We start from the raw sequence: 115,343 nt of genomic DNA, 5'->3' as shown, positions 1-115,343 counted from the left end.
ACAGCCCCGAGCAACCCCGACTTCGCCGTCTTCCTGCTGGTTCCGCACCGGACGAGCTCGACGCGGCCGCCCTCGACGCCCTGTTCCACGGCGCCGACGCGGAAGGCGTGGTCGACCTGCCGACCGCGAGCGAGAGCTTCGCCGCCCGCATGTCGGCGCTCACCACCGCCGGGGCCACGGCCGCCGCCACGCGGGGCCTCACGGAGCGGGCCCGGAGTCGCGGCGCCGTCGTCGTGCAGTGGTGTGCCATCGCGATCGCGCTGGCGGGCCTCGGGGTGGGCATCTGGGCCGTGGCGAGCGGGCGGCTGGCCGCGATCCCGGCGCTCGTCGCCGCGGCGTTCGCCGTGGTACTGGTCGGCATCGCCGCCTTCTACTCGTTCTCGAAGCACACCGTGCTCACCCCGGAGGGTGCCCGGACGCTCGAGTACCTCCAGGGCGTGCGCGAGTTCATCCGCGTGGCCGAGGAGGACCGCCTGCGCATGCTGCAGTCGTACACCGGTGCGGAACGCCGTGAGGTCGATGGTGCCGAGGTGATCCACGTGTATGAGCGACTGCTGCCGTACGCGATGCTGTTCGGGATGGAGGACGAGTGGGGCGAGGTCCTCGAACGCGCCTACACCCGAGAGCAGCGCGGCGCGGCCTGGATCGGCGATCCCACCTCGCTCGCGCTGCGCGTGCAGCTCGCGGCGTTCATGTCGTCGTCGCAGTCGGCGGCGACGTACACGGCGCCGACGACCGGGTCCTCGTCGAGCGGCGGATCGTTCGGCGGCGGCTTCTCGGGCGGCGGGGGCGGCGGCGGCTTCTCGGGCGGACGGTGAGCGCCGTCAGATCAGGGGTGGCGGCTCGGACGACTCGCGCAGCGCCCGCTCCACCGTAGACTGCACGAGCGCAGACAGGTACCCCCCGGGATTGTCGACGCCGATCTCCCGCAGCCGGGACGTGGACTGCCCGATGATCGACCGCGAGAACTCGGTCACGGTCGCGATCGCATCCGCGTACGCCGGCCGGTCCGCGTCCGCGATCACCACCGGTTCGCAGCCCATCTCCACGGCCAGCGCCTGCGCGATGGGAAGGACGGCCGCGGGAGCGGTCACCGCGGCATAGCCGGCCTGCAACTGACGGAGATCGATCGATGTCCCGGTGAACGTGATCGCCGGGTGCACCGCCAGCGGGATCGCTCCGCGCTCAGCGGCAGGACGGAGCACCTCGATGCCGTGCGCCGCATCGGTGTGCAGCACCAGCTGACCCACCTGCCACCCGCCCACTTCGGCGATGCCGGCGACAAGCGCCGGGAGCTGCTCGGAGGGCACGGCGAGGATCACGAGCTCGGCCCGGCGGACGACCTCCTGCGTCTCGAGCACGGGCACACCGGGGAGCACGGCCGAGGCTCGTTCGTCGTCGGATCCACTGGTCATACCGACGACGGCGTGACCTGCACCGGCGAGCGCAGCGCCCAGCACGGGCCCGACGCGACCTGCACCGACGATGCCGACGCCCAGCCGGCCGTCCCGCATGGCGCTCATTCCTCGGTCGGAGCCGGCCTCGACGACCGACGGGTCGGCGGAACCACGGGCGGCTGCACGGGGGGCGTCGGCGGCGGCTGCACCGCGGGAGGCTGCACCGGAGGCACCGGCGGCGGCTGCACCGCAGGCGGCGGCACCGGCGGCGCCGCGGACGGCTGCACGGCGGGCGGCTGCACCGGAGGCACCGCGGGCGGCTGCACCGGAGGCACCGCGGCGGGCGACCCCACCGGAGGCACCGCGGGAGGCTGCACCGGAGGCGGCCCCACCGGAGGCTGCACCGCGGGCGCCGCGGGAGGCTGCACGGCGGGCGGCTGCACTGGAGGCACCGCGACGGGCGGCACCGCGGCGGGCGGCACCGGAGGCACCGCGGGAGGCTGCACCGGAGGCGACCCCACCGGCGGCACCGCGGGCGACCCGACGGGTGGGGCGAAGGGCGCGGGCCGTGCACCCGGAGGTGGCGGCGGACCGGTGAACGCCGGGGGCTCCGGCGCGACCGCGTGCTCGCTCCACCGGTGCGTGCGGTCGCGCGACGCCGCCTCAGCGGCCGCGCGGCTGACGTCGTCCAGCAGAGCGAGGGCGTCCGCGCGCTCCAGCCCCGCGAGGATCCCGGTGATCGGGCCGGGGACGGTGTGCACCTGCGCGCCGGACACCCGCTGCGCCCGATCGATCGGCCCCTGGTTCAGCGACACGCCCTGCAGTCGGGCCAGCGGGAACACCGCGAGCTTGCGCCAGACGATGCCCCGCCGCAGCAGCAGCCCGTCCGCGGTCACCGCGTAGCCGTGGCGTCTCCAGGAGAAGGGCCGCCGCCACCACGCGCGCTGCGGCATCGTGCGGTAGGGGTCGTCCGCGGCGGGACCCACGACGCCCTGCTCCCACAGCAGCGGGATGCTCGCGGGCGGAAGGTCGGGAAGCACCAGCGCGAGCACCCGCTCGACATCGGCGCGCTTGCCCACCGGCAGCACCACGTTGAACTGCTGGCCGCTGCCGGAGGACTGCTGCGCCGCGCTCTTGCCGCTCATCCGGTTGATCTTGATGGTCCACCAGCCGAATGGACGCCACAGCAGCGACTGCGACACCTCGACCGCGAAGATGCGGCCGGGCGGAAGCGTCTCGGTGACGGTGGTGAGCAGCCCGTAGGTGATGCGCACGCCGTCCGGCGTCGGCGCGATCGAGTAGCGCAGCGACTTGGAGATCTGCGCCCAGGTGATACCGACGACGGCCACCACCATCGGCACGCCCATGCCGAGCCCGATCCCCAGCAGCACGATGCCGCCGTCCGGATCACCGTCGACGAGGACCCCGATGATCGTGCTGCCGATCGCGATCGCGAAGATCGCACCGAAGAACACGAGCCACAGCAGACCCGAGATCACCTGCGAGCCGATCAGACGCCCCGTGGGGATCTTCACGACGCTCTCCGGCACCACGTCTTCCAGATCGACGCCCGCGATGAGGCCGGTGACCCCCTGGTTCATCGAGCCGACGAGCTGCGACCGAGCCGACACCCGCTCCCCCGGCACCTCCGCACCCGGGTTCATGGCGGCGTGCCGGGCGGCCCGTGCACCCGACGCCAGACGCAGGATCTCCGCGCGCACGCCCTCCGCCCGCGGCGTGGCCAGGTATTCGAGCTCGACATTGGCGTCGTTGCCCGCCCCGACCACCTCCAGCTTCGCGAGACCGATGATGCGCGCGGGGAACGGGCGCGTCAGGTTCACGCCCTGCACGCGGTCGAGCGGCGCACGCCGGTGCGACCGGAAGATGATGCCCTTGCGCACCTCCACGTGGTCGCCCGTGATGCGGAACTGCTGGAAGCGCCACACGAACCAGAAGATCGCCACGAGCACGACGACGAGCGCCAGCACCCCGAGCAGCGCCACGAGCGCCAGGTTGTTCGAGAGCACCCAGTCCACCGGATCGCCGCCGGTGTAGTCGCCGTAGTGCGCTTCCTCCGGCGTGAACATGCCGACCAGCCATGCGATCACACGATCGCGCATGTTGGCGATCACGATGCCGGCCACGATGATCAGCGCCAGGCCGCCCTTGAACAGCGGCGTGAGCGGATGCATGCGGTGCCACTCGCCGTCGGCGAGGTTCGTCGACGGCGCCGCGGCCTGACCGACCGCGGAGCCAGGGAGCTGCGCCTCGCTCACAGGCCGGTCCGGCGGGTCTCGGCCACCTGGATGAGCGTGTCGCGCAGGGCCTCGGCCGCCGCCTGGGTGAGTCCGGGGATCTGCACGCCCGTCGTCGCCGCCGCCGTCACCATCTTCAGCTGGGACACGCCGAACGCCCGGTCGAGCGGGCCCTGCGTGATGTCGACCAGCTGCATGCGCCCGTACGGCACGGCGATCATGCGCTGCCACAGGATCCCCTTGCGGAACACGATGTCGTCCGCGCGCAGCATGTAGCCGATCGCGCGCGCCTGCCGCGGGAGGATCACGAGCGTGATCAGGGTGATCAGGATGATCGCGCCCGCGGGGATCCAGACCCAGTCCTGCTCGAGCACGACGTTCAGCACCACCGCGGCGACGGCGACGATCACCAGGAAGATGACGTTCTGCACGATCTGCGACACGACGTACCGCGGCGAGATCTGGTGCCACGTGCCGTCGAGCTCGAGGCGCGCCTCGTTGCGCGCCGTGCGCAACTGCGTGTACGTGCCGCGGTCCAGCGCGTCGAGGTCAGTGCCCTCCGCCGGGTTCAGGGGCGCGGTCTCTGGGTTCTGAGTCATCAGGATCCTTCGGGAGGGTGCAGAACTGTTCAGCGATGAGGGCGGCCACGACGAGCACGACTGCACTCGCGATCAGCGCGGCCATCGCCACTGTCGACCCTACCGGCGGATCGATCGGCCTCGTCAGAAGGAAGAGCAGCAGTCCTGCGCCGAAGCCGGCCATGATCGCGCCGAGCAGGCTCGACGCCCGCGCCAGTGTCGCGGCACGAAGCGCGCGGAACGGGTCGATACGCGTTCCGGAGCGGACGCTGCGGCGCACCGGCCAGGCGACTCCGAGCGCCGCGATCGCGATGAGCACGAGCAGCACGGGCAGCAGCAGCGACGGCGTGAACGTGGCCCGCCCTCCCGCGGTCAGCATCTGGTCGAGCGCGAACCCCACGGCGCCCCCGAGGAGGGCGAGCACGGCGAGCAGCCCGACGGACGTGCGCTTCATGCGTCGCCCCGCGCCCGCAGCCCCGCCACGAGGTCGTCGACGCGTCCGTGTCCGACCAGTGCGGCGCCGGGGTCGACGTCGAGCCACGGCTCCAGCACGAACAGGCGCTCGGCCGCGCGCGGATGCGGCAGCTCCAGCCGCGGGTCGTCCGATTCGACATCGCCGTACGCGATGAGGTCGAGGTCGAGCGTGCGGTCGCCCCACCGTTCCTCCCGCACGCGCCCGTTCTCGTCCTCGATCGCGTGCAGCATGCTCAGCAGGATCTCCGGCGCCAGCCGCGTGGTGACGAGCGCGACCGCGTTGACGTAGCCCGGGGCGTCGGGGTCGGGACCGTCGAGGCGCACCGCCACCGTCTCGAACAGCCGCGAGACGCGCACGTCGCTCACCAGCGGCAGCCGACGGATGCGCTCGACGGCCGCGCGGATCGTCTCCTGCCGGTCGCCCAGGTTCGCCCCGAGCGCCACGACCGCGACCGTCTCCGGGCGACCGGGACGCGGGGCGGGAACGTCGGGCGGGCGCGTGAGATTGCGGCTCATACCGTGATGTCCTCCAGGGTCTCCGGCGCCCGGGTGCGGTGCACCGTGACGGCCACATCGGCGAACTCCAGCGGGATGGGCGCGTGCGGCTTGTGCACCGTGACGGTGACGCCCTGCACGCGACGGTCGTCGAGGGCGACCGCGGCGATGCGCTCCGCCAGGGTCTCGATGAGGTTGACCGGCTCGCCGGCGACCACCGCGGCCACGCGTTCCGCCAGTTCGCCGTAGTGCACCGTGTCGGCCACGTCGTCCGATCCGGCGGCCTGCTCCAGCGAGAGCCGCAGACGCAGGTCGATCGTGAACTCCTGCCCCTCCTCGCGCTCGTGCGCGTAGACCCCGTGGCGGCCGAACACCGTCAGCCCTGTCAGCACGATCTCGTCGAGGAAGTCCATGCCTCTAGCGTACGGCGCGGCTCCGACGCCGCCTCAGCCGCGCCAGGCTTTCGCGACCGCGAGCGCGTCGCGCGTCGCGGCGACGTCGTGCACCCGGACGGCCCAGACCCCGGCCTGCGCGGCGAGGGCGCTCGTGACGGCGGTCGCCAGATCGCGCCGCGCCTGCGTCACCTCGCCGTCTTCGGGCCGTGCACCCTGCAGCACCTCGGCGAGGAACCGCTTGCGCGAGGTGCCGATGAGCACGCGCGGGCCGAGCGCGACGATCTCGTCGAGGCCGCGCAGCACGTCCCAGTTCTGTGCCCCGGCCTTCGCGAAGCCGATCCCGGGGTCGAGGATCACTCGCGACGGGGCGATGCCGGCGGCGGCGGCCTCCCCCAGCCGCTCCTGCAGCTCGCCCGCGACGTCGCGCGCCACCCTGCGGTACTCCGCCCTCGCGTACATGTCGTCCGAGAAGCCGCGCCAGTGGCCGATCGCGTAGTCGGCGCCCGACTCGGCGACGGCCGCACGCATGTCCGGATCGGCGAGGCCGCCCGACACGTCGTTCACGATCCGGGCGCCCGCGCGCACGGCCGCCGCGGCCGTGGCGGCGTTCAGCGTGTCCACGCTCACCGGCACACCGGACGCCGCGAGCTGCTCGATCACGGGGAGCACGCGACGCTGCTCCTCGTCTGCACCGACACGCTCCGCGCCCGGCCTGGTCGACTCCCCGCCGACGTCGAGCACGGTCGCGCCGTCTGCCCGCAACCGCAGGCCGTGCTCCACCGCGCGCTCCACGTCGAAGTAGCGGCCGCCGTCGCTGAACGAGTCGGGCGTGACGTTGACGATGCCCCAGATACCGGTCATCAGCGCGCGCCGGCGGACGGGACGGACATGCCGATCAGGGTCACGAGCTCGGCCCTGGCGACGGCGTCGGTGTACTCCCCGCGCGCGGCGATCGTGAGGGTCGACGCCTCGGTCTGCCGTCCGCCGCGCATCGTGACGCAGCCGTGGCTCGCATCGAGCACCACCAGCACGCCTCGCGTGTCGAGGTGCTCGGCGATCGTGTCGGCGATCTGCTCACCGAGCCGCTCCTGCACCTGCGGCCGCGCCGCGAGGATCTCGACGACGCGCACCAGCGCCCCGAGGCCGACGACCTGCTCGCCCGGAAGGTAGGCGATGTGCGCGTGCCCGGCGAACGGCAGCAGGTGGTGCTCGCACACCGAGCGGAACCGGATGTCGCGCAGCAGCACCGCACCGGACGGCAGGGTGTCGGGGGCAGGACCGCGCGTCACGCTGATCGTGTGCGCGAGGGGCGCTCCGGGGTCCTCCCCCACGCCGGAGAAGAACTCCGCGTAGAGCTCCGCCATGCGCGCCGGGGTCTGCTTGATGCCCGGTCGGTCCGGGTCCTCGCCGATCGCCTCCAGCAGCTCGCGGGTGAGCCGCTCGACGCGCTCCCTGTCGACCGTCACGTCACGCCGTCGCGGGGCGGGGGTTGCCTGCTCCTGCCGATCCCTGCTGCGCACGCGGGGCAGCGGACGGCGCCTCGACGGAGGCCGCGAGCGACACGTCCTTCTTCGGGACCTCGATCGGCGGGCGCTCCGACACCGGACGGTCTTCGCTCGACAGCCACAGCGGGCGCTCGGGCAGCTTCTTGACCTCGGTGAAGATCTCGGCGATGCGGTTGTGGTCGAGGGTCTCCTCCTCGAGCAGCGCCAGCGCGAGACGGTCGAGGATGTCGCGGTTCTCGCTGATCACCGCGTACGCCTCGTTGTGCGCCTGCTCGATGAGGGCGCGCACCTCGGCGTCGACCCGCTCCGCCACCTTCTCGGAGTACTCGCGACCGCGGCCCATGTCCCTGGCCACGAACATGTCGCCGCCCTCGGTGCCGAGCTTGACCGGGCCGACCTGCGTGGTCATGCCGTACTCGATGACCATCTTGCGGGCGATCGAGGTCGCCTTCTCGATGTCGTTCGATGCCCCGGTGGTCGGGTCGTGGAAGACGATCTCCTCCGCGACGCGGCCGCCCATCGCGTAGGTCAGCTGATCCTGCAGCTCGTTGCGGGTGACGGAGTACTTGTCGTCGATCGGCAGCACCATCGTGTAGCCGAGGGCCTTGCCGCGCGGGAGGATCGTGATCTTGGTCACCGGGTCGGTGTAGTTCATCGCGGCGGCGGCGAGCGCGTGACCACCCTCGTGGTACGCCGTGATGAGCTTCTCCTTGTCCTTCATCACGCGGGTGCGGCGCTGCGGGCCGGCGATCACGCGGTCGATGGCCTCGTCGAGGGCGCGGTTGTCGATCAGCTGCGCGTTCGACCGCGCGGTGAGCAGAGCGGCCTCGTTGAGCACGTTCGCGAGATCGGCGCCGGTGAAACCCGGGGTCTTGCGGGCGACGACCTCGAGGTCGACGCTCTTCGACAGCGGCTTGCCCTTGCTGTGCACCTCGAGGATCTTCTGCCGGCCCTTGAGGTCGGGCGCGTCCACGCCGATCTGGCGGTCGAAGCGACCGGGGCGCAGCAGCGCGGGGTCGAGGATGTCGGGGCGGTTGGTGGCCGCGATCACGATGACGTTCGCGTTCGGGTCGAAGCCGTCCATCTCGACGAGCATCTGGTTCAGCGTCTGCTCGCGCTCGTCGTTGCCGCCGCCCATGCCGGCGCCGCGGTGGCGGCCGACGGCGTCGATCTCGTCGATGAAGATGATCGCGGGGGCGTTCTCCTTCGCCTGGCTGAACAGGTCGCGCACGCGCGAGGCGCCGACGCCGACGAACATCTCGACGAAGTCCGAGCCGGAGATCGAGTAGAAGGGGGCACCGGCCTCCCCGGCGACGGCACGGGCGAGGAGCGTCTTGCCGGTTCCGGGAGGGCCGTACAGCAGCACGCCCTTCGGGATGCGGGCGCCGATCGCCTGGAACTTCGCCGGGTCCTGCAGGAACTCCTTGATCTCGTGGAGCTCCTCGATCGCCTCGTCGGCACCGGCGACGTCGGCGAACGTGACGGTGGGCGTCTCCTTGTTGACGAGCTTGGCCTTGGACTTGCCGAACTGCATGACCTTGCCGCCACCGCCCTGCATCGACGACAGCAGCCACCAGAACAGCAGGCCGAGGAGCACGAGCGGGAGGAGGAGCGAGAGGAAGCCGTCGAACCAGGTCGCGCGCGGCACCGCGTCGTTGAAGCCGTCCTTCGGGGCGGCCGCGTCGATCGCGGAGACGACCTCGTCCGCCCGCGCCTCGACGTAGTAGAACTGCACGTTCTCGGAACCCTCGAACGGCTTCGACAGGGTCATGTCGACGCGCTGGTCGCCGTCGGTCGTGACGACCTCGGTGACGGTCTTGCCCGAGAGGAGCTCGAGGCCCTGCTGCGTCGTGATCTGCTTCGGCGCACCCAGGTTCGAGATCAGCAGGAATCCGCCGAAGAGCAGCACGCCGATCAGTGCGACGTAGATCAGCGGGTTGCGGGTGAGCTTCTTCACATCCATGGTCGGATCAGCGTATCGCCTCCCCGCTAGGGGGCCGCTGTGCGTTCACCCACGGCGCAACGGTTCCGCGGCGTGCTCGGAGGTGTGCGGAGGCTCAGCTGTAGACGTGCGGCGCGAGGACCGCGACGTCGCGGAGGTTGCGGTAGCGCTCGGCGTAGTCGAGGCCGTAGCCCACCACGAACTCGACCGGGATGTCGAAGCCGACGTACTTGCAGTCGATCTCGACCTTCGCGGCCTCGGGCTTGCGCAGCAGCGCCAGTACCTCGATCGACTCGGCACCGCGCGACTCGAAGTTCTCCAGCAGCCAGCTCAGGGTGAGGCCGGAGTCGATGATGTCCTCCACGATGAGCACGTGCTTGCCGTGCAGGTCGGTGTCGAGGTCCTTGCGGATCTGCACGACGCCGCTGGACTTGGTGCTCGCGCCGTAGCTCGACACCGCCATCCAGTCCATCGGGGCGTGGAACGGCAGAGCCCGCGCGAAGTCGGCCATGACCATGACCGCCCCCTTGAGCACGCCCACCAGCAGGAGGTCTTTGCCCTGGTAGTCGGCCGCGACGCGCGCGGCGAGCTCTTCCAGCTTCGCGGTGATCTCCTCCTCGGTGACGAGGATCTGTGCAAGGTCGTCCTGGATCTCCGCGGCGCGCATGGATCGATTTTAGGCGACGTCGCCGGATGCTCCGACCCCGGCGGGCGGCATCGGCGTCAGGAGCGGATCTCGTCGTGGTCGCCGCGGGTCGTGCGGGGGCTGAGGACCGAGAGCTCGACGGTCTCGAACTTGCCCTCCTCCGTGCGCACCCAGGTCACCTCGACGTACCAGTCGTCCTTCGCGTAGGCGTCCGCGGTCCGCCGGCCCTCTCCGGTCTCGCGCGCATCGGTGTGCTCCCACCCGTCGTCGAGCAGACCCGCCGCGATCGCCTTCGCCGCGTCCTCGGAGGCTGCGGCGCGCTGCACCGGCTCGACGTAGACGTCCACCTGCCACCACACCTGGTCGTCGGGCGAGGGGTCGGCGGAGACCGGGTTCTGCACCATGCGTCCGCTCGACTCGACGTCGGGAGCGGTCGTCGGGGCCAGCTCCGCCGGGATCATGCCGACCATCTCGTCGGCCAGCGCCTCGGCCTCTGTCCGGTATTCGTCGAGTCGGCTCTCGTCGGTGGTCATGGTGCATCCTCCCAGCGTCAGGGCTACGAGGACGCCGGCCATCAGCGCGATGGCACGTGCGGTCCTGGTCATCCCTCGATCCTCGCGTACTCCGGCACGAAGTCCGGCTTGTCGATGCCGTCGGTGCGCACCGGGGCCTGGACGATCGGGGCGCCACCCGGCACCACGATCGGCCGCGGGTTGTAGACGTCGTCCGGTGCGAACAGCATCGCGTCGCCGCCGGTGATCACGGCGATGATGTTGTCGAAGGCCACGGAGCGCGGGTCGTACACCGAGCTGTGGCTGTCGATACCGCGCGGTGTGCCGTTCCCCTCGACGTTGTAGTCCTCCAGGTCGACGACGCGTCCGCCGCGCTCGTCCTGGATCCACCCGGTCTCCAGGCGCGTCACGCCGTCGGCCGTGAGTGGCGACTGCCCGTGCATCTGGCCGGCACCGTTGCCCTGGATGAGACCGACGACGAGATCGCCGCGCGCCATCATCGAGTAGTGCGGCACGCCCGAGGTGTGCGGGAAGTCCTCGACGCCGCTCACTCCCGCCCCCATGCCGGCCGCCGAGACGTAGAGGATGCGGTCGGCGACGAGCCCTGCCTTCTCCGCGAGGCCCACGGTCGCGCCGCCGTAGCTGTGCCCCAGCACGGTCAGGGTCGAACCGCTCGGCTTGTCGATCCCGGCGACGAAGTCCACGAGCTTCGGGGCGAGGTCGCGCGAGTAGGAGGCATCGGTCGGACCGGGGAGCTCCAGCTGCGGGAACGTGCCGCCGGCCCACTGGAACACGGCCGTGTCGGGTCCGGCCGAGCGGTACAGCTGCGCGCCGGTGCCGTCGCCGAAGCTGGTCATCGTGGTCGTGGTACCCGGCACCGACACGGCGACGTTGCGGATCCAGGCGGGGATGTCGCCGGTCGTCGGGTCGATGGGGCCGTGGTAGGTGCCCACCGCGTCGGCACCAGGGTCGAACACGACGACGCGCGCACCGGCGCCCTTGTCGGTGTGCTTGCGTTCGCTCTCGTCCCACCACGTGTAGTCCTGGTCGAGCAGGCTCTGCCAGTAGTCGATCGGCTCTCGGAGCTTCGCGATCTCGTCGAGGTAGCCCTTCGCCTCCCACGCGTCCGCGCGGTCGCCCGTCTTGAGGCTATCCACGAGCGCCTGCAACCGGGCGATCTCAGCCTCGCGTCGCGCGATCTCGTCGCGGATGTTCTTGTGGTTCGCGGTGACGCGGTCACGGATCGGGATGCCGTTGAGGTTGCCGAGCAGGAGGGAGGATGCCGCCAGGAGCGCCGTGCGGGTCTCCTCGTCCATCGCGTTCCACGTCTCGCGGATGATGCCGGGGTCGCCCAGCCCGGCGAGCGACTCCGCCGTGATGCCGTTGACGTCGCCGGCCCAGATGAGCCCGGCGGCCGAGAAGCCGCCGGGGCCGACCTTCCCGCCCTGGGTCACCGCGACGACCAGGGGCACCGCGGCGAGCGCGGTCACGGCGCGCTGATCGATCGTCGCGCGCTCGTCGGCCAGCGCGTTATAGGAGGAACGGGCGGCGTGGTACGCGTCGATCGCCGCCTGCCAGCGGTGCAGGTAGCCCGGGTCGTCCAGGTACATCCACGACGGCAGCACCGCGTCCCAGGGCAGCGCCCACCCGGTGACGAACTCACTGGCGGCGTTGAGCGCCTCGGCGCGTCGGACGAAGATGTGGTCGTAGGCGTTCTGCGCCGCCCTGAGCCGGCGGGCGGCCTCGCCCTTCAGCGCCTCGAGGTCGGTGGCGTACGTCGTGATCGCGGCGGAGATGCCGTCGAGGCCCTCCGCGGCCTCCCCGAACCGCTGCGCGAGGAGCAGGACGCGTGCACCGAGGGCGTCGGACGCGGAGGCGGTCATCGACGTCAGACCCGCGAGCGCGGTGTCGGCGTCACCCTTGCGTGCGCGGGCGGAGGTCGCGCGGGTGGTGAACGCGGTGGCCGCACCGGTCACCGCACCCACGTCGCCGCGGGCGGGGTCGTCGATCAGTCCGGGCAGGCTCATCGTGCCGCCTGCGCGAGCGTGTCGTCCGACGCGGTGAAGGTGCTCGCCGCCGCAGCCGCGTCGGAGGCCGAGTTGGCCGCCGTCTGCGCGAGGGCCGACAGGGCCTGCGACACGAGCGACTCGATCTCGCCGAGCGCCGCCTCCACCGTCGGCGAACCGGTACCGGCGAAGGACAGGCACGAGGTGACGACCGGCGCACCCGCCGCGGTCAGTCGCGCTCGGGCCGCCTCCAGCGTCTCGCCCTGCACATCGAGGTCCGTCATCGATGCTCCTTCCCCCCGTGCCTTCACGATAGGAGCAGGCCCCGGTCGCGGTCGATGGGGACATCTCCCCATCCGCGCACGAGCGCACTACTGTGAGCGGGACACGGGCGGACGCCCCCGACGGAAGGATCCCCATGGCCCTCGACGACATCCTCAGCCAGGTTCCGATCGACGACATCGCGAAGAAGCTCGGCGTCTCGCACGACGAGGCGAAGACCGCGGTCGAGCAGGGCGGCGCGGTGCTGCTCGGCGGGCTGGCGAAGAACGCGGAGACCCCCGAGGGCTCCGACGCGATCCAGAAGGCGCTCAAGAAGCACGAGGGCGCGACGGGCGCCGCCTCGGTCGACGACATCGACCAGGCCGACGGCGGCAAGATCGTCGCGCACATCCTCGGGTCGAAGGAGAAGGAGGTCACCACGCAGCTCACCGAGTCGAAGGCGACCCCGGGCATCGACTTCGGCAAGCTCCTGCCGATCCTCGCCCCCATCGTGATGGGGCTGATCGCGAACGCGACGAAGGACAAGACGGCGAAGACGGAGCCGACGGCCGAGGGCTCCGGAGGGATCGGCGATGTGATCGGCGGCATCCTCGGCGGCGGCGGTCAGAGCGGCTCGGGCTCGGGCGGCGGCCTGGGCGACGTGCTGGGCGGCCTGCTCGGCGGCGGCAGTGGCTCGGGCGGCGGGATCGACCTGGGCGGCATCCTGGGCGGGCTGTTCGGCGGCAAGAAGTAACGCTCGCCCGACGTGCCGCGCCCGGCGACTCAGCGCCCGGCGGCGGTGAACACGAGGCGCCCACCCTGGCGCCGCGCCGAGCAGCCGGGCAGGTCGATGGGGCCCTGTCCGCTCCAGTCGGTGACCAGGCGGGCGACCTCGACCGTCTGGGTGCGGGTCAGGCTCACGCCGAACTCGCTGTCCACCACGAGGCGGATGATGCGGTTGCGCAGCGCGGCGGGGTTGGCGGCGAGGGCGGCGACGCTCACGGAGATGCCGGCCTCGGCGTGCTCGACGATGTCCTCGATGGTCTCGTGGATCATCTCGTCGAACGCCTCCGCGTCCTCGCGCAGCTGCTCGGCCGTGCGGGCCAGGGCCTCCGCGATCCCGGGGCCGAGCTCGGCCTCCAGCACCGGCAGCACGCGGTCGCGCACGCGGACACGGCTGTACCGGTCGTCGCTGTTATGCGGGTCGTCCCAGGCGTCGAGCCCGGCCGCCGCGCAGAACGCCCGGGTGGTCGCACGGCGCACGCCGAGCAGCGGCCGAAGCCACCGCACACCGTCGTCGTCGGCACGCTCGACGGCCATGCCCTGCAGGCTCGCGGCGCCGGAACCCCGGGCGAGCCCGAGCAGCACGGTCTCCGCCTGATCGTCGAGCGTGTGGCCGAGCAGCACCGCCGCGGCCCGGAGGTCGTTCGCCGCGTCGCGCAGCACACGGTACCTCGCGTCGCGGGCGGCCGCCTCCGGTCCGCCATCGCCCGACACCTCGACCCGAACGACGAGGGGGTCGAGGCCCAGGTCCGCAGCGGTTCGCGCGGCCCGATCGGCCACCGCGGCGGAGTCGTCCTGCAGCCCGTGGTCGACCGTGACGGCGGCGACGCGGAGACCTCGCTTGGCGGCCTCGAACGCGGTGGCGGCGGCGAGCGCGAGGGAGTCGGCACCGCCCGACAGCGCGACGATCACGGTGCTCCCTTCGGGGAGGTCGGCGAGCGCGGTGCGCACGGCGAGGCGGATCTCGGCGACGGCGGGATCGAGCGACGGCATCACTCCACGCTAGGGCACCGCCAGCGCCTCGCGACCCCCTGGCTCCCGCCCACCCTCGCCGATATTCTGGCGCGGTGACCGAGAACGCGAGGCCGTACCTGTATCGGACCGAGCGGTTCACGGCCTTCGTCGACGCGGTCGTCGCGATCGCCATGACGCTGCTCATCCTCCCGCTGCTGGAAGCCGTCTCCGACACGGCGGCGGGGAATCGGAGCACGGCCGAGTTCTTCACGGAGCACTCCGGCCAGCTGCTGAGCTTCGCGCTGAGCTTCCTCCTCATCGCGGTGTTCTGGATGGGGCATCACAGCCAGTACCGCGACGTCGAGCGGATCACCCCGGCGCTGCTGTGGATCAACGTGGGCTGGATGGCCACGATCGTGTGGCTGCCGGTGCCGACGGCGATGCTCGGCCAGCTCGACTCCGATCCGCTGCAGGCGGTCGTGTACATCGGGACACTGATCGGCACGCAGGTCACGACCCTCGGCGGCTGGCTCTACCTGCTGCGCCACCCGCAGCTCACCACGGCGTCCGCGTCGGTGCTCCGCGCGGGCGTCGTCGGCGACCTCGCCGCGATCATCCTGTTCGCGATCGCCCTGGTCATCGCCGCGCTCGCCGCGCCGAACGGCTACGCCGCGCTCCTGCTCCTGCTGCTGAACGGGCCGCTCGCGCGCCTGCTGAACCGGCGCGCACGCGGTCACCGCACGGACGTCGAGCCGCCGGCCCGCGAGTAGGCTGGTCGGCGGCATCCAACCGAACTTTCTGAGGAGCACACGCATGGGCGCACACGACGCCGTCATCGAGATCCCGCGCGGCAGCCGCGTGAAGTACGAGGTCGACCACGAGACGGGGCGCGTGCACCTCGACCGCGTGCTGTACACGACCTTCGGCTACCCGGCCGACTACGGCTACTTCGACAACACGCTCGGCGAAGACGGCGATCCGCTCGACGTGCTGGTGCTGCTCGACCACGCGATCTACCCCGGTGTCGTCGTCGAGGTCCGCCCCGTCGCGGTGCTCAAGATGAGCGACGAGGCCGGCGGCGACGACAAGCTGGTCGCGGTCCTGTCGAAGGACCCGCGCTGGGCCCACATCCAGGACATCGACGACATCGCCGAGTACACGAAGAAGGAGATCGCCCACTTCTTCGAGCACTACAAGGACCTGGAGCCCAACAAGTGGGTCAAGGTCGACGAGTGGGGGAACGCCGCCGAGGCGCAGCGCATCCTCGACGAGGCGATCGCCCGGTTCGGCGAGCAGGGCCACTGAGCTGATGCAGAAGACCCCCGGAGCACGGCGCTCCGGGGGTCTTCTGCTGCGCGACCGACCTCAGACGGAGATGCCCCGGTCGGCCATGAAGTTGATGGGGTTCGTGTAGCGGCCGTTGATGTACACCTCGAAGTGCAGGTGGCAGCCGAACGAGCCGCCTGTGTTGCCGGCGTAGGCGATGACCTGTCCGGCCTCGACCCACTGGCCGTTGCGGACCGCGAAACCACCCGGCTTGATGTGCGCGTAGCCCGTGGCGACACCGCCGCCGTGCTGGATGCGCACGTAGTTGCCGTACCCGCCGTTGTAGAAGGCCGCGTCGACGGTGCCCGAGTGCGCCGCGTAGATCGCCGCCCCGCAGCCGTTCGCGAGGTCGACCCCGTAGTGCCAGCTGGACGAGCAGCCGCGGGAGTTGCACTGCTGCGAACGGGGACCGTAGCCGGAGCTGCGGTAGCCGCCGTGCGGACGGACCCATCCCCCGGAGCCCGGAGTTCCTCCTCCACCGCTGTTGCCCCCCGCGTTCGCGGCGGCCTCCTCGGCGGCACGGCGCTCGGCCTCCTTGCGGGCGGCCTCGACGCCGGCCTGGTACTGCGCGACGGTGGTGGCGGTGGTGTCCTTGAGCGCGGCGAGCTGCGCCTGCATGGTCGCCAGGTTCGCGGACTGCTCGTCGAGGGCGGCCTGCGCCGCATCGGCCGCCTGCTGCGCGGCGACCATCTTCCCCTCGGCGATCTTCTGCAACCGGTCGCGCTCGTCCCGCGCGACGACGGCCTGGTCGCTGAGCGACTGCGCGGCGTTGCGGGCGGCGACGGCGTCGTCGTACACCGAGCGGTTGTACTCGAGCAGCTTGTCCATCGAGCCCAGTCGCGCAAGGAGCTCATCGGCGTTGCTGGCCGATCCGGCGAAGAACAGCTCGAGCGAGGTGTTGTCGCCGCCGTTGCGATACAGCTGCGCAGCGACCTGCCCGGCCTTGCGGGCGGACTCGTCGGCCGCGGCGGCCTGGGCGTCGGCCTTCTCCTGCAGCGCGTCGGCTTCGGCGATCGCGGCGAAGTAGGCCTGCTGGGCGTTGTAGAACTCGTTGGACGCAGCCTCGGCGGCGGCCTGGGTCTCGGCGACCTTCTGGGTCAGCGACTGGATGAGGCCTTCGATCCGCGAGACCTCGGCCGCCTTGGCGGCTTCGTTCTGCTTGGCGCGCTGCACGTCGTCCCAGCTCGGGTACGACGCGGCATAGGCGGCGGAGACGCCCGACGAGATGCCGAAGGCGCTGAGGGCGACCACGCTGAGGGCGCCGAGGCCGATGGCCCCGCGACGGCTGATGCCCGCCTTCCAGAACGCATGGCTCTCGGCCGGGCTGGGCGCGCAGCCACACTCCGCGGAGGCGGCGGAGGCAGCATCCACCGGATTCTTGTCGTTCACGCGGCCCCTTCCGCCGGTTTCACAGATGTCACACTAACAACAACATTCACATCCGCACCAGCGAAATGGCACGGCCCCCGCAGCACCATCGTGACCTCCATGGTCCTCCCGAAACACGCCCGGGGGAAGACGCATCGCCCTCGATTCGCGATTTGCTCGCGTCATCCCTTATGCTTGAGCGTCGGCAAGGAAGTCCTCCCGGGACTGACTCGGCCCCATCGTTTAGCGGCCTAGGACGCCGCCCTTTCACGGCGGTAGCACGGGTTCGAATCCCGTTGGGGTCACTCCATCCGATACAATTGAAAACACCAGTATGGCCCTGTAGCGCAGTTGGTTAGCGTGCCGCCCTGTCACGGCGGAGGTCGCGGGTTCAAGTCCCGTCAGGGTCGCTCCGTGCGACGAGCTCTTTCTTCGGAGAGGGCTCTTCGTCTAGGACGCGGCAGCACCATCGCCGCGCGGCTCTGTAGCTCAGTTGGTAGAGCGTTCGACTGAAAATCGAAAGGTCACCGGATCGATGCCGGTCGGAGCCACAAGGCTGATCATTACAATCAGCCCAGAAACCCTCGCCTAGCTTCTACATGGCGGGGGTTTTGCTTTGCCCGCCCACCGGCATCGCGTCGACCGCATGGGGCAGCGCGCGGGTGACGAGACTCACGAGGAACGTGCCCGGCTCCTCGAGCATGCACAGATGCGCCGAGTTCTCGAACCAGACGACGTGCGTCGACGGTGCCGTCACGTGCTCGAGCCAGCGCACGACGGGGCCCGTGGGCGTCGTCCAGTCGTGGCGTCCGAGGAACTGCAGCATCGGCACCTCGAACGCCGTCTGATCGCGGGCGTCGAAGCCGAGCAGGGCCGGGAGCACCGCGGTCATGGTCACCTGCTGCCCGGCGCCGATCAACCCCAGGTCGGCATCGGTGTAATACGGAGACAGCTCCTGCGACTCCGTGAAGTACGCGAAGTCGGACCGATACGCGGACAGACCCCCGTAGTGCTGGGCCCACCTCCGGCAGGTCACGATGCGTTCGACGGTCAACGGCTCCGCGCCGGGATACTCCCCGAGCGACTGCAGCTCCGCGACCGCCCGCTCATTCCCATCCGCGACGGCACTCCGCATCGCGTGACCGAAGCTCTCGACCTCGTTCTCGGGACCGCAGATGACCTGGCCGACGCCGATGTACGCCCACAGCAGGTCGGGTCGCTGCCTGGCCACAGTGAGGCCGATGATCGTCCCCCAGCTGTGGCCGAGCACCCCGACCTTCCGGACGCCGAGCTCGGCCTGCACCCACGCGATCAGCTCCACGAGATCGTCGACATACCTCTCGACACGGAGATCCAGCCCGTCGGACACGCTCGCCGCGGACTTGCCACTGGCGCGCTGGTCGTAGTTGACGACGGTGAAGTACTCCTCGACCCCGCGCTGCCAGATCCACGACGACGGCAACGACGGGAGCGCCGGACCGCCGTGGCACACGACGAGCACCGGGTTCGCCCTGCTGCGGCCGCGGATCGAGACGAACTGCTCGACGCCGCCGAGCTCGACGAACGCCGTGCGGTCGATCGCCTCGGGGTTGGGAAGGCGGCACAGATCCGCGATGACGGTGCGGCCGAGGTCTTCGCTCATGTCGGTCAGCCTAGGAGGGCCGCGCATCCGCGGCGACGCGACGATGTCGTAGAGTGCCCGACGTGGAGCTCACAGACGCACTCGCCGCCGTCGGCCTCGTCCTTCTCGCGCTCGGAGGCGGCACGTTCTGGTCCTTCTCGACCGGGGTCATGCCGGGCCTCGGGCGCACGGACGACCCGACCTTCGTCACCTCGATGCGCGCCATCAACCGCGCGGTGGTGAATCCGCTGTTCCTCCTGCCGATCTTCCTGCCCCCGGTGTTCCTGGTGTGGGCGGGCCTGCTCGCGCTGGACTCTGCGCGCGGGTGGCTGCTCGCCGCCGGCGGGGTCGTGTTCTTCCTCGGCGCTGTCGTCGTCACCGTGGCCGGCAACGTCCCGCTGAACAACGCGTTGGACGGCTCGACGACTTCTGCCACGACCACACGCGCCGCATTCGAACGCCGATGGAACGCGCTGAACGGCGTGCGCTCGGTGGCGTCGGTCGTCGCGATCGCGGTCGCGGTGTGGGCTCTGCTCGTCTAGCTGCGCGTCCGCTCCGCACTGCGGATACTGATGGGGCTCACCGAGGCGTCGCCCCCGACACCTCTCTGCCCGATCACGGCCTGACCCTGGCGCTGCCCCGGACGCAGACGCTCGCCCTCACCCCGCCGGCACGAACACGTTGTCGAACAGCCGCTCGGTCCCCTCGGGGGCGGGCGAGCCGTCCGGCGCGACCTCGTACGTGCCCAGCTCCCCGCTGAGGCGCACCCAGGTCCCGTTGTCGGCACAGCCCGTGGCGTACGCGTCATCGCTCTGATACGCGACCACGCAGATCCCGCTGCCGGACGCGGGTCGCGCGAGCCACAGCGACACGTCGCCGTCCTTCCCCACGAACCGGGCGGTGTCCGGCGCGACGACGCCGTCGTTGTCGTCGACCGCGGCATCCGGCAGGGCGTCAGCCGCCTGAGGCTCCTTCTCGAGCACGGCGAAGTCCGCCCCGCCCATACATCCGGACAACACGGTGGCCATGACCACCGCGGCCACGCCCACAGCGCCGACCCTCGTGCTCCGCTTCACGGTGCCCCCTCGCCTCTCCGTATGCCAGCCATCGTCGCACACGTGCCGCGCAGACCAGGGTCAGAGCGCATCGAGTGCCCGCTGCGCCGCCTCGCGATCCCGCGCCGCCTCGTCGCGCGACGCCACGGCCTCCTCCTGACGCTCGGTCGCCCCCGGCAGCTCTCCCGCGATGCGCTCGGCCTCCGTGCGCAGCTGTGCGAGCTGCGCCTCGAGGTCGGCGATATCGTCGTCGAGCTCCTCGGCGCGCGCGCGAAGCGTCCGCAGCACATCGTCCTGTTTCGCCACTGCACGCTCCGCCGCCGCGAGCTCCTTCTCCGCCGCGGTCACGCGCCGTTCGGCCTCGCGTCGAGCCCGCCGCGCGGAGAGCTCATCCGCGCGGCGCGGCGCGGCGGGCGCGAGTGTCGGCACCTCCCCCGCCACGGCCTCGCGGACGTCGTCGCCCGACGCGTTCGGCTCCAGGGCGCGCAGGAGTCGCCCCGACGCCACCGCCGCCGCCGCGTCGGGGTCGAAGAAGGCGGCGGAGATCGTCTGCTCGACCGCGTCCAGCGTCGCCGTCGTCACGCGTTCCCCGCGCGACTGCGCGAGCTGTCCCGCCGCCTGCGCCAGCCGTCGCGTGAGGGCGCGCCGCTCACGTCCGAGCTTCGCCAGCGCCGCGGCGTCGAGGTCCGCCTGCGCCTCCCGCAGCTCGGCGGCCAGGCTCAGCGCTTCCCCCAGCTGCTCCGCCCTCTCCCGAGCGAACACGTTCACGACCCACGCCGCGACCGAGGGCTTGCGCAGCTCTCGCACGGCCGCGGCGGTGGCGGCATCCGCGGTGTCCTTCGCGCGAGCGGTGCGCGCCGCCACGAAGTCGCCCGGCGACGCCGCGTACAGGTCCGCGACGATCTCGTCGAACGTGGAAGCCGCCATGCGCCCACGATACGCGGCACCAGACCCTACTCGATCGTGAGGTGTCCGCCCCAGTCGGAGCCCACGAGCGTCTTGGTCCCGAAGGTCCCGTCGCCGAGACCGCTGTACAGGTAGACCTCGCCCGCAGGGGTGCGTCCGAGGAGGTCCGCCCGGCGGTCGCCGTTGTAGTCGACCCCGCCCGTGAGCGCCGTGAACTCGATCCACCCCTCGCCGACGACCCGCGCCGTCTGGAAGCCGTAGTTCGCGCCACGGTAGAAGTAGAGCGTCCCGGTGTCCGAGGCGGCGATCAGGTCGCCCTTGCCGTCGTTGTCGAAGTCGCCGCCCACGATGAAGTGGAAGCCCTCCCACCCGACGCCGAGTGTGGTCACGCGCCCGGTGAAGCCGCCGGAGCCGTTGCCTTCGTACAGCGACATCGCCCCGTTGGGGGCGACGCCGATCACGTCCTGTCTGCCGTCGCCGGTGAAGTCGGCGCCGGAGACGATGTGCAGCAGGCCGTACCAGCCGTTCCCGATCGCGGTCCCGGCCGCGAATCCTCCCGCACCGTTCCCGGCGTAGAACTCGAGCGTGCCGTCGGATCTCGCCGCGATCAGGTCGGCCTTCGTATCGCCGTTGAAGTCGGCGTGGGTGACGTGGCGACGGCTGCCGCCCCAGAGTCCGAGGGCCGTGGTCGCCGCGGCGAACGACCCCTGGCCGTTGCCGGTGCGCAGACGCAGGTCGCCGTTGCCGGCGACCACGAGCACGTCCGCGTTGCCGTCGCCCGTGTAGTCCGCGGAGGCGACGGTGCCCGAGCCGGTGCCGAGACCGGGGAAGAACAGCGGGATGGTGGCACCGCGCGTGACGTTCGACAGGCACGTGAAACCGTTGTTGATCTGCGAGTAGACGCGGCCGTTCAGCCAGACCTCGAAGTGCAGGTGGTAGGCGGCGGAGTTGCCGGTGTTGCCGACCACGCCGATCTGCTGGCCCCGCAGCACGCGGGTCCCCGGCGGGTACCACGCGGTGCTGGCCATGTGGGCGTAGCGGGTGACGTAGCCGCCCGCGTGCTCGATGTCGGTGTAGTTGCCGTATCCGCCGTTCGACGTGCGCGTGCGGACGACGCCGTCGTAGGCCGCCAGGATCGGGGTGCCGCCGTTGCGTGAGATGTCGATGCCGTCGTGGGCGCGGTAGTTGCCCAGACAGCCGTCACCGACCTTGGACTGGATGTTGCCAGACGCCGGGTAGACCATGTAGCCGTCGGGCGCGGCGGCCGCGGCCGGGTCGCCCGTGGTGAACGCGGGAGCCAGGGTGCCGAGCATCACCGCGAGCACGGCGACGATCCCGATGCGGCCAAGGCGCAAGCGGGACGTGCGCTTCATCGTGACGTTCTCTCTTGCTCAGCGGCCCCAGGGACATCATGTCCACCGCGGTCACCGTACCAAGCGCGGAGCGCGATACCCGTCAACGCCACCCCGCGGGCGACGGATCGGTCGGGGCGGGTTCCGGCGCTGTCCGCGTCAGAGCAGCTCGTGGTCGAAGAAGTCGCCTCGGGGGAAGATCGCGACCGGAGGCTCATCGGGTTCGGCGTCGTGCGGTTCGACCGAGATCACGACGTGACTCATCGGGGAGACGAGCACGTTCACCCGCGACCCGTCCGCCACGGTGAACGCGACGAACCCGCCTCCCGCCCGGACCGCGGCATCGATCTCCTGCTTCATCCCGTCCGCCGACTCACCGGGTGCGAGCACGAAGCCGACATCGTTCACGACGATCCGCACGCGCGCCGTCCTCTTCGCCTCATGTGTCACTGCCGTCACCTGTCCCGTCTGCGCGTTTCCGAGGCCCGCCTGTCCGGCGACAATAGGCCTCCGGTTCCTCGCACCGAAGGGGGTTGCGCCGATCAGGGATGAGAGGCAGAGGGCCTCGGAGCGGTGTACGGTCAGCACTATGGGCAGACTCCGCTACGACGGTCATTCCGACCCGATTCTCATCGAGGATGAGACCCTGGCGCACCTGAAAATCGTGATCTCCACGAAGCTCCGTCGACAGGAGAGCTTCATGATGACCTGGCTGCCCGTCGCAGCCGGGGTGGACAAGCGCGCGACGATCTGGATCCACCCGGCCATCCCGCTCCAGTTCGGCTTCGACGCGGCGGAGCCGCCCCGCATCGACCCGCACCGCGTGCAGGAGATCATGCAGGCGCTCAACTCCTCCGGTGAGCTCGTGCTGGACGCGCTCACCGCACCCCGCTGAACGGACCGCCGTTCCGCCCACACGGATCAGTCGTGGTTCCCACTCTCCTTCTCTTCGGACTGCTCATCCTGGCGATCATCATCGGGGCCGCCTTCCTGCGCCCGTGGCTGAACCGCAGCACCGCGGCCGCAGGACGCCGCGCGGGCGACCGCTTCGCGCGAGACCAGCTCGACAAGGCCCTCGCCGAGTTCGGTCGCACGCTGCGGATCCACGCGCCCGCCCCGGAGGCACGTGAGCTCCTGACGATGGCAGCGGCCGCCGGCAAGGACTTCCTCCCGGTGGAAGACGGCGCCATCGGCATCCGCTTCGTCGACCCCGACGACACCGTCGTGCGCGTGACCGCCGACCCGATGGGCGCGGTGCTGCGCGTCGAGACCTTCCGCGAGTACATGGGGTTCCCGCAGACCACGGCGCTGTGGACCGAGCTGCGCTCCCGCGTCGCGGCGGCGGCGGGGGCGCGGGGCATCACGGTGTCCGACGGGCCGCCGGTCTCGTACGTCCGTGGCGCGCTGCTCGACGATCGCAATGCCCGCTGGTCGCGCTCCGGATGAACCGTCCGTCGGCACCGCCCTCCCCGGTGTGAAGAGGGGCTCACGATCCACAGCCGGCGCAACTAGGCTAGGACCGCGTCGCGCCCGGCACAGCGTCCGCTGAGGACACGGTCGCGACGTGCGCCGGGCGGCCTCCTCGTCCGTGCGTGCGATCCCGTTCGGCGGTCGGAGCCCCCGCTCCGCGTCCGGACACGCCAGAAAGGCCCAACCATGAGCGACTCCCCGGACGGCTCCCGCGACGAGCGGTCGCCGGACTTCTTCGACCAGCTGATCGAGACGGCACCGCGCGACCAGCAGTCGTCGTCGGCGTCGAACGCCGCGTTCACGATCGGCTTCCGCGGCTACGACAAGGGCGAGGTCGACGCGGCGCTCGCCTCCCTGCGGGCGCAGGTGCAGCAGTTGTCCGACCAGCTCGCCGAGACGCAGACCAGGGAGACCGAGTCGGTCGAGGCCATCCGCGCGGAGGAGCGTGAGGCGCGCGAGGCGCTGGAGAGCGAGCTCGCCGCCGCGAACGCCAAGGCCGCCGACGCCGAGCAGCAGGTCGCCACGCTGACCTCGGAGCTCGTCGACACCCCGCAGCCCGATGGCGAGGAGGCGCCGTCTCGTCAGCAGTTCGAGGCGATCCTGCGCGTCGCGGAGGAGCAGGCGAACGTGCTGATCCAGAACGCCGCCGTGCAGGCCGACCGGCTCATGGCGGCGGCGCGCGAAGAGGTCGCCGCGCAGCGCGCCGAGGCCGAGGCCGACGCCGATCGCATCACTTCGCAGGCCCAGCGGGACGCCGACCAGGTGCGCCTGAAGATGGAGACCGAGTACACGGCCCACGAGGCACGCATCGAGCGGGAGGCGTCGCACGCCGCCGAGAAGGTGAACCAGGCGTCGCAGGAGGCCACCGCGATCCGCACGGAGGCCGAGAAGGGCGCGGCGGCGCTGCGTTCGCTCGTCACGAGGGAGACCACGCAGCTGCGGGCGGATGCGGAGCGCGAGGTGCGCGAGATGAACGCCCGCGTGCTCGAGTTCGAGGAGACGCTGACCCGTCGCCAGGACGACGCGCAGCAGGAGTTCCTGGTGCTGCACAACCAGGCCGTCGCGCACGCGGAGCGCATCACGACCGATGCCAACGAGCAGGTCACCGCTTCCCTGGAGCACGCGCAGCGGATCTCCGCGAAGGCAGACGACTACGAGCGGCTCATGCGGTCGCAGGCGCAGGCGATCGAGGCGGACGCGCAGGTGCGCGCCAGGGAGATCCTCGACCGCGCCAGGGTGAAGTCGCAGAAGATCGTCGATGCGGTCACCGGTCACACGACCGCGGTGCTGCACGACGCCGAGGACCGCACGCGGCAGCTGCGCTGGCAGCAGCAGCAGCTGTCGAGCTTCATGGCCGAGGTGCGCGAGCTCATCCGCCCTGACGGCATCTTCAGCGACGATGCGCTGCCCTCGTCGATCGCGGTCGCCGAGGCCACGATCGACGACGAGGACGAGTCGGGTTCGGAGGCCACCGAGACGGTCGTGGAGACGTTCCTGGGCGACGAGGTGCTGGACGACGAGCTCGACGACGACAGCCCGCTCGAGAAGATCACGATCGACGTGGTGGAGACCGACGACAGCAAGCGGTAGAGCCGGACACGACGAAGGCGCGAGCAGCTCTCTGCTCGCGCCTTCGTCGTGTCGTCGGTGTGGTCAGGCCCTGGCCCGGCGTACGCGGCGGCGTCCGGAGCGCGGCACGGACCGGAGCCCGGAGCGCGGTGCGGGCCGGGTCGCAGCGTCGAGTGCGTCGCAGGCGTCGTCGAGCGAGGCGTAGGTACCGAGGTCGGTACCGCGCTCGTCGCGCAGCACGTGTGCGGCGCCGTCGAACTCGACGAAGCCGGCGAACTCGCCGCCGCGGGTGGCGACGTGCACGTCGATGTCGGCCTGCTTCCAGGTGAGGGGGTCGGACGGAGGGACGGTGGTGGTGCTCATGGTGATGCTCATTGCTATGTGGCGGGCACGCAGGGCGGTCCGCAAGTGAGGAGATCGAAGGCGGCGTCGCGCGCGTCGATGTGCGCGAACCGTGGATGGGCCCTGATCAGTGGCGACGCGGCGGCCGAGAGGGGCGAAACGCACACGTTGCATCGTCAGTCTAGCAGAGATGCCGTGACGACGGTTTCGGGGGCGCGACGGAGGAGGTGGGGACATCGCTCCGCCGCGCACGCTGCCGAGCGAGAGTTCGTCAGGCAGCGGTTGCCGGGGCGACGGGGAATCGCGCGCGCGGCGTGGTCGACGATCGGGCGCTGGGGACGCTCACGATCGCGATCCATCCAGTGCATCACGGGATTGGTCAAGTGTCAAGTTTTTCTTGGATGAGTGTCCAGTTTTCACTTGACGACTGTTCAAATCCGTGACGGTGCCCACTAGCATGACCGATACCGAACGCAGGGACGGAGTCGAGACGAGACGATGAACACAGCGATCAAGAGGGCCGAGCGCGCCGGGACCGACAAGTTCGCCCTCCGTCGACGGAGCCTGGCGGAGGCCGCGCTGGAGGCGATCGCCGAACGCGGGTTCGCCCGCACGGGGCTGCGCGAGATCGCCCAGCACTCCGAGCTCTCCCACGGCTCGCTGCACTACTACTTCACCGACAAGAACGACCTCATCGCGGAGGCCGTCCGCATCTCGCGCGGCCAGCCGGCCGAGCGCTACGCCGCCATCATCGAGACGGCGACCACCCCCGACGAGCTCGCCGGGCGCGTGGCCGACGAGATGGCCAGGAGCCTGAAGGACGACGCGTCGCTGCACCGCCTCTGGTACGACCTGCGCAATCAGGCACTGTTCGAGTCCGGCTTCGGCGACACGATCGAGCAGATCGAGCAGATGCTGCAGGAAGCGATCGGCGAGGTGCTCGCGCGCTACGCGGAACTCGCCGGGAAACCGTGTCGCTTCGACGCCACCCTGGCGTACGCCCTGACCGACGGCATGCTCCAGAACGCCCTCATCCGCCATCTGCGCGGCGACACGGAGGCGGTCTCGCGACTGCGTCAGGAGTGCCTCGCCCTGTTCGCCGCCTGCGTCTGAGCGGCGCGGCGCCTACGTCCCCACCGGCGCCTCGGCCTCGCGCGTGACCGGCGGTCGGACCACGAGCACGACCACGACGGCTGCCAGGATCAGTGCGGTGAGCGTCACCGGGACCGGCAGCACCGGATCCAACAGCACGAGTGCCGCTCCGGTCGGCACCACCGTGTTGACCACACGGTCGGCGTTCTCCTTGATCGCGATCCACCAGACGCCGAGGAGGAACACCGCGATGGGGACGGTCACGGTGAACGAAGCGGCCATGCTCGACAGGTGGCTCTCACCGGTGAGCACGTCCAGCTCCACCTCGATGCCTGCCGAGAAGGCGGCGGCCGCCGCGAACACGAAGTAGTGCGTGTAGCCGTACCGCAGCGACCGGCGGAACGAGGTGATCGCGCGGTGATGCGGCGGCCAGAAGTAGATCCACCAGAGCGAGGCGGTGACCACCAGCGTGAGCACCGAGATCGCGATCAGCGGCCCGAGCGCCTCGACCTCGTCGAGCGCGTCGATGATCGCGTTCGCCGAGGCGAGCAGGCTCTCCCCCAGCACGATGAGAGTGAACAGCCCGTAGCGCTCTGTGATGTGGTGCCGGTGCCACGGGGTCTGCCGGCGGTATTCGGCGAACACCGGAACGGAGATCTCGATGAGGGCGAACACCACGAACGCCACGAGCTGGGCGGGCCCCGTCGGGATCAGGAGGAACAGCACCCAGAGCACCTGCACCCCGGCGATGCCCGCCGCGTACCGGCGGGTGGCGGAGCGCAGCGCACCGGCCGACCGTGAGGCCCTGAGCCACTGCGCGACCATGGCCACGCGCATCACGACGTACCCGATGACCGGCACGGTGAAGTCGCCCTCGTCGAAGGCCCGCGGCACACCGGCCGCGAGGATGAGCACCCCGCCCATCTGCACGAACGTCGTCACGCGGTAGAGCCAGTCGTCCGTGTCGAACGAGGTGGCGAACCACGTGAAGTTCATCCACGCCCACCAGATCGCGAAGAACACCATCGCGTACGACGTGATGCCGTGGACGAAGTCCCCGTGCGAGAGGGCGTGGTGCAGCTGCGACGAGGCGATGCTCACGGCCACGACGAACACCAGGTCGAAGAACAGCTCGAGGGTGCTCGCGGTGCGATGCGGCTGCGCCGGGTCACGGGGCAGCATGGTGCGCAGGCGAGAACGAGGAGAGGGTGGGGGCGCCATCACCGCGTCAGGATAGCGCCCGGCTCGCACCCGGCCGTGCACCACCGCCGACGGGGTTTCATCCATTCCCCGGATTTGTCTTCCGTTTCATAGCCGGTTCCGCTACAGTGTTCCAGGTCTGCAGCGCCTGCTGCACGAAGCCGCCGGTTGGGACGGCGCCTTCGACTCCGAGATGTGGGATCACGGAGTTCCAGCAGGACCCGAGGGGTCGGGACGCAGACGACTGCCGTGAACGTGGGGTTCACGGTCTGGGGATATCAAACTGGGGAAATCAATGTCGCACTGGGGAATTCTGCGTACATTCACGGCTCAAGGGGCCTCGGCATGACGTCCGTCGAGGATGCTCTGAGCATCTCTCGCACGGGATTCGTTCCGGCCACCGCTCCGCGGGCCACCACGTCGTCCACGCGCCCGGCGACCACGCCGCGCGCTTCGGCGACGCTGGAACGGCGTCGGCAGTGGGAACGTCACTATCGGATGCGGCTGCGGATCACGGATGCGGCTGTCATCCTGATCGCCGTCGCTCTGACGGTCGCGGTCCAGCTGACCTCCGGCGTCGTGGCGATCGAGGCGGGGCGCAACGCTGCTCTGCTCGGCCTCGCCTGGTATCTGATGCTGTCGGCGCTCAACACCCGCGACGCCGCCATCTTCGGTTCCGGGGCCACGGAATACCGCCGCGTGGCACACGCCAGCGGCCTGGCATTCGGCATCACCGCTATCGCGGGCGTCCTACTGGCGTGGGAGGGACTGCAGCCGCTGTTCCTCGTCGCGCTGCCTGTCGGGACGTTCGGGTTGCTCGGCGCGCGCTGGGCCTGGAGACGGTGGCTGCAGCGCCGCCGGATCCGGGGCCAGTACGCGTCGCGCACCCTGGTGGTCGGCGCGACCGAAGACGTCGAGTATGTGATCACGTCTCTGCAGAAGGGCGCAGAGAACGGCTACCACGTCGTGGGGACGACGCTGGTGGATCGCAAGGCCGGCGCGTTCGCGATCGGGGAGAGCATCTACCCGGTCGTCGGCGATCTCGACAGCGTCGCCGCCGCGGCGGCCCAGCTCGGGGCGGACACGATCATCGTGGCGAGCCGTCCCGATGGGGACCCCGACTTCGTCAAGCAGCTCAGCTGGCAGCTCGAGGGCACCGCCGCCGAGCTCGTGCTCTCGAGCCGACTGACCGACGTCGCCGGTCCTCGCATCTCGCTGCGTCAGGTCGACGGCCTGCCGCTGATCCAGGTGAAGATCCCGACGTACGAGGGCGGGGTGCACGTGCTCAAGCGGGCGCTCGACATCTTCGTCGCGACGGTCGCGCTGATCCCGATCGCCCTCCTCACCCCGGTGCTGATGGCGCTCATCAAGCTCGACTCGCCCGGACCCGCGTTCTTCTTCCAGGAGCGCGTCGGCCGCGACGGCCGCCGCTTCAAGATGGTGAAGTTCCGCTCGATGAAGACCGACGCCGAGCAGCAGCTCGCCGCCCTCAAGGCGCAGAACGACGGCGCCGGTCTTCTGTTCAAGATGAAGGACGACCCCCGCGTCACCCGCGTGGGAAAGGTGCTGCGCAAGCTGTCGCTCGACGAGCTGCCGCAGTTCTGGAACGTCCTCACCGGCGACATGAGTGTCGTCGGGCCTCGTCCGCCGCTTCCCAGCGAGGTCACGGCGTACGACGGCACCGTGTTCCGCCGCCTGTACATCAAGCCCGGCATCACGGGCCTGTGGCAGGTGTCCGGGCGCAGCGACCTGTCGTGGGACGAGAGCGTGCGCCTCGACCTGCGGTACGTCGAGAACTGGTCGGTCATGAATGATCTGCAAATCATGTGGCGGACCGCGAAGGTGATGATCCAGCCGAAGGGGGCTTACTGATGAATGACGAAGGTCAGGTGATCGAGGGCGAGAAGGCGCCCGCGACGCACCGCAGACGATGGATCGCGATCGGTGCCGTGGCACTGCTCGCGCTGGGCGCCGCAGGGGTTGGCGTCGCCCTCGTGACGAACAACGGCGGAGCGCCGTCGGCCTCGTCCACCCACAAGCCCGTCGACGACGGCGACGAGGACAAGGCGGCATCCGAAGATCCGCTGAAGTCCGTCCCGAAGGTGGTCGACGGCCCGATGAGCGATGACCAGGACGCCGAGGTCAAGCGGGCGACCGCGGCCGCCGACGCCGTGGTCGCCGCCCTCGACGAGGTCAGCCAGCGCGGCGACGGCTCGGCGGTCGGCGTCGACGCGGTCGCGACCGGCTGGGTGCTCGGCGAGGTGCAGTCCCACGCACGGGAGCAGATGGACCTGGGCTACACGCAGACGGGCAAGGCGGTCGTCACGAGCGTCACCCCGACGGCGGTGGACCTGGCGTCCTCCCCCGCGACCATCACCCTCAAGGTGTGCGTCGACGTGTCCGACATCGACGTGAAGGACGCGGCGGGCAACTCGCTCAAGGACTCGCTGTACAACCCCGGCCACCCCGTGGCCCACATCTACGGAGCCGTCTTCGAGGACGACACCTGGAAGATCTCGTCGCACGAGATCCCCGACGTTCAGGACTGCCCCGCAGCCTGACCTCCCCCACACCCCCCCGGGGGATCGCCGATCTCTCGAACACCCGAACGTGGCTCACCCGCACCTGGAGCGACTCACCCCCGAGTCGCTCCAGGCGAGCCTCACACCCGAAGAAGGACTCCATGAACACTGCAGCACCCGCGCGGAGAGTGAAGGCGACCCGCGCAGCCGCTGGCGCCATGATCGCCGCGGCCGTCCTGGTGGGCTCACTGCTCACCCCGCTCGCGGCGAACGCCGCACCCCCGGCACTGCCGGACGGCCTCTCTCAGGAGACCGCCGCCGCGTCGTGCTGGGAGATCAAGCAGAACTACCCGCAGTCCACCGACGGCGTGTACTGGCTGGTCACCCCGGCGCTCGTCGCGCCGGAGCAGTTCTACTGCGACCAGACCACGTCCGGCGGCGGCTGGGTGCTCATCGGCCGAGGCCGCGAAGGCTGGAAGGAGGGGTACAACGGTTTGCGCACCGCAGCCCAGATCCGCAACACCCCGACCGGCACCGACGCGTTCCAGCCGGCACAGCTGCCGGCGGCGACGGTCGACGGACTCCTGAACAACGGCCGCGTCGACGCGCTGGCCGACGGCATCCGCCTGCGCCGCGCCACCAACACGGCCGGCACCACGTGGCAGGAGGGCCGGTTCACGTTCACGCAGCGCGATCGCTGGGTGTGGACCTTCGGCGCCGAGCACCGCGTGAAGAACTACAACTTCGACGGCTCGACCGGCACCGGCGGTCAGACCAACAACTTCGGCAACAACAACCAGCTGCGCCGCGTCGTGTTCAGTGAGCAGGCGTCGCACAACTACATCAACGGCTGGGCGTTCGGCTCGAGCATCGGCGGCAGCACCGCGGCCACCTCGTACCTGTGGGCGCCGTCGGGCCAGGGCTACGCGCGGCCGTTCACGCAGGTCTTCCTGCGGCCGCAGCTGAAGCTCGCGAACCTCGACTTCGGCGCCGTGCCCGCCTCGGGCACGCCCGCCTCCACGGTCGCGGCCATCCCGGAGAGCAACGCCATGACCACCGTCTGGGGTGTCTCCGGCTTCGCCAACGGCAGCAGCGGCGAGCTCAACACCGAGGTGGCCGAGTTCGGCGAGGTCGCCGGCAAGGTCTTCGTCGGCGGCAACTTCCGCTACGTGCAGCGCAACGAGGGCGGCACCGGTCAGGTCGAGCAGCCGTACCTCGCGGCCTTCGACGTGAACACGGGCGAGTGGGTCTCCACGTTCCGTCCGCAGCTCAACGGTCAGGTCAAGGCCATCGCAGGTCTGCCCGACGGGCGCGTCGCGATCGGTGGACAGTTCTCCACGGTCAACGGCACCCCGCAGGCGGGCATCGCGATCCTCGACCCCACGACCGGGCAGCTCTCGGGCTGGCAGGTCAACGCGGAGCACCGGGCGACCGGCAGCGTGCCCTACGTGCGCGACCTCGACGTGCAGGGCGACTTCCTGTACGTCGCCGGTGCCATGACGCACCTCACCGCGGTCGGCTCCACCATCAGTGCAAGCACCTGGAACGGCGGTCGCATCAACCTGACGACGGGTCGTCCCGACACCAACTGGAACGCGTTCCTCAACGGCAGCTCGATCGCCGTCGACGCCTCCGACCAGGGCGACCGCACCTACTTCTCCGGCTACTTCAAGATGAAGCAGACCACGTCCACCCCGAGCGCGGCCGCCATCCAGACCGCCGCGGGCGCCCCGCTGGTCGACCCGCTGTGGGTGCCGAAGTTCAGCAAGGCCACGCTCAACGCGGACGGCTCCTACTCCGGCAACATCTGGCAGCTCGGCGTGACCGAGGCCGGTGGGAAGGTGTGGCTCGGCGGCTCGGAGCACTCGCTCTTCGCCTACGACCGGAACACGTTCGAGCGCGTCAGCGGGTCGATCACGAAGGTCGGCGGCGACTTCCAGACGGTCGAGCACAACGCGAACCTCGTGATCGGCGGCTGCCACTGCGGCCACTGGGTCTACCAGGACGCGTACTCGTGGAGTGACGTGGGCACCGGCTGGACGCAGGCCGACAAGATGAACCTGATGGGTGCGTGGGACGCGCAGACCGGCAAGTTCGTGGCCGCCTGGTCGCCCGTCGTGCAGGCTCGCGCCGGCTACGGCGCCTGGGGCACGTTCTTCGACAGCACCGGCGTGCTGTGGGCCGGCGGCGACTTCAGCCGCTCGGTCAGGGCGGGCGAGGTCAACCAGTGGTCGGGCGGGTACATCCGCTTCGCCCCGCGCGACACCACCGCTCCCACGACGCCGGGCGCGATCACGGCGACCCCCGGCAACGGCGGCACCGAGGCGACGCTCACCTGGGCGGCCTCGACCGACACCGGAGGCGTGACCTACGAGGTGCTGCGCGACAACCGGGTGATCGCGTCGACGACGTCGGCCACCTACACCGTGCCGATCACGGAGACCCCGACGAACTACTTCGTCCGGGCACGCGACGCCGCGGGCAACCGTTCCGCGAGCACGGCGGCCTACGTCGCGCAGCCCGCACCGGCCTCGGCGCTCACGTTCATCGAGAACGGCTCGACCTGGTCGTGGCGGTACTCGTCCGACGCGCTGCCGTCCGACTGGAACACGCTCGCGTTCGACGACGCGTCGTGGAACACCGGCAAGGGCCTGTTCGCCCGCGGGGTGGCATCGGCGACGACCAACATCGACCCGACGAACCTCGCGACGAAGCCGCTGAGCGCGCAGTTCCGCAACGAGTTCCAGGTCACGAACGCGCTGAGCGTCGTGAACGGCAGCATCTCGGTCATCGCGAACGACGGCGTGGTGCTGTACCTCAACGGCGTCGAGCTCGGACGGGTGCGGATGCCCGCGGGCACCCTCACGCAGAACTCCTACGCGAACGGCGTCGTGTCGCACACGACCGCCGCCGCGAACCGGGTCGTGTTCGAGGTGCCGCAGGGCGTGCTCGTGGACGGGACGAACGTGCTGGCCGCCTCGGTGCACGCGAACTACCGCACCACTCCGGACCTGAGCTTCGACCTCGCCTTCACGGCGGAGCGCGGCCAGGCACCGGCGGCTCCGAACCCGGTCACGGGTCTCTCGGGGACCACCACTCTCGATTCCGCCACGCTCACCTGGACCGCTCCCGCGAGCGGCACCACCCCGCAGTCCTATGTGATCAGCCGGGGCGGCCAGCAGGTCGGCACGACGGACGCCGCGACGACGACGTTCACCGAGAGCGGCCTGACCGCCGCCACGGCGTACGACTACAGCGTGGTCGCGGTCGGGATCGGCGGTCTCGCGTCGACTCCCGCGACGGTCCAGGTGACGACGGCGACTCCGCCGTCGGACAACGAGCTGCCGGTCAGCGTGCCGAGCGGTTCGGCCTGGTCGTGGCGCTACTCGGCCGATCCGCTGCCGGCGGACTGGAACGCGGTGGCGTTCGACGCCTCCTCGTGGGCGAGCGGCTCGGCCGTCCTCGCCCGCGGGGTCGCGACGGCGGCGACGAACATCGACCCGACGAACCTCGCAACCAAGCCGCTCAGCGCGCAGTTCCGGCACTCCGTCACGGTGACGGACGCCGCGAGCGTCGCGAACGGCACGGTCACGGTTACGGCGGACGACGGTGTCGTGGTATACCTCAACGGGGTGGAGCTCGGGCGGGCGAACCTCGGGGCGGGGACCCTGACGCAGAATTCGTATGCCACGGCGGCACCGCGGGCGACCACGGCTGCGGCCAACAAGGTCACCTTCGCGGTGCCCGCCAATCTGCTCGTGGAAGGGACGAACGTGATCGCGGCGTCTGTGCACGCCAACTATCGCGGAACTCCCGACCTGAGCTTCGATCTCGCATTGGACATGCCTCGTAAATGACGAAAATCTCCTACGCAGAAGCGCGTCGAGCGCTCGCCTCCGCACAGAAAGCGGGGGCGGGCGTTCCCGCGTACCTGCGCTGGATCAATCGACCGCTCGGCGGCAGGGCCGCCGTGGTCGCCGCCACCTGGGGCGCCAGCCCCAACGGGGTCACGGCGGTCAGCGCGTTGTTCGGCCTCGCGGCCGTCGTCGTGCTGGCCGGCGTCACCGCGTGGTGGGCGGGGCCGCTCGCGGCCGTGCTCCTCCTGATCGGGTACATCCTGGACTCTGCCGACGGCCAGCTCGCGCGCATCCAGAAGCGCGGCGGCCCCGCCGGCGAATGGCTCGATCATGTGGTCGACGGTGTGCGGGCCCCGCTCGTGCACATCGCCGTCGCGGTGCACCTGCTCCGCACGGACGCGTGGCCGTGGTTGGTGCTGGTCGCCGGCCTGTTCTCGGTGCTCGTGTCCGGCTGGTTCCTCTCCCAGCTCCTCGCCGAGAAGCTCCTCCCCAAGACTCCCCCTTCCCCGGACGACGGACGCCGTGGCATCCTGGAGTCGTTCGTCAAGCAGCCTCAGGATCCCTCCACGACGTATGTCGTCCTGGCGTTCATCGGACTGCCGTTCGCGTTCGCGGTGCTCTACACCGCACTGTTCGTCTGGCACGTGCTGATCTTCGCCGGCTCGCTCCGCCGCAAGTACACGCAGCTGACCGCACTCTGAACCTGGACGCATCCGCATGGCACTCATCTCTTCACCGAGCCGTTCGCTGATCGCAGCGACCGGTCAAGACCCCAGCCTGGAGGTCGAGCCGAGATCGCTGCCCGCCTGGCCGGTGCTGACCGTGCTGTGGGGCTACCCGCTGTTCTGGCTCCTCGGGATGCTGCCCTTCGCGTCGGTGATCATGGCGGTGCCCATGGTGGCGCTGCTGATCATGCGGCGGCGCATCCTCATCGTCCCCGGCATCCTGCCGTGGATCGGGTTCGTGCTGTGGATGATCCCCTCGGCGCTCATGATCGATCAGCTCGGTCGCGGCGTCGGCCTCGGCGTACGCATCAGCCAGTTCCTCGCGCTGGCGATCATCATGGTCTACATCGTCAACGCGCGCAGCTCGCTCACGCCCAAGCGCATCTTCAACGGGCTGACCTTCATCTGGCTGTTCGTCATCGTGGGTGGCTACCTGGGGATGCTGTTCCCCGAGGTGCAGCTGACCATGACGATCGGTCGGCTGCTGCCGGACGCGATCTCGAGCAACGACTACGTGTCGGAGCTCGTGTTCCCGACCCTCGCCGAGATCCAGACGCCGTGGGGAGCTGCCGAGCCGTTCGTCCGCCCGTCGGCACCGTTCTCGTACACGAACGGCTGGGGAGCGGCGATGGCGGTGCTCACCCCCATCGCGATCGGCACGGCGATCGGCCACCGCACGGCGCGCGCCATGTGGTTCCTGGTGATCGCCCTCGTCGCGGCGATCCCGCCGGCGATCGCGACCACGAACCGCGGCCTGTTCCTCGGCATCGCGGGCGCGATCGTCTACGTCCTGTTCTGCCTGCTGATCCGCGGACGCTTCCTCGCCTTCTTCTGGGTCACGGTGCTGGGTATCGCCGCGGCCGTCATCCTCTTCCTCTCCGGGTTCCTCGACGGCATCGTGGCCCGCCAGGAGACGGTCGACACGACCGAGGGGCGCGGCAATCTCTACGCCGAGACCTGGGAGCGGACGCTGCAATCGCCGGTCATCGGGTGGGGGGCTCCACGACCGAGCACCTGGAGCGAGATCTACGTCGGCACGCAGGGCGCGATCTGGAACGCCATGTTCTGCTTCGGGCTGGTCGGCCTCGTCCTGTTCCTCGGGATGATCGTGATGGGCGCGGTGCGCACGTTCGACGCGCCGAACCTGTCGGCGGTGTGGATCCACGCCAGTGTGGTCGTGGCGGTCGGTCTGTCGATCTTCTACGGCCTGGACAGGCAGCTGGTGTTCGTCGGCATCGCCCTCGCGGTGCTGCTGCGGGAGAAGTATCTCGGCAAGTCCTCGTACTGGACACCACAGCCGACGCCGTTCGCGAAGGCGGCGAATGAAGAGTGAGGGGCTGGCGAAGAGTGGTCTGATCAGCCTGTTCGGCTCCGCTTTCGCCGCCCTCGCCGCCCTGCTGCTCACCGCGATCGTCGGTAACACCCTCGGTGCCGACGGGACCGGTCTGTTCTTCCAGGCCATGGGGATCTTCACGATCCTCACCCAGGTGCTCCGGCTCGGGACCAACAGCGGCATCGTCCGCTTCATCGCCGAGCAGCGCGCCTTCCACCGCGCCGGGGCGGAGTGGCGCATCGTGATGTTCGCGGTCGGCCCGGTCGCGGTGGTTTCCGGTCTCGTATCGCTCGCGATCTGGCTGCTGGCGGATGCGCTCGGAGAGTGGCTGGCCGCGCCGCGCGACGCAGCGGCGATGGCCGATCTGATGCGTGCGATGGTGCCGTATGTCGTGGTGGGCGCTCTGATCGGCGTCCTGCAGATCGCGGCGCGCATGCTTCGGGGCGTCACTGCCTTCACGCTGCTGCAGAGCATCCTGCTCCCGGCCAGCCGGCTGCTGACCGTGCTGCTCGCGGTCTCGGTCGCCGGGGTCGGCGCGTGGGGAGCGTTCGAGGCGTGGCTGCTGCCGCAGCCGTTCTGGCTGGTCGTGACGCTCGTGGTGATCGCGGCGCCGTTCGTGCGCGACTTCCGCCGTCGCCGGGAGAGCACGCCGGGCACGCGACCCACGATGGGCGAGTTCTGGCGGTTCAACGCCCCGCGCACGGTGAGCTCTGGCCTGGAGACCGCGCTCGAGTGGTCGGACGTGCTCATCATCGCCGCCCTCGCCTCGCCCTCCGCCGCGGGCGTGTACGCGGTCATCACCCGTGCCGTGCGCGCGGGCGGCGTGGTCGACAAGGCGATGCGCGTGGCGGTGTCCCCGACGATCTCCGCTCTCCTTGCCCGCGAGAACTACGCCGAGTCCACACGGCTGCACACCAAGGTCGTGCGGGCGATGATCCTGATGAACTGGCCGTTCTACATGCTGCTCATCTCGATGGGTCCCGCGGTCCTCGGTATCTTCGGCTCGGAGTTCCGCTCCGGCTGGGGTCCCATGGTGCTGCTGGCTCTGGCGATGATGTTCCAGACCGCGTGCGGCATGCTGCAGAGCATCCTCCTGCAGGGCGGGAAGAGCACGTGGCAGATGTACAACAAGGCGATCGCGCTGGCTGTGAGCATCGGAGGCAACCTCGCCCTCGTGCCGCTCCTGGGGGTCTGGGGTGCCGCGATCACCTGGGTCATCGTGATGCTGGCCGACAACCTCATCGCCGCCGTGCAGGTGCACCGCCTGATGCATGTGGACCTGCAGCCCTCGAAGCTGCTCGTGCCGATGCTGCCGCCCGTCTTGATCTTCGGCGGGGGCGGACTCCTGTTCACGTGGTTCGCGGGGTCGAGTCTGCTCGTGCTGCTGGTGGCCGGTGTCGTGCTGTGCGCGGTGTACGCCGCCGTGCTGTGGCTGTTCCGGCACGCCCTGCACATCGAGACGCTGTGGCGCCGGATCCCGTTCCTCGGCCGCTGGGCCTGACGGGAGTCCGGCGCCCGAGCGTCAGCGCCGCAGCTTGGTCGCGATGATCGCAGCCCCGCTGCGGAACAGGCGCGGGACGAAGGCGAACCACGGCGCGCGGCGGACCGGCTGCTCGAGCAGGGCGCGCACGGTGTCCGCCCCCGGCGTGGCGATCGTCCCGGGGGCTTCCGCGCCGCCGGAGAGCGCGCGGTCGAGCTGGGCGGCGAGTTCAGCGGAGGACAGGGCGCGCCGGATGATCCCGAGCTCGGCCATCTCCGCGCTGAACACGAGCTGGTGATCGTCGACCACCTCGCCGTCTCCGGGCACGCGCGGCACGACGATCGGCACGATGCCGAGGGCACGCATGTCCATCACGCCGCCGGCGCCGCCCTGGAGCACGACCGCGTCGGCCTCCCGGCACAGCGTCAGGAGTTCGGTGTAGGGCAGGATCTCGACGTTCTCGGCGCCGTCGACCGGAGCGGACGGGCCGTGCTGCATCACGAGGCGCACGCCGGGGTTCCGGTGCAGCCACTCCTCCACCCACTGCGAGAGCCGGTCGAAGGGCAGGTGGTACGTGCCGGCGGAGACGACGACCAGCGGCGCGCTCACAGCACGACCCCCACGTTGCGCGACCCGGGGTAGAACCGGCGCATCCGCTCCCACTGCACGAGGAACTCGTCCGCGAACGGGTAGACGAGTCGCCCGCTGAGGCCGGGTGAGGTGATGCGATCGACGGGCTCCAGGTACACCGTCCGCGCCCCGAAGAACCGCGCCTGGGTGAAGAACGGCAGGGCGATGGCCGCGCCGGTCGAGAACACGATGTCGGGCCGCTCCTCGGCCAGCACGCGTCGGGCGAGACCGAAGTTGCGCAGCAGATTCGGCACGTTCCGCACGGTCGGGTAGTGGATCTCGTACACCTTCTCGTCGGCGAGGCGCGAGCGCGCATCCTCCACCGGGAACGTGGCCCAGCACCGCTCGTGCTCGCCCCACCAGTCCCGCAGCGCCAGAGCCTGGGTGAGATGCCCGCCGGAGGAACAGGCGATGAGGATCTTCATGGCGTCAGATCCCCCGGCCGAGCTTCTGGACGACCTTCGTGATCGCCTGCGGGGTCACGAGCTTCCACGAGATGGCGATCGCGAGCGCCGCCTTGACCTGCTTCGGGTTGTGGCGGAGCGCGCGCCAGGCCCACGAGCGGGCCTCCTTGCCCTGCCCGGCCGAGGCCAGGGAGAACGCGACCTGGGCCTCGATGCGACCGAGGGCCGCGGGGATGGTCGCGAAGTCGGGGTGCTTGCGCAGCAGGTACTGCAGGGCCTCGGCGTACGCGGCCCACTTCCCGAAGTAGTACGACTGCCCCGTCCACAGCACGCGCACCAGCGGCTCGTTCACCACGGTCACGAGCCCGAGGGAGGAACCGCGCAACAGGATGTCGTAGTCCTCGCCGTAGCTGCGCGGAAGCTCCTCGTCGATCAGTCCGAGCTCGCCCAGGAGCACCTCGCGCCGGAACATCAGGCTCGACGAGTGCAGGCCGGGGTTGCGGTTGCGCAGGAAGTCCTCGTGAGTGAGGTCATCGGATGGCACACGGCGGACGATGCGGTTGGTGCCGTCGTCGACGACCATGGCGGTGCCGACGATGATCGCCTCCGGCTTCTCCTCGAAGCGGCGCAGCTGCGCGGCGAGCTTGCCGGGCAGCCACTCGTCGTCGTCGTCGAGGAAGGCCACCAGCCGCCCCTCCGCGGCCAGGATCCCCGAGTTGCGCGCGCCGGCGAGTCCGCGGGTGCGGGTGTTCGAGATGCCGCGCACCGTCCACCCCTCCGGCACCTCGACGTCCGGCACCTCGATCGGGCAGGCGTCGAACACGATGACGACCTCTCCCGTGGCCGAGGTCTTCTGCGCGAGCACGCTCTCGACGCCGAGCTTCATCAGCTCCGGTCGGTTGTGTGTCGGCAGGACGACAGAAACATCCAACTGCATGGTCACTCCCCTTGTGTGACGCGTCCGACCCACGCCGTCGGCGTGCGTCGGAATCCCCTGAGATGCACCGGGCCCCATCCCGGCGCGAAGTTCGCACTGCCATCAGCGCGGACTTCGGGTTAGTATAGCGGCTGGCGTCTCTACGGGGAGAGGCGCTTCTGAAGGGGAAACCAACTGGGGAAGGGGATTTCGTCGTGCCAGAAAACACTGACACACGACGTGTTCGGGTCGGAGTCGTCGGCGTGGGGAAGATGGGGCTCTCCCATCTGTCCATCGTCCGGGCTCTGCACAACGTGGAGCTGGTGGGCGTCGTCGACGCCACGGACTACCTGCTCGACGTGCTGAACAAGTACACGGGGGCGCCGACGTACTCGACGCTCGACAAGATGCTCGACGACGCGGCACCGGAGGCGGTGATCATCGCCACGCCGAACGCCTCGCACGCTGCACTCGTCCGCAGCGCGCTCGAGCGCGGTGTGCACGTCTTCTGCGAGAAGCCGCTCACGCTGAGCGCGGCCGAATCGCTCGAGCTCGCCGCGCTGGCCGCCGAGCGGGGGCTCATCGCACAGGTGGGCTTCCACAACCGCTTCATCGCGACGTTCCAGGAGGTCAAGCGCCTGCTCGACGCCGGAGCGCTCGGTCGTGTGACGCACGTCCTGGCCGAGGCCTACGGGCCCGTCGTGCTCAAGCCGAAGGGCTCGACCTGGCGCACCAAGCGGTCGACGGGAGGCGGATGCGTCTACGACTACGCGGCACACCCGCTCAACCTCGTCAACTGGTACCTGGGCACGCCGGAGCGCGTCCGCGGATCGGTGCTGAACAGCATCTTCTCCGCCGACATCGACGACGAGGTCTACTCCACGCTCGACTACCCCGACGGCCTGAGCGTTCAGCTCTCGGTCAACTGGTCCGACGAGTCCTTCCGGAAGATGTCGACCTCGGTCACGATCTCCGGCTCGCAGGGCCGCATCATCGCCGACCGCCAGGAGTTGCGCGTCTACCTCCGCGAGGGGGCGACGATCCCGGCGGGCTATCGTGCGGGGTGGAACATCTCCTACACGACCGACCTCACCGAGCAGGTCGCCTTCTACCTCCGGGGCGAGGAGTACAGCGCGCAGCTGGCATCGTTCGTCGACGCCATCGCGGCGGGCGAGACGGAGGCGCGGGAGAACGGCTTCGCCGGAGCGGCCGAGACGGACCGCGTCATCGAGTGGATCCTGCAGGATTCCGCTGCCGCTGCGGAGTCCGCACCGGCACCTGCCGTGGTCGCCGCGGCACCCGCGGCGAAACGCGGACTGTTCGGACGCGGGAGGAAGGCATGAGCGAGATGACGACGACGACCATGGATCGGCTGCTGCTGGGCGACAACCAGTTCTTCGGCATCAACCACATGTCCGAGGAGAAGGCGCGGGCGCAGGCCATCCGCTTCCAGGACACCCAGGCGATCATCGACGTGGTCGACATCGCCCTCGACAACGGCATCCGCACCCTCATGTGCACCACGCACGAGCGCATCGCCGAGGTCTGCGATCACATGCGCGCGAACCCGCAGCGGTACGCCGACTACCGCTTCTACCCGTGCATGCCCTACGCGCACAAGTACGCCAACGCGGTGACCGACAACGGCATGCTCGGCGCGCTGAAGCAGTTCCTCCCGGAGGAGGGTCTGCTCAACGCGGCGGTGCGCGGCGGCAAGTCGTTCATGAAGAAGGACATCGAGGGCATCATCACGCTGCTCGTCGACGCGGAGATGAAGATGTTCCAGGGCCTCAACACCCCGGTGGTCTTCCTCCAGAACGTCGTGGTCGACCTGATGCTGGGACTCGGCTTCGACGAGGCCTTCGCGATCTTCGATCGTCACGTGCGCGAGCGCTACAACGCGGAGCCCGGCTTCATCACGATGAACCTGCCGATGCTGCTCGACACGCTCGACCGCGTCGGAGTGAAGAACCCGATCGTGTGCGCGAACATCAACGAGATCGGCTTCCGGATGTCCGGCGGCATCGAGGCGTACGAGCAGGCTCTGCGTGAGCGCCCGTTCCGCCCCGTGGCCATGTCGGTGTTCGCGTCCGGGGCCATCCCGCCGCGGCGCGCCCTGGAGTGGATCCACGACCACGCGAACGTCGAGTCGATCGTGTTCGGCGCGTCGTCGCGGTCGTCGATCGAGAGCACCACGGGAATTGTCAGGGAGCTTTGGGGGAGCGACGCCGTATAGTAGGCGGACAACACCCGTCCACAGGATGCATCGAGGGGGAATGCTCGGCCCGCATCCGCAACCCGGACGGTGCTGTGCGAGCGACCGGTTTGCACAGCACCGTTTCGCTCCCCCTCGAGATGAAACTGAAGACACACACCCGAACCCCCATCCATCGCATCCTCTTCGCCTTCGTCGCCGCGCTCGCGGTCGTCGGGGCATCCGTCGTCGCCAGCGGGCCCGCCGTGGCCGCTGACACCACGATCACCTCGGTGATCCCCCGCGGCTCCGCGGGGTGGTCCTACTACCGGGCCGCGACACCTCCGCCTGCCGGGTGGCAGACGGCCGCCAACACCTGGAAGACGGGCACGGCACCGCTCGGTGCCGGCACCGGTGTCGGCACCATCGGCACGCTCATCCCCCGCACGTCGGGTCAGCAGCCGATCGCCACGTACGCCACCAAGACCTTCACGCTCACTTCCGATATGCCGGAATGGGCGTGGGTGAACACGTGGGCCGACGACGGCATCGTCATCTGGATCAACGGCGTCGAGATCGGCCGCAAGAACGCCCCCACCGGGCGCATCACCGACAAGAGCTACGCGACCGCCGCTCCGTCGTCCACCGCCGCCCGCAAGAACCCGGTCTCGTTCTCCATCCCGAGCCGACTGTTCCGCACCGGCACCAACACCATCGCCGTGCAGGTGCTCTCCAACTGGCGAGAGACCCACAACATCAGCTTCGACGCCCACCTCGTGCGCGAGGACAAGCCGGCCGTGACACCGCCGCCGAAGCCCACGCCGACTCCGACGCCGACTCCCACGCCGAAGCCCACGACAACACCGAGCCCGACGCCGAAGCCGACCACCCCGCCGGCGCAGCCGCAGAAGCCGACGACGCCTCCCGCATCGGACGGCAGTGTCCCGGGCTGGGGCGCCCCCACCTGGCGTGACGAGTTCACCTACCGCGACTCCTCCGGCAGCCCCGCGGTCGACCCCGCGAAGTGGAACGTCCGCGGCCAGGACGACCTCGGCCTCCTCTTCGACGCGGCCGTCCCCTCCCGCGACCAGGTGTCGGTGGACGGGAGCGGCGTCCTCCACATCCGCGCCGATTGGCGGACCACCCCCGCGATCCGCCCCTCCACGCAGAGCGGCCCCCGCGAGCTCTGGCACAACACCGGATACCTGGACCAGCGCCGCCTCCAGTCGGATGACGTCAGCATGAGCCAGCAGTACGGTCGGTGGGAGATCCGCGCCAAGACGCCGAGCGGCCCGAACACGTTCGGTTCGCTGGCCGCCTTCTGGCTGCGCAACAACCAGTCCGGAGAGATCGACATCATGGAGGCGTGGGGCTACGACGACGCCGCGGTCCGCGACCAGCGGATCGACACCGCCACGACGACGGTCCACACGCACACCTCGACGCCCTCGGCCAACCAGCGCTACATCTGGCATCACGCCGACTACGGCGCCGCGACACCGGTGTGGAAGGACTTCCACACGTACGCGTTCGAGTTCACGCCGACGTACGCGGCCGTGATCGTCGACGGGAAGCAGCTGCTGCGCGCGACCCCCGCGACCCACCCGAACCTGTGGAACCCGAACTACTTCGGCTCACCGCTGCACATGCGGTTGAACCTCCACGTGGGTCCGTCGACGACCTACTGGGGCCTCCCCAACCCGGCCGACAAGGCGGCGACCCAGAACCTCGACTTCCAGGTCGACTACGTGCGGGTCTGGAGCTACGCCGGCTGACGGGACAAGCGAAGAGGGCACCGGGTCGTCATGACCCGGTGCCCTCTTCGTCTTCTGGTGGCGTTTCAGCGCCGCGAGGTCGTGTGCCCGCGTTTCGGAGCTCCGATCGGACGCGAGACCGGCAGCCCCGCGTCTTCCGGCTCCAGCAGCCGGTCGTCCTCATCGAGGGCGACGTCGTCGTGCTCCGGCACCTCTTCGGTGTCGTCGGCATCGTCGGCGTCGACCTCGTCAGCGACACTGCGCTTGTAGCTGGCGCCCGGTCCGTTGCGCACGCGCGACACGATGAGCGCAGCGATGGCGCCGACGAGGATGCCGAGGAAGAGACCCGCGGCGATGAAGACCAGCACCGAGGGCCGGTTCGACTTCTGCGGCGGATCGGCCGGCGTCACGAGCGTGCCCGAGTAGAACGGCGTCGCGGTGATCCGCGCCTGCTGGTCGAGCAGACCCTGCAGCTGGAGCTGCGTGGCAGCCCGCTCGCTGCTGTCGATGGGCTGCGAGTCGACGACGGCCTGCAGCTGCGCGATGGAGTCCCCCAACTCCGCCGTGGTCTGCTCGACGACGGCACGCGCGTTGTCGGTGCGCTGAGCACCGTACGCCTCAGCGAGCGCGTTCGCCCGGTCGGCCGCCTCCTGCGGCGTGTTCGCGGTCACCTGGAAGCTCAGCACCTGCGAGTTCCGCGGCACGTCGATCACGGTGTTGTTGCGCAGCGCCTCGATCGACGTGTCGTCGAGGTCTTCCACGGCGCGCTTGAGCACGGCCGTCGAGGTCGCCACGACCTTCTCGGTCTCCATGTTCACCGTGTTGAAGCTCGATCCGGTCGAGAGCACGCTGATCGGCTCGACCGTGTGCTGCGCTTCCGCCGTGTACTTCTGCGGATAGATCAGGAAGATCCCGAAACCGACCAACGCGAACGCGACGATCGTCCCCACCAGGACCATCCACGACTGCATGACCCCTCGATAGAGGTCTTCCAATGTCCAGTGTGTTGCCACTTGTGCACTCCCCCAATGCGGCGCCCGACACGTCGTCGGGCGCAGAACGGCGTAAGTCTAGTACTCGGTCCTGTTCAGGAGCCGTGAGCGTTACGCGCCTCAGGGGGCGTCGGGAGCGTGCGAGATCACGAGCCGAGCCTTGCCGCCCTGGCTCTCGATGCTCTCGACCTCCATCGCCGACACCGCGACGGCGTCATCATCGAGCAGCGTGCGCAGGGCACGCACCGCTGTCGCGGCGGCATCGCGCGCCCCTCCCGGCGTCGTCGGGACGTAGCGGATCGTGACCGCGTAGTCCGCCGCCTGCACGACCTGCATCTGCCGGATGGCTCCGGGGTCGCCGAGGAACAGCCCGCTCAGGCCTCCCGTGATGCGGCGCCCCGACGGGGTTCGCACCACATCGGCCAGTCGTCCCTGCACGGGGGCGATCCGGGGGAAGACCCGCCCGCACGCGCACGCGCCGTCGAGTCGCCGTGATCGGTCCCCCATCTCGTACCGCACGAGCGGGAACACCTCGTTGCTGAAGTCCGTGACGACGACCGAGCCCTCGGTCCCCGCATCCACCGCACGCCCCGCGTCGTCGACGATCTCCACCAGGCGCTGATCGCCCGCGACGTGGAGTCCCTCGTGCTGCTCGCACTCGGCCGCGATCCAGGGGATCTCCGCCGAGCGGTAGGTGTCGAACACGGGAGCACGGAACACCGACTCGAGCAGGGCGCGCTGCCCCGGCTGCAGCATCGCCGCCGTGACGGAGACGGCCGACGTGGGCAGCGTGCGCCCCGTCCGCGCCAGGTGCGTCGCGACGGCCGTCGCGCCCTCGACATAGGCGACGAGCAGCCGCGGACGCACCCGCTGCCAGTCGCGGACGAACGTCTCGATCGCGTCGTCCGTGATCGCCCGCGCATCGAGGTGCAGGTGGCGACTCGGCCACCACTGCGCGGCGTACACCAGCGCCTCCCTGCCCTGCCGGAGGCGTCGATAGATGAAGGCCATGTCGTCCGCGGGATGCACGCCCCACCAGCGGTAGATCCGCCACCACATCGCCGCGGTCGGGGCGGCCTGGTCGTTGCGCACCCGCAACGGCGACCCGGTGCTGCCACCCGTCTGCGACACCAGCGCGCGCGAGGAGGGCACCGTCGTGGAGAGCACGGCATCCCCCGCATCGCGCAGCGCGGCCTTGGTCACCACCGGCAGCGCGGAGAAGTTGCCCGCTTCCGCGACGTCCTCCCGACCGAACCCCGCCCCCGCGTACAGCTCGCGATAGAACGGCGACGAGTCGAACGCGTGCAGCGCGATGCGGGTCGCCGCGCCCCGCGACAGCTCCTCGAAGGCCGCGCCCCCCAGACGTTCATTGCGGACCATCACCTCGAAGGCGCGTCGGTCGTTCCGCATCAGCAGACGCGTCTTGGCGTCGAAGATCGCTCTTTTCACCACTCCCCCAGCAGCCCGGCCCCCTGCCGGTCAGGTCCATGGTAGAGCGCCGGCCTCAGAGCTCGCCCGGTTTCATCACCTCGACGTCGATCGCGCGGATCACGCGCTGCGCCGCGGTGTCGGTCTCGGGCTCCGCGCTCTCGCCACGACGGCGACGCTGCGGCGCGTACACGACGAGCGAATGGAAGAGGAAGCGCGCGAAGAACGCCACGATCAGCGACAGGGCCGTGGCCAGCACGCTGGAGATGTGCCAGGTCTCGACCATGAGCGCCATGACGGGGATGCGCAGCGCCGCCTCGACGTTGTTGAACGCGAAGGAGCTCGCGAAGCGGATGCCGAGCGCTCGGGCGTCCGTGCGCATGTCGGCGAACACGAAGCGCTCCTGCAAGAGGAAGTTGCCGATGATGGTGACCTCGGCGCCGATGATCGCCGCCCAGACGTACGGCACGCCCGCGGCCGTCAGCGCCCACATGATGCCGAGGTTCGCCACGGCCCCGATGACGCCGATCAGCGCGAAGAGCGACATCTTCCCGAAGCGCAGCCGAGCGAGATGGGCGATGAACGTGGCGCCCTGGCGGATACTCGCCTTCGACGTCCCGTGCCGCCGCTCGGCGAACTCCATCGGCACTTCGGCGATGCGCAGGTCGTTGCGCGCCAGGATCTCCAGCAGGATCTTGAACCCCTGCGGCTTCAAGCCGTCGAGGTCGAGGCGCGACCGGTCCACGAGGAAGAAGCCCGTCATGGGGTCGGTGCTGCGGGCCAGCCGGATGGGGAACATGGCCCTGGTCAGCCACGTGGCCGCGCGGGACACCCCGAAGCGCAGCGCCGTGCCGAGGCCGCTGGTGTCGCCGCCGCCGATGTAGCGCGATGCCGCGACCACGTCCGCCCCGCCCTCGGCGTGCCGGTCGAGGAGCGCGGGCAGCAGCTCGGGCGGGTGCTGGAGGTCGCCATCCATCACGATGCAGAGGTCAGCGGCTGCGGCGTGCAACCCGAGCACGACGGCACCGCCGAGCCCGCCGGTGTTCTCGGCGCGATGGATCACCCGCACCGGGAGCGGCGCGTCGACGGCCACGCGTTCGACCTCTGCGACGGTGTCGTCCGAGCTGTCGTCCACGAACAGGATCTCCGCCTGCCGCCCGGCAAGCGCCGCCGCCGTGCGCGCCACGAGCTCGGCGACGTTGTCGCGCTCGTTGAACGTCGGCACGATGACCGTGACGGCTGGCCCCACTCGAGTCCCCTTCGCTCGGCAGGCACCGCGCCTGCGCGCTCCATCGTTTCACGCCGACCTATGGGCGGGGAAACCCGCGTCTGATAGACTCTGGCAGCGCGGCTGTGGGAGTCGCATTAAGTGGGTGGGGATCCGCTTAACTGGGGATTTAGTGATCTGGGGAGATCATGGGGACGCGTATCGGCTATGCCGTCGGAGCATTCGACCTTTTCCATGTGGGGCATCTGAATCTGCTCCGGCATGCCAAGCAGCACTGCGACATCCTGATCGCGGGCGTCGTGAGCGACGAGATGCTGCGGCAGGTCAAGGGCATCGAGCCGGTCATCCCGACCGCCGAGCGCGCAGAGATCGTCAAGCACATCTCGTTCGTGGACGACGTCTACATCGAGACCACGCCCTCGAAGATGGACTCCTGGAGAGACGTGCAGTTCACGCACTTCTTCAAGGGCGACGACTGGCGAGGCACCGACAAGGGCCTGCGCCTCGAGCGCGAGTTCGCCGAGGTCGGCGTCGAGGTCGTCTACTTCCCGTACACCGCGCACACGTCGAGCTCCGCGCTCCGTCGTGCGCTCGACGCCATCACCGCCAACGCGGCCGGCGCCGCTACGGCGTCCACGCGCTGACGCGACGCGACCCTTCGGGGGCGGACACCGGCGTCCGCCCCCGAAGCGCGCCACTCGTGCCATGAACCGAGGAGTGCGCAGGACTCCGAGCGTGCCGGCGGCATGCTCGGACGCAGCGACCTAGGCGCCGTCCGACCCGGGACCCCCACCGGGAGCGACGCCGAGCCCGCGCTCCGCCGCGGATCACTCCGGAAGGACACGATGCGAACCGACGCGATTCGGTGGGGGAACAGATCTGTGCGCACGCTGGTGGCGCTGGCCGCCGCGGCCACGCTGGTCGGCTCTCTGCTCGCACCCCTGTCGGCGCCCTCCGCGCGCGCCGCCGGGACCGGGAGCGCAGCTCCCGACGGACGCACCGCCGAGACCGCCGCCGCATCGTGCTGGGAGATCAAGCAGAACGACCCCGATTCGGACGACGGCGTCTACTGGCTGGTCACGCCGACGCTCGTCGCTCCGCAGCAGTTCTACTGCGCTCAGGAGGAGTACGGCGGCGGATGGGTGATGATCGGGCGTGGCCGCGAGGGGTGGAGCGAGGACTACGCCGGGCAGGGCGCACCGACGCAGCTCGCCGAGACGCCGGACGGCCCCGGCGCCTTCACCCCGATCCAGCTTCCGGCGAAGACCGTGGACGGCCTCCTCGACGGGGGCCGGGTCGACAAGCTCGCAGACGGCGTGCGGGTGCACCGCGCCTCCTCGATCGACGGGACCTACGGTCAGGAGGTGCGCTTCCGCATCCAGCAGCGCGACCGCTGGACCTGGGCGCTGGGCGGCGCCAACCCCGTGCGCGACTGGGTGTTCGACGGCACGAGCGGCACCGGTGGGAGCACCCGGACCTTCGGGGAGGGTGACGGGTGGCATGTCTCGTCGTTCGTCCGCCGCTCGACGCACAAGAAGAAGGCGGGGTGGGCGTACGGCCGCACGGTGACCGGAACCGGCGACAGCTCGTCGTACCTGTGGGCTCCGGCGGGCGAGGGCTACGCGATCCCGTTCGCGCAGGTCTTCGTCCGCCCGAAGCTCCGGCTGTCCGATCTCTCGTTCCCGACGGCACCCGTCACCGGCACGCCCGCCGCAGCCGTGCGCGCCCTCCCCCGCAGCACCGCGATGAAGACGCAGTGGGGTGTGGCCCAGTCGGCGGAGGACGAGGACCGGAGTGCCGCCGTGCGCGCCTTCGGGCAGGCGGGCGCGAGCGTGTTCGTCGGCGGCGACTTCCGGTACGTGCAGCGCACCGAGTCGGGGATCGGTCGTGCGGAGCAGCCGTACCTCGCGGCCTTCGATGTGACGACGGGCGAATGGCTCCCGCGATTCCGACCGGACCTGGACGGCGAGGTGACCGCCATGACCACCCTGCCCGACGGTCGCCTGGCGATCGGCGGCCGGTTCACGACCGTCGACGGCGCGCCGCAACCGGGGCTCGCCCTGCTCGACCCGAGCACCGGCCGCCTGGCCGGCCCCCAGGTGACGGTGGAGCAGCGCGAGACCGCGCGCACACCGGCGGTGCTCGGCCTCGACGTGCACGGCGACGAGCTCTACCTCGCAGGGTCGTTCACCCACCTGTCCGCCGCGGACGCCGACGCCGCGACGCCCGCGCACAACGGCGGACGGATCGACCTCGCCACCGGCCTCCCCGACCCGGAGTGGAACCCCGATCTGAACGGCACCGCGCTGGCGGTCGACGCGTCCGACCTCGGCGACCGCGCGTACGTCGCCGGGTACTTCACGGCGACGCGCACCACCCCGACCCGGAGCGCGGCTGCACTGACGACCGCGCCGGGTGCCGCTCCGGTGTCTCCCCTATGGGCACCGGCGTTCAGCGCGACCGGAGTCCCTGCACGCGCCGTGGTGGAGACGGGCGGGCGCGTCTACCTCGGCTCCACGCGCCGCTCGATCGCCGCATACGACCACGCCACCTTTCGCGTGCTCACCGGGTCGACGGCCTCGGGCGGCTCCGACATCCGGAGCATCCTCGCCGCCGGAACGGTGGTGATCGGCGGCTGCGCGTGCGGGCGCTACACCTACCAGTACCAGGGTGAGACGCTGAAGCGGAAGACACGCAAGATGCGGGCGAGGGCGCTCCAGGTCGATCGCCTCGACGGCCTGGGCGCCTGGGATGGGGCCACCGGCGTCTTCCTCCCCGACTGGGCGCCGCGGCTCGGCTTCGCGGGTCACCTCGGCGTGCAGCGCAGCTTCGTCGACAGCGCGGGAGCGCTGTGGGTCGGCGGTGACCTCGACCGCTCGGTCCGCGCCGGCGGATCGACGCAGTGGTCGGGTGGCTTCGCCCGGTTCGCCCCGGGGGACAGCACGCCGCCCACCACACCGGGGCCGATCACCTCCACCCCGGTCGCGGGCGGCGAGCAGGCCGTGCTCACCTGGGGCGCGTCGACCGACACCACGGACGTCGTCTACGAGGTGCTGCGCGGGGACCGTGTGGTCGCCACCACCACGGCATCGACCTACACCGTGCCGATCACCGCCGACCCCACCGCGTACCAGGTCAGAGCGCGTGACACCGCGGGCAACCGATCGGCGGGCACCGCGGCCTTCGTCGTGCAGCCCCCCTCCCCGGCCGACCTCACGTTCATCGGCGACCGCGACACCTGGGCGTGGCGCTCCTCGGCGACCGCCCCTCCCTCCGACTGGACGACGCCGGGCTTCGACGACTCCTCCTGGCACACCGGGTCCGGACTGTTCGGCGCCGGGGTGCGGGGTGCAGCCACCACGCTCAGCCGTGGGGGCGGGCGACCGCTGAGCGCGCAGTTCCGCAAGTCGTTCGAGGTGCAGAACGCTGCCACCGTCACGAACGCACGCGTCTCCGTGATCGCCGACGACGGCGCCGTGCTCACACTCAACGGCACCGAACTCGGACGCATCCGCATGCCGGACGGACAGGTCACCGCGGACACACTCGCGACGCAGGCCGTCTCACCGCCCGAGGCGGCCGGGGGAAGGGTCGTGATCCCGATCCCCGCGGACGCCCTGAGCGAGGGCACGAACGTGCTCGCCGTCTCGGTGCACACCGCCGACCGTGCACGGCCCGCCCTCGGATTCGACCTGGCCCTCATCGGCGAGCGCGCTGCCCCACCGCAGCCCGTCACCGGCCTGTCCGCGACGAGCACCGCCGACACGATCGCCCTCACGTGGCGCGCCCCGGCCGGGGGCACGGCCCCGGCGTCGTACGTCATCCGCCGTGACGGGAAGCAGGTGGGCATCGTCGCCGCGCCGACCGTCGCGTTCTCCGACGGAGACCTCGCCGCCTCGGCGGGACACCGCTACACCGTGGTCGCTGTCGCGGCCGACGGACAGGCCTCGACCGCGGCGACCCTTCAGGCCAGCACCACGGCGGACGCGCCCATCGCGATCGCGAACGGTTCCGCGTGGTCATGGCGGTACACGAACGCCGCCCTCCCCGCCGGATGGAACACGCTCGGCTTCGACGCCTCCGGCTGGGCGACGGGCGCGGCGCTGCTCGGCCGGGGTGCGCGCGTCGCGACCGACATCGATCCCGGCCATCAGTCGCCCTCGCCGATCAGCGCCCAGTTCCGCCACGAGTTCACCGTCACCCACCCCGCCACCGTGCGAGACGGCACGGTCACGGTGATCGCCGACGACGGCGTGGTCGTGTATCTCAACGGCGTCGAGCTCGGCCGGGCGCGCATGCCGGGCGGCGCGATCGGCCAGAACACGTTCGCCTCGGCGTCGGCGGCTGCTCGGGGCGCCTCGGCACGCCGCGTCTCGTTCGTCGTTCCCGCCCGCCTGCTGGTGAAGGGCACGAACGTGCTCGCCGCCTCGGTGCACGCGAACTACCGCACCACGCCGGATCTGAGCTTCGACCTCGCCATGACCATGGCTCGCGGCTGACCTCACGCCGCACCCCGCCCCCCATCAGGAAGGAACAACAATGACCAGAAGCACGCAGAGGGGCTCCGCCCGCGCGGGCGCCCTCGTGGGGATCGCGACGGTCGCGGTCCTGGCGGGCTCGCTCCTGGCGCCACTCGGCGCCTCAGCGACCGAGAACGCGCTCGACGCGAACGCGCCCGTCGAGAACGCGGCGACCGAGAACGCGCCGACCGAGAACGCTCCGGTGGCGGGCGCCAGCGCACCGGACGGGCTCACCCCGGAGACCGCGGCCGCCTCCTGCTGGGAGATCAAGCAGAACAACCCCGGGTCGGCGGACGGGGTGTACTGGTTGGTCACGCCCACGCTCGTGGACCCGCAGCAGTTCTACTGCGACCAGACCACCCTCGGCGGAGGCTGGGTCATGATCGGCCGCGGACGCGAGGGGTGGAAGGAGAACTACAACGGCGTGGGAACGCCCGAGCAGATCACCACGACACCCTCGGGGACGGCCGCTTTCGCGCCGGCACAGCTGCCGGCCAAGACCGTCGACGGGCTCCTCGACGGCGCCCGTCCCGACCAGCTCCCTCCGGACAGCATCCGCGTGCACCGCGCATCGGCCGTCGACGGCAGCCGGTGGCAGGAGGTTCGCTTCAGCCTCGCGCGCCGCGACCGCTGGAACTGGACCATGGCCGGCGGCAACCCGATCAAGGACTGGATCATCGGCGGCTTCACCGGCACCGGCGGCTGGACGGGTGCCGTCGGCTGGGGCGGCCCCTCACAGTCGGGCTTCGGGCACGACACGGGATGGAACGGCTCCTACTTCGCCCAGCGGCAGTCGCACCGGTACCTGATGGGCTGGTCGTACGGCGCCGAGATCACCGGGCAGGACACCCCGACGTCGTACCTGTGGGCCCCGGCGGGCGCCGGCTTCGCGATCCCCTTCGCGCAGATGTTCGTACGGCCGCAGCTGAAGCTCGCCGATCTCGACTTCGGTACCGTGCCCGCCACGGGCACGGCCGCCTCGACGCTGCGTTCGATCCCCGACAGCAACGCCCAGCGCACCGTGTGGGGTGTCTCCGGCCTCGCCAACGGCAAGGACGGGGAGCTCAACGTCGAAGTCGCGGAGTTCGGCCAGGTCGGGAACACCGTGTTCGCCGGAGGGAACTTCCGGTATGTGCAGCAGTCACGAGACGGCGCCGGACGGGTCGAGCAGCCGTACCTCGCGGGCTTCGACGTGAACAGCGGACAGTGGGTGTCGACGTTCCGGCCGCAGCTCAACGGACAGGTCAAGGCGATCGCCGCACTGCCGGACGGACGCGTGGCCATCGGCGGCCAGTTCACCCAGGTCGACGGCACCCCTCAGGTCGGCCTCGCGTTCCTCGACCCGGCGACCGGCCGGCTCTCCGGGCCGCAGGTGGCCGTGCAGAGCCGCGCCGTCGGTGCCGTGCCCTCGGTACACGACCTGGACGTGAAGAACGGCTACCTCTACGTCGCCGGAGCCATGACGCATCTCACGGCCGTGGGCTCGGGAAAGAGCGCGAGCGCCTGGAACGGTGGTCGCATCCTCCTGTCCACCAGCACCCCGGACACGAACTGGAACGCGAACCTGAACGGCACGGCCATCGCGGTAGACGCCTCGGATCGCGGTGACCGGACGTACTTCTCCGGCTACTTCACGCGGAAGCAGACGACGTCGACGCCGAGCGCCGTCGCGCTGCAGACCGTGGCCGGCGCTCCGCTGGTGTCGCCGCTGTGGGTGCCGACGTTCAGCGAGGCGACCATCGACGCGAACGGCAACTATCAGGGCTACATCTGGCAGAACGGGGTGACCGAGGTCGGCGACCGCGTGTATCTCGGCGGCTCGCAGCACTCGCTGTTCTCCTACGACCGCTCCACTTTCCGGCTGGTCGGCGGCTCGATCGCGCACGAGGGCGGCGACATGCAGACCGTCGACGACAACGGGTCGGTGGTCATCGCGGGCTGCCACTGCGGCGACGAGGTCTACCAGGACAAGTACCTCAAGCGGGAGATCACGGAACCCTGGACAGAGGTCGACAAGATCAACCTCGCCGGAGCCTGGGACGCGGCGACCGGACACTACATCCCCGACTGGTCCCCCGTGGTCCGTTCGCGTGCGGGGCAGGGCGTGTGGGGCTCGTTCTTCGACAGCACCGGAACGCTGTGGGTCGGCGGCGACCTGACCGACTCGATGCGGGCGGGTGGCGTGAACCAGTGGTCGGGCGGCTTCATCCGCTTCGCCCCCCGCGACAGCACCGCGCCGACGACACCCGGTCCGATCTCCGCGACGCCCACGGCGAGCGGGGATCAGCAGGTGCTCACGTGGGGCGGCTCCACGGACGCCGGTGGCGGGCTCGTGTACGAGGTGCTGCGCGGCAACCGCGTCGTGGCGACCACCACGGCCGCGACCTATACGGCACCCGTCACCGCCGAGCCGACGAACTGGTTCGTGCGGGCGCGCGACGCGGTGGGCAACCGGTCGGCCAGCACGGCCGCGTTCACGGTCGAACCCGCTCCGGCGTCGGCGCTGACCCTGATCGGCAACGGCGACACGTGGTCGTGGCGGTCATCCACGGACCCGCTCCCGTCGACCTGGTCGGAGGCCGACTTCGACGACGCGGACTGGACGGTCGGCCGGGCACTGTTCGGCCGCGGCATCAGCGGCGCCACCACCGACCTCGATCCGTCCGACGCCGCGACGAAGCCGGTGAGCGCGCAGTTCCGGAAGAGCTTCGCGGTGCAGGACGCCGCCTCGGTGGTCGACGGCACCGTCTCGGTCATCGCGAACGACGGCGTGATCCTCTACCTGAACGGGAAGGAGCTGGGGCGCGTGCGGATGCCGGACGGCACCCCGACGCAGAACACGACGGCGACCGCGGTGGTCTCGCAGAAGACCGCGTCGGGAGCGAGGTCCGTGTTCTCGGTACCGGCGGGCGCCCTCGTCGACGGCACCAACGTGCTCGCGGCATCGGTCCACGCCAACTACCGGGCGACACCGGACCTCGGCTTCGACCTCGCCTTCACGGCACGGCGCTCCACCGCGCCGGGCCCCGTGACCGACCTCACGGCCACCGCCACCGCGGATTCGGCGACACTGTCGTGGACGGCGCCGGCGAGCGCGAACACGGCCGCGTCGTATGTGATCACGCGGGCTGGGAACCAGGTCGGAACCGTCGCCGCGCCGGAGACGGCGTTCACGGAGACGGACCTCGCGGCCTCGACGGCGTACGAGTACGGTGTGACGGCGGTCGGCGCGGACGGCGAAGCCTCACCGGTCACCGCCGTCACCGCCACGACGACCGCGACGGCCCCCGACCCTGTTCCGGATCCCGACGCGGGCGGCGACCAGAAGGCCGATCCCGATCAGGACGCCGCTCCCGACGCCGATCCGGCGGCCGACGCGGTGACCGTCGCCGAGGGCTCCACCTGGTCGTGGCGCTCCTCGACCGAGGCGCTCCCGGCCGACTGGAACGCCGTCGGGTTCGACGACTCGGACTGGAGCACGGGTGAGGCGCTGTTCGCCCGGGGCGTGACCTCCGCGACCACCGACCTCGGCGCGGGCGGTGACACCGCACCGCTGAGCGCCCAGTTCCGGCACACCTTCACCGTGGACGACCCGGCGGCGGTGCACGACGGTTCGGTCACGGTGGTCGCGGACGACGGGGTCGTGCTCTACCTGAACGGGGTCGAGCTCGGGCGGAGCAATCTTCCCGACGGCGCGATCACCGCGGAGACGTACGCCACGGCGGCGCCCCGGGCGACGACCGCGGCGGCCCACCGCGTCACCTTCACCGTTCCGGCGAAGCTCCTCGCGAAGGGAGAGAACGTGCTCGCGGCATCGGTGCACGCCAACTTCCATCTCTCCCCGGACCTGAGCTTCGATCTCGGGCTGACCATGCCGCGCGGCTGAGGTCACGACCAGAGGGCGTCCTTCCCGATCCGATCGGGGAGGGCGCCCTCGTCTGCTCAGTTCGCGACGCCGAGCAGGCTGCGTGCCATCCGGGCCACGTGCGGCGGGGTGTGCGGACCGAGCCAGACCGTCCAGTGCTCGGGCGGCTCCGTGCAGGTCCACTCGACGCACCACGCATGCACGGCACTCGCCAGCCGCTCGCCGCGCGCATGAGCCCTGATCCCCTCGTCGCGGACGAGCCAGCGCACGGAGACACCGGCGGGGGCATCGATGTGCCGGCGCGGAAGATGAGCGGCGGCCTCCAGCAGGATGACGCCCTGCGCGTCCCCCGGCAGCCGCGCCGCGATCCCGGCGATGACGCCCGCGTCCGCCGCATCGCCGGCCACGAGCACCACCCCCACGAGGTCGTCCCAGTCGGGGTCGTCCCGGTGCTCGCACGCGCTGCTCATGAGACCACCATAGGTAAGGATACCCTTACCTATCAAGACCCCACCGGGCTAGCGCGCACAGCCATCGCCGTCAACAGTGTTGTCGGCCGTCGTGGACCCCGCGAGGCTGAGGGCCGTGAGTAGGAGTTCCTCGGATCGACCCGCCCGCGCCGGGCGTACCGCCGCGGCCGTCGCCGGGCTGCTGATCGCGGCACTGCTGTCGGGCTGCGGGATCACGGTGCCCAGCGACCCCGACGGCACGTTGAACGCCGTGACGGGCGGCGAGCTGCGCGTCGGGACCTCCCCCGACGGAGACCTCGTCGAGTTGTCCGGCGACGAACCACGAGGACCCGTCGTCGACCTCGTCGACGGCTTCGCGGCGCACCTCGACGCCGAGACGACCTGGACCGTCGCGTCGGAGGAGACCCTCGTGCGCATGCTCGAGCAGGGCGACCTCGACCTCATCGCCGGCGCCATCACCCCGGACACCCCGTGGATCGACAAAGCAGGAGTCACGCGCGGCTACCCCGGCATCGACGGCGCCGGCGACCGCGAGCTCGTGATGCTCGTGCCGCTCGGGGAGAACGCCTTCCTCTCGTCGCTCGAGTCGTACCTCGACCGGAAGGTGGGGTCGCCATGACGACGACCGGGCAGTTCGGACGGACGACCCTCCCGGACGAGCAGCAGCGCGCGATCCGGAAGGCGGTGCGGTGGGAGGTCTTCACGATCGTCTACACCTCGGTGACGATCGCCGTGATCGCCCTCGTGGTGGGCGAGTCGCAGGCCATGCGCACCGCGTGGATCGAGGACATGCTCTCCCTCATCCCGCAGGTGGCGTTCCTCACCGCGCTGCTCTTCGTGCGCCGCCGCCCCACGCGGAAGCACCCGTACGGGCTGCACAGGGCGATGGGCGTCGGTCACCTCGTCGCGGGTGTCGCCCTCCTCGCCGTGGGCCTCAACCTGGCCATCGAGGCGGTCACGGGCCTCATCTCCGGCGAGCACCCCACCATCGGCACGGTGCAGCTGTTCGGGCAGACCATCTGGCTGGGCTGGCTGATGGTCGCGGTCATGGTCGTCGTGATCGTCGGACCCGTGTTCTTCTACGGACCGGCGAAGTCGAAGCTGGCACCCGTGCTGCACAACAAGCTGCTCTACGCCGACGCCGACATGGCGAAGGCCGACTGGCAGACGACGGTCGCCTCGATCGTCGGCGTGCTGGGGGTGGGCATCGGCATCTGGTGGCTGGACGGCGCTGCCGCCCTGTTCATCTCGCTCGGCATCATCTGGGACGGCTTCCGCAACACCAGGACCGCGATCGTGGATCTGATGGACCAGCGCGCCCGCACGTACGACAGCAAGAACCCGCACCCGCTCGCGGGCGACATCGTGTCGTATCTGCGCAGTCGTCCGTGGGTCGCCGAAGCCGCCGTGCGCATGCGCGATCAGGGTCAGGTGTTCCACATCGAGGCCTTCGTCGTGCCGCGCCGGGGCAAGGTCACCACGCACGACCTGTCCGCCGCGGCCGCCGGCATCACCGATCTCGACTGGAAGGTGCAGGACGTCGTGATCGCCCCGGTGGAGAAGCTGCCGGACGAGGCGGACCCCGGGCGATGACGGACGGCGAGCTGTTCCCGGGGTTCACGGAGGAGGTCGTGCGCACCGGCGCCTCCGACGTCTTCGTGCGGCACGGCGGCTCCGGGCCGCCCGTCGTCCTGCTGCACGGTCACCCGCGGACCTCCGCCACCTGGCATCGCGTGGCCCCGCTCCTGGTCGAGCAGGGGTTCACCGTGATCTGCCCCGACCTGCGCGGTTACGGTCGCTCGCGCGGACCCGCGCCCACGCCCGACCACTCCGCCCACTCGAAGCGGGCGGTGGCGGAGGACGTCCGCGGCGTCGCACGCCACCTCGGCCACGAGCGCTTCCACCTCGCGGGGCACGACCGGGGCAGCTACGTCGCGCTGCGTCTCGCCCTCGACTCCCCGGAGGCGGTCGAACGCGTCGCGCTGCTGGACTGCCTCCCGCTCACGGAGCACCTCCGGCGCGCCGACGCCCGCTTCGCGACGCGGTGGTGGCACTGGTTCTTCTTCGCGCAGCCCGACATCCCCGAGCGCGTGATCGGGGCCGACCCGGAGGCGTGGTACGCGCCCAAGGCGGATCCGGAGACCATGGGCGCCGCGAATCATGCGGAACTCGTCCGCGCCGTGCACGACCCGTCCGTCGTGCGCGCGATGCTCGAGGACTACCGAGCCGGCCTCACGATCGACCGCGCGCACGAGGAGGCGGACGCCGCCGCGGGGCGCCGCCTGCGGATGCCCGCGCTCGTGCTGTGGTCGACGCGCGACGACCTGGAGGACCTCTACGGCGACCCGGTCCGCATCTGGCGGGACTGGGCCGACGACGTGCGCGGGCACGGCATCGAGAGCGGCCACCACATGGCGGAGGAGGCCCCGGCACCCCTCGCCGCGGCGCTGGCCGCCTTCTTCGGCGCCACCCCCGCGGCGCGGACGTAGGCTGGAGGCATGACCTCACCCGTCTCCGACACCATCACCATGTTCGGCGCCGACTGGTGCCGCGACTGCATCCGCACCAAGAAGCAGCTCGACGAGCTGGGCGTCGCGTACACGTACGTCGACCTGGTCGCCGACCCCGCCGCCGCTGACATCGCGAAGGACATATCCGGTCGCACCAACATCCCCGTCGTGGTGTACCCCGACTCGACCCACCACGTCGAGCCGTCGAACGCCGACGTGGAGTCGAAGCTGCGCGAACTCTCGCTCATCTGACCGGCCCCATCGCGCCGCTACACTGGCGCGATGAGCACCGAGGCTCGACCCGACCGCGACCCCGCCCGGCTGTCCCCCCGCACGATCGCGCTGTACGCCGTGGGCTCCGTCGGCACCGGCGGCTACGCGACGCTTCCCGGCCTGGTGCTGACCTACTTCCTCACCGACAACCTCGGCGTCGCCGCCCTCGCGGCCGGCCTGATCGTCACGCTCGCGAAGGTGTGGGACGTGCTGATCGATCCGCTGATCGGTGCCGCGTCCGACCGGCAACTCGCCCGCACCGGCTCTCGCCGCGGGTTCATGGTGGTCGGCGCCGTCACGCTCCCGGTGTTCTTCGCCCTCACCTTCGCGGTGCCGCCCGCCTGGGGTCCCGTGGCCGGGGCGCTCTGCGTGCTCCTGGCCTTCCTCGCGACGGCGACCGCGTTCAGCCTGTTCCAGGTGCCCTACGTCGCGCTGCCCGCCGAGCTGACGTCCGGCTACGACGAGCGCACGCGACTGCTGGGCTGGCGCGTGGTGGTGCTGACGGCCGCGATCCTGCTGTTCGGTGCCGGTGGTCCTGCACTCCGGACGGCCGCGCCCGACCCGGTCGCCGGGTATCTGCTGATGGGCGTCGCGGCGGGACTCGCGATCGGCGTCGGCATGCTCATCGCCGCGCGCACCGCCGCCGCGGCCGGCGACGACCCCGCACGGCCGCGGGACCCCGCGGCATCGTCGGCGTGGCGGGAGCAGTACCTGTCTGGGTTCCGGGCGCTGCGCCGCAGTCAGCCGTTCCGCGCGCTGCTCGCCACGTTCCTGCTGCAGGCGCTCGCGACCGGCACGATGCTGGCCGGGGCCCAATACGTGGCGACGTGGGTCCTGCGCTCGGAGGACGCGGTCACTCTCGTGTTCGTCGCCCTGGTCGGCCCGGCACTGCTGGCGACGCCCGCGTGGACGGTGGTCGCGCGGCGCCTCGGCAAGGAGCGGGCTTTCGCGATCGCCAGCTGCCCGTTCCTGCTGGCCGCGCTCTCCCTCGTCGCCGCGGTGTGGTCGCCCGGCGGGTGGATGTACGCCGCGGTCGCCGTGGCAGGCATCGCGTACGCGGGCCTGCAGTCGCTGCCGATGGCGATGCTGCCCGACGTGATCTCGCACGACGAGCGGTCGAGCCGCCCCGGACAGGCCGGCACGTTCACCGGCATCTGGACCGCGGGCGAGACGGTGGGCTTCGCGCTCGGAGCCACCGCCGTCTCGCTCACTCTGGCCGCGACGGGCTACGTCTCGACCGTCGCCGGGGAGGCGGTCGTGCAGCCGCCCGCCGCGATCACCGGCATCGTGCTGAGCTTCAGCATGCTGCCCGCCGCACTCATGGCCGCGAGCCTGGCGACCCTCCGGCGCTACCGGCTGCGCCGGGAGGACATCGAGGCGCTGCAGACCACCGACGCCTAAGCTGGGACCGTCCGAAGGAGACGCCGATGACCCCTGCGCGCACGACAACGCCCGACTCCGACGCCACCGCCGCGACGGCCCCCGCCTCTCCCCCGCTGGGCGAGGGCGAGCAGGAGCGGTTCGACACCGCGATCGAGGAGCTGCACACCGGGACGCAGCTGTGGGCCGCGCTCACGATCGCCCAGCGCGCGACGCTGCTGCGACAGGTGCGCACGAGCGTCGCCGCGACCGCGGAGGACTGGGCGCGCACCGCCGCCGCCTCCAAGGGCCTCGACGCCCGGCACCCGCTGCGCGGCGAGGAGTGGCTCAGCGGTCCGTACAGCGTGCTCGGCGCGCTCGACGCCTCCATCGCCACGCTGACCCGCCTGGCCGATGGACGCAACCCGCTCGACGGCGTGAAGGTCGACCGCGCGCCGGGCGGACGCGCTCGCGTGCACGCGTTCCCGCTCACGGGGATCGACCGCTTCCTGCTGTCGGGCTTCACCGGCGAGGTGTGGCTGCGGCCGGGCACAACGCCGAACGCCGCGCGGGCCAGGGCGGGACTGGCGCAGCGCACGCCGGCGCGGTCCGGCGGCGTGGGGCTCGTGCTCGGCGCCGGCAACGTGACCTCGATCCCCGTGCTCGACGTGCTGTACGAGCTGCTGGCGCACAACCGCACGGCGCTGCTCAAGGTCAATCCCACGCAGGACCCGCTGGTGCCGGTGTACAAGCGCGCGCTCGCCCCGCTGATCGAGCCCGGCTTCCTGCGGATCATGCGCGGCGGCCCGGCGGCGGGCGCCTACCTCACGCAGCACCCCGGGATCGCGCACGTGCACATCACCGGATCGGCCGCGACCTTCGACACGATCGTGTGGGGCCCCTCCTCGGGCGAGGGCGCCGCGGCGACGAAGCGGCGGCGGCGTGAGAACCGCCCGCTGCTGAAGAAGCCCATCACGGCCGAGCTCGGCGGCGTCTCCCCCATCATCGTGGTGCCGGGCCCGTGGACCGATGCCGACATCGCGTATCAGGCCGAGCACATCGCCACCATGCGGCTGCAGAACAGCGGGCACAACTGCATCGCCGGTCAGGTCGTGATCCTGTCCGCGGACTGGGACCGCGCCGACGCGTTCCGTGCCGCCCTGCGCCGCGCGTACGCCAACGCACCGGAACGCCCGACCTGGTACCCGGGTTCGGCGTCGCGGATGCAGACCGCCGCCGACGCCTACCCCGAGGCGCTCGTGCTCGGCGACCGCCTGCTCGTCGAGGTGGACGGCGACGACGACGCCACGGCGCTGGAGAACACCGAGTACTTCGCCCCCGTGCTGGGCGTGGTGAGCCTGCCGGGCACGGGACAGGCGTTCCTGGACGCGGCGGTCGCGCACTCCAACGAGAAGCTGCAGGGCACGCTCGGCGCCAATCTGCTGATCGACCCGGCGACCGAGAAGGCGCTCGGCAGTGGGTTCGACCGGGCGCTCACCGCGCTGCACTACGGCTCGATCGCGATCAACGGCTGGACGGCGTTCGGCTTCATCACGCCGACCCTCACGTGGGGTGCGTTCCCCGGCAGCACGATCGACGACGTGGGCAGCGGCATCGGCGTGGTGCACAACGCGCTGCTGCTCGACGACGTGGAGCGCTCGGTGCTGCGCGGCCCGTTCCGCCCGTTCCCCCGCTCCCTGCCGGTCCTGAACGGTGGCGGACGGCTGACCATCCTCCCGAAGCCGCCGTGGTTCGTGTCGGCCCGCACGGGCGCGGAGGTCAGCGAGGGTCTCACCCGGCATCGCGCGAACGGCGGTGTCGGCGGGCTGCTGGCGACGCTGACGAAGGCCCTGCGCGCCTGACGCCGCGGGGTCAGGCCTCCGCGCGGAACCGGTCGGTCGCGGCGCGGAGCGCGGCGCTGATGCCGGGCTCCGTGGCCGCGTGACCCGCATCGTCGATCACCACGAACTGGGCCTCCGGCCACGCGCGGTGCAGATCCCACGCGGTCATCATGGGCGTCGCGACGTCGTGCCGACCCTGCACGATCACGGCCGGGATGTGCCGGATCGCGTCGACGCCCGCGATCAGCTGTCCCTCGTCCCACCAGCCGCCGTGCACGAAGAAGTGGTTCTCGATGCGCGCGAACGCGGTCGCCCGGCGCGGATCCGACATCGCCGCGATCTGCTCGGGGTCGGGGCGCAGCGTCACGGTCGCGGCCTCCCAGGTCGACCACGCGATCGCGGCGGGCACGTGCACCGCGGGGTCGGGGTCGAACAGCCGCCGGTGGTACGCCTCGATGAGCCGCGAGCGCTCCAGCACCGGGATCGGGGCGATGAACCGCTCCCACAGGTCGGGGAAGAGCGCCGCAGCCCCGCCCTCGTAGAACCACTCGAGCTCGGCGCGGCGCAGGGTGAAGATGCCGCGCAGGACGAGCTCGGTCACCACCTCCGGATGCGCCTGGGCGTAGGCGAGGGCGAGGGCGCTGCCCCACGAGCCCCCGAACACCTGCCACCGCGGGATGCCGAGGTTCTTGCGCAGCAGCTCGAGGTCGGCGATCAGGTGGGCCGTCGTGACGTGCCGCAGATCGGCGTCGGGCTCGCTCGCCGACGGGGTGCTGCGTCCGCACCCGCGCTGGTCGAGCAGCACGATGCGGTAGGCGTCGGGGTCGAAGAACCGGCGCTGCCACGGCGACGTGCCACTGCCGGGGCCGCCGTGCAGGAAGACCACCGGCTTGCCGTCGGGGTTGCCGCTGACCTCCCAGTACACGCGGTGGCCGTCGCCGACGAGCAGCTCGCCCGTGTCGTACGGCTCGATCGCGGGATAGAGTCCCTCGGTGTTCGTCATCATCGGCCCCCCAGCCGGTCGTGCAGTCGTGCGATCTCCACGGTAGCGGAGCGGTCGCCGCCGCCCGGGATCTACGGGTCGAGCTGGTCGGCGGGCAGCGTGAAGACCTGCCCGCACGCCTCGAGTCCATTGGCGTAGCCCTCCGCGAACCAGCGCTGCCGCTGCTCGCTCGAGCCGTGCGTCCAGCTCTCCGGGTTCACGAAGCCGGACTGCTCCTGGATGTGGTCGTCACCGACCGCGAACGCCGCGTTGAGCGCGTCGACGCGCTGCTCCTCGGTCGACGGCTGCAGGTACGGCACCCCGTTGGGATCCGTGCTCTTCGACATCTGTCCGATCCACGCCCCCGCGTAGCAGTCGGCCTGCAGCTCGGTGCGCACCCCGTTGCTGCCGGGACCCGTGCCGTTGTTCGGGTACTGGTCCATGACCCCGGTGATGTACTGGATGTGGTGGCCCCACTCGTGGCCGACGATGTAGAGCTGCGCGAGGTTGCCGGCGGTCGCCCCGAACTGCTGCTGCATGAGCTGGAAGAACGTGGGGTCGATGTAGACCGTCTCGTCGCCCGGGCAGAAGAACGGACCGACGGCGTTCGACGCGGTGCCGCAGGCCGTGGGGGTCGAGCCGTCGACGACGATGAGCTGCGGGGCACGGTACCCCTCGACGTGGTCCTCCCAGAACGCATCGAGCGCGAGCTGCGATCCGGCCATGCGGCAGTCGACGTCGGCGTTGGCGTCGGCCCCCGTGTCGCAGTTCTCGATCACCGACCCCTCGGCGGGACCGCCGCCGCCGCTCGGTGCCCCTCCGCCGACGAGTCCGGACAGGTCGATCCCCAGCAGCGGACCGGCGATGAGGGCGAGCAGGCCGAGGACGCCGATACCGGTGCCACCGGCGATCGCAGCCGTGCGTCCGCGACGGCGCGTGGTGTTGCCGGAGAGGTCGGCATCGGGATTGAACGTCATGCGTCGAGGGTACTCCGCGCACCCCCGCGCCGACGGTCGTAGGCTCGGGTCATGACCACGACGATCACCATCACGGGCGCGGGCGGACAGATCGGCTACGCGCTGCTGTTCCGCATCGCGGCGGGCGACCTCCTGGGTCCCGACGAGCGGGTGCGGCTGCGGCTCCTCGAGATCCCGCAGGGCCTCGGCGCTGCGGAGGGAGCCGCCCTCGAACTGCAGGACGGCGCGTTCGACCTGCTCGAGCACGTGGAGGTGACGGACGACGCGGCGGTCGGGTTCGACGGCTGCGACCTCGCGCTGCTCGTCGGCGCGCGCCCCCGCGGCCCCGGCATGGAGCGCGGCGACCTGCTGGCGGCGAACGGCGGCATCTTCGGCCCGCAGGGAGCGGCCATCGCCGCGAACGCCTCGCCGGACGTGCGGGTCACGGTGGTGGGCAACCCCGCCAACACCAACGCGCTGATCGCCGCGGCGGCCGCGGACGGGGTGCCGGCCGAACGCTTCACGGCGCTCACCCGGCTCGACGAGAACCGGGCGAGGGCGCAGCTCGCACAGACCCTCGGCACGCCCGTGCGCACGGTCCGGCGCGTGCCGATCTGGGGCAACCACTCGGCCACGCAGTTCCCCGACGTGTCGCACGCGACGGTCGGCGGGGAGCCGGTGCAGGAGGCGCTGGCGCAGATCGTCGGGGACGTGCCGACCTGGCTGGAGCAGACGTTCATCCCGCGGGTCGCGAAGCGCGGTGCGGAGATCATCGAGGTGCGCGGCTCCTCCTCCGTGGCCTCCGCGGCGAGCGCGACCATCGACCACGTGCGCGACTGGGTGCGCGGCACCGACGACTGGACCTCCGCCGCGGTGGTGTCGCACGGCGAGTACGGCGTGCCGGAGGGGCTCGTGTCGTCGTTCCCCGTGCGATCGGTCGACGGCGAGTGGCGGATCGTCGAGGGTCTGGAGCTGAGCGACTGGGCGCGGCGCCGGATCGACGCCTCGGTCGCCGAGCTGCAGGAGGAGCGCGAGGCGGTGCGGGCGCTCGGGCTGCTCTGACGGCCCTGGGGCGCATGGGGAGTTCTGCCCATCGCCGCGTTCGTGCCGCCCCGGTAGATTTGCTGCGGACGGGACACCGTCGAGGAGGGGCGACGACATGGCACAGTGGGACGATCTGCATCCGGGGCGCGGGGTCACGAGCGCGGTGAACGACGCGGCGACGCGCGTGAGCAACCGCAGCACCGGGACCGAGACGGTGCGCTCGGCGCTGGCGAACGCCGCGACGAGCACCACGGACGAGGTGTGGGCGGGTGACGCCGGTGCGGCCTTCCGGACCTCGCTCACCAAGCCGCAGAACCTGTGCACCGAGCTGACCACCGAGTTCGCGGCCGTGCAGTCGGCGCTCACGGCCTACGCCGCCGAGGTCGACCGCATCCGCGCCGCGACCGCCGCCGCCCACCAGGCGTATGCGAACGGCTATGCGACGTGGAAGGCCGCCGAGGCCGAGGAGAGCCCGTTCCCGCTCTCGACCTACACGTTCAACGCCCCCAGCCCCACGCTGCAGCCGGGCCTGTGGGTGCCGAGCGGCACCACCGCGGGCCTCGCCGACATGCGGCAGGCCGCGAACCAGCTCAAGGCCCTCGCCACGCAGCGCGAGACCGCCGACAGCACGCTGGTGGCCGCCCTCGCCCCGCCGGCCTCTCCGCGCTGGGACGCCATGCAGTCGGCGCTGAGCTTCGCGGGCATCGACGACATCGACGACCTGAACTACGACAACCTCGGCGACGCGTTCGCGAACGTGGCGGACGAGATCGCCGAGGGCGACATCACCGACGAGAACCTGCAGGCGATGCAGGACTTCTTCGACGTGTGGGGCGACGACACGTTCGTCATGTCGCAGTTCTTCCTGGAGGTCGGCGGCGAGAACACCGTCTCGATGATCGACAACCTCGGCGACGCCGTCATGGTGGACGGCCTGGCCGGTGCGACGGCGCTCGCCCTGGCGACGTCGATCCGCGGCGGCCTGTCGACCGGATCCCAGATCTGGATGGAGTCGACGTCGAAGGACTTCGCCGAGAGCATGCTCACCGGCGCCTCGTCGAGCGTCGGCGGCGCGGTCGCCGCGATCGGCTTCCTGTTCTCCGACGAGAAGAACCACCCGCTCGGGGTGAACCTCACGGTGGCGATGGCCGACGAGATCGATCGCATCGAGCGCGACCCCGCCAGCATGCTCTACGGGGGCTGGACCGACTTCTCCCCGAACGCGGGCGGCCGCACCCTGGCGTTCCTGGAGGGCGAGCAGACCGGACTCGACGGCAACCGCGTCGACGATCTGGCCGGGCGCATCTTCTCGACCCTCGGCACCTACCCCGACGCGGCCCTCGACTGGCTCACCTCCACCGAGAACGACCCGTTCGGCGACGGCGACCTCGGCGACGGCCGCATCGAGTACTGGTTCGGTGAGCGCGATTGGAGCGCGAACTCGTCCGGCGACGGCTTCGAAGGGCCCGGAGCTCTGTGGGCCGGCGCGCAGCAGGCCGCGGGAGGCCCGGCCGATGCGACCCACACGTACAACCCCGAGACGTGGCAGCGCGTGGCGGAACTCACCACCCAGGTCGTGCGCGAGCTCACCGGCAACGAATCGTTCCTGCCGGAGAACCTCACGAGCATCGGCCAGGTGCGCGTCGCCGAGGGCATCTCGGTCGCGATGCCCTACTTCTCCGAGGCCATCAGCGAGAGCGACCCGGCCGCGGGAACCCGTCCGTACTTCGAGAACCTGCTGATCGGGACGGACGACCCGCGCGCGATCCCCGATGTCACGCAGGCGCAGCTCGCGCAGCTCCTCGGCACGGCCGCCTGGAGCGACGGGGAGACGCCGTCCGCCGGTGCCGCGGTCATCGCCCAGTCGGTGCAGCAGTACCAGGACGCGCTCATCGCGATCGCCGACCTGGCGCCCGCCGACAGCGCCTTCAAGGCCGACGCCCTGGAGCGTGTCGTGGAGCTGCAGGGCTGGCTCGACGGCTCCCCGGCCGGAGCCGCCCTCGGCGAGGCGACCCGTCACGACGAAGCGGTCCAGGCCGCGATCGACGGAGTGGGCACCGTGGTCGGCCTGATCCCGATCCCGGCCGTGGGCGACGTCCTCGTGGCCGGCGGGAGCGTGGTGATCGATGTGGCGCAGAGCGCCGTGATCGGCGGCGTCTCCGACTGGGGCTCCGGACAGGCGACGGCGGCGTGGGCGAACTCGCACGAGGCGCTGCTGGAGGCTCAGGCCGACGCGGCGAACGGCCGCGAGATCGCGACCATGGAGACCATCGAGCAGATGCTCGTGGACCTGGGAATGACCGAGGGCCTCTCGGCGGGGCAGGTCGACGACCTCGCCCGCGAGATGTTCGCCGACTACCAGCGCGGTGTCGAGGCCAACACCTCGTGGGCGGAGGGCACCTGATGCGGCGATCCGGCGGCTGGGCGCTCATCCTGATCGGCGGGATCGCGCTCGTCGGCTGCACGCCCGCCGCAGCCGCTCCGCGCGCGGTCTCCGCGGAGCCGTCGGCACCCTCCGGCGACCCCCGACCCGACCCCACCGAGACCTACTCCCCCGACGATGTGAAGGTGCCGTGATGACCGATCTCCAGTTCGACTCCGAAGCCGTCGGCGCGACCGGCGGCACGCTGCAGAGCACCGCATGGGCCATGAGCCTCGACGTGGACCTCGCACTCGGCGCGTGCGGCAGCTCCGCCGTCTCCGCGGCCGCCGACACCTGGGCGATGTGGGCCAAGGGCACGCTGCTGCAGCTGCAGAGCATGACCGCCGGTGCGGGCGTGGTCGCCCGCGATGCCGCGACCGCGTTCGAGACGCAGGAGGCCGAGATCACCAGTGCCGCGAACGGCGGAACCCCGTAACCTGCGGGGCGCGTTCGCTCAGCGCCAGCGGATCGCCTGATCCGCGTCACCGCCGCTGGAGGTCCACAGCTCCTGCAGTTCGGTCTTCCACTCGTCCGCGACACCCGCCGACTCGGCGCTCGCCGTGAGCTCCACGACCTGGTCGTCGTTCCGCGTCACCTTCAGCTCGACGCTGCTCACGGGAGCATCGGCGGCGGTGACGCCGTCCCACCCGGCGAGAGACGCGAGGAACGCCGCCTGCTGGTCGAACCCGTCCGCGGCGATCGCGCCGAGGCCCCAGTCACCGGTCCACGAGCTCTCGCCCTGTCCGTAGAACCAGACGGCGACGGAGGTGTAGTCCTCGGCGTCGTCCTGCGCGAGCACGAGATCGCGCACGCCCTGCAGCACCTCCACGGAGTCGTCCTCGGACAGCCCCGGTTCGGTCGCGACCACGACCTCGACGCTGTCCACGCGCGCGGTGTCCACGCCGTCGATGCCCTCCAGTTCGGCCGCGAGGTCGCCGCGCCGCTCGTCCTCCGATGGGGCGCATCCGGCCAGCAGGAGGAGCGAGGCGGACGCGAGAAGGACAGCGGTGAGGCGACGCATGACCCCTATTCTGGTCGGGCTCCCGCCACGGGTGCAAAACCGGACGCCCGGCAGGCGCCCGCAGGGCACAGATCCGGTCGCGGACAGGGCACAATGGAGGACGGAGGTGCGCGATGAGCGAGACGATCGAACCCACGACGGCGGCATCCGTCGACGAGGCCCTGACGAGCCCGCTGCATCTGCCGCACGCGGCCGCCGAGTGCCCCAAGTGCTTCACCGAGCTGCAGGCGAACCGCAACTTCTGGCTCGCCCGGCCCGATGGCTCCCGCCTGGTCGGCCTCGTCGTCTCCCGCGACGACATGCCCTCGGTCGTGGAGCAGCGCGCCGACCTCACCCGCTTCGGCGTGCCCATCGAGGGCTTCCGCCATCCGGCCCCGGACATCCTGGAGAGCTGGAGCGACCGGATCGCCCGTCTCATCGGCACCCTGCACGCCGGTGACGTGCTGGTCGTCGCGACGATCGCCGCGCTCGGCCGCGACAGCGAGGAGGGCGCCCGCACGGTCGCCGAGCTGCGTCGCCACGGCATCATCGTGAAGGTGCTCAACCACAACGCCCGGCATCTGGCCGACGCGGCCGCGGCCCTCCGCTGAGCAGACCTCGACCCCTGGACGTCCGGACGTCCAGGGGTCGAACTCTGCGCGGTGGGGGTCGCCGACGCGGTCAGGAACTCGTGCTCACCGCTGCGCGACCGAAACGCGACGAGCGTTCAGCGCCACCACGACGAGAACAGGCTGTTGCCCCACGAGGAGACCTGCTGCGGCGAGTATCCCGAGTTCTGCACGCTGGGCGCTCCGGCCCAGGAGTTGCCCTGCAGCACGTTCTGCACGACGTCGTTCGACGCCCACCAGTTCGACGATCCGTTGGGCTGACCCCACCCGTCGCCGTAGGAGCTGCCGTAGCCGTAGCCGCCGTCGTACCCCTGGCCCCAGCTGTACGTGTTGCCGGAGCCGAAGTCGTAGCCTCCGTAGCCGTCATCGGCCGAGGCGGGAGCCGCGAACGCGATCCCGCAGGCGACCGCGACGGCTCCCGACGCCACCGCCAGCTTTCCCCAGCGCGCGAACCGCCGTCCCTTGTCGTTGCTCTTCATCGTCGTCTCCATGATCTCTTCCTTTCCCGCTGCGGGCAGGATGAAGCCTCGAAACGATGATGCTTTCCGAAACGCCAGCCCCCCGTCAGCGTGTTTCGGAAGTCACGGTATGCACGGGTCATGCGCATGGCAATATGCCGACGCGGGTGACGCGGAGCGTGCCGCATCCGTCCTCGTGCGGGGTCGGGGACAGCGCCCGGAGACGCAGAAGAGGGGATGCCGGATCGGCATCCCCTCTTCTCGCTGAGGCGTTACTGGCGGATCTGCGCCGCGAGCTGCTCGTCGGTCGACTGCAGCGACTGGGCCGCCACGTCGAGGAAGCGGGCCATGCCCTCGATGCCCGCGATGGTCGCGGTGGCACCCTGGTTGAACTGCGCGTACGAGGCGTCGAACGCACCCGAGGCGGACGTGGTCACGAAGCCGCCCGAGACGAGCTGCGACACGTAGGCGCGCAGGTTCTTGAGCTGGGTCTCGATGTCCTGCTGGCCCGTGCGGAGACGGCCAGCAGCGTCCTTCATGTCGGCGTAGCTGACTTTGAGGTTCGTCATTGGTGTTACCTTCCGGTCGCCCCGGCCGGTGCCGGAGGTGTTCTTGTTCTTCGAGAGTAACGAAGGGCACCCGCCACGCAAATGGGGAGAAGTCCCCATCAGCTCCCCGGCGGTCGCCCACCCGCGCCGGGACCACCCTGCGGGGCGCCGCCGGCGCTCGGCGTCGTCGTGGTGTCGACGCCCACCATGAGCGATGCGCGGTAACCGGTGCCGGTGTCGCCGGCGATGCTCGCGAGCTGCAGGGCACCCCCGTCATCGCCGAACACCATGTCGGCGTCGAGCGAGGTCTGCGCGAGGTTCCCGGCCGAGCCGTCGTAGGCCGGCAGCGCGTACACGGCCGTGCACGCGGCTTCGGGCAGCGCCAGCTGCGAGGTCGCGATGGCAGCGGTCGAGTCGGTGATCGCGGAGACGTCGGGGTACACCTCGAAATGGATGTGCGGCCACCGTCCCGAGTAGCAGCCGGGGAAGATCGACGTGAAGGAGACACGGCCGTCCGCATCCGCGACCTGCACGCCGCGGAGGTAGGTCACGTCCTCCAGGCCCGAGGAGTACATCGAGTACTCCCCCTGCGCCGTGCAGTGCCACGCGTACACGGCGACCCCGGCGAAGGGCACCCCGCCGTTCGCGAGGTCGAGCACCGTGAGCTCGAACGTCAGCGGCACCCCCTCGGCCGTCGCGCCCCCGTCGATGCTCGAGCGGATGTCGCGCCGGACGATTCCGGACTCCTCCAGCACGTCGGGGCCGTTCGAGCCGTCGCCCGGATAGGGGCCGGCCGTCTCGTCGGGGATCTCGCCGTCCACGCCCGTCGTCGCGGTGCCGTCGCTCCCCGGGTCGGCGGTGGGTGCGGCGGTCGTGCCGGCTCCGGACGACAGCGGCGCGCAGGCCGCGAGCGCGGCGGACGCGGCCCCCAGTCCCACCAGCCCGAGCACGCCGCGCCGGCTGAACAGCGTGCCCAGGTCGAACGCGGCCCCCTGATCGACGACCTCTTCCTCGGTACGCGGCAGCAGTCGCCCCTCGTAGGCGGGGCCCCGCGGTGTCGGCGTGGGTTCGGGACTCGGGCTCATGGCGGCTCCTTCGGGGGCGTCGGGAGTCACCATGGTGCCCGCCCCGATGATCAGGAGCCTCTGGCGGGGCTATGGCTTTCGTATGGGCGGCGGAGGGCCGCCGGTCAGACGGTCTCGGGGATCACGAGCGGGAACTGCACCCGCACGATCTTGCCGCGCTGCGCCAGCACCGCCCGGCCGACCGGGAACTCGCCGCGGCCGATGCGGGGCAGCGGCGCCTTGAGCACGAGCTCGCCGTCGATCGTCTCCGGCTGGAGCACCACACCGCGCCGCGCCTGCTTGATCTCGCCGAGCAGCCCGAAGTTGCTGGTCCACTCGCTCGTGTCGCCCGTGAACAGCAGCAGCAGCTCGCCGCGCGTCGCGCGCTTGACCAGGTCGGACAGCGGCATCTCGAGCAGCGACGACGCGAACTCCGCGACGCCCTCCACCGCCACGACCGGCTTCAGGCCCTGCTCGGCCTTCTCCACGATCTCGGCCACGGCCGCGCTGCCGCTGATGCCGTCCGCCGCCGTCGCGGTCCACGACACCGCGTGGCGCGCCGGGGAGCGGGTCGACCCGAGGAACAGCGTCGGCGTGCCCGGTCGCGCCCGCAGCACCTGCTGCGTGATCGCGGCCAGCGCGTTGCTCTTGCCGCTCGCGGGCGGACCGGCGATCACGAACGTGCCGGTCGGCTCGATGCCGAACGGACCGAGGTCGCTGTCCGCCAGACCCACCACGAGCTGGTCGCCGACCGTCGCCGGCACCTCCTCCAGCCCGTAGCTGAGCGGCAGCGCACGCACCGGCGGCGCGTCGGGCACGCCGCGGCGCGACATCGACGCGGCCATCCGCTCGATCGCCAGCGACTGCTCCTTCATGCTGCGCGTACCGCCGATGATCGCGATCTGCGCCTCGTTCTCGCCCACGATCGCGCGCCCCGGCACCGATTCCGGCGTGAGCACGTCCTTGGGCACGTTGAGGATGTTGTACGCGTCGGTGTCGGCCATGCGCAGCACCACGCGGCGCTGGATCATCGCGTTCAGAGCGCTCGGGATGCTCTGGAACCGGTCGGCCGACAGCACCACGTGGATGCCGACCGCACGGCCGTCGGACAGCACCTCCTGCAGCGCGTTGTACGTGTCGGTGCGGCCGATCACGGCCTCGTAGTCGTTGCGGAACGCCGCGAACCCGTCGATCAGCACCACGATGCGCGGCTCGTCGCTCTTGCCCGACAGCTGCCGGTACTCGGTGAGGGTCGCCGCGCCCACCGCCGAATACGCGTCGCCGCGGCGGTCGAGCTCCTGACGCAGCGTCGCGAACAGCCGGGCGACCCGCTCGGCGTCGTCGCCCGAGATGACCGAACCCACGTGGGGCAGGGGCTCCAGCATGCGCAGCGCGCCCGAGCCGAAGTCGAGACCGTACACGTGCACGGGTCCGCCGCGCGGCGTGATGCCCGCCGACACCGCGAGCGTGCGCAGGGCCGCGGACTTGCCGGAGCCGCTGGTGCCGTAGATGACCATGTGGCCCTCGGTGTCGGGCAGGAAGTGGAACGGCACCTGCTCCTGACGCTCGGGCTCGTCGATCACGCCGAGCAGCAGGGCCGCGTCGGTGCGCTGCGGCAGCTTGAGCTGGTCGAACGTCGGCGCCAGCTCGTCGAGCCACGGGCGCCGCGGCTGGGCGACCTGCGCGGCCTGCGCGGCGAGCACCATCGTGCTCACCAGGCGCTGCTGGTCGTTCGGGCCGAGGTCGTCGTCGACCACCACCGCGTTCTCGTCGATCGGCAGCTCCCACGGGCCCTGGTCCGTCGAGCCGAACGCGGCGATGGAGACGTCGGTGCCGTCGTCCTCCCCCAGGCTCCAGCCGCCCGAGTACGCCGACTGGAACAGCGTCATGCGGCCGGGACCCGTCTTCGCGATGCCGCGGCCGGGCGTGCCCGGATCGAACAGCGCCGCGTCCTTCGTGCCGATCACGTCGTTGCTGTCGGTCTCGTCGGCCATGCGCAGCGCGACCCGGAGGTTCGTGTTCGCGCGCAGGTTGTCCTTGATGACACCGGCCGGACGCTGCGTGGCCATGATGAGGTGGATGCCGAGGGAGCGACCGCGCTGGGCGATGTCGATCACGCCGTCGACGAACTCGGGCACCTCCTTCGCCAGCGCCGCGAACTCGTCGATCACGAGCACCAGGGCGGGCGGGGCCTGCGGGTCGCCCGCGCGCTCCAGCTCCAGGATGTCCTTCGCCTTCTTGCGGTTGAACAGGTGCTCCCGGTAGTGCAGCTCGGCGCGGAGGCTGACCAGCACGCGGCGCACCAGGTGCTCGTTCAGGTCGGTCACGATGCCCACGCAGTGCGGCAGGCTCACGCAGTCCGCGAACGCCGAGCCGCCCTTGTAGTCCACGAAGAGGAACGTCAGGCGCTCCGGGCTGTACTCGGTCGCCATGCCGAGCACCCAGGCCTGCAGGAACTCGCTCTTGCCGGAACCGGTGGTCCCGCCCACGAGCGCGTGCGGGCCCTGCTGCCGGAGGTCGAGCTGCAGGGCGCCCTCCGCCCCCGCGCCGACCAGGGCGCGCAGCTTCGGCTGGTACCGGCGCGCGGAGCCGACCTTGCGCCGGGAGTGCAGCGAGTCGTTCTGCGTCCACCGGTCGATCACGCTCTCCGGCTGCGTGGCCATGTCGCGGCCGAGCAGGTGCAGCATCGAGATCGTGCGCGGCACGTCGCTGCGGTCCAGGGCGACCTCGCCCGCGTCGGTCAGACGCGCCAGAGCGCGCGCGAACACCGCGAACTGCTCCCGCGTGAGCTCGTCGACGGACAGGTCGTCGATCACCTCGCCGAGCCGGACGAAGTGCGCGCTGTCGGTCGACCCGAGCTCGACGAACGTGCGGCACGACGCGGGCAGGGCGGCCGCGTCCTCCGTGAGCCAGACCGGGAAGATGCCGCGGGTGGCCGCACGCTCGGACAGCTGGATCAGGCGGCCGCGGTCGACCGGGGCGTCCGGCGCGATCAGCACGACGATCGCGGGCTTGGGCACCGCGTCATGACGGCTGCGGGAGTCCTCGCCGACCTTCGAGCCGCTGTTCGTCGCGGCCTTCTCGGCCTCCAGCGCCCCGAGCTCCACCGCGTCGCCGCTGCGGGTCGAGCGCTGCGCGATGAGCTCCTCCAGGCGCGCGACGATCTGTCCAGCGGAGGTGGGACCGTCGCCGATCGGCTGCACACCCAGCACGGCCTGCGCCGACCACGCGTGCGGCAGCCACTTCGCATCGGCCAGCTGAGCGCCCCAGCGCGGACCCCACAGGCCCACCACCCCGACATCGGCGGGTGCGTGCAGCCCGGCGAGCTGCGCGAGCAGGGCCCTGGCGTATCCGGTCGAGCGGCCGCCGAGGCCCGCGATGCCGAGCGCGCCGACGTCGGTCAGGTCCTCCAGGATCGGCACCTGCGGCACGATCCTGGTCGCCTCGACGACCGCGTCCAGGCGGTCGACGTACTCCGGGATCGCGCGGTCGCGGCCGTTGGAGTCCTTCACCGAGCTGCGCGAGGCGGTGTCGCCGATCCCGAGTCGCACGTGCAGGAACGACCAGTGCTCGGTGCGGCGCGTCCACACCAGCGGACCGGCGGTGAGCGCGGCGTCGCTGATCTCGCGCAGCAGCGGCACCTCGCGGCGGCGCACGTCGATCTCCCGGTCGCGCTCGCTCTGCAGCCGCGCGTCCAGGCGCTCCAGCTGCTCCTCGAAGCGCTTCTTGTCCTCTTCCAGCTCGCGCTTCTGCTGGTTCTTCGTGGTGAGCCACGTGCCGATCATCAGCAGCGGCGACAGCGCCACGAACATGATCGACAGCAGGTTCTGCGTGAACGCGTACATCGCGCCGCCCATGAGCAGCGGGGCGACGAGCGTCAGCAGCGGGAACGGCTGCTTGCGGGCGGGCACGGGGAGGTCGGTGCCGTCGAGCTCCTCGCCCAGGTACCGCTCCTCGACGCGCGGCGAGCGCACGAACTCGACCTGGCGGATGGAGGCCTCCGCGGGCGACGGCGTCGTGGCACCCGCCTCGACCTTGACGCGCACGGGGGTGTCGCCCAGCACGACCGACAGCTCGCCCTCCGCCGCCACCAGGCGCACGACCGAGGCGCCGTCGACGAGGATGCCGTTCGCGGAGTTCAGGTCGATCAGCTCGACACGGTCGCCGATCTCCAGTCGCGCGTGCTTCTTCGACACCAGCGGATCGTCGATCACCACGTCGCACGACTCGTCGCGACCGAGCACGATCGTGCCGCGGGTCAGCGCGATCGAGCGCGCACCCGGGCCCGCACCGACCTCCATGCGGCCGACCACGGGACGCTGCTCGTACGACGCGGGGACCACACGGACCGTGGCGCCGTGCGCCAGCCCGACGTGCGCGAACGTGGACTCCGGCGCGAGCAGGTCGCCCGCCCCCGACACCACCGAGCTGTACGCCTCCAGGGTCACGGCGGCCGGGTCGGCGTGCGCGAAGGAGCCCAGCGGATCGGCGCGCACGATCATCGCAGCGATCTCGCCGATCGTCGCCGTGCTCTCCGCCGTGACCTCGATGTCGCTGGATGCCGCGCCCTGACGCAGCAGGGTCAGCCGTACCTTCACTCGTTGTCTCCCTCTGCCTCGCTCGGCTGCGGGGCGTCCAGCAGCGGGAGGTCGTCCTTCGTGACGAGACGCGACGCGATCACGTGCTCCACCAGACGCGCACGGCGGTTGGTCGCGAAGCTGCGCTGACCGCCGCGCATGCCGGGCACGCCGACGCGGTCGAACTTGTCGCACACGTTGTCGAGCTTGCGGTTGAACCGCGTGACCGTCCACCCGAGCCGCTCGGCCGCCTTGGCCGACGACGGGATCTCGCTCATGCCCGTGCCGTCGCGACGCAGCTGCGGCTCGGCGAGCGCCAGGATCAGCAGCTTCTGGCTCAGCGTGAGCGGCACGTCGCCGATCGTGGACATGCCGTCGTCGTCGTAGTCGCGCTTGGTGGCGCGGAACGCGGGCTCCGCGGCGTGCAGCACCAGCTCGTACGTGGTCGGTCCCGCGCTGAAGACCACCGTGGTGGTCTCGAACACGAGCGGCAGCCGCGCCCCCGGCGCGAGCCACGCCTGCACACCGCCGGCCGAATCGGTGACGGTGGCGGTGAGGCGGGTGCCGATGTTCGTCAGCCACCACAGGCCGTCGCCCTCGCTGATCTCCAGGAAGTGCCGGTGCAGGAACAGGTTGTCGTCGAGGGCCAGGTCGCCCTCGCGCCCCACCACGAACCGGTTCCCGTGGTCGATCGGGTAGTACTCGCCCGCGAACTCGACCGTGACCCCCGCCACCGCGCTCACTCCACGCACCCCGTCACGGGCTCGGACGCCCTGCCGTCGCCGCGGCGCAGCATGACCTCGATGCACACCTCGCCGGCCGACGCCGGGGCGAACGTGACGGTCGGCTCCGCCACCTGCTTCACGGCTCCGTCGGCCGCGCTGCCGGTCTCGGTCCAGATGAAGCTGTCGTCCTCCTGCGGGTCGGGGTTCTGCCACGTGAACGTGACCTGCTCCCCGGCCCGGGTGCCCGCGAGCTCGGTGACCTTGGGCACCGCGTCGGACACCGGGTCCTGCGGGTCGACCGCGGACTCGGTGCTCTCCGGCGCCGGGTCGGGCGTGAGCCCGGACACCAGCACGTTGAGGCCCACGATGCCGCCGACGACCACGACCACCGCGGCCGCGGCGAGCCCGATCCACAGCCCGCGGCGCGATCGCGGGGCGGACGGCTCCGCGTCGGCCGGGGCCTGGACGGCCGGAGCGACCGGCTCGGGAGCGCGCACGGGCGCGGGGGCCTCGGGCTGCACGACCTGCGGCGGACGCAGGATCGTGCGGTCGTCGCGGTCGGGGCCGGGCGCGGCGGGGCTCGAGGGGGCGGAGGCCGCGGCGGCGGGGGCGCCGGCGGCGGGTGCAGCGGCGGAGGTCGCGGCGGTGTCGCGACGCTGCGTCTGCTCCACGTCGGGCTCCGGACGCGGCGGGGAGTCGAACCGCGGGGCGTCGGGCACCACGACCGACGGACCCTTGGGCTGCGTGGCCGCGGACGGCCGCGTCGAGGTGGACATGCCGGGGTCGATGCTGACGATCTCCCGCACCCGGGTCAGGCCGTCGTTGTCGTCCTCCAGGTCTTCCGCGGGCGGGTGGTCGTCGACGATGTCGATCGGCGTGACCGAGTGCGACAGCTCGATCTGCACCTTCTGCAGCGCCCGGGCGAAGGCGACCGCGCTCGGGAAGCGGTCGTCGGGGTTCTTGGCCATCGCCCGCTCGAGCAGCCGCTGCAGGCTCTCGGGCGAGTCGGGACGCCCGAGCGGGGGCAGCGCCGCCCGTTCGATGCGCTCGATCAGGTCGGCGCTGGAGTTGCGCTCCCCCGGGCGCTCGAACGGCGAACGCCCCGCGAGCAGCGTGTACAGCGTGGCACCCAGCGCCCACACGTCGGTGCGCGGTCCGCTCTGCGGCGGCTCGGCGAACGACTCCGGCGGCGACCACGGGATCGACATGCCCGACGCCTCGCCCGTCGCGCCCGTGGTGGACGCGATGCCGAAGTCGGTCAGCGCCGGACGGTTGTACTCCGTGACGAGGATGTTCGCCGGCTTGATGTCGCGGTGCAGCACGCCCGCACGATGCGCGGTCTCCACGGCCCCCGCGACCTGGACGCCGACACGCAGCGCCTCGGCCACCGAGAACGGCTCCTTGCGCGAGCGCAGCTGCAGGTTCGGCCGCGGGCAGTACTCCATCACCAGGTACGGGCGCCCGTCGCCCGCGACACCCGCCTGATAGATCGTGACGATCGCGGGGTGCGTGGACAGCATCGCCATCACGTTCGCCTCGTCGGCGAACTCCTGTGCCGCTCCGCTGGAGATGCGGTCGGCGAGCAGCACCTTCACCGCGACCCGGCGCCGCGGCATCTCCTGCTCGTACAGGAAGACGTCGGCGAAGCCGCCCGTGCCCAGCGGCTCCACATAGGTGAAGCCGGGCAGGGCGGGCGGCGGGGAGGGGCGACGACTCACGGCAGGTCCTCGAACGCGACGGTCACGCCGTCACCGAGGTCCACCACGTCGCCGGACAGCACGAGCGTCTGCTCGCCGGGGTGCAGCCGCACCGGGTCGGCACCGGGGCGCAGCAGCGTCGAGCCGTTCGTCGTGTGCAGGTCGATGACCACCACGGTGTCGCCCTCGGGACGCACCTCGAGGTGGCTGCGCGAGATGTCCTGCTGCGGGCTCTCGACCGCGATCAGGTGCGGCATGTTCGCCCCGCTGGCCCTGGTCGAGCGCGGGCGACGGCCGATGATGACCGTGCGGTCGAGCGTGACCACCTGTCCGGTCGAGACGCGGATGCGTCCGGTCGACACCGCGGCGGGCGCGGCGACCGGGATGACCTCGGTGGGGGCGTCGGGCGCCGCCGCGGGCTGCTGCCGCAGGTCGCGCAGCTCGGCGGCGGAGATGGTGGAGCCGTCGTGGTCGCCCGCGGCGGGCGGCGGGACCGGAGCGGACTCGGGCTCCTCGCTCGGACGCACCGCGGCGGCCTCGATCGGCGTGTGCACGGTTGCGCCCCACAGGTGGTCGAACTCGTCCACGGGCGGCGCGAGCGTCGCCTCGGTGGGCACGAGCGTCGCATCGGGCGCCGCGTCGTCGGCGGGGCCGGCGTCGTCGGTGGTCGCGGCGTCGTCGGCCGTCGCGGCGTCGTCGGCCGTCGCGGCGTCGTCTGCGGTCGCGGGGGGCTGCTCGGCCTCCTGCGGCTCGTCGGCCGCGGTGGGGCCCTCGTCGGCGGCGGCCACCGCAGCGGCGTCGGCCGCGGCATCCTCCGACGCGAAGCCCCCGGGCACCGGAAGGCCGGACGGCGGCGGCGGGAGCGGCACCGCGGTGCCCGCGACCGGGGCGGCCGGGGCGGACGGGGTGCCGGACGGTACGGCGGTCGCGGAGGCGGCGGGGCGCGGCGCCTCGGCGAGCACGGGTGCCGGACCCGCGGAGCCCCCGAGGGCCTCGGCGTCGGCCGGCTCCAGCTCGGCGCTGACCGCGGCGGCCAGGACGATCCCGGTGTGCACGGGCAGGGCCGTGCCGGCGTCGTCGTCGTCCACCGTGATCTCGACCGCCGACGCACCGGGGACGAACCGCTCGCTCCACGTGGTCACGTCGGCGCCGGAGAACGACGCGGTCTCGCTGTCCGCGCCGGTCACGCGCACCGTGAGGGCACCGCGCACGGCCACGCGGGCGTCGGACCCCTCCAGCACGGCCGCGACGAACGGCGGCATCGCGGAGAACGAACCGCCGGCCTGCGTCGTGAGCACGTCGATGACCGTGGCGAGGCTGCGTTCCGCGGGCAGGCGCTCCCAGAGCGTCGTCACGGTCGCGCCGGGCACGTCGGGCGGCAGCGCCACCAGGGCGCCGGGGATCACGATCAGGTACCACGGTCCCGGTCGGTAGATCGTCTGCATCAGCGAACCCCTCCTGCTGCGGCCTCGCGCGGGCGCGTGTCGGCGTCGATGTCGGTGTCGTCGGACAGCAGCAGCGTGCCCGGTCGCGACGCGACCGACACCGCGTCGACGACGACCACGGTGATGTTGTCCCGGCCACCGGCCTGCACGGCCTCGTCGACCAGGAGGTCGGCGGCGCGCTGCGGATCAGGCTCCGCGCCGAGGATCTGGGTGATGCGGGCGTCGGGCACCTCGGTCGTGAGCCCGTCGGAGCAGATGAGCATGCGGTCGCCGAGCTCGGCCGGGAACAGCCAGTAGTCCGCGTCGCCCGTGCTGCTCGCGCCGATCGCGCGCGTGATGATGTTGCGGCGGCGGTCGTGCGCGGCCTCTTCGATCGTCAGCTCGCCCGACTCGATGAGCTCCTGCACCACCGAGTGGTCGACGCTGATCTGCTCCAGCTCGCCGTCCGCGAAGCGGTAGGTGCGCGAGTCGCCGATGTTGACCGTGAGCCAGTAGCCCATGCCCTCGACCGAGGCGACGACCACGCCGCTGAGAGTGGTGCCCGCGCGGCCGTTGCCGGTCGTGGACAGCTCCTCGACCGCCGTGCGCGCCCGCGCCAGCGCCTCGAGCAGGTCGTCGAGCTCCAGGTCGGTGCGACCGATGAAGCGCGCGAACTCGTCGATCACCGCGGCGCTCGCGCGCTCCCCCGCCTCGTGGCCGCCCATGCCGTCGGCGACCAGGAACAGGGGGGAGCTGGCCATGTAGGCGTCTTCGTTGAGCGGGCGGCGCAGACCCGAGTGGGTCGCAGCCCCCGTGGACACCACGAGCGGGGCGGTCATGCGTAACCTCCGACCATCACCACGCGGTCGCCGATCTCGATCACGTCGCCGAGCCGGATCGGCACGCGCTGGCCGGCCGGGCACGCGATGCGCTGACCGTCGCGCACGATCGTGAGGCCGTTCGTGGAGTGCCGGTCGAGCACCCAGCCACCCGAGGCCTCGGACGCGGCCTCGAAGTGCGTCTTCGACAGCGACAGCGTCTCGTCGCGCACGGGCACGATCACCGCGCCCTCCTCGACCGCGGGGTTGCGGCCGAACACCGTGCGCCGCGAGACCGGGACGCGGGTGCCGTCGTCCCACGTGAAGACCAGCCGGTGCCCGGGGATGCTGATGCGCGTCTCCTCCAGGTCGTCGGTCGCGGGCGCGACGACGGCAGGGGCAGGCGCGGCGGGCGCGGCGGGCGCGGATGCGGCGGGCGCGGATGCGGGGGCGGGTGGGGTCGGGGTGCCGGTTGCCGGCGTGACCGGAGCCGGAGGGGCCGTCGGGGCGGGAGCCGCCGCCGGAGTCGCCGCCGCGGGCGCAGCCGAGTCCGCGGGAGCCGGAGCCGCCGCGGGAGCCGTAGGCGCCACCGGAGCCGAGTCCGCCGGAGCCGCCGCCGCCGGAGCCGCCGGTGCCGCAGGCCGCGCGGGGCGGGAGTCCTGCGTGATGCCGGGGACGTACGCGATCATCCCGGAGTCCTGCGCGGGAAGAGCGGGCGCGGGTGCCGCGGGCGTCACCGGCTCCACGGCCGAAACCGCCGACACCGCGGGCTCGGGTGCTGCGGGCGCACCGGCGGGCGCGAACCCGGGCATGGGTGCCGGGGGCAGCCGCTCGAACGACGGGGCGGGCAGCAACGGCGGGGCCTCGACCACGGGCTCCGGCTCCGGCTCCGGCTCGGGTGCCGCGACCCGCGCGTCGAGCATCAGCGACCCGACCGCTTTGTCATGCCAGCCCTGGAAGCGTCCGGAGCCGTCGAACAGCGGGCTGAAGTAGCCCACCACGATCGCACCGGCCAGACCGAAGACGATGTTGCGCAGCAGGGCACGCCCGAAGCCCAGCGGGGCACCGTCCGCCGCGGTGGCCAGGCGCAGACCCTGCGCGCGCATGCCGATCGAGCCCTTTCCGGCCTGCATCACGGTGTAGACGACGAACCACGCCAGCAGCACGAGGCTCACGATCGGCCCGCCGATCAGCAGCGTCAGGAGCGAGGCCTCCAGGCCGCCCGACAGCGAGGTGGCCACCAGCAGACCGCCGCCGAGCAGGATGCCGAGGCCCGCCGCGATCGCGGCGTCGATGACGTAGGCGATCACCCGGCGGGAGATCGGCGCGATCTGCGTGAGCGCGGGCGGCGTCATGGGGTCTCACTCTCGGTCGACGGCGGGGGCGTCTCGTCGTTGCTCTTGATGGTGCCAGGTTCGCGGCGCACGCGCGCGGCCGCCGCCTCCTTCAGACTCTGCAAGCCCTGCGACACCGCGGTGCCGCCGAGCAGCGAGCGCAGGCTCAGCCGCGCCTTGACGCGCTTCCAGAACCCGGCCTGCTCGCCGAGGCCGCCGACGATCTCGTCGACCTCGCTCCAGAAGGCGTCCACGTCCTGCGCCGTCGGCTCCGTCGGCCCGAACACCTCGGCGTCGGCGCGCTCGGCGAGGGTCGTGACCTGCGGCACCGTCAGCGTCGACGCGACCACGGCCGCCTCCTCGCCGCGGGTGCCGCCCGGGGCGAGCCGCGCACCGTAGTCGACCGCGCGGTCGGTGAGCTCATCCCACCCGCCGCTGATGCGGTCGGCGGTGCGCGCGGCCGATCGCCGCGCCCGGCGCCTCGCGGCCTTCCACGCCCCGATCACGATGAACGGCGACATGAGCAGCGCGATCACGGCCAGCGAGATCCCGCCGATCAGCAGGATCGCGCCGATGATGCCCGCGAGGTTGAGGCTCTCGTCCTCCGACTCGCGGTCGTCCGGCAGGGTCGGCGGCAGGTCGACCGGTTCCTGCGGCGGGGGCGGCGGCTGCAGCACCTGCGGCTTGGGGTCGACGCGCGGCTTGGTGTTCTGGTCGTTCGGCACCTGGTCCTCGGGCGGCGTGGGGTTGAACGTCACCCACCCGATCCCGTCGAAGTTCACCTCGACCCAGGCGTGCACGGTGTCGCCGGTCGCCTCGAACACCGCCTCGCCCGCCTGCTCCTCGTCGGGGTAGTACCCCATCACGACGCGCGCCGGGATGTCGAGCTGTCCGGCCAGCAGCGCCATCGCCACCGCGTACTGCTCGTCGTCGCCGATCATCTGCTCGCCGCCGATGAGGGTCGAGATGCGCTCGGCCGTGTGACCGGCGCGCGACAGCACCTCGCCCTCCAGGCCGTGGCTGAAGAAGCCGCCCTCGGAGAGGAAGTTCTCCAGCGCCCGCACCTGCTCGATCGGGCTCTCCGCCCCCGACACGGTCTCGGCCGCGAGCGCGGTGAGCTCCTCGGGCACGTTGCTGGGCTTCGGCATGGTCACGCGGCCGAACGGCACCTCGGCGAGCTGCTCGTCGTCGGGCTGCGTCGGGATCACGGCGTCGACGGCGTACTCGTCGCCCTTCTCCAGCGTCGGGGTGGCGACCGCGGTCCCGGTCGAGGTGTTGACGTAGGTGCCGCGGCGCAGGTCGTCCGCGCGGTCGCCGTCGAACCGGATCTCGTCGAGCTGCCCGGCCGTGGGCATCCACACCCCGCGGTAGCCGTCGATCGCGATCTTGAGCGTCACCGGGACGCCCTCCGCCTCGGGCGCCATGGCCGAGCGCAGCGGGGCGAAGGCGCTCGACGACGTGGGTCCGCCGTCGGTGACGTTGTAGACCATGCCGTCGAACTGGTCCATCACGGCCGTGCGGATGCGGGCGCCCTTGGGCAGCCCCTGCACCGTGAACAGCGTCTCGTCGGCCTCGTCGCGCACGTTCTTGCGGAACGCCTGCAGCGGGCTGGGGTAGTCGCGGATGTCGAACGGCGGGATGATCACGTCGCGGAACACGTGCCGCGGCTGCGCGGGCGCGGCGAGGGCGCTCGTGGCCACGCCCGCCCCGCCGGCCACCGCGAGCACGGCGACACCGGCCAGCAGCCGCCGCATCCGCATGTGCGCGGCACGGGCGGGGTCGACCTCGCTCACCGACACGGCCATGTTCTGCGGCGCCCACAGCTGCCGCAGCGCCAGCCAGGCCATGCTGACCAGCGCGAACACCAGGCCCTGCACGAGCGGGAACGCGGGTTCGGGCGTGCCGAGCGCGATCACCAGCATCAGCAGCACGCCGGCCGGGATCAGCGCCCACGCGACCGACCGCAGCCGCAGCGCGAGCGAGGCCGTGAGGGTCGTGGTCACCAGCGCCAGCAGGAACGGTGCCACCAGGTGGCCGTCGGCGGCCGCGACCGGGGCGACCGTCGTGAGCAGCTGCTTCCACGATGTGACGGTGCCGAGCGCGAGCTTCTGCAGCGTCTCCAGCGACGGCACCACCCCGAGCAGTGCCGTGTGCGGAAGCGCGAGGGCCCCGCCGAACACGAAGTACGCCGCGACCGTGAGGCCCGCGACGATCAGGATGCCCCAGCGGCGCCACGCCGACACGGCCGCGATCGCGAGGCCCAGCACGACCCCGCCGACCACGGCGGGCAGGAACGAGGGCCCGGCGAACGTGGGCCAGAAGCCGACGAGCGCCGTGAGCACCAGCAGCGCGGTCGCCCCGAGGTCGAGGATCCAGCGGCGCAGCGGCAGCGCGACCGGGGCGGGGGCGGCGGTGGCGGGCGCGGTCATGCGAGCACCTTCTGCAGGGCGAGGGGGATCTGTGCCAGCGCGCCGACCGTCACCACGTCGGCGTCGCCGATGCGGCGCAGCGCCGGGGTGTCCACCGAGGTGTCGGCGACGACGGCGAGCACGCGGGCGCCGAACGGCAGGCGCGAGCAGGCGAGCCGCAGGTCGTCCGCGCGCACGCGCGACCCGCACACGAGCACCACCACGCTCGCGAGCGGCATGGTCGCGGCGACCACCCCCGCGAGCTCGGCGATGCCGCCCTCCTTGGGCTTGCTGCCCTCGACGGCCGAGAGCGAGTCGAGCAGCTGCTTGCCGGTGCCGGAGGGGAGCTCGCGCCCCTGCACGCGCATGTCGACGCGCTGCGAGTCGCGCAGCGCCCGCAGGCCGATCGATCCCGCCGCCGAGATCGCCAGCTCGAAGTCGTCGTCGGTCGCGTACTCCGCCGTCGAGCGCGACAGCCCGATCACGAAGTGCGAGCGGCGCGTCTCCTCGTACTGGCGCACCATCATGGTGCCGGTACGGGCCGTGGAGCGCCAGTGCACGTGGCGCAGGTCGTCGCCCGGCTGATACTCCAGCAGCGCGTGGAACGACACGTCGTCGCGCGACAGGTCGGCGGCGGGCAGGCCCTCCAGGTCGCGCAGGTAGCCGAGCGACTGCCCGTCGAACAGCACCGTGCGGGGGTGCACGAACAGGTCGACCGGCTCGTCGCGGCGGTGCGCACGCTCGAACAGGCCGAGCGGGTCGCCGCGCACCACGCTCACCGGGCCGACCTTCACCACGCCGCGCTTGTGCGTGGGGATCGCGAACAGCTCCTCCGCCTCCTCGCCCGGCGCGAGGCGCTGGATGCCGAACTCGCCGCGGCCGGAGCCGACGGGCAGCACCACGCGCGACGGGAGGATGGCCCGCGAGCCCCGGTTCGCGAGCGTGAGGGCGCCCACGGCCCGCTCCCCCACCACGACGCGGGTGCGGGCGAGGTCGAGCGAGACGTCGTAGGCCGTGCGACCGATCAGGAACAGCGCGCACACGGCGACGGCCATCGCGATCACGACCGCGGCGATCGTGAACTCCGCCCACCCCGCGACCTGCCCGAGGATCCAGAACCCGACGGCGAGGCCCATCAGCACCCACGCGAGAGGGCGCACGGCCGCGGCCATGAGGCGGAGGCGCGACAGGGCGCGCGCGCCGAGGACCGCCGCGATGTCCCGCCAGCCGGCGTCGCGGTCGGTCGGCGCGGGCGGCGCCTGCAGAGCCTCCGCCGTCATCAGGCCGCCGCTCGGGCCTGGGGGGCTGCGACGCCGTCGAGCACGCGGGCGATCACGGTGTCGCTGCTGGTGCCGGCGAACTCGGCCTCGGCGTCGAGCAGCAGACGGTGCTGCCACACGGGGCGGGCGAGCGCCTTGATGTCGTCGGGCAGCACGTAGTGCCGGCCCTGCGCCGCCGCCCACACCTTGGCGATGCGGACCATGGCGATCGCACCGCGCACCGAGACGCCGAGCCGGATCGCACCGTCGGCGCGGGTGGCCTCGGCGAGCTCGGCCACATACCGCAGCACCGCGGGCTCGACGTGCACGGTCGCGGCCAGGTCGGCCATGTCGGCCACGGCGCTCGTGGTGATGATGGCCGACAGCCCGGCCGACGGGTTGCGGTCCGACGCCCCGGCGAGGATGCTCTCGGTCACCGCGAGGTCGGGGTATCCGATCGAGGTCTTGATCAGGAAGCGGTCGAGCTGCGCCTCCGGCAGCTTGTACGTTCCCGCCTGCTCGACCGGGTTCTGCGTGGCGATCACGAGGAACGGGCGGCCCGTCTCGTGCGTCACGCCGTCGACCGTGACCCGCGACTCCTCCATGACCTCCAGCAGCGCGGACTGCGTCTTCGGCGAGGCGCGGTTGATCTCGTCGGCGAGCACGATCGACGCGAAGATCGGGCCGTTGTGGAACTCGAAGCGGTGCGACTGCTGGTCGTAGATCGTCACACCGGTCACGTCGGAGGGCAGCAGGTCGGGCGTGAACTGGATGCGCGCACTGGTGCCCTGCACGGTCGCGGCGAGCGCCTTCGCGAGGCTCGTCTTGCCGGTGCCGGGGGCGTCCTCCAGCAGCACGTGGCCCTCGGCCAGCATCGAGGCGAGCACGAGCCCGACGATCTCGCGCTTGCCCTGCACCGCCTTGTCGACGTTCTCCACCAGGCGCGTGAAGGTGCCGTGGAACCAGGCGGCCTGCTCGGGGGTCATTGTCATGGGTTGTCCTGTGCTCTCTCGGGGGAAGGGGTGCCCGCTACCAGGGGCGTCGTTCGTAGTCGGTGCCGCCGATCGTGACCCACACCTCGTAGCCGCGGCCGCCCGCACCGTGGAAGCAGCCGAGCTCGACCGCGCCGTTGGCGGGGATGTACCAGCTGCTGCCGCCGGCGAACCGCGGTCCCGCGGTGGGCGCGTTGCTGTTGCACCACACCTGGTAGGTGCCGGCCGGGAAGTTCTGGGTGTTGACGACGAACTTGGCGCACGTGCCGTCGGTGCACTGCCCCGGCCAGTATCCGGCGGTGCCTCGGCTGACCCAGGCGCGCGGCGCGGGCGGCGGGCCGGAGCTCGCCGATGCCGAGTTCTCGGGCGTCCACTGCCCCGCGGCGTCTTGCGCACGCACGCGGATGCTGTGGCCCTGGTTGTAGCCGTTGCCGACCGTGCGCGAACCGGAGATGCCGACGTTCTCCCAGCCGCCGCCGTCGATGCTGATCTGCACGACCTTGATGTCGCGGCCGTTCGGGGAGCCGCTGGCGTTCCACCGCAGCTCCACCTGGGTCGCGCCACCGCTCGCGCTCGCACCGGGCTGATGCGGTGCACCGTACGGGTTCCCTGTCGCGGAGTTCGACACGGCCCCGGCGTACGTGACGCCGTCGACGGTGGCGACCGCCCGCACCTCGATGCGGTAGTTCTGGCCGTTCGTGAGACCGCCGATGCGGGTGCCGGAGAGGGTGTTCCAGTTGCCGCCGTTGAGCCGGTACTGGTACGTGACCTCGCTCTCCTTGGCGCCGTTGCGCGAGCCCTGGCGGTAGGAGATGTCGAGCGCCCTGTCGAGCTCGGCCGTGACCGTCAGGCTGGTCGGCGCTCCGGGCGCGATCACACCGCGGCGCGGGGCCGACGGCGCACTCCACTCGCCCCAGCCGGCCTTGTTGTAGGCGCGGATGCGGTACGTGTACGCGGACTCCGACGTCGGCACGGTCACGGCCTGGCTGTTCGCCTGCGCGCCCGGCGTGAGGGTGCGGACCGTCTGGCCGCCGGAGATCACCTGGAGCTCGTACCCGCGGATCGCGTCGCCGTTCTTGTCCGGCGGGTTCCAGCTCACGAGCATCTGCGCCTGGCCCGACACCGGCTCGAGCTCCTTCGTGGAGGGAGCGCCGGCCGCGAGCGGGGGTCCCGCGGGGATCTCGGAGGCCGACCAGCCGCTCCAGCTCGACGGGTCGGGGGCGCGGTTGTGCGCCTGCACGCGCACCTGGTAGTTCGAGCCGTTCTCCAGCCCCTCCCACGTGAGCGAGTTGCCCGTGGCCTCCTTCTGCGTGATGCCGGAGGGCGGCGCGGGGGAGATCTCGAGCGTGTACCGCTCGACGGGAGAGCCGGGGGTCGTCGGCGTCGTCCACGCGACCTTGAGCGACTTGTCGCCGAAGTCGAGGGTCGGCGGGTTCGGGGTGTCCGGCCGGGCGTCGGGACGCGCGACCTCGGAGACGCCCGACGGCTCGGACTCGCCGACGCGGTTGGTCGCGGTCACCTGGAACGTGTACTCGACGTTGTTGGTCAGGCCGTCCAGCGTGCAGGTGGTGGAGGCGCACTCCTTCGAGTACGCGCCGCCGCCGACCGACTTCACGGTGTACTTCGTGATCTCGGCGCCGTTGTTCGACGGGGCCGAGTACGACACCACCACGGTGCGGTCCTGCACGCTCGTCACGACCGGGGTGCCCGGGGCCGCCGGCACGTCCTGCACCGTGACCACGATCTGTCCGTTCACCTCGCGGTCCACGTCTTCCGTCGCGTCCTGCACGCGGTAGCGCACCACCAGCGTGCCAACGAAGCCCTCGGCCGGGGTCACGCGCACCTCGTCCTCGGTGAACGAGGCCTCGCCGCGACCGGACTCGGTCACCGCGCCGACGATCTTCAGCGGGGTCTCCGGGAACGGGTTGAAGTCGTTCGCGAGCGCCGGCACCGTGATGGTCTTCCCGGCGTCGGCCTCGGAGATCGTGTCGGTGTTGGCGGCGGGCATCGCCCGTGTGGAGGCCGTGACGGTCGCGGTCACGGTGCCCTCGATCGGCTCGGTCTCGCCGTCGGATACGCGGATCGTGAGCGAGGCGCTGGTGCCCTTCTTGGCGTTCGACGACGCCTCGACCAGCAGCCGGTCGCCGTCGATGCGCGCCGAGATGCCCTTGCCGTCTCCGCCGACGAGGGAGTACTCGTGCTTGCCCTCGTCCTCCGGGTCGGGGTCGTCGGTGAGGGCGGCGAGGTCGAGCGGCGTCGCGTCCTCACCCGGGGCGACGTTGACCTGACCGCCGATGAACGTGGGCTGCTGGTTCTCCGGCGGCAGCACGTTGATCGGGATGCTCAGCGTGGCCTTGCGCCCCTCGGGGTCGTCCGGTCCGTCGCCGTCGGTCACCTCGAACGTGAGCGCGTCGGGGCCGAAGTAGCCGGGCGCCGAGGTGTAGACCAGGGTGCTCGCGTCCTTGAGCAGATCCGAGCCGTCCGCGTTGTTGGCGCTGATCTTCGCCTTCTCGGTGATGCGCACGTCGCCGCCGCCCGCGACCGTGACGTACTCCGACAGGGGCAGGTCCTTGGTCTCGCCGCTGACGACCTCGACCGGCTTGGTGGAGGTGAGGGTCGGGCGCAAGCCGTCGCGCGACGGCACGAAGATGAACGCGGACGCCTGGAGGCCGTCCGGGTCGGTGAGGGTGTAGCGGATCAGCTGCAGCTCGTCGGTGACGGTGACGCGCACCTTGCCGTTCTCCAGCAGCGTGCCGCCCGCGCCCACCTCCACGTCGAGCCGGTCCTTGGTGCCGTCCGGGTCCTCGTCGTTCTTGAGGATCTCGAGGTCGGCCGAAAGCCCGCCGTCCTTCAAGTCAGACGGCTGGAGCCGGTCGTCGCGGGCGACGGGCGCCTGCAGCGGCACGTCCTCGTCGACCGTGATCTGCAGGGTCGCGGTGGCCGTAGCGCCGCGGGCGTCGCTCACCGTGTACTGCAGCGACGTCTCCATCTCGCGGTCGGGCACCTTCACGATCACGCGGTCGCCCGAGACGCGGCCCTCCAGGCCCTCCGGCACCTCGAGCCCGTCCTTCACGAGCGAGACCTTGTCGCCCTCGGGGTCGGAGTCGTTGGCGAGCACCGGGACGGCGATCTCGCGGCCGGGCCGCACGACCACGGCGTCCTTCACGGCGTACGGGGGCTGGTTGATCTGCTCGGCCGGAGCGACGCCCACGCGGATCGTCGCGACGCCCTCCTTGCCCAGGCGGTCGCGCACCCGGTAGGTGAACGTGTCCACCCCCGACGACTCGGAGCCGGCCTCGTAGGTGAAGTAGTTGGGTCCGACGGTCGTGATGCGGCCCTTGCGCGGGCTCGAATCGATGCCCAGCAGCTCGACCGAGTCGCCGTCGGCGTCGATGCCGTCGAGCGGCACCGCGATGTTCACCTCGCTGCCGGCGAGCGCACGGGCCGTGAGGTCCTGCGGACGCGGGGCGGCGTTCTTCTCCACGTCCACCGGGAGGATCTGGATCGTGACGTAGCCGGCGGCCTTCTGCTGACGCGAGTCGGCCACCTCGTACGTGAGGTAGACGGTCTTCGGCTCGGTGCCCGCCTTGAAGCGCACCTCGTCCTGCGACACGAAGGCCTCGCCGTCCTCCGGGTCGACCGTCTCGACCAGCTCCGGCTCGACGTGCATCACGTCGTCGCTCGGGTGGGAGTCGTTGTCGAGCACGGGGATCGTCACGACGTCGCCCGCGCGCACGGTCGCCGTGTCGGGGTTGGCGATCGGGGGCAGGATCTCGTCGGGTGCGGGGATCGGGATGACCACGACCTCGCCGTCGGCCGACTTCGAGCCGTTCGAGATGCGGTAGCCGATGCGCACCGGCTCGTCGAGCGCGCCCTGGTCGGTGATGCGCAGGGTCTCGTGGTTCAGCACCGACACCGAGATGCCCGTGCTGGGGTCCATCGACACGGACTGCACCACGAGGATGCCGCCGGCGGGGTCGGTGTCGTTGTTGAGCACGCCCAGCAGCACGTCGCCGCCGGTGGGCAGCAGTGCCACGTCGCGCACGGCGACCGGCGGCAGGTCGGTCTCGGACTCGGGCATCACGTCGACGCGCACGAGCCCCTCGCCGTTCTTCGGCCCCGTCGTCACCTGGTACTGCACGTAGTAGACGCCCGGGTTCTGGGCCAGGAACGTGAAGGTCTTGTTGGGGAAGTCGGGCTGGATCGTGGCGCCCGCGGTGTCGAGCACGCGGCTCAGGCGCAGCTGCTCCCGGCTCGTGCTGGTGTCGTTCGTGAGCGGGGCGACCGTGATCTGCTCCCCCGCGCGGGTCACCACGTGGTCGGCGTTGGTCTTCGGGTTGGTCGAGCCCTGCGGGCGCACGTCGAGCGCGATCGTGGCGGACGTGGACTCGCCGGTCGCATCGGCGACCGTCACCATCACGTCCTTGCGGCCCTGCAGGCTCGCGGTCGCCTTGTACGTCATCTGCCCGTCGCGGCTGAAGTCGACCTCGTCGCCCGGCGCGGGGATGACCTCCTTGAGGTAGATGTCGTCGCCGTCGGGGTCGATCCAGTCGGGGAGGATGTTGTACGAGATCGTGCCGCCGGTCTCCACCGCCAGCGAGGTCTTCCGCTTGGGCTCCGGCGCGGCGTTCTCGCTCCAGTCGCGCACGGTCAGGGTGACGACCGCGGTGTCCTTGCCCTTGCGGCCGTCGTCGACCTCGTACGTGAAGCTGGCCGTGCCCGACGCCTTCTCGTCGACCGCGATCTGCAGCGCCCCGCCGTTGTTGATGGGCTGCACCGTGCCGATGCCCGGCTGCGCCTCGGCGAGCGCGGCGACCAGCACGTCGCCGTCGGGGTCGTTGTCGTTGTCGAGCACCGGCAGCAGCGTGGTCGCGCCGGGCCGCACGCCGTAGGAGTCGTCCTCCGCGATGGGCGGGGTGTTCTCCTCGCTGCGCTCGGGCAGCGTGGTCTCGACCGTCTCCTCCGTGGAGTCGTCCTGGTTCTCGGTCTCGCCCTCGGGCGGGGTCAGGTCGTTCCAGTTGTCGACGCGCTGCAGGCTCTCGTTCGCGAGCCAGGCGGCGCCGCCGACCGCGTCGTTGAGGATGATCACGTCGCGGTTGACGCGGAACGTGAGGCTCGACGAGTCCTCCGCGCCGTCGATGGGGGCGTTGACGTCGTTGCCATCGCCCGGGCACTCGCGGATGAACGTGGCCGAGCCCGCCCACGCGCCATACGTGCAGCCGCGGAGCCACACGGGCGCCGCGGCCGTGCCGTCGGCTCCCGCCGAGGTCTCCTCGGGCTCTCCGCCGTCGAACGGCACGCGCACCAGCGCGGAGGGCGTGGCGAGGGCGACCGCGTCGGTCTCGGCGGAGGCGTGCTGCAGCACGGCGTCGGCGGCGCCCGGAACCTCGGTGCGGAAGCCGCCCGGGCTCGTCACGACGCCGGCGGCCGCATCGAGAACGACCGGGGTGCGGCCGACCGCGGTGATCGACGGACGCTCGGACAGGTCGAGCTCGCCCACCGACGCGGCGGACGGGTCGAGCGGCGCGCCCTCGGGGTCGACCGGGACCGTGACGACCTCGCCGCGCTCGCCCGACAGCCCGAACACGGTGCCGTCCTGGGCGACCGTCACGTCGGAGTCGTCGCCGAGCTCGACCACGGGCTCCGCGGCCTCGATCTCGAACGCGTTGATGCCCCGGACCGGCACGACCCACAGGTCGCCCGAGTCCTGGTCGAGGATCGCCGCGGTGTTCGCGCCGAGCGCGACCTTCGCGGTGGAGGGGATGAGCGCGGAGTCGCCGAGAGAGACGCGCGCCGGGTCGACCGCGGTCACGGTGGACGCGCTCTCGTCGACGACCAGCACGTTCGCGGCGTCCTGCAGGATGTCGTAGTCCTCGCTGGTGGTGCGCAGCCCGCCGTCGAGGATCGTGGACTCGTGGTTGAAGTGCCCGACGAGCAGGCTCGAGGTCTTGGTGATCCAGACGCCGCCGTCGTTCAGGTCGACCTTGGTGGTGGGGAAGCCCTCATACGTGAAGGCCATCGTGGTGAGGGCGATCACACCCACCGTGACCCCGGCGGCGGACGCCAGCGTCTTGGGTCGCGCGCGCATCCACGACAACGCCTTCATACCCGGTTCCCCCCCAGGGTCGTCTCACACTGACTCCACCGCGGCACGACGGCCCACGGAACACTGCTACATCCTAACCACGTCGCAGAATATCGCTCGATGGGGAGATCTCCCCACTCGGCCGGAGCTACGCCCGCCAGCACCCCGCGATGTGATCGTCGACCATCCCGGCGGACTGCATCAGGGCGTACATCGTGGTCGGTCCGACGAACCGGAAGCCCCGGCGCCGCAGCTCCTTGCTCAGCGCGGTCGACTCCGGCGTCACCGCCGGGACCTCGGCGAACGAGCTCGGCCGGGCGCCGGTCGCCGGCGGGGCGAACGACCACATGAGCGCGTCGAGCTCCCCCTCCGCCATCGCACGGACGAGGCGCGCATTGCCGATCGTGGCCTCGATCTTGGCGCGGTTGCGGATGATGCCGGCGTCGCCCATCAGCCGCTCGACATCGGACTCGTCGAACGCGGCGACCGCCTCCGGCTCGAACCCCGCGAACACCTCGCGGAACCGCGGACGCTTGCGCAGGATCGTGATCCAGGAGAGCCCGGCCTGGAACCCCTCCAGCGCCATCTTCTCGAACAGCGCCCGGTCGCCGTGCAGCGCGGTGCCCCACTCCTCGTCGTGGTAGCGGCGGTACTCGGGGTCGTCGCCCACCCACGCGCAGCGCGCGCGGAGGTCGGGGCCGATCAGGAGGGAGGTCATGACTCGACGCTACCGGCGACCGCCGACACGCACCCGCGCCGGATGCGGGATCGGAAGGCGGGCCTCCCCGACCGCTCCGCGGCGCGGTTCCGATCCCGCACGGAGCTGTCGCGCGGGATCGGAAGGCGGTCAGGCGGCGAAGGTGGCGGCGTCGATCACGAAGCGGTAGCGGACGTCGGAGGCGAGCACGCGCTCGTACGCCTCGTTGATCGCCGACGCGGGGATGACCTCGATCTGCGCGGTGATGCCGTGCTCGGCGCAGAAGTCGAGCATCTCCTGCGTCTCCCTGATGCCGCCGATGTTCGACCCGGCGATCGAGCGACGCCCCGCGATGAGCGAGCCCGCGTTCACCGACAGGGCCTCCGGCGGCGCACCCACGCACACCAGCGTGCCGTCCACGTCGAGCAGCCCCAGGTAGGAGCGCAGGTCGATCGCGGCGCTCACGGTGTTGAGGATCACGTCGAACGACCCGCGCAGCTCGCGGAACGTCTCGCGGTCGCTTGTGGCGAAGTAGCGGTCGGCGCCGAGCCGCAGGCCGTCGTCCTTCTTCGACAGGGTCTGCGACAGCACGGTCACCTCGGCACCCAGCGCGTGCGCGATCTGCACTCCCATGTGCCCGAGTCCGCCCATGCCCACCACTGCCACGCGCGTGCCGGGGCCGACCTTCCAGTGCCGCAGCGGCGAATAGGTGGTGATGCCCGCGCACAGCAGCGGCGCTGCGGCGTCGAGCGGCAGCGCGTCGGGGATGCGCAGCACGAAGCCCTCGGTCACCACGACCTGCTGCGCGTAGCCGCCCTGGGTGATCGTGCCGTCGCGGTCCACCGCGCCGTAGGTGCCGATGGCGCCGTTCTCGCAGTACTGCTCCTCGCCGCGGCGGCACTGCCGGCACTCGCCGCAGGAGTTCACCAGGCACCCCACGCCCACGCGGTCGCCCACGGCGTGACGCGTGACCTCGGAGCCCACCGCCGCGACCGTGCCGGTGATCTCGTGCCCGGGCGCGAGCGGGTACTGCTGCGGGCCCCAGTCGCCGCGCACGGTGTGGATGTCGGAGTGGCAGATGCCCGCGAACGCGATGTCGATGAGGATGTCGTGCGGCCCCAGCTCCCGCCGCTCGATCACGGTCTTCTCGAGCGGGGCGGCCTCGGCGGGGGCGGCGTAGGCGATGACGGACGACATGGTGCTCCTCTGGTCGGTACCTGCCGAGACTACGCCCGTTCCCACCTCCTCAGAACACGGCGCCGGACGCGACGATCCCGCCCGGATCGCGGCGGATCCGGGCGGGATCGAGGGGTGGTGAACGGCGAACCGCGTCAGCGCTTCTGCTTCTTCAGCGCCTTCTCCTGGATCGGCGCCCGACCAGACGCCGCGAGATCGGCGTAGTAGGCACGGGCCTCGTCCTGACGCTGCTTCTCGGCCCCGCTCGCGATCGGCGCGCGCACGTGCTCGGGCTCGTACCCGAACGCGTCGACGAGGTCGAGCGCGTGCGGACGCAGTCGGGCGCACAGCCGGTCGATGTAGCTGGACACGGCGGCGGCGCGCTGCGTCGACAGGCGTCCGTGGATGAGGTGCCACGCCAGGTGCTTCTCGATCAGCTGCAGACCGAAGAGGTCGCGCAGCCACGTGAGCACCTTCCGCGTCTCCGGGTCGTCGATCGCGTGGACAGCGTCGGTGAACGCCTCCCACTGCAGCAGCTCGCCGTGCGCCCTGGCGGCCTCGATCAGCTCGGTCTGGTTCTGGTTGAACAGCTCGGCGCCGAGCGTCTTGTCCTTCCCGGCGGCGCGCAGCCGCCCGGCGATGTCCGCGACCATCTGCTGCACGCGACCGGCGAGCAGGTCGTGCTGCTGCTCCTCGCGCAGCCCGCGCTCCACCGAACGGGCGACCTGTCCGAAGTCGCTCACGGCCTGGCCGAGCTGGCGCAGGCCCGCACCGTGGAACACCTTCCCCGCGGTCATGCCGACGGCGTACCGGGCGAGGTACGCCGCGTCCTTGCCCTGGAACTGCTTGGCGTAGTCGGTCAGCAGCCGCTTGCCGACGAGCTGCAGGAGCACGTTGTTGTCGCCCTCGAAGGTGACGTAGATGTCGAGGTCCTGCCGCAGGCCGACGAGCCGGTTCTCGAACATGAAGCCCGCCCCGCCGCACGCCTCGCGCGCCTCCTGGAGCGTGTCGAGCGCGTGCCAGGTCGACAGCGGCTTGAGGGCCGCGGCGAGCGTCTCCAGGTCTTCCCGGTCGCCCGGGGTGTCGGTGCGCCCGGAGAACACGCCGTCGAACTTCTGCAGGAACTCGTCGTGCGCGAAGATCTGCGCGTACGTGGTCGCGAGCCGCGGGAGCAGGCGGCGCTGGTGCTTGCCGTAGTCGAGCAGCACGACCTCCTGGCCGTCCGCCCCGTCGAACTGGCGGCGCTGGGTGGCGTAGGTGACCGCGATGTACAGGCCGAGCGCCGACGCCCAGGACGCGGCGCCGTCGAGCGACACGCGCCCCTGCACCAGGGTGCCGAGCATCGTGAAGAAGCGGCGGCCGGGGCTGTCGATGGCGCTGGTGTACGTGCCGTCCGCGGCCACGTCGCCGTACCGGTTCAGCAGGTTCGTGCGCGGGATGCGCACCCGGTCGAACGAGAGCCGTCCGTTGTCGATGCCGTTCAGCCCGCCCTTGAGACCGTCGTCCTCGCGGCCGATGCCCGGCAGGTCTTTTCCGTCGTCCCCGCGCAGCGGCACGTAGAAGCAGTGCACGCCGTGGTTCACGCCGTTCGTGATGAGCTGCGCGAACACGGTCGCCGCGATGCCGTGCAGGGCCGCGTTGCCGAGGTACTCCTTGGTCGCGCCGCGGAACGGCGTGTGGATGACGAACTCCTCCGTCTCCGGGTCGTAGGTCGCGGTGGTGCCGACCGCCGCGACGTCGGAGCCGTGGCCGATCTCGGTCATCGCGAACGCGCCGGGGATCGACAGGTCCATCACACCGGGCAGCCACTTCTCGTGGTGCTCCGCGGTGCCGAGCTGCAGGATCGCGGAGCCGAACAGACCCCACTGCACGCCCGACTTGATCTGGAGGCTGGGGTCGGCGGCGACCAGCTCCTCGAAGCCGGCGATGTTGCCGCCGTTGTTCTCCTCGCCGCCGAAGCGCTTCGGGAACGCGCGGTGCACGGCCTTGTTCTCCACCAGCAGGTGCAGCTGGCTCAGTACCCGCTCGCGGTGCTCGTCCTTGCCCAGCTCGTCCTGACGCCAGAACGCCGGATCCTTGATCATCTCGCGGGCCTCACGGCGCACGTCGGCCCACGTGCCCATCAGGGCGTCGGTGACGGCGGCGACATCGATGCGCGGAGCTCCCGTCTCGCGACGGGGCTCGTCGGGGGCGGTGGAAGGACGGACGGCAGCGTCGACCATGGGGGTTCCTCCTCGGAGAAGTGACGGTGCCTCCATGGTAGGTGTGCCACAAACCGGGGAGAACTCCGCTGTCTCCTTCCTCCAAGAGCCTCGGGGGTCGCGCCCCGTCCGGCTTGTCGGCTCGCGACAGCCGGGCCTCAATTCGCGGCGATGACCGCGAGCACCCCGTCGCCGTAGGCCTCGCGCTTCTTCGCGCCGATGCCGGTGATGCCCTCCAGGTCAGCGGCGGACGCCGGGCGGTGCTCGGCCAGGGCGCGCAGCGTGGCGTCGCCGAACACGATGTACGCCGGCACCCCCTGCTCGCGTGCGGTCTCGGCCCGCCACGCCCGCAGCGCCTCGAACAGCTCCCGGTCGCCCGCATCGAGCGCGTCCGCGGCGCTGGCCTTGCGGGCACGCGGGGTCGAGGTCGCGCGGCCGATCGTGTCCTTGCGCAGCGGCACCGGGGTCTCGCCGCGCAGCACCCCGGCCGCGGCCTCTCCCGGCGCGAGCGTGCCGTAGTCGCCCTGCGCCACGAGGATGCCGCGGGCGAGCAGCTGCCGCACGACGCTGCGCCAGTCCTGGTCGGACAGATCGCCGCCGATGCCGTACGTGGCGAGGCGGTCGTGCCCCTGCTGGCGGATGCGCTCGGTCGAGGCGCCGCGCAGGATGTCGATCAGGTGCCCGGCGCCGAAGGCCTGATTGCGCTCGCGCTGGAGGCGCACGATCGTCGACAGCAGCTTCTGCGCGGGGATCAGCCCGTCGAACGTCTCGGTGTCGTCGAGGCACGTGTCGCAGTTGCCGCACGGCTGCGACTCCTGGCCGAAGTACCCGAGCAGGTTCTGCCGTCGGCACTCGACCGTCTCGCACAGCGCGAGCATCGCGTCGAGGTGCTGCCCCATGCGCATCTTGAACGTGCGGTCGCCGGGGCTCTGGTCGATCAGCCGGCGCTGCTGCACGACGTCGCCGAGGCCGTACGCCATCCACGCCACCGACGGTTCGCCGTCGCGACCCGCGCGACCCGTCTCCTGGTAGTAGCCCTCCACCGACTTGGGCAGGTCGATGTGCGCCACGAAACGCACGTCGGGCTTGTCGATGCCCATGCCGAACGCGATGGTCGCCACCATCACCACGCCGTCCTCCCGCAGGAAGCGCGACTGGTTCGCGGCCCGCACCTCGGCCGGCAGCCCCGCGTGGTACGGCAGCGCGTCGATGCCCTTCGCCGCCAGCGCGGTCGCGGTCTGCTCGACCGACTTGCGGCTCAGCGCGTACACGATGCCCGCCGCACCCTCGGGCTGCGAACGGATGAACTGCACGAGCTGCGTGCGGGGGTCGACCTTCGGGACGATGCGGTACTGGATGTTCGGGCGGTCGAAGCTCGCGACGAAGTGCTGCGCGCGGTCGAGGTGCAGCCGCTCGGTGAGCTCCTTGTGCGTGGCCCGGGTCGCGGTGGCCGTGAGCGCCATGCGCGGCACGCCGGGGAACCAGTCGCCCAGGTCGCCCAGCGCGAGGTAGTCGGGGCGGAAGTCGTGGCCCCACTGCGACACGCAGTGCGCCTCGTCGATCGCGATCACGCTGAGGGTGCCGCGCTGCAGCAGGGCCGTGGTGTTCGCGTTCGACAGCCGCTCGGGGGCGACGTAGATCAGGTCGAGCTCGCCCGCGACGTAGGCCCGCTCGACCTCGCGGCGCTCGTCGATCGACTGCGTGGAGTTGAGGTACGCGGCCTTGACGCCGTTGGCGCGCAGCGCGTCGACCTGGTCGTGCATGAGGGCGATGAGCGGGCTGATCACGAGGCCCGTGCCCTCGCGCACGAGCGCGGGAACCTGGTACGTGATGCTCTTGCCGCCACCGGTGGGCATGAGCACGACCGCGTCGCCGCCGCCGATGACCTGCTCGACGATCGCGGCCTGATCGCCGCGGAAGTCGTCGTAGCCGAACACCGTGTGCAGCGCCTCGCGGGCGGTCGGGAAGCGGCTCGGCGTCGCGCGGCGCGCGGCCGGCGCGGCCGGCGCACGGGACGCGGTCACCGGCGTGGTGGGACCGGGGCCCCAGTCGAGCGGCGGCTCGAACCCCGCGCCCTGCGGCTCCCAGTCCATCGGCTCCGGCGGCGCGGACGGCTCCCATCCGTCGCCCCAGGGCGCGTCGGCGTAGGGCAGATCCTCGTACGGGTCACGGGGAGTCTGCGGCATGCCTCCAGCGTAACGACCCCGGCCGACACGGGCAGCGGCCGTCCCCACCACCGCGACCGGGGTTAGGTTGGACCCAGACCCCGAAGGAGCACCCGATGACCGACATCTCCGTGACCCGCAACGACGAGGCCTCCCGCTACGAGATCCGCTCCGACGACGTGCTCGCCGGGTTCGCCGAGTTCCAGCTGAGGCCGGGCGCCATCCGCTTCATCCACACCGAGATCGACCCGGCGTTCCAGGGCCAGGGGCTCGCCGGGACGCTCGCCGCCGAGGCCCTGGCCGACGCGGCGGGGCGTGGCGACGCGATCGTGCCGCTGTGCCCCTACATCGCGAAGTACCTCCAGACGCACGAGGTGCCCGGCGCCGAGATCCGCTGGCCGCAGCGTCCCGCCGAGGTCCAGAGCGCGGCGGCACCGGACGCCGCAGTGCAGGACGAGTCGGCGCAGGAGAAGTCGGCGCAGCACGAGTCGGCTCCGCGGGAGTCCGCCGGCGTCTCCGACGACGATCCCACCGGACGGGCGGAATGATCGGGCAGCGCCGCCTCGTCCTCGAGCCCCGCGACGTGCCGCTCGGGGGTGTGCGCGGCATGACGGTGCTGCGCGTGCTCCCGCACCGCAACCTGCCGACCATCGGCGCCTGGTGCTTCCTCGACCGCTTCGGACCAGCCGACACCCGCATGCGCGTCGAACCCCATCCGCACATCGGACTGCAGACGGTGACCTGGCCCCTCGTCGGCGAGATCCGTCACCGCGACTCGCTCGGCAGCGACGCCGACCTGCGCCGCGGGCAGCTGAACCTGATGACGGCCGGCAACGGCATCTCCCACTCCGAGTACTCCGTCGGCGACGAACCCATCCGTCTCGACGCGCTGCAGTTCTGGGTCGTGCTGCCCGAGTCGGCGCGGCACGGCGATGGCGGCTTCGAACGCCACACCGACCTGCCGACCGTCCAGCTGCCCGCGACCGAGGGGCCCGACGCCACGGCGACCGTCGTGCTCGGCGAGTTCGCCGCGACGCGCTCCCCCGCGACCGTGCACACCCCGATCGTGGGCGCCGAGGTCGTGCTGCCCGCCGGGTCGACCGTGCGCCTGCCGCTGCGGTCCGAGTGGGAGCACGCGCTGCTGCTGGTCGAGGGCGAGGCCGCGCTGTCCGAGCACGCCATGCAGCGCAACGCCCTGGTGTACCTCGGCGATTCGCGCACGGAGGTCGAGGTGACCAGCACCGAGGGCGCCCTGCTGTTCCTGCTCGGCGGCGAGCCGTTCGAGTCGGACATCGTGATGTGGTGGAACTTCGCCGGCCGCACGCACGACGAGATCGCGGCCGCCCGCGAGGACTGGGAGGCCGCGGCCCCGCGGTTCGGGACGGTCGAGGGGCACGACGTGCGCATCCCCGCGCCGCCGCTCCCGCCCGTCCGGCTCCTGCCGCGCACCCGCACCGTCTGACCCGCACCCTCTGACCCGCACGCTCTGACCCGCACCCTCTGACCCGCACCTCTGACCCGCACGGACTGACCCGCACGGGCACGCTCGGATTCAGGCGCTCGCGCGGACCCCCGGCCGCCGCGGCCTGATCCCGCACGCGCCGGGCGTCGCCGGTCAGCCGCGTTCGGGGGTGTGCACGCGGGCGAGGAAGCGGTCCGTGCGCGGCGACGGGCCGCGCGGATCGAGCAGCGACACCGCGACCGTCACGGCCGTGGCCAGCGGGATCGTCCACGCCGCGGGCTGCGCGAGGTACGGCGCCGCGACCCCGACCCCGTCGATCACGGCGTGCACGAGCAGCGCCAGCCCGGTCGCGACGCCGCCGCACACCATCCCCGCCACCGCCCCGCGGGCCGTGAGCCCGCGCCACCACACGCCCAGCAGCACCACGGGCGACAGCGTCGATGCGGCCACCACGAACACCACGCCCACGCTCGACACGAGCCCCGCGGGCGCCGTGAGCAGCGCGACCCCGAGCGGCACGAGCGCGCACAGCACCGCGGAGAGGCGGAACGAGCGGACGGACCCGGAGAACACGTCCTGGCTGATCACCCCCGCGAGCGACACCACGAGCCCGGCCGAGGTCGCCAGGAACGCCGCGAACGCGCCCGAGACGATGAGCGCCGTGAGCAGCTCTCCGCCCGGTCCGGGGAACACGCGCGAGGGCAGTTGCAGCACCACCGTGTCGGCCACACCCGGCACCGCGAGGTCGGGAGCGGCGATGCGGGCGAGCAGCCCCATCGCGCTCGACACGGCGTAGAAGGCGCTGACCATCGCGATCACGATCACGGTCGTCCGCCGCGCCGACGCCCCGGTCGGGCTCGTGTAGAAACGGACCAGCACGTGCGGCAGTCCCATCGTGCCCAGCAGCAGCGCGAGCAGCAGCGACGCGGTCTCGTACGCGTCGAAGCCGGACGGGCCCGCCTCGCTGGGGAACACGAGCGCCGGGTCGAACGCGTGCGGTCCGCCGCCGAGCGCGAAGGCGATGCACACCACCGGCACCAGCAGCGCCGTGAGCTTGAGCCAGTACTGGAACGCCTGCACGAAGGTGATCGCGCGCATCCCGCCCGCCGCGACCGACGCCGCCACGAGCACCGCGACCGTCACGGCGCCCACCCACTCCGGCAACCCCGCGACCACGACCAGCGTGATGCCGGCGCCGTGCAGCTGCGGCACGATGTACAGCCACCCGATCACCAGCACCGCGAGGCTCGTGACGCGTCGCGCCGAGGCCGACCCGAGCCGCGCCTCCACGAAGTCCGGGATCGTGTAGGCCCCGCTGCGCCGGAGCGGGGCCGCGACGAACACCAGCACCAGCAGGTACCCGGCCGCGTATCCGATCGGGAACCAGAAGCCGCGCGCGCCGTCGAGCAGCACGAGTCCGGAGAGCCCGAGGAAGGTGCCGGCCGACAGGTACTCGCCGCTGATCGCCGAGGCGTTCCACACCGGCCGGACGGTGCGCGACGCCACGAAGAAGTCGCTCGTCGTGCGCGACACCCGCAGGCCGTACACGCCGATCAGCAGCGTGGCGATCACCACCAGCGCGACCCCGAGCAGGTCGAGCAGCGCGTTCATTCGCGGTCCCGGAGGGCGCGGTAGCGGCGCTCGTTGCGGACCGCCGTGCGCAGATACAGCAGCGCGAACACCACGATGACCGGGTAGAACGCGAACGCCTGCAGCAGCCACGACAGCGGCAGGCCCCACAGCACGACCCGGTCGATCTCGGGCACGAGCGCGATCACCAGGGTCATCGCGACCACGACCACCACGAACCCGGCGACCGTGCCGAGCGCGAGCCGCAGCTGACTGCGCTGGAGCGCCCTGGCGTACACCGCATCGGCCTCGTCGACCGGCGCCCCGGGCAGCGCGATGCCGCGCGTGAGAGCCGCAGGGCCGCGAGGCGGGAGGTCGGCCGTGACCCGCACGCGCTTCGCGGGCTCCCCCGCGCCGCGCGCCGCGGGCTCCGGAGCCGCACGCTCGGGAGACCCGGTCATGCCGGCGCCTCACCGCGCACGAGCGCCTCCCGCACCGCGGGCACGAGCCGTCTGCTCACCGGGAGGGCCGTGCGGCCGACCACCACCGTCGGCTCTCCCCCGGACAGCCGCGCCTCGGTCACGGCGGCCGTGCGCACGAGCGTCGAGCGGTGGATGCGCAGGAACCCCGCGTCGGCCCACCGCGCCTCGAGCTCCGCCATGGGGATCCGCACGAGCTGGCCGGGGTCGTCGTCGTCGGTGTGCAGTCGCGCGTAGTCGCCCTGCGCCCGCACCCACCGCACCTCGCTGCGCCGCACGAACCGCACGGTCGACCCGACCGTGACCGACAGCACCTCGTCGTCGCCCTTCGTCGGATCGGCGGCCTGATCCACGCGGTCGATCGCGCCGCGCAGCCGCTCCCGCCGCACCGGCTTGAGGAGGTAGTCGACCGCGCGCAGCTCGAACGCCTCCACCGCGCGGGCCTCGTCGGCCGTGACGAACACGACAGCCGGCGGCTCCGCGAGCCCGAGGAGGGCGCGGGCCAGGTCGGTGCCGAGCAGGCCGGGCATGTGGATGTCGAGGAACGCGAGACGCACGGCGCGCTGCGACAGCTGCCGCAGGGCGTCGGCTCCGCTCGTCGCGGTGAGGATCTCGCCGATGCGCGGGTCGGAGCGCAGCAGGTGCACCAGCTCGTCGAGGGCGGGCTGCTCGTCGTCGGCGACGAGGACGTCGATCATCCGGGCTCCTCAGTCGTCGTCCGGGTCGTGCAGGGGCTGCGATTTCGGGACTCGCATGCGCACCAGGGTACCCGCGCCCGTGTTGGTCTCCACGACCAGTCCGCCGCTGCTGCCGTACAGCTGTCGCAGGCGCGTGTCGACGTTGCGCAGCCCCACGTGGGAGCCGTCCTCGCGCGCCGTGAGCAGCGACCGCAGCCCGTCGGGGTCCATGCCGACGCCGTCGTCCTCCACGAGGATCTCGGTGTGGGTGCCGTCGTCGCGCGAGGTGAGGCGGATCTCGCCGCCGCCCTCCCCCGGCTCGAGCCCGTGCCGCACCGCGTTCTCCACGAGGGGCTGCACCGACAGGAACGGGATGACCGTGGCGAGGGTCTCCGGCGCGATCTGCAGCGTGACCCGCAGCCGGTCGCCGAAGCGGGCCCGCTCGAGCTCCAGGTACGAGTGGATGCTGCCGAGCTCCTCCGCGAGGGTCGTGAACTCCCCCTGGCGGCGGAAGGAGTAGCGCGTGAAGTCGGCGAACTCCAGCACGAGGTCGCGCGCGCGGTCGGGGTCGGTCGTGATGAACGAGGCGATCGCGGTGAGGGCGTTGTAGATGAAGTGCGGGGAGATCTGCGCCCGCAGCGACCGCAGCTCCGCCTCGGCCAGCTGCGCGCGGGAGGCGTCGAGCCCGCCGAGCTCGACCTGTGCGGCGCACCAGTCGGCGACCTCCTCGGCGGCGCGCACGAGCGCCGCGCGCACCGGCGACGCGAAGGCCACGATCACGCCGATCGTTCGCCCGTCCACGACGATCGGGGCGCCCACCGCCTCCAGGTCATCGGTCTTCGCCGGGGCGGGGAACACCTGCCGCCGACCGCTCGCCCGCACCCGCTCGGCGATGCGGCGCGCGGCCGACTCCAAGCCGTCCGAGGCGCCGTCGAAGGACACGACGCCGGACTCCTCGCCGCCGTCGGTGCCCACGATCGCGACCGCGGCGCTGCCCAGCAGCACCCGCAGGTGCCGCGCCGCCTTCACGACATCGGGCCCGGCGAGCCCGCCGCGCAGGTGCGGGGCGGCGAGGCTCGCCTGGTGCAGCGCCCGCAGGGCCCCCTGCTCCGCATCGCTGCCGAGGTCGGCGGCACCCCGCGCGAACCGGCGGGCGAGCAGCAGCAGCACGGTGAGTGCGATGCCGCCGAGCACCCCCAGCACCGCGGCGAGGACGACGTCGTTCATTCGTTCAGCCTAGGGACGCGAGACGAAGGGCGTCAGCAGCAGCGGGCACCGGGGTTGCGGTCCTGGTCGTCCATGCGCTGCCGCCAGAACTGCCTCTCGGTCAACGGTTCCTCGTCGGGGTGGTGACGGCGGTGATGGGCGACGTAGGTCGCATACGCGGTGTCGCCCATCAGCGTCGTCATGTACCAGCGGATGCCGCGCCCGGCCCGGCCGAGGACGCTCCACAGCGCCCGCAGCGGGGTGGTCGCGGCATCCGTCCGATGCACGGTGTCGGTCATCTCAGTGCCGCGCGGCCGCGCGCTCCTCGGCGAGGATCGGCTCCCACTGCTTCTCCAGCTCGCGCTCCTCCGCGTCGGGGAGGAAGCCCGCGGGGGCGAAGCGCCGGGAGGCCACGGGGGCGTCCTCGGTGTTCTCTCCGCCGCCGTGGCGGATGGCCTTCACGGTCGCGATCACGGCCATGACGATCACGACGATCGCGAGCACCACGAAGATGATCGACAGCGTGCCCTGCACCGCGGTGTTGCGGATCACCGCCTCCAGCACCTCCGGCTCTCCGAGCGCGGTGTCTCCCGAGCTCAGCGCCTCCCGGTAGCGGAAGTGGTTCGCCCAGTATCCGATCGCCGGGACCGGCGAGAAGATCTTGTAGAGCGAGGCCGTGATGGTGACGACCGCGGTGAACGCGAGCGGCAGCGCGATGATCCACAGCCACCGGAAGTAGCTGCGGCCGCGCTTGGCGACGATCGCGAGCACCACGGCGAGCGCGATCGCGGCGAGCAGCTGGTTGGCGATGCCGAACAGCGGGAAGAACGTGTTGATGCCGCCGAGCGGGTCGGTCACGCCGAGGATGAGGATCGCTCCCCAGCCGGCGACCATGATCGCGGTGCAGATCCACACTCCTGGACGCCACGACACGTCACGGAACTTCGGGAACCAGGCGCCGATCGAGTCCTGCAGCATGAACCGGGCCACGCGGGTGCCGGCGTCGACCGCGGTGAGGATGAACAGCGCCTCGAACATGATCGCGAAGTGATACCAGAACGCCATGAGCGCCTGACCGCCGAGGGCCTGCTGCATGATGTGCGCGAGGCCCAGCGCGAGCGTCGGGGCGCCACCGGTGCGGGACACGATCGACTCCTCGCCGACCGCGGCGGCCGTGCCGGTGAGCATGTCGGGGGTGAGGTTCACGCCCGTCAGCCCGAGCGAGTTCACGAACGCGACAGCGCCCTCGACCGTGCCGCCGGTCGCCGCGGATGGCGCGTTCATGGCGAAGTAGATGCCCTGGTCGATGGAGATCGCGGCGACGAGGGCCATGATCGCGACGAACGACTCCATGAGCATGCCGCCGTAGCCGATGAAGCGCGTCTGCCGCTCCTTCTCCACGAGCTTCGGCGTGGTGCCGGAGGCGATCAGCGCATGGAAGCCGGACAGCGCTCCGCACGCGATCGTCACGAACAGGAACGGGAAGAGCGGACCTGCGAACACCGGGCCCATGCCGTTCTCACCGAACACGCTGATCGCGGGGACCGAGATCTCGGGGCGCACCAGCACGATGGCGCCGGCGAGCATCACGATCACGCCGATCTTCATGAACGTGGAGAGGTAGTCGCGCGGCGCGAGCAGCAGCCACACCGGCAGCACCGCGGCGATGAAGCCGTAGACGATGATGCCCCAGGCGATCGTGGTGCGGTCGAGGTGGAAGATCGCCTGCCCCCACTCGGTGCCGGCCACCCAGCCGCCGCCGATGATCGCGAACATGAGCAGCACGAAGCCGATGATCGACACCTCGGTCACCTTGCCGGGCCGCAGGTAGCGCAGGTACACGCCCATGAACAGGGCGATCGGGATGGTCATGGCGACGGAGAAGACGCCCCACGGGCTCTCGCCGAGGGCGTTGACGACGACGAGCGCGAGGATCGCGACGATGATCAGCATGATGAGCAGCGAGGCGATGATCGCGGCCGTGCCGCCGATCTTGCCGAGCTCCTGCCGCGCCATCTGGCCGATCGTGCGACCGCCACGGCGCATGGAGAAGAAGAGCACCGTGTAGTCCTGCACGGCACCGGCGAGCACGACGCCCACGATGATCCAGATGGTGCCGGGGAGGTAGCCCATCTGCGCCGCGAGCACGGGGCCCACGAGCGGACCGGCGCCGGCGATCGCGGCGAAGTGGTGGCCGTAGAGCACGCGGCGGTCGGTGGGTACGTAGTCCTTGCCGTCCTGCTTGACCTCGGCCGGGGTCGCACGGCGGTCGTCGGGGCGGGTGATGTACCGCTCGATGACCTTGGAGTAGAAGCGGTAGCCGATCAGGTAGGTGCAGACGGCGGCGAACACGAACCAGATCGCGTTCACGGTCTCGCCGCGGACGATGGCGAGCATCACCCAGGCGACGCCGCCGAGCAGGGCGATCGCCGTCCAGAGCAGGATCTTCGGCAGGGTCCAGCGGCGGCTCTTCGCTTCATGCTCGGCGGAGAGGGCGACGGGTGGGAGGGTCGGGTCGGTCTCGATGACGGGTTCGTCGTCGACGAGCCCGGCGCCGTCGCGGCGGCGCGACGAAGGTGCGGTCATGGGGTTCTCCTCGGTGGACGCATCATTGCGTCTTCCCACGCTAGGAAGCCCGCCCCGCGGTCGCGCGCCGAGCGGCGGACGGTGCGACGAGCGGTGTCGATCACGCGATGAACGGACGCCCGCGGTACCCCGGCGGGCGATGGGCCGCAACGACGGCACGGCCGCACGACGGGTGTCCGTCGTGCGGCCGTGTGTCACGCGTCCGTGTCCGGCGCTCCCCCGCTCACCCGGGAGCGTCGGTCGCCGGGGGCGGGGTCGGCGTCGGCTCCGGGTCCGGCGTCGGGGTGGGGTCCGGCGTCGGCGTCGGGTCCGGCGTCGGCTCCGGGGTCGGCGTCGGCTCCGGGGTCGGGGCCGGTGCCGGGGCGACGTCGGCCGGGGTGGTGACGGTCACCACCGTGCGCACGGCGGAGTCGCCGTACTGGACGAGACCGAGGTAGCGGGTGCCGGCGGTCAGGCCGGTCCAGCTCAGCTCATAGCTCGTCTTCTCCCCGCGCACCGCGGCGATGGGGTTCGGCGTCGCCGTGAACGCGCCCTGGTCACCGGGGAGCACGGTGGCGTAGGTCATGTCCCACGTCATCGGTCCGGTCGTCGCATACACGTTCGCCACCACGAGGTAGGTGCCGGCGGTCGGCGTGGGCACCGTGACCTGCTCGTCGGCCGAGCCCGTCGCCGACTGCCAGCGCTCGTAGTAGCGCAGGTCGTCCGGCGCGACCACCCGGTAGACGGTGAGGTCGAGATCACTGCCCTCGTCGTCGGAGGAGTCGAGGTCGAACCGCGAGAGCGTGCCACCCTCCGGCACGTCGACGATCCACGCCACGTCCTTGTTCGCGTCGCCCGAGTTCTCGTTCCCGGAGTGCCCCTCGACCGGGTTGTCCGGATCGGTGAGGAGCTGGAACGGGGTGAGGCCCGAGAGGTTCAGTGCCAGATCGCCGTCGAGGCCGGGGATGATGTCGACCGTCGTGCTCCCGTCGACGCCACTGCCGGTGACCTCTCCCGGGGCATCCGCCGTGACCGGATACACCGCGATCGGCGAGCGCACCGTGTTCTTCGCGCTCGTCCAGGTGAGCGAACCGGTGGCCCACTGCTCGACCGGGGCGCTGGTGCTGTCGAATGTGACCGTGAAGGTCTTCGACTGCCCCGGCTTGTCGAACGTGAGCTGAGACGGCGTGACGGTGACGTTCACTCCCGGCACGGAGGCCTTCGCGGTGAACACGCCCTTCTCCGTCGAGGTGACCGTGCGGGTGACGGTCTGCGCGCTGGCCAGCGACCCGATCGAGATCGACGCCTGGTTCAGGTCGCTGCCGTCGATGGGCTCGATGCCGGGGAAGTCCGACAGCCCCTTCCCGTCGAGGAAGGCCGCCCAGTCCCGGAACCCGTTGAGGTACAGCAGACCCGGGTTCAGGTATCGCCGCGCGTCGACCTGCCCCGCGCCCTGCTCGAACGGGTCGGTGTTCTTCGAGCCGTCGGGGAGCACGGTGTCGGAGGCGGTGGTCATCATCGCCGAACGGATCTCCGCCGGCGTCGCCCGCGGATGCTCGCCCAGGTACAGCGCACCGAGGCCCGCGATGTGCGGGGAAGCCATCGAGGTGCCGGAGAGGATGCCGAACGTCGGCTGCTCGCCCGGCGCGTTGTGCGTGGCGGCGAGGATGGCGACGCCGGGAGCGGCGACGTCGGGCTTGAGCACGTCGTTGCCGTCGGCCAGGACCGGGCCGCGGCTGGAGAAGCCCGCGATCTGCGGGGTCGGCGTGGTCACGCCGGTGGTGTTCTCGCCGACGAGGGTGATCGGACGGTCGACTCCGCCCCGCACATACGCGAGGACCGCGTCGCGGTGCACGGCGTTCAGGTGCACGGTCGGCACGGCGTGGAAGTCGTTGTCGAGCGAGTCGGCACCGCCGGGCACGTTCACCAGGACCATGCCGATGCCACCCGCGTCCTTCACCACCTGCGACTTCTCGGCGCGCGCGTTGCCGCCGCGGTCGCAGACCACGATGTGTCCGGCGACCTTCGCCGGGTCGAGGGTGCCGGGCAGGCACAGCGTCGCGTCCACCGCTCCGGGTGCCGCGGCATCCTGTGCCGCGATCGAGGGCCCGGAGACGCTCTCACCGAACGGCACGCTCACCGAGGCGCCGGCCTGCGCGAAGCCGTCGAACTGCACGGTGCCCTCCCACGTGGGGATGGTGGAGGCCGCGACCGTGGTGTACCACGGCGACGCGTGGTCGGCCGTGACCGGGTCGGGACCGTCGTTGCCGGCGCTGGTCGCGACGAACACACCGGCGGCCGCCGCGTTGAGGAACGCCAGGTCCTCTGGTGCCATCACGGTGCTCGCCGCACCGCCGCCGATCGAGTAGTTGATCACGTCGACGCCGTCGGCGACGGCCTGGTCGATCGCGGCGACGAGGTCGCTCAGCGCGCAGATGTCGTCCGTGGTCACGGTCGTGTCGGGCCCGACGTAGCAGGCCTTGTATGCGGCGACCTTCGCGCCGGGCGCGACGCCGGAGATCGTCCCGAAGTCGACGCCCTCGATCGCAGCCTCCACCCCGAACTCACCCGCCGCCGTGCTCGCCGTGTGCGAGCCGTGGCCGTCGCCGTCCCGCGGCGAGAGGTAGTCGTACTGGAAGTCGAAGCCGGCGGCCTGGGCTCCCGCGAAGAAGTACTGCCCGCCGATGAGCTTGGTCGAGTAGTCGCTCGTGTCCCAGTCCTGGCCCTCGACCATCGCGCCGCGGAACTGCCCGCCGTCGGACTTGTCGAAGTACACGTAGGTGCCGTCGGTGTAGGGCTGCTGGCCCTTGTGCCGGGCGTTCTGCTTCTTCTGCTGCTTGAGCTTCTTGCCCTCGAACGACGGGTGCTCCGGGGCGATGCCGGTGTCGATCACACCCACGACGACGCCCTCTCCGGCCTTCTTCACGCCGCCGGTCTGCTGCCACACCCCGCCGCGGCCCTTGCGGTCGTCGCCGAGGCCGAGGTAGTCGGTGGAGGTCAGCGCGTCGGGGTGACGGATCTCGTCGGGGAACACCCCGAGAACGTCCTTCGAGGCCCGGAGCTGATCCACCTGCTCGCCCGTGAGGTCGGCGCTGAACCCGTTGAGCACGACCTGGTACGTCGTGTCCGGCGTCACGCCGACGTCGTTGATGAGGGTGGACTGCTCGGACTCGAGGTGCTTCACGTAGCGCTGCGCGTCCTGCGACTGCGTCTCGAGCTGTTCGCCCTCGGCCGGCTTCGTCGCCTTCAGTCCCTTGACGTCGCCCTCGTAGCTGGCGAGGGGATCGGCCTTCATGACCACGATGTAGTGCCCGGGGGTTCCCGCGACCGGAACGGGGTGTGTCACCTCCCCGGTCGCTGCGTGGCCGGCGGTTGCCGTCGATGCGATGAACAGCGTGGCCAGGGTGGCGGCCGCTGCCATCCGGAGGGGTGTTCGACCCATATCTCGCTCCCGATGATCACGGTGCGGCGTCGTTGCCGCACCGCGGATCACGATAACCCCGCTCCTCGGCGCCGGATCGAGAACTGAACGATGGTCATCCCCGGTCGTGCCGATCGGCCAGGGTGCGCGACGGCCGGGTCGGGCGAAGGTCGCCGGTAGGCTGGAGAGGTGGCCCGAACCCCCGTCCTCACGACCCGCGTGCTGCTCGTCTGCGCCGCGATCGGTGTCGCGACGGGCCTCCTCGGCGGGATCGCCGGGTGGGTCACGCCGGTGCTGCTGGCGAGCCCGCTGCTGTTCCTCTACGGCCTCGTGCTCGGGTCGCACGTGCTGCCGGGCATCATCGCGCAGGAGGTGCTGCGGCTGCCGCTCGTCGCGCTCATCACGCACGTGTTCGCGGCGCTCATCGCGAGCGCGTTCAATCCGGCGTGGGCGCTGCGTTTCATCGGCACCGCGCTGCTGTTCGGGCTCATCCAGGAGGGGGTCGCCGCGCTCACGCGGTACCGCTCCTGGGGCGCCTGGCGCTTCTTCGTCTCGGCCGCGATCATCGGCGTGATCGTCGCGGTCGTGGTGTTCTTCGCCGCCCACCTGTCGGTGATGCCGGTGTGGGCGCAGATCCTCTACCTTGCGATCTCGGTGCTCGGCCCGATCGCCTGGACCGCGATCGGCCTCGCGGTCGGCACGTCGCTGCGCCGGGCCGGGGTCGCCCGCCGCTAGCCCCGGAGCCTCGCTGGATAACACAGGTAAGGCTCAGCTAAGTTAGAGGCACACCCTCCGTCGAGCCCGGGACCTGCCGTGCGCCCATCCGCGCCCCTCCTCCGCGTGCGCGAGCTCTCGCTCACCCACGCCGGTGCCGCGCACCCCTCCCCGCGCGATGTGTCGTTCGACATCCGGCCCGGCGAGGTCGTGCTGCTGCTCGGTCCGTCCGGCTCCGGGAAGTCCACGCTCACCCTGGCGCTCAACGGCCTCATCCCGCACGCCCTCCCGGCGACCATGACCGGCACGGTCGAGGCGGGCGGGCTCGACACCGCGGACACCGCGACCGCGACGCTCAGCACGCACGTGGCCATGGTGTTCCAGGACCCGGACGCGCAGATCGTCACGGGCACCGTGTACGACGAGGTGGCGTTCGGTCCGGAGAACCTGCTGCTCCCCGTCGAGGTGGTGCGGGAGCGCGTCGCGGAGTCGCTGCGGCGCGTGGGCCTGTGGGACCGCCGCGACGACAACCCCGACCACCTGTCCGGCGGCGGGCGGCAGCGGCTCGCGATCGCCTGCGCCCTCGCGATGGGGTCGCCGCTGATCGTGCTGGACGAGCCCACCGCGAACCTCGATCCGCAGGGCATCGACGACGTGTACGCCGCGCTCGCGGAGGTGGTGGTCGCTGGCGATCGCGCGATCCTGCTCGTGGAGCACAACCTCGACGCCGCGATGGCCTTCGTGACCCGCACGATCGTGCTCGACCGGGAGGGGCGGGTCGCGTTCGACGGACCGGCCGCGGAGACGATCAGGGCGCACGCGGACGAGCTGCTCGCGATGGGCGTGTGGCTGCCGGGGGCCACCCTCGCGGCGCTGCGCCTGCGGGAGCGGGGGCACCGGTTCGATCCGCTGCCGCTGACCCCGGACGAGCTCGCGACGGCGCTCGCTGTGCGCGACGCCGTGCCCGACGCATCCGACGAATCCGACGAATCCCGCGAATCCGGCGCCGCCGCGAACCGGCCCGGCGAGTCGATCATCCGCACGCGAGGGCTCACGGTGAAGCGACGGCGCACCGAGATCCTGCACGGGGTGGACCTCGATCTGCCCGCGGGCAGCCTCACCGCGATCGTCGGGGCGAACGGGGCGGGCAAGACCACGCTCATCCAGGCGCTCGCCGGTGTGGTGCCGCCGCCGAAGGGGCAGGTGTCGGTCGACGGCATCGATCCGGGCACCGCCTCCCCGCGGGATCTCGCCGCCCGCATCGGCTTCGTGTTCCAGAACCCGGAGCACCAGTTCATCGCGGCGACCGTGTTCGACGAGCTCGCCCACGGCCTGCGGCTGCGGCACGTGACGGACGACGAGATCGCGGCGCGGGTCGCCGAGATGCTCGACCGATTCGGGCTGACGCACAAGGCCGACGTGCACCCGTTCCTGCTGTCGGGCGGCGAGAAGCGGCGGCTGTCGGTCGGCACCGCCCTGATCACACGGCCCCGGGTACTCGCCCTCGACGAGCCCACGTTCGGCCAGGATCGCGCGCGCGCCACCGAACTGCTCGCCCTGCTGCGGACCCTGCGCGCGGAGGGCACCACGATCGTGCTCGTCACGCACGACCTCTCGCTGGTCGCCGAGCACACCACGCACACGGTCGTGCTCGCGGACGGCCGGGTGCACGCCGCCGGGCCGACCGCGGAGCTGTTCGCCGACCCCGCGGTGTTCACCGACGCGGGCCTGCGCCTCCCCGACGTGCAGCTCGTGCTCGCCGCCGCGGGCCTCGCCACGGAGTCCCCCGCACGCACCGCCGCGTCCGGCCCCATCCCCGCACCCGCATCCGCGCCCCCAGCATCCGCATCCGCTCCCGCTCCGGACCCGGAGGCGTCGTCGTGAGCGGCAGCACCGGCACCGTGTTCGACCCGTACGCGCGTCTCACCGCGACGGCGCCGCACCAGTTCCTGTATGCGCTCAACCCGCTCGCGAAGGTCGCGGGGTTCGCTCCCGCGATGGTGCTGCTCGTGTTCGTGCGCGATCTCGCGACGCCCGCCGCGTTCCTCGCGCTCGCGTACGTGCTGATCCTGTCCGGAGCCAGGGTCACCGGGCGGCTGCTCGCGCTGCTGCTGCTCGGCCTGCCGTTGGGGATGCTCGCGGTCACCGTCGGGTTCTCGCTGTGGGTCGATGCCGCACGGGTCGACGGCACCCCGGCGCTGCTCTCGGTGGGCGACTGGACGCTGTACAGCGGCGCGCTCACGATCGGCGCGGCCACCGCGCTGCGGTTGGGGGCGATCGTCGCGCTGGCGCTGGTGGGCGGCCTCACGACCAGCGGCTCCGACCTGGTGCGGGCGAGCGTGCAGCAGCTGCGGGTGCCGTACCGCATCGGGTACACGGCTCTGGCGGCGTTCCGCTTCGTGCCGCGGTTCGGGCACGAGCTGGCGGTGATCCGCGCGGCGCACCGGGTGCGCGGGTACCACGGCGGGCGCGGTCCCCTCTCCCGCATCGCCCGAGGCTGGGGGTACATCGTGCCGCTGCTCGCCGGGGCCATCCGGCATGCCGAGCGCGTGGCCCTGGCGATGGATTCCCGGGCGTTCGGCGCGCATCCGACGCGGACCGAGCGGCACCTGGTGCCGTTCCGCGTGCGCGACACCGTGTTCACCGTGGCGATGCTCCTCACCTCGGCGGCGATCTTCCTCGTCTTCTTCCCCTGGCAGCTCCCCCTCTCCTGAAAGGCACTCCATGGCATTCAGCAAGATGGTCAAGCCCGAGACGACCGAACTCCTGCACCTCACCGTGCTGCGCTCTGAACGGCTCTCGTCGCACTGGATCCGCGTGACGCTCGGCGGCGGTGAGATCGACCGGTTCCGCCCGATGGGGTACGACCAGTGGTTCCGGCTGTTCCTGCCCATCGGCGGCGAGGCCGGTCTCGACCGGGTGCCGGCGAAGGCGAACAAGATGTTCGGCTATCTCAAGTTCCTGCGCATCCCCGACGGCGAGCGGCCCGTGATGCGCAACTACACGGTGCGCGCCTTCCGGACGGCGACCGCCAAGGCAGGGGCGGAGATCGACGTGGACTTCGTGTTGCACGGTTCTGCGGCCGACGGCACGGCGGGCCCGGCGTCGCGGTGGGCGGAGACCTGCGAGCCCGGCGAGCACGTGCTCATCATCGACGAGGGCCTCACGTTCAACCCGCAGCGGGGGACCGATCGCGTGGTGCTCGTCGGCGATGAGACCGCCCTGCCCGCGATCGCCGGGATCGCCGCCTCGCTCCCGGCGCACGCCACCGGCACCGCGATCGTCGAGGTGCCGGCCGACGACGACGCCCTGGACTTCCCGCGCCCTCCGGGGCTCGACGTGGTCTGGATCGTGCGCCCCCACGACGCGGCGCCCGGTGCTCTCGCCCTGGAGGCGCTGGGCCGGAGCGAGCTTCCGGGCGCGCCCTTCCACGCCTATGCGGCCGGGGAGCAGTCGCTGGCCTCCGGTGCCCGCAGGCTCCTCGTGGGCGAGCGCGGCGCGGACAAAAACGCCGTGAGCTTCTGCGGGTATTGGAAGATCGGAGCGGCGTCGCCCGCGTCGAAGGCCGCCCGCGAGGCCGCGTCGGAACCCCTCGCATGAGCGCTCAGGATACGGCCGACGGCGCACCCGATCACGCGAAGGCGCCGGAAACTACGGACGGCGCACCCGATCACACGAGCGCGCCGGAAGCTACGGATGGCGGACCCGATCACATGAACGCGCCGGAACCCGCGGACCTCGGTACCCCTCGCATGAGCGCGCCGGACGGCGGTGTCTCCGGCAGGCGGCGCTTCCGGTTCCCGACGGCGCTGCTGCTGACGTGCGCCGCGCTGGGCGTGGCCGGCGGGCTGCTGCTCGCTCCCGCGAACTGGGTGTCGACGATCCTGTTCCCGGGGCTGCCGTTCGTGAGCGTCGCTCTCGCCGGCCTGTGGCTGCTGCCGTCGGTGATCGGCCCTGCGCCTGCTGCGCGCGCCGCTCGTGGGTCTGCTGGTCGGGTTGCTGGCCGGGCTTGTGATCGTGCCGTTCTCCGGGTACGGCTTCGGCAGCGTGGCGACGAACCTGTGGTGGGCGGCCTTCACCGAGCTGCCGTTCCTGTTCGTGATGTGGCGCTACTGGGGCACGTGGCTGCACTACGTCGGGGCCGTGGTGGTGGGGGTCGTGTATCCCCTGCTCGCGTGGGCGTCGTTCGACCTGGGCGGTTTCACCCTTCCGGTGCAGCTGCTCTTCTTCGCGATCACACTCGCAAGCTGTGTCGCCGCCACCGCCCTCGGCATCCTGATCGCTGATCGCCTGCGCGCCGCCGGAGTCGGCCGCAGCCGCTGACCCCGCCTCGACGCGACTCGAGCCCACCCCCACCACCCGAACACCCGTCAGGCGGCGATGTCGAAGCGGGCCCGCCCACCGAGCCGGGGCGTGCGTGCGGGGTCGATGTACCGCGGAGGCACGAACCACACCCTCGCCATCCCGCCGCCGCTACCACCGCCACCACTGCCGCGTTCTCCGCTGTCGATGTGGATGTCCCACCCGTTGTCGTGGATGCGATGGTGACACGTCTCGCACAGCAGCACCCCGTTGGACAGATCCGTCGGCCCGCGGTCGCGCGACCACCACCGGATGTGATGCGCCTTCGTCATCTCCGGCGGCAACCCGCACATCGCACACCCCCCGTCCCGCTCCACCAACGCCAGCCGCTGCGCCCGGGTGAACAACCGCTTCTCCCGCCCCCAGTCCAACACCTCACTGCCCCCGCCGAGCACACACGGGATCACCCCGCCGCCCGCCGC

General features: G+C 71.5%; 96 protein-coding genes and 3 tRNA genes (2 of these 99 cut by a window edge). 42 read left to right on the top strand and 57 right to left on the bottom strand.

What is annotated here, in order from left to right; translation table 11 throughout:
* A protein-coding gene (locus tag KZC56_RS08175) for a DUF2207 domain-containing protein (RefSeq protein WP_247638323.1) crosses the window boundary here: on the top strand, positions 1–818 show its 3' portion. It extends 1,096 nt beyond the left edge of the window; 818 of the gene's 1,914 nt are visible here — the last part of the coding sequence; the start codon falls outside the window, past its left edge; it ends in the stop codon at positions 816–818.
* Between the two features lie 6 nt (positions 819–824).
* On the opposite strand, the gene KZC56_RS08170 is transcribed toward KZC56_RS08175, so the two are convergent.
* From KZC56_RS08170 to KZC56_RS08110, 13 genes are all read right to left on the bottom strand, one after another.
* Positions 825–1,523, bottom strand: coding sequence for a DUF2520 domain-containing protein (locus tag KZC56_RS08170; RefSeq protein ID WP_206251817.1), 699 nt, complete (start codon positions 1,521–1,523; stop codon positions 825–827).
* Positions 1,520–3,673, bottom strand: coding sequence for a PH domain-containing protein (locus tag KZC56_RS08165; protein ID WP_247638322.1), 2,154 nt, complete (start codon positions 3,671–3,673; stop codon positions 1,520–1,522). Before KZC56_RS08165 ends, KZC56_RS08170 begins: the two co-directional genes overlap by 4 nt.
* On the bottom strand, positions 3,670–4,251 hold the full coding sequence (locus KZC56_RS08160; protein WP_136028521.1) for a PH domain-containing protein: 582 nt from the start codon (positions 4,249–4,251) through the stop codon (positions 3,670–3,672). Before KZC56_RS08160 ends, KZC56_RS08165 begins: the two co-directional genes overlap by 4 nt.
* Positions 4,202–4,684 (bottom strand): DUF3180 family protein, encoded by a 483-nt coding sequence (locus KZC56_RS08155; protein WP_136037237.1) that lies wholly within the window; start codon positions 4,682–4,684, stop codon positions 4,202–4,204. The genes KZC56_RS08160 and KZC56_RS08155 overlap by 50 nt, the downstream gene beginning before the upstream one ends.
* Positions 4,681–5,220 carry a 2-amino-4-hydroxy-6-hydroxymethyldihydropteridine diphosphokinase gene (gene folK / locus KZC56_RS08150; RefSeq protein WP_247638321.1) on the bottom strand — a complete coding sequence of 180 codons (540 nt, stop codon included), beginning with the start codon at positions 5,218–5,220 and terminating at the stop codon, positions 4,681–4,683. Before folK ends, KZC56_RS08155 begins: the two co-directional genes overlap by 4 nt.
* Positions 5,217–5,612: a dihydroneopterin aldolase gene (gene folB / locus KZC56_RS08145; RefSeq protein ID WP_136028524.1), complete on the bottom strand. Its 396-nt coding sequence runs from the start codon at positions 5,610–5,612 to the stop codon at positions 5,217–5,219. Before folB ends, folK begins: the two co-directional genes overlap by 4 nt.
* A 33-nt stretch (positions 5,613–5,645) precedes the next feature.
* Complete coding sequence (gene folP / locus KZC56_RS08140; RefSeq protein ID WP_247638320.1) at positions 5,646–6,455, bottom strand: dihydropteroate synthase; 810 nt, start codon at positions 6,453–6,455, stop codon at positions 5,646–5,648.
* Positions 6,455–7,060, bottom strand: a complete 606-nt coding sequence (gene folE / locus KZC56_RS08135) for a GTP cyclohydrolase I (RefSeq protein WP_168387203.1) — start codon at positions 7,058–7,060, stop codon at positions 6,455–6,457. The genes folP and folE overlap by 1 nt, the downstream gene beginning before the upstream one ends.
* Before the next feature lies 1 nt (position 7,061).
* Positions 7,062–9,062, bottom strand: coding sequence for an ATP-dependent zinc metalloprotease FtsH (ftsH, locus tag KZC56_RS08130; RefSeq protein WP_136028527.1), 2,001 nt, complete (start codon positions 9,060–9,062; stop codon positions 7,062–7,064).
* Between the two features lie 94 nt (positions 9,063–9,156).
* Positions 9,157–9,708: a hypoxanthine phosphoribosyltransferase gene (hpt, locus tag KZC56_RS08125; RefSeq protein ID WP_136037241.1), complete on the bottom strand. Its 552-nt coding sequence runs from the start codon at positions 9,706–9,708 to the stop codon at positions 9,157–9,159.
* Between the two features lie 56 nt (positions 9,709–9,764).
* On the bottom strand, positions 9,765–10,292 hold the full coding sequence (locus tag KZC56_RS08120; protein WP_136037242.1) for a hypothetical protein: 528 nt from the start codon (positions 10,290–10,292) through the stop codon (positions 9,765–9,767).
* On the bottom strand, positions 10,289–12,226 hold the full coding sequence (locus KZC56_RS08115; RefSeq protein WP_247638319.1) for an alpha/beta hydrolase: 1,938 nt from the start codon (positions 12,224–12,226) through the stop codon (positions 10,289–10,291). The genes KZC56_RS08120 and KZC56_RS08115 overlap by 4 nt, the downstream gene beginning before the upstream one ends.
* Positions 12,223–12,489, bottom strand: coding sequence for a hypothetical protein (locus tag KZC56_RS08110; RefSeq protein ID WP_136028531.1), 267 nt, complete (start codon positions 12,487–12,489; stop codon positions 12,223–12,225). The genes KZC56_RS08115 and KZC56_RS08110 overlap by 4 nt, the downstream gene beginning before the upstream one ends.
* 134 nt (positions 12,490–12,623) lie before the next feature.
* Here KZC56_RS08110 and KZC56_RS08105 point away from each other — a divergent pair, with 134 nt between their 5' ends.
* Positions 12,624–13,220, top strand: coding sequence for a DUF937 domain-containing protein (locus KZC56_RS08105; RefSeq protein ID WP_136028532.1), 597 nt, complete (start codon positions 12,624–12,626; stop codon positions 13,218–13,220).
* 29 nt (positions 13,221–13,249) lie between these two features.
* Here the strand turns inward: KZC56_RS08105 and tilS are convergent, their stop codons facing one another.
* The gene (tilS, locus tag KZC56_RS08100; protein ID WP_247638318.1) at positions 13,250–14,242 is read right to left on the bottom strand and encodes a tRNA lysidine(34) synthetase TilS; all 993 of its coding nucleotides are present in this window, start codon (positions 14,240–14,242) and stop codon (positions 13,250–13,252) included.
* A 74-nt stretch (positions 14,243–14,316) separates the two neighbouring features.
* Between tilS and KZC56_RS08095 the strand changes: the two genes are divergently transcribed.
* Both KZC56_RS08095 and ppa read left to right on the top strand, forming a co-directional pair.
* A complete protein-coding gene (locus tag KZC56_RS08095) occupies positions 14,317–14,973 on the top strand; it encodes a TMEM175 family protein (RefSeq protein ID WP_136028534.1) in 657 nt (218 codons plus the stop codon).
* Positions 14,974–15,016: 43 nt separating this feature from the next.
* On the top strand, positions 15,017–15,508 hold the full coding sequence (gene ppa / locus KZC56_RS08090; RefSeq protein WP_096713254.1) for an inorganic diphosphatase: 492 nt from the start codon (positions 15,017–15,019) through the stop codon (positions 15,506–15,508).
* A gap of 60 nt (positions 15,509–15,568) precedes the next feature.
* Here the strand turns inward: ppa and KZC56_RS08085 are convergent, their stop codons facing one another.
* A complete protein-coding gene (locus KZC56_RS08085) occupies positions 15,569–16,918 on the bottom strand; it encodes a M23 family metallopeptidase (RefSeq protein WP_247638317.1) in 1,350 nt (449 codons plus the stop codon).
* 211 nt (positions 16,919–17,129) lie between these two features.
* Between KZC56_RS08085 and KZC56_RS08080 the strand changes: the two genes are divergently transcribed.
* The 3 genes from KZC56_RS08080 (at position 17,130) to KZC56_RS08070 (ending at position 17,448) form a co-directional block, all read left to right on the top strand.
* Positions 17,130–17,202, top strand: a tRNA-Glu gene (locus KZC56_RS08080).
* 31 nt (positions 17,203–17,233) lie between these two features.
* Positions 17,234–17,307 (top strand) — tRNA-Asp (locus KZC56_RS08075).
* Between the two features lie 68 nt (positions 17,308–17,375).
* A tRNA-Phe gene (locus KZC56_RS08070) sits at positions 17,376–17,448 on the top strand.
* 44 nt (positions 17,449–17,492) lie between these two features.
* On the opposite strand, the gene KZC56_RS08065 is transcribed toward KZC56_RS08070, so the two are convergent.
* Entirely contained in the window at positions 17,493–18,539 is a 1,047-nt protein-coding gene (locus KZC56_RS08065) for an alpha/beta fold hydrolase (RefSeq protein ID WP_247638316.1), read from the bottom strand.
* Positions 18,540–18,601: 62 nt separating this feature from the next.
* On the opposite strand from KZC56_RS08065, the gene KZC56_RS08060 reads away from it, so the two are divergent.
* Positions 18,602–19,060, top strand: coding sequence for an anthrone oxygenase family protein (locus KZC56_RS08060; protein ID WP_247638315.1), 459 nt, complete (start codon positions 18,602–18,604; stop codon positions 19,058–19,060).
* Positions 19,061–19,177: 117 nt separating this feature from the next.
* Here KZC56_RS08060 and KZC56_RS08055 read toward each other — a convergent pair whose 3' ends face one another.
* The 4 genes from KZC56_RS08055 to KZC56_RS08040 all read right to left on the bottom strand — a co-directional run bounded on the left by KZC56_RS08055 (position 19,178) and on the right by KZC56_RS08040 (position 22,251).
* Positions 19,178–19,594 (bottom strand): hypothetical protein, encoded by a 417-nt coding sequence (locus KZC56_RS08055; RefSeq protein WP_247638314.1) that lies wholly within the window; start codon positions 19,592–19,594, stop codon positions 19,178–19,180.
* 60 nt (positions 19,595–19,654) lie between these two features.
* Complete coding sequence (locus KZC56_RS08050; protein ID WP_247638313.1) at positions 19,655–20,500, bottom strand: transposase; 846 nt, start codon at positions 20,498–20,500, stop codon at positions 19,655–19,657.
* Positions 20,501–20,526: 26 nt separating this feature from the next.
* A complete protein-coding gene (locus KZC56_RS08045; protein WP_136029387.1) occupies positions 20,527–21,852 on the bottom strand; it encodes a VCBS repeat domain-containing M23 family metallopeptidase in 1,326 nt (441 codons plus the stop codon).
* 138 nt (positions 21,853–21,990) lie between these two features.
* Entirely contained in the window at positions 21,991–22,251 is a 261-nt protein-coding gene (locus KZC56_RS08040; protein WP_136029385.1) for a hypothetical protein, read from the bottom strand.
* Between the two features lie 169 nt (positions 22,252–22,420).
* On the opposite strand from KZC56_RS08040, the gene KZC56_RS08035 reads away from it, so the two are divergent.
* From KZC56_RS08035 to KZC56_RS08025, 3 genes are all read left to right on the top strand, one after another.
* Positions 22,421–22,726, top strand: a complete 306-nt coding sequence (locus KZC56_RS08035; protein ID WP_136029383.1) for a DUF7882 family protein — start codon at positions 22,421–22,423, stop codon at positions 22,724–22,726.
* 32 nt (positions 22,727–22,758) lie between these two features.
* A complete protein-coding gene (locus KZC56_RS08030; protein WP_247638312.1) occupies positions 22,759–23,277 on the top strand; it encodes a hypothetical protein in 519 nt (172 codons plus the stop codon).
* 210 nt (positions 23,278–23,487) lie between these two features.
* Positions 23,488–24,891, top strand: a complete 1,404-nt coding sequence (locus KZC56_RS08025; protein ID WP_136037116.1) for a DivIVA domain-containing protein — start codon at positions 23,488–23,490, stop codon at positions 24,889–24,891.
* 63 nt (positions 24,892–24,954) lie between these two features.
* Here KZC56_RS08025 and KZC56_RS08020 read toward each other — a convergent pair whose 3' ends face one another.
* The gene (locus tag KZC56_RS08020) at positions 24,955–25,233 is read right to left on the bottom strand and encodes a hypothetical protein (protein ID WP_136029378.1); all 279 of its coding nucleotides are present in this window, start codon (positions 25,231–25,233) and stop codon (positions 24,955–24,957) included.
* A gap of 477 nt (positions 25,234–25,710) precedes the next feature.
* Between KZC56_RS08020 and KZC56_RS08015 the strand changes: the two genes are divergently transcribed.
* Complete coding sequence (locus KZC56_RS08015; RefSeq protein WP_247638311.1) at positions 25,711–26,325, top strand: TetR/AcrR family transcriptional regulator; 615 nt, start codon at positions 25,711–25,713, stop codon at positions 26,323–26,325.
* Between the two features lie 12 nt (positions 26,326–26,337).
* Here KZC56_RS08015 and KZC56_RS08010 read toward each other — a convergent pair whose 3' ends face one another.
* Entirely contained in the window at positions 26,338–27,486 is a 1,149-nt protein-coding gene (locus KZC56_RS08010; protein WP_247638310.1) for a low temperature requirement protein A, read from the bottom strand.
* A gap of 363 nt (positions 27,487–27,849) precedes the next feature.
* Here KZC56_RS08010 and KZC56_RS08005 point away from each other — a divergent pair, with 363 nt between their 5' ends.
* From KZC56_RS08005 to KZC56_RS07980, 6 genes are all read left to right on the top strand, one after another.
* Positions 27,850–29,376 carry a sugar transferase gene (locus tag KZC56_RS08005; RefSeq protein ID WP_136029372.1) on the top strand — a complete coding sequence of 509 codons (1,527 nt, stop codon included), beginning with the start codon at positions 27,850–27,852 and terminating at the stop codon, positions 29,374–29,376.
* On the top strand, positions 29,376–30,065 hold the full coding sequence (locus tag KZC56_RS08000) for a hypothetical protein (protein ID WP_136044643.1): 690 nt from the start codon (positions 29,376–29,378) through the stop codon (positions 30,063–30,065). Before KZC56_RS08005 ends, KZC56_RS08000 begins: the two co-directional genes overlap by 1 nt.
* A gap of 122 nt (positions 30,066–30,187) precedes the next feature.
* Positions 30,188–33,883: a fibrinogen-like YCDxxxxGGGW domain-containing protein gene (locus tag KZC56_RS07995; RefSeq protein WP_247638309.1), complete on the top strand. Its 3,696-nt coding sequence runs from the start codon at positions 30,188–30,190 to the stop codon at positions 33,881–33,883.
* Positions 33,880–34,584: a CDP-alcohol phosphatidyltransferase family protein gene (locus tag KZC56_RS07990; protein ID WP_247638308.1), complete on the top strand. Its 705-nt coding sequence runs from the start codon at positions 33,880–33,882 to the stop codon at positions 34,582–34,584. The genes KZC56_RS07995 and KZC56_RS07990 overlap by 4 nt, the downstream gene beginning before the upstream one ends.
* A 16-nt stretch (positions 34,585–34,600) precedes the next feature.
* Positions 34,601–35,941, top strand: a complete 1,341-nt coding sequence (locus KZC56_RS07985) for an O-antigen ligase family protein (protein ID WP_136029364.1) — start codon at positions 34,601–34,603, stop codon at positions 35,939–35,941.
* Positions 35,931–37,442, top strand: coding sequence for a lipopolysaccharide biosynthesis protein (locus KZC56_RS07980; RefSeq protein WP_247638307.1), 1,512 nt, complete (start codon positions 35,931–35,933; stop codon positions 37,440–37,442). Before KZC56_RS07985 ends, KZC56_RS07980 begins: the two co-directional genes overlap by 11 nt.
* 21 nt (positions 37,443–37,463) lie before the next feature.
* Here the strand turns inward: KZC56_RS07980 and KZC56_RS07975 are convergent, their stop codons facing one another.
* From KZC56_RS07975 to KZC56_RS07965, 3 genes are read right to left on the bottom strand one after another with little or no spacing between them, the layout of a single operon-like run.
* On the bottom strand, positions 37,464–38,030 hold the full coding sequence (locus tag KZC56_RS07975) for a glycosyltransferase (RefSeq protein ID WP_247638306.1): 567 nt from the start codon (positions 38,028–38,030) through the stop codon (positions 37,464–37,466).
* Positions 38,027–38,476: a glycosyltransferase family 28 protein gene (locus tag KZC56_RS07970; protein ID WP_136029358.1), complete on the bottom strand. Its 450-nt coding sequence runs from the start codon at positions 38,474–38,476 to the stop codon at positions 38,027–38,029. Before KZC56_RS07970 ends, KZC56_RS07975 begins: the two co-directional genes overlap by 4 nt.
* A gap of 4 nt (positions 38,477–38,480) precedes the next feature.
* Positions 38,481–39,392, bottom strand: coding sequence for a glycosyltransferase family 2 protein (locus KZC56_RS07965; RefSeq protein ID WP_168387168.1), 912 nt, complete (start codon positions 39,390–39,392; stop codon positions 38,481–38,483).
* 194 nt (positions 39,393–39,586) lie between these two features.
* Between KZC56_RS07965 and KZC56_RS07960 the strand changes: the two genes are divergently transcribed.
* From KZC56_RS07960 to KZC56_RS07950, 3 genes are all read left to right on the top strand, one after another.
* Complete coding sequence (locus KZC56_RS07960) at positions 39,587–40,714, top strand: Gfo/Idh/MocA family protein (RefSeq protein ID WP_205814420.1); 1,128 nt, start codon at positions 39,587–39,589, stop codon at positions 40,712–40,714.
* The gene (locus tag KZC56_RS07955) at positions 40,711–41,607 is read left to right on the top strand and encodes a hypothetical protein (RefSeq protein ID WP_206251847.1); all 897 of its coding nucleotides are present in this window, start codon (positions 40,711–40,713) and stop codon (positions 41,605–41,607) included. Before KZC56_RS07960 ends, KZC56_RS07955 begins: the two co-directional genes overlap by 4 nt.
* A gap of 119 nt (positions 41,608–41,726) precedes the next feature.
* The gene (locus KZC56_RS07950; RefSeq protein WP_136037109.1) at positions 41,727–43,340 is read left to right on the top strand and encodes a glycoside hydrolase family 16 protein; all 1,614 of its coding nucleotides are present in this window, start codon (positions 41,727–41,729) and stop codon (positions 43,338–43,340) included.
* Between the two features lie 65 nt (positions 43,341–43,405).
* Here the strand turns inward: KZC56_RS07950 and KZC56_RS07945 are convergent, their stop codons facing one another.
* The 3 genes from KZC56_RS07945 to KZC56_RS07935 form a co-directional block, all read right to left on the bottom strand.
* Positions 43,406–44,332, bottom strand: a complete 927-nt coding sequence (locus KZC56_RS07945; RefSeq protein ID WP_136044637.1) for a YveK family protein — start codon at positions 44,330–44,332, stop codon at positions 43,406–43,408.
* A 99-nt stretch (positions 44,333–44,431) separates the two neighbouring features.
* Positions 44,432–45,760: a phenylacetate--CoA ligase family protein gene (locus KZC56_RS07940; RefSeq protein ID WP_168443160.1), complete on the bottom strand. Its 1,329-nt coding sequence runs from the start codon at positions 45,758–45,760 to the stop codon at positions 44,432–44,434.
* A 55-nt stretch (positions 45,761–45,815) separates the two neighbouring features.
* On the bottom strand, positions 45,816–46,988 hold the full coding sequence (locus KZC56_RS07935; RefSeq protein WP_136037106.1) for a glycosyltransferase: 1,173 nt from the start codon (positions 46,986–46,988) through the stop codon (positions 45,816–45,818).
* Positions 46,989–47,155: 167 nt separating this feature from the next.
* Between KZC56_RS07935 and KZC56_RS07930 the strand changes: the two genes are divergently transcribed.
* From KZC56_RS07930 to KZC56_RS07920, 3 genes are all read left to right on the top strand, one after another.
* Complete coding sequence (locus KZC56_RS07930) at positions 47,156–47,611, top strand: FAD synthase family protein (protein ID WP_136029343.1); 456 nt, start codon at positions 47,156–47,158, stop codon at positions 47,609–47,611.
* Positions 47,612–47,848: 237 nt separating this feature from the next.
* Positions 47,849–51,466, top strand: a complete 3,618-nt coding sequence (locus KZC56_RS07925; RefSeq protein WP_136037105.1) for a fibrinogen-like YCDxxxxGGGW domain-containing protein — start codon at positions 47,849–47,851, stop codon at positions 51,464–51,466.
* Positions 51,467–51,506: 40 nt separating this feature from the next.
* Positions 51,507–55,373, top strand: coding sequence for a fibrinogen-like YCDxxxxGGGW domain-containing protein (locus tag KZC56_RS07920; protein WP_247638305.1), 3,867 nt, complete (start codon positions 51,507–51,509; stop codon positions 55,371–55,373).
* Between the two features lie 56 nt (positions 55,374–55,429).
* On the opposite strand, the gene KZC56_RS07915 is transcribed toward KZC56_RS07920, so the two are convergent.
* The gene (locus KZC56_RS07915; protein WP_136029336.1) at positions 55,430–55,822 is read right to left on the bottom strand and encodes an SIP domain-containing protein; all 393 of its coding nucleotides are present in this window, start codon (positions 55,820–55,822) and stop codon (positions 55,430–55,432) included.
* Positions 55,823–55,937: 115 nt separating this feature from the next.
* Between KZC56_RS07915 and KZC56_RS07910 the strand changes: the two genes are divergently transcribed.
* Genes KZC56_RS07910 through KZC56_RS07885 form a run of 6 tightly spaced genes read left to right on the top strand, consistent with a single transcriptional unit; the run spans position 55,938 to position 61,826 of the window.
* Positions 55,938–56,441 (top strand): type 2 periplasmic-binding domain-containing protein, encoded by a 504-nt coding sequence (locus tag KZC56_RS07910; RefSeq protein WP_240745425.1) that lies wholly within the window; start codon positions 55,938–55,940, stop codon positions 56,439–56,441.
* Positions 56,438–57,415 carry a cation efflux transmembrane domain-containing protein gene (locus KZC56_RS07905; RefSeq protein WP_136029334.1) on the top strand — a complete coding sequence of 326 codons (978 nt, stop codon included), beginning with the start codon at positions 56,438–56,440 and terminating at the stop codon, positions 57,413–57,415. Before KZC56_RS07910 ends, KZC56_RS07905 begins: the two co-directional genes overlap by 4 nt.
* Positions 57,412–58,311 carry an alpha/beta fold hydrolase gene (locus KZC56_RS07900; protein ID WP_247638304.1) on the top strand — a complete coding sequence of 300 codons (900 nt, stop codon included), beginning with the start codon at positions 57,412–57,414 and terminating at the stop codon, positions 58,309–58,311. The genes KZC56_RS07905 and KZC56_RS07900 overlap by 4 nt, the downstream gene beginning before the upstream one ends.
* 9 nt (positions 58,312–58,320) lie before the next feature.
* Entirely contained in the window at positions 58,321–58,584 is a 264-nt protein-coding gene (locus KZC56_RS07895) for a glutaredoxin family protein (RefSeq protein ID WP_136029330.1), read from the top strand.
* 30 nt (positions 58,585–58,614) lie between these two features.
* Positions 58,615–60,006: an MFS transporter gene (locus KZC56_RS07890; protein ID WP_247638303.1), complete on the top strand. Its 1,392-nt coding sequence runs from the start codon at positions 58,615–58,617 to the stop codon at positions 60,004–60,006.
* Positions 60,007–60,032: 26 nt separating this feature from the next.
* Positions 60,033–61,826, top strand: coding sequence for an aldehyde dehydrogenase family protein (locus tag KZC56_RS07885; protein ID WP_247638302.1), 1,794 nt, complete (start codon positions 60,033–60,035; stop codon positions 61,824–61,826).
* Between the two features lie 10 nt (positions 61,827–61,836).
* On the opposite strand, the gene pip is transcribed toward KZC56_RS07885, so the two are convergent.
* Both pip and ypfJ read right to left on the bottom strand, forming a co-directional pair.
* Positions 61,837–62,811: a prolyl aminopeptidase gene (gene pip / locus KZC56_RS07880; RefSeq protein WP_247638301.1), complete on the bottom strand. Its 975-nt coding sequence runs from the start codon at positions 62,809–62,811 to the stop codon at positions 61,837–61,839.
* A 68-nt stretch (positions 62,812–62,879) separates the two neighbouring features.
* On the bottom strand, positions 62,880–63,764 hold the full coding sequence (gene ypfJ / locus KZC56_RS07875) for a KPN_02809 family neutral zinc metallopeptidase (protein WP_136029324.1): 885 nt from the start codon (positions 63,762–63,764) through the stop codon (positions 62,880–62,882).
* A gap of 51 nt (positions 63,765–63,815) precedes the next feature.
* Between ypfJ and KZC56_RS07870 the strand changes: the two genes are divergently transcribed.
* From KZC56_RS07870 to KZC56_RS07855, 4 genes are all read left to right on the top strand, one after another.
* On the top strand, positions 63,816–64,805 hold the full coding sequence (locus tag KZC56_RS07870) for a malate dehydrogenase (protein WP_136037099.1): 990 nt from the start codon (positions 63,816–63,818) through the stop codon (positions 64,803–64,805).
* 97 nt (positions 64,806–64,902) lie between these two features.
* Positions 64,903–67,191 carry a hypothetical protein gene (locus tag KZC56_RS07865; RefSeq protein ID WP_136029320.1) on the top strand — a complete coding sequence of 763 codons (2,289 nt, stop codon included), beginning with the start codon at positions 64,903–64,905 and terminating at the stop codon, positions 67,189–67,191.
* Positions 67,191–67,364: a hypothetical protein gene (locus KZC56_RS07860; RefSeq protein WP_168442782.1), complete on the top strand. Its 174-nt coding sequence runs from the start codon at positions 67,191–67,193 to the stop codon at positions 67,362–67,364. The genes KZC56_RS07865 and KZC56_RS07860 overlap by 1 nt, the downstream gene beginning before the upstream one ends.
* On the top strand, positions 67,364–67,645 hold the full coding sequence (locus KZC56_RS07855) for a hypothetical protein (RefSeq protein ID WP_136029318.1): 282 nt from the start codon (positions 67,364–67,366) through the stop codon (positions 67,643–67,645). The genes KZC56_RS07860 and KZC56_RS07855 overlap by 1 nt, the downstream gene beginning before the upstream one ends.
* An 18-nt stretch (positions 67,646–67,663) precedes the next feature.
* On the opposite strand, the gene KZC56_RS07850 is transcribed toward KZC56_RS07855, so the two are convergent.
* The gene (locus KZC56_RS07850) at positions 67,664–68,230 is read right to left on the bottom strand and encodes a hypothetical protein (protein ID WP_247638300.1); all 567 of its coding nucleotides are present in this window, start codon (positions 68,228–68,230) and stop codon (positions 67,664–67,666) included.
* 113 nt (positions 68,231–68,343) lie between these two features.
* On the opposite strand from KZC56_RS07850, the gene KZC56_RS07845 reads away from it, so the two are divergent.
* Complete coding sequence (locus KZC56_RS07845) at positions 68,344–68,820, top strand: recombinase family protein (protein WP_136029314.1); 477 nt, start codon at positions 68,344–68,346, stop codon at positions 68,818–68,820.
* A 116-nt stretch (positions 68,821–68,936) separates the two neighbouring features.
* Here the strand turns inward: KZC56_RS07845 and KZC56_RS07840 are convergent, their stop codons facing one another.
* The 17 genes from KZC56_RS07840 to recQ form a co-directional block, all read right to left on the bottom strand.
* The gene (locus tag KZC56_RS07840) at positions 68,937–69,329 is read right to left on the bottom strand and encodes a hypothetical protein (RefSeq protein WP_136037097.1); all 393 of its coding nucleotides are present in this window, start codon (positions 69,327–69,329) and stop codon (positions 68,937–68,939) included.
* A gap of 239 nt (positions 69,330–69,568) precedes the next feature.
* Positions 69,569–69,865 (bottom strand): WXG100 family type VII secretion target, encoded by a 297-nt coding sequence (locus tag KZC56_RS07835; protein WP_017204355.1) that lies wholly within the window; start codon positions 69,863–69,865, stop codon positions 69,569–69,571.
* 98 nt (positions 69,866–69,963) lie between these two features.
* Entirely contained in the window at positions 69,964–70,929 is a 966-nt protein-coding gene (locus KZC56_RS07830) for an intradiol ring-cleavage dioxygenase (RefSeq protein ID WP_247638299.1), read from the bottom strand.
* Between the two features lie 104 nt (positions 70,930–71,033).
* A complete protein-coding gene (locus tag KZC56_RS07825) occupies positions 71,034–75,506 on the bottom strand; it encodes a type VII secretion EssC family protein (RefSeq protein ID WP_247638298.1) in 4,473 nt (1,490 codons plus the stop codon).
* On the bottom strand, positions 75,503–76,219 hold the full coding sequence (locus KZC56_RS07820; RefSeq protein ID WP_372490605.1) for a hypothetical protein: 717 nt from the start codon (positions 76,217–76,219) through the stop codon (positions 75,503–75,505). Before KZC56_RS07820 ends, KZC56_RS07825 begins: the two co-directional genes overlap by 4 nt.
* 5 nt (positions 76,220–76,224) lie before the next feature.
* Positions 76,225–77,928: a serine/threonine-protein kinase gene (locus KZC56_RS07815; RefSeq protein WP_206251865.1), complete on the bottom strand. Its 1,704-nt coding sequence runs from the start codon at positions 77,926–77,928 to the stop codon at positions 76,225–76,227.
* A complete protein-coding gene (locus KZC56_RS07810; RefSeq protein ID WP_247638297.1) occupies positions 77,925–79,352 on the bottom strand; it encodes an FHA domain-containing protein in 1,428 nt (475 codons plus the stop codon). Before KZC56_RS07810 ends, KZC56_RS07815 begins: the two co-directional genes overlap by 4 nt.
* On the bottom strand, positions 79,352–80,170 hold the full coding sequence (locus KZC56_RS07805) for a PP2C family protein-serine/threonine phosphatase (protein WP_136031075.1): 819 nt from the start codon (positions 80,168–80,170) through the stop codon (positions 79,352–79,354). The genes KZC56_RS07810 and KZC56_RS07805 overlap by 1 nt, the downstream gene beginning before the upstream one ends.
* Positions 80,167–81,504 carry an RDD family protein gene (locus KZC56_RS17660; RefSeq protein ID WP_281733198.1) on the bottom strand — a complete coding sequence of 446 codons (1,338 nt, stop codon included), beginning with the start codon at positions 81,502–81,504 and terminating at the stop codon, positions 80,167–80,169. The genes KZC56_RS07805 and KZC56_RS17660 overlap by 4 nt, the downstream gene beginning before the upstream one ends.
* Positions 81,501–83,912: a transglutaminase TgpA family protein gene (locus KZC56_RS07795; RefSeq protein WP_247638296.1), complete on the bottom strand. Its 2,412-nt coding sequence runs from the start codon at positions 83,910–83,912 to the stop codon at positions 81,501–81,503. Before KZC56_RS07795 ends, KZC56_RS17660 begins: the two co-directional genes overlap by 4 nt.
* A complete protein-coding gene (locus KZC56_RS07790) occupies positions 83,909–85,171 on the bottom strand; it encodes a DUF58 domain-containing protein (protein WP_136030100.1) in 1,263 nt (420 codons plus the stop codon). Before KZC56_RS07790 ends, KZC56_RS07795 begins: the two co-directional genes overlap by 4 nt.
* Positions 85,171–86,142 carry an AAA family ATPase gene (locus KZC56_RS07785; protein ID WP_247638295.1) on the bottom strand — a complete coding sequence of 324 codons (972 nt, stop codon included), beginning with the start codon at positions 86,140–86,142 and terminating at the stop codon, positions 85,171–85,173. The genes KZC56_RS07790 and KZC56_RS07785 overlap by 1 nt, the downstream gene beginning before the upstream one ends.
* A gap of 37 nt (positions 86,143–86,179) precedes the next feature.
* Complete coding sequence (locus tag KZC56_RS07780; protein WP_247638294.1) at positions 86,180–92,230, bottom strand: Ig-like domain-containing protein; 6,051 nt, start codon at positions 92,228–92,230, stop codon at positions 86,180–86,182.
* A gap of 145 nt (positions 92,231–92,375) precedes the next feature.
* Positions 92,376–92,945 carry a DNA-3-methyladenine glycosylase I gene (locus KZC56_RS07775; RefSeq protein WP_136030094.1) on the bottom strand — a complete coding sequence of 190 codons (570 nt, stop codon included), beginning with the start codon at positions 92,943–92,945 and terminating at the stop codon, positions 92,376–92,378.
* 129 nt (positions 92,946–93,074) lie between these two features.
* Positions 93,075–94,121: an NAD(P)-dependent alcohol dehydrogenase gene (locus KZC56_RS07770; RefSeq protein WP_136044761.1), complete on the bottom strand. Its 1,047-nt coding sequence runs from the start codon at positions 94,119–94,121 to the stop codon at positions 93,075–93,077.
* 134 nt (positions 94,122–94,255) lie between these two features.
* Positions 94,256–96,322: an acyl-CoA dehydrogenase family protein gene (locus KZC56_RS07765; protein WP_247638293.1), complete on the bottom strand. Its 2,067-nt coding sequence runs from the start codon at positions 96,320–96,322 to the stop codon at positions 94,256–94,258.
* A 137-nt stretch (positions 96,323–96,459) separates the two neighbouring features.
* On the bottom strand, positions 96,460–98,487 hold the full coding sequence (gene recQ, locus KZC56_RS07760) for a DNA helicase RecQ (protein ID WP_247638292.1): 2,028 nt from the start codon (positions 98,485–98,487) through the stop codon (positions 96,460–96,462).
* Between the two features lie 95 nt (positions 98,488–98,582).
* On the opposite strand from recQ, the gene KZC56_RS07755 reads away from it, so the two are divergent.
* Positions 98,583–99,014: a GNAT family N-acetyltransferase gene (locus KZC56_RS07755; RefSeq protein ID WP_247638291.1), complete on the top strand. Its 432-nt coding sequence runs from the start codon at positions 98,583–98,585 to the stop codon at positions 99,012–99,014.
* Complete coding sequence (locus KZC56_RS07750) at positions 99,011–99,928, top strand: pirin family protein (protein WP_247638290.1); 918 nt, start codon at positions 99,011–99,013, stop codon at positions 99,926–99,928. The genes KZC56_RS07755 and KZC56_RS07750 overlap by 4 nt, the downstream gene beginning before the upstream one ends.
* Before the next feature lie 153 nt (positions 99,929–100,081).
* Here the strand turns inward: KZC56_RS07750 and KZC56_RS07745 are convergent, their stop codons facing one another.
* From KZC56_RS07745 to KZC56_RS07715, 7 genes are all read right to left on the bottom strand, one after another.
* Positions 100,082–101,539, bottom strand: a complete 1,458-nt coding sequence (locus KZC56_RS07745; protein WP_136030082.1) for a sodium/solute symporter — start codon at positions 101,537–101,539, stop codon at positions 100,082–100,084.
* Positions 101,536–101,958, bottom strand: coding sequence for a heavy metal transporter (locus KZC56_RS07740; RefSeq protein ID WP_247638289.1), 423 nt, complete (start codon positions 101,956–101,958; stop codon positions 101,536–101,538). Before KZC56_RS07740 ends, KZC56_RS07745 begins: the two co-directional genes overlap by 4 nt.
* Positions 101,955–102,674: a LytR/AlgR family response regulator transcription factor gene (locus KZC56_RS07735; protein ID WP_136030081.1), complete on the bottom strand. Its 720-nt coding sequence runs from the start codon at positions 102,672–102,674 to the stop codon at positions 101,955–101,957. Before KZC56_RS07735 ends, KZC56_RS07740 begins: the two co-directional genes overlap by 4 nt.
* A 9-nt stretch (positions 102,675–102,683) precedes the next feature.
* Entirely contained in the window at positions 102,684–103,880 is a 1,197-nt protein-coding gene (locus KZC56_RS07730) for a sensor histidine kinase (protein WP_247638288.1), read from the bottom strand.
* Between the two features lie 32 nt (positions 103,881–103,912).
* Complete coding sequence (locus tag KZC56_RS07725; protein ID WP_247638287.1) at positions 103,913–104,158, bottom strand: YbdD/YjiX family protein; 246 nt, start codon at positions 104,156–104,158, stop codon at positions 103,913–103,915.
* A gap of 1 nt (position 104,159) precedes the next feature.
* The gene (locus tag KZC56_RS07720; RefSeq protein WP_247638286.1) at positions 104,160–106,445 is read right to left on the bottom strand and encodes a carbon starvation CstA family protein; all 2,286 of its coding nucleotides are present in this window, start codon (positions 106,443–106,445) and stop codon (positions 104,160–104,162) included.
* A 223-nt stretch (positions 106,446–106,668) separates the two neighbouring features.
* Complete coding sequence (locus KZC56_RS07715) at positions 106,669–109,845, bottom strand: S8 family peptidase (RefSeq protein WP_247638285.1); 3,177 nt, start codon at positions 109,843–109,845, stop codon at positions 106,669–106,671.
* Positions 109,846–110,034: 189 nt separating this feature from the next.
* On the opposite strand from KZC56_RS07715, the gene KZC56_RS07710 reads away from it, so the two are divergent.
* From KZC56_RS07710 to KZC56_RS07690, 5 genes are all read left to right on the top strand, one after another.
* Positions 110,035–110,580: an ECF transporter S component gene (locus tag KZC56_RS07710; protein ID WP_136033981.1), complete on the top strand. Its 546-nt coding sequence runs from the start codon at positions 110,035–110,037 to the stop codon at positions 110,578–110,580.
* 78 nt (positions 110,581–110,658) lie between these two features.
* Positions 110,659–112,443: an ABC transporter ATP-binding protein gene (locus tag KZC56_RS07705; RefSeq protein WP_247638284.1), complete on the top strand. Its 1,785-nt coding sequence runs from the start codon at positions 110,659–110,661 to the stop codon at positions 112,441–112,443.
* Complete coding sequence (locus KZC56_RS07700) at positions 112,440–113,273, top strand: energy-coupling factor transporter transmembrane component T (protein WP_136034022.1); 834 nt, start codon at positions 112,440–112,442, stop codon at positions 113,271–113,273. The genes KZC56_RS07705 and KZC56_RS07700 overlap by 4 nt, the downstream gene beginning before the upstream one ends.
* Before the next feature lie 10 nt (positions 113,274–113,283).
* Positions 113,284–114,159, top strand: coding sequence for a siderophore-interacting protein (locus KZC56_RS07695; RefSeq protein ID WP_247638283.1), 876 nt, complete (start codon positions 113,284–113,286; stop codon positions 114,157–114,159).
* 396 nt (positions 114,160–114,555) lie between these two features.
* The gene (locus tag KZC56_RS07690) at positions 114,556–114,882 is read left to right on the top strand and encodes a hypothetical protein (protein WP_247638282.1); all 327 of its coding nucleotides are present in this window, start codon (positions 114,556–114,558) and stop codon (positions 114,880–114,882) included.
* A 47-nt stretch (positions 114,883–114,929) separates the two neighbouring features.
* Here KZC56_RS07690 and KZC56_RS07685 read toward each other — a convergent pair whose 3' ends face one another.
* Positions 114,930–115,343: the final stretch of an HNH endonuclease signature motif containing protein gene (locus tag KZC56_RS07685; RefSeq protein WP_247638281.1), read on the bottom strand. 957 nt of this gene lie beyond the right edge of the window; the window shows 414 of its 1,371 coding nt (coding positions 958–1,371); its start codon lies beyond the right edge, outside the window; its stop codon occupies positions 114,930–114,932.

Source organism: Microbacterium sufflavum (assembly GCF_023091155.1).
Taxonomy (GTDB): Bacteria; Actinomycetota; Actinomycetes; order Actinomycetales; family Microbacteriaceae; genus Microbacterium; species Microbacterium sufflavum.
The sequence above is the reverse complement of the archived record's forward strand: the minus strand, read 5'-3'. Positions and strand labels throughout refer to the sequence as shown.

Bases quoted from the DNA above. Each gene is read 5' to 3' on its own strand.
- KZC56_RS07805 (WP_136031075.1), bottom strand. From the start codon at position 80,170: ATGACCGCCCCGCTCGTGGTGTCCACGGGGGCTGCGACCCACTCGGGT.
- folK (WP_247638321.1), bottom strand. From the start codon at position 5,220: ATGAGCCGCAATCTCACGCGCCCGCCCGACGTTCCCGCCCCGCGTCCC.
- KZC56_RS07720 (WP_247638286.1), bottom strand. From the start codon at position 106,445: ATGACCGCACCTTCGTCGCGCCGCCGCGACGGCGCCGGGCTCGTCGAC.
- KZC56_RS07770 (WP_136044761.1), bottom strand. From the start codon at position 94,121: ATGTCGTCCGTCATCGCCTACGCCGCCCCCGCCGAGGCCGCCCCGCTC.
- KZC56_RS07810 (WP_247638297.1), bottom strand. From the start codon at position 79,352: ATGCAGACGATCTACCGACCGGGACCGTGGTACCTGATCGTGATCCCC.
- KZC56_RS08110 (WP_136028531.1), bottom strand. From the start codon at position 12,489: ATGACGGACCTCGATGTGCAGGGCGAGACGCTGGAGGCGGCCCGAGCG.
- KZC56_RS07785 (WP_247638295.1), bottom strand. From the start codon at position 86,142: ATGACAATGACCCCCGAGCAGGCCGCCTGGTTCCACGGCACCTTCACG.
- tilS (WP_247638318.1), bottom strand. From the start codon at position 14,242: ATGCCGTCGCTCGATCCCGCCGTCGCCGAGATCCGCCTCGCCGTGCGC.
- KZC56_RS07855 (WP_136029318.1), top strand. From the start codon at position 67,364: ATGACCGATCTCCAGTTCGACTCCGAAGCCGTCGGCGCGACCGGCGGC.
- hpt (WP_136037241.1), bottom strand. From the start codon at position 9,708: ATGCGCGCCGCGGAGATCCAGGACGACCTTGCACAGATCCTCGTCACC.
- folP (WP_247638320.1), bottom strand. From the start codon at position 6,455: ATGACCGGTATCTGGGGCATCGTCAACGTCACGCCCGACTCGTTCAGC.
- KZC56_RS07745 (WP_136030082.1), bottom strand. From the start codon at position 101,539: ATGAACGCGCTGCTCGACCTGCTCGGGGTCGCGCTGGTGGTGATCGCC.
- KZC56_RS07780 (WP_247638294.1), bottom strand. From the start codon at position 92,230: ATGCGCGCGCGACCCAAGACGCTGGCGTCCGCCGCCGGGGTCACGGTG.
- KZC56_RS08160 (WP_136028521.1), bottom strand. From the start codon at position 4,251: ATGACTCAGAACCCAGAGACCGCGCCCCTGAACCCGGCGGAGGGCACT.
- KZC56_RS08155 (WP_136037237.1), bottom strand. From the start codon at position 4,684: ATGAAGCGCACGTCCGTCGGGCTGCTCGCCGTGCTCGCCCTCCTCGGG.
- KZC56_RS07985 (WP_136029364.1), top strand. From the start codon at position 34,601: ATGGCACTCATCTCTTCACCGAGCCGTTCGCTGATCGCAGCGACCGGT.
- KZC56_RS07915 (WP_136029336.1), bottom strand. From the start codon at position 55,822: ATGAGCAGCGCGTGCGAGCACCGGGACGACCCCGACTGGGACGACCTC.
- KZC56_RS08005 (WP_136029372.1), top strand. From the start codon at position 27,850: ATGACGTCCGTCGAGGATGCTCTGAGCATCTCTCGCACGGGATTCGTT.
- KZC56_RS07930 (WP_136029343.1), top strand. From the start codon at position 47,156: ATGGGGACGCGTATCGGCTATGCCGTCGGAGCATTCGACCTTTTCCAT.
- KZC56_RS07980 (WP_247638307.1), top strand. From the start codon at position 35,931: ATGAAGAGTGAGGGGCTGGCGAAGAGTGGTCTGATCAGCCTGTTCGGC.
- KZC56_RS17660 (WP_281733198.1), bottom strand. From the start codon at position 81,504: ATGACGCCGCCCGCGCTCACGCAGATCGCGCCGATCTCCCGCCGGGTG.
- pip (WP_247638301.1), bottom strand. From the start codon at position 62,811: ATGATGACGAACACCGAGGGACTCTATCCCGCGATCGAGCCGTACGAC.
- KZC56_RS08010 (WP_247638310.1), bottom strand. From the start codon at position 27,486: ATGCTGCCCCGTGACCCGGCGCAGCCGCATCGCACCGCGAGCACCCTC.
- KZC56_RS07885 (WP_247638302.1), top strand. From the start codon at position 60,033: ATGACCCCTGCGCGCACGACAACGCCCGACTCCGACGCCACCGCCGCG.
- ppa (WP_096713254.1), top strand. From the start codon at position 15,017: ATGGGCGCACACGACGCCGTCATCGAGATCCCGCGCGGCAGCCGCGTG.
- KZC56_RS07840 (WP_136037097.1), bottom strand. From the start codon at position 69,329: ATGGAGACGACGATGAAGAGCAACGACAAGGGACGGCGGTTCGCGCGC.
- KZC56_RS07735 (WP_136030081.1), bottom strand. From the start codon at position 102,674: ATGATCGACGTCCTCGTCGCCGACGACGAGCAGCCCGCCCTCGACGAG.
- KZC56_RS07970 (WP_136029358.1), bottom strand. From the start codon at position 38,476: ATGAAGATCCTCATCGCCTGTTCCTCCGGCGGGCATCTCACCCAGGCT.
- KZC56_RS07830 (WP_247638299.1), bottom strand. From the start codon at position 70,929: ATGAGCCCGAGTCCCGAACCCACGCCGACACCGCGGGGCCCCGCCTAC.
- KZC56_RS07900 (WP_247638304.1), top strand. From the start codon at position 57,412: ATGACGGACGGCGAGCTGTTCCCGGGGTTCACGGAGGAGGTCGTGCGC.
- KZC56_RS07870 (WP_136037099.1), top strand. From the start codon at position 63,816: ATGACCACGACGATCACCATCACGGGCGCGGGCGGACAGATCGGCTAC.
- KZC56_RS07715 (WP_247638285.1), bottom strand. From the start codon at position 109,845: ATGGCAGCGGCCGCCACCCTGGCCACGCTGTTCATCGCATCGACGGCA.
- KZC56_RS07740 (WP_247638289.1), bottom strand. From the start codon at position 101,958: ATGACCGGGTCTCCCGAGCGTGCGGCTCCGGAGCCCGCGGCGCGCGGC.
- KZC56_RS07765 (WP_247638293.1), bottom strand. From the start codon at position 96,322: ATGGTCGACGCTGCCGTCCGTCCTTCCACCGCCCCCGACGAGCCCCGT.
- folB (WP_136028524.1), bottom strand. From the start codon at position 5,612: ATGGACTTCCTCGACGAGATCGTGCTGACAGGGCTGACGGTGTTCGGC.
- KZC56_RS08115 (WP_247638319.1), bottom strand. From the start codon at position 12,226: ATGAGCCTGCCCGGACTGATCGACGACCCCGCCCGCGGCGACGTGGGT.
- KZC56_RS07725 (WP_247638287.1), bottom strand. From the start codon at position 104,158: ATGACCGACACCGTGCATCGGACGGATGCCGCGACCACCCCGCTGCGG.
- KZC56_RS07950 (WP_136037109.1), top strand. From the start codon at position 41,727: ATGAAACTGAAGACACACACCCGAACCCCCATCCATCGCATCCTCTTC.
- KZC56_RS08025 (WP_136037116.1), top strand. From the start codon at position 23,488: ATGAGCGACTCCCCGGACGGCTCCCGCGACGAGCGGTCGCCGGACTTC.
- KZC56_RS07965 (WP_168387168.1), bottom strand. From the start codon at position 39,392: ATGCAGTTGGATGTTTCTGTCGTCCTGCCGACACACAACCGACCGGAG.
- KZC56_RS08065 (WP_247638316.1), bottom strand. From the start codon at position 18,539: ATGAGCGAAGACCTCGGCCGCACCGTCATCGCGGATCTGTGCCGCCTT.
- KZC56_RS07920 (WP_247638305.1), top strand. From the start codon at position 51,507: ATGACCAGAAGCACGCAGAGGGGCTCCGCCCGCGCGGGCGCCCTCGTG.
- KZC56_RS07775 (WP_136030094.1), bottom strand. From the start codon at position 92,945: ATGACCTCCCTCCTGATCGGCCCCGACCTCCGCGCGCGCTGCGCGTGG.
- KZC56_RS07865 (WP_136029320.1), top strand. From the start codon at position 64,903: ATGGCACAGTGGGACGATCTGCATCCGGGGCGCGGGGTCACGAGCGCG.
- KZC56_RS07790 (WP_136030100.1), bottom strand. From the start codon at position 85,171: ATGACGGCGGAGGCTCTGCAGGCGCCGCCCGCGCCGACCGACCGCGAC.
- KZC56_RS08045 (WP_136029387.1), bottom strand. From the start codon at position 21,852: ATGAAGCGCACGTCCCGCTTGCGCCTTGGCCGCATCGGGATCGTCGCC.
- KZC56_RS07850 (WP_247638300.1), bottom strand. From the start codon at position 68,230: ATGCGTCGCCTCACCGCTGTCCTTCTCGCGTCCGCCTCGCTCCTCCTG.
- KZC56_RS08000 (WP_136044643.1), top strand. From the start codon at position 29,376: ATGAATGACGAAGGTCAGGTGATCGAGGGCGAGAAGGCGCCCGCGACG.
- KZC56_RS07905 (WP_136029334.1), top strand. From the start codon at position 56,438: ATGACGACGACCGGGCAGTTCGGACGGACGACCCTCCCGGACGAGCAG.
- KZC56_RS08120 (WP_136037242.1), bottom strand. From the start codon at position 10,292: ATGACCAGGACCGCACGTGCCATCGCGCTGATGGCCGGCGTCCTCGTA.
- KZC56_RS07730 (WP_247638288.1), bottom strand. From the start codon at position 103,880: ATGAACGACGTCGTCCTCGCCGCGGTGCTGGGGGTGCTCGGCGGCATC.
- KZC56_RS07990 (WP_247638308.1), top strand. From the start codon at position 33,880: ATGACGAAAATCTCCTACGCAGAAGCGCGTCGAGCGCTCGCCTCCGCA.
- KZC56_RS08170 (WP_206251817.1), bottom strand. From the start codon at position 1,523: ATGAGCGCCATGCGGGACGGCCGGCTGGGCGTCGGCATCGTCGGTGCA.
- KZC56_RS07895 (WP_136029330.1), top strand. From the start codon at position 58,321: ATGACCTCACCCGTCTCCGACACCATCACCATGTTCGGCGCCGACTGG.
- KZC56_RS07835 (WP_017204355.1), bottom strand. From the start codon at position 69,865: ATGACGAACCTCAAAGTCAGCTACGCCGACATGAAGGACGCTGCTGGC.
- KZC56_RS07750 (WP_247638290.1), top strand. From the start codon at position 99,011: ATGATCGGGCAGCGCCGCCTCGTCCTCGAGCCCCGCGACGTGCCGCTC.
- ypfJ (WP_136029324.1), bottom strand. From the start codon at position 63,764: ATGACGTTCAATCCCGATGCCGACCTCTCCGGCAACACCACGCGCCGT.
- KZC56_RS08105 (WP_136028532.1), top strand. From the start codon at position 12,624: ATGGCCCTCGACGACATCCTCAGCCAGGTTCCGATCGACGACATCGCG.
- KZC56_RS07695 (WP_247638283.1), top strand. From the start codon at position 113,284: ATGGCATTCAGCAAGATGGTCAAGCCCGAGACGACCGAACTCCTGCAC.
- KZC56_RS07755 (WP_247638291.1), top strand. From the start codon at position 98,583: ATGACCGACATCTCCGTGACCCGCAACGACGAGGCCTCCCGCTACGAG.
- KZC56_RS08050 (WP_247638313.1), bottom strand. From the start codon at position 20,500: ATGGCGGCTTCCACGTTCGACGAGATCGTCGCGGACCTGTACGCGGCG.
- KZC56_RS07995 (WP_247638309.1), top strand. From the start codon at position 30,188: ATGAACACTGCAGCACCCGCGCGGAGAGTGAAGGCGACCCGCGCAGCC.
- KZC56_RS07795 (WP_247638296.1), bottom strand. From the start codon at position 83,912: ATGACCGCGCCCGCCACCGCCGCCCCCGCCCCGGTCGCGCTGCCGCTG.
- KZC56_RS08020 (WP_136029378.1), bottom strand. From the start codon at position 25,233: ATGAGCACCACCACCGTCCCTCCGTCCGACCCCCTCACCTGGAAGCAG.
- KZC56_RS07955 (WP_206251847.1), top strand. From the start codon at position 40,711: ATGAGCGAGATGACGACGACGACCATGGATCGGCTGCTGCTGGGCGAC.
- KZC56_RS08035 (WP_136029383.1), top strand. From the start codon at position 22,421: ATGGGCAGACTCCGCTACGACGGTCATTCCGACCCGATTCTCATCGAG.
- KZC56_RS07890 (WP_247638303.1), top strand. From the start codon at position 58,615: ATGAGCACCGAGGCTCGACCCGACCGCGACCCCGCCCGGCTGTCCCCC.
- ftsH (WP_136028527.1), bottom strand. From the start codon at position 9,062: ATGGATGTGAAGAAGCTCACCCGCAACCCGCTGATCTACGTCGCACTG.
- KZC56_RS07845 (WP_136029314.1), top strand. From the start codon at position 68,344: ATGAGCGAGACGATCGAACCCACGACGGCGGCATCCGTCGACGAGGCC.
- KZC56_RS08015 (WP_247638311.1), top strand. From the start codon at position 25,711: ATGAACACAGCGATCAAGAGGGCCGAGCGCGCCGGGACCGACAAGTTC.
- KZC56_RS07860 (WP_168442782.1), top strand. From the start codon at position 67,191: ATGCGGCGATCCGGCGGCTGGGCGCTCATCCTGATCGGCGGGATCGCG.
- recQ (WP_247638292.1), bottom strand. From the start codon at position 98,487: ATGCCGCAGACTCCCCGTGACCCGTACGAGGATCTGCCCTACGCCGAC.